Source organism: Micromonospora sp. IBHARD004 (assembly GCF_052814115.1).
This window is the reverse complement of the sequence record NZ_CP199934.1, coordinates 5,848,171-5,961,041: the sequence shown is the minus strand read 5'-3', so window position 1 is coordinate 5,961,041 and position 112,871 is coordinate 5,848,171. Positions and strand designations below refer to the sequence as shown.

Below are 112,871 nucleotides of genomic sequence, written 5' to 3'. Positions count from 1 at the left end.
GGGTGAACACCCGGACGCGGCTCACCCGCAACATCGAGCTGACCGTGCCGCTGCTCTCCAGCGCGATGGACACCGTCACCGAGGCGCGGATGGCGATCGCCATGGCCCGGCAGGGCGGCATCGGCGTGCTGCACCGCAACCTCTCCCTCGAGGACCAGGCGCTCCAGGTCGACCTGGTGAAGCGCTCCGAGTCCGGCATGATCACCAACCCGGTCACCGCCTGCCCGGACGACACCCTGCGGGAGGTCGACGAGCTCTGCGGGCGGTACCGCATCTCCGGCGTGCCGGTGGTCGACGCCGACGGCGGGCTGGTCGGCATCGTCACCAACCGCGACATGCGCTTCGTCTCCGACCCGGCCACCCCGGTCCACGAGATCATGACCCGGACGCCGCTGATCACCGCCCCGGTCGGGGTGAGCAAGGACGACGCGCTCGACCTGCTGCGCCGGCACAAGGTGGAGAAGCTGCCGATCGTCGACGGCTCGGGCCGGCTGCGCGGCCTGATCACCGTCAAGGACTTCACCAAGAGCGAGCAGTACCCGAACGCCACCAAGGACTCCGCCGGCCGCCTCCGGGTCGCCGCCGCGGTCGGGGTCGGCGAGGACGCGTACAAGCGGGCCCGCACCCTGGTCGACGCGGGCGTGGACGTGCTCATCGTGGACACCGCGCACGGGCACCAGCGGGCCGTGCTGGACATGGTCCGCCAGCTCAAGAAGGACGTCGCCATCGACATCGTCGGCGGCAACGTCGCCACGTACGCCGGGGCGAAGGCACTGGTCGACGCGGGCGCCGACGGCGTCAAGGTCGGTGTCGGGCCGGGCGCGATCTGCACCACCCGGATCGTCGCCGGCGTGGGCGTACCGCAGATCACCGCGATCATGGAGGCGGCCCGGGCGGCCCGGCCGGCCGGCGTGCCGGTCATCGGCGACGGCGGCATCCAGTATTCGGGCGACATCGCCAAGGCCCTGGTGGCCGGCGCCGACACGGTGATGCTCGGCAGCCTGCTGGCCGGCTGCGAGGAGAGCCCCGGCGAGCTGATCTTCATCAACGGCAAGCAGTACAAGGCGTACCGGGGGATGGGCTCGCTCGGCGCGATGCAGTCCCGCGGCCAGGGCAAGTCCTACTCCAAGGACCGCTACTTCCAGCAGGACGTGCTCGCCGAGGACAAGCTGGTCCCCGAGGGCGTCGAGGGCCAGGTGCCCTACCGGGGCCCGCTCTCCGCGGTCGCCCACCAGCTCATCGGCGGGCTGCGGGCCGCGATGGGCTACGTCGGCGCGGAGAGCATCCCCGAGCTGCACCGGCGTGGCCAGCTCATCCGGATCACCGCGGCCGGGCTCAAGGAGAGCCACCCGCACGACATCCAGATGACGGTCGAGGCGCCCAACTACCACTCCCGCTGACCATCACCCCCAAACACCTGGAGTCCCCATGCGTGACGTGGTCGAGATCGGGCTGGGCAAGACCGCGCAGCGCGGCTACCACCTGGACGACATCGCCATCGTGCCGAGCCGCCGCACCCGGGACGTCGACGACGTCTCGACCGCCTGGCAGCTCGACGCGTACCAGTTCGGCATCCCCTGCGTCGGGCACCCCTCCGACGCGACGATGAGCCCCTCGTCCGCGGTCCGGCTCGGCCAGCTCGGCGGCCTCGGCGTGCTCAACGTCGAGGGCCTCTGGACCCGGTACGAGAACCCGGCCAAGGTGCTGGAGGAGCTGGCCGGCCTCGACGAGGACGCCCGCGCCACCAAGCGGCTCCAGGAGGTGTACGCCGAGCCGATCCGCCCGGACCTGATCGCCGAGCGGGTCCGTGAGCTGCGGGCCGGCGGCGGCACGGTGGCCGTCCGGGTCTCCCCGCAGCACACCCTGGCGCTCGCCCCGGTGATCCTCGACGCCGGCGTGGACATCCTGGTCATCCAGGGCACCATCGTCTCCGCCGAGCACGTCTCCACCACCGACGAGCCGCTCAACCTGAAGGAGTTCATCGCCGACCTCGACCTGCCGGTCATCGTCGGCGGCTGCACCGACTACAAGACGGCGCTGCACCTGATGCGGACCGGCGCGGCCGGCGTGATCGTCGGCATCGGCGGCGACGACTGGTCCACCACCGAGTCGGTGCTCGGCATCCGGGTGCCGATGGCCACCGCGATCGCCGACGCGGCGGCGGCCCGCCGCGACTACCTCGACGAGACCGGTGGCCGGTACGTGCACCTGATCGCCGACGGTGACATCCAGACCTCCGGCGACATCGCCAAGGCGCTCGGCTGCGGCGCGGACGCGGTGATGCTCGGCGAGGCGCTCTCGCTCTGCGAGGAGGCCCCCGCCGGCGGCGCCTGGTGGCACTCGGCGGCCAGCCACCCGTCGCTGCCCCGTGGCGCGTTCGAGGTGGCCGGCGAGCCGCTCGGCTCGATGGAGCGGCTCCTCTTCGGCCCGGCCGACGAGCCGGACGGCCAGCTCAACCTCTTCGGCGGCCTGCGCCGGGCGATGGCGAAGTGCGGCTACCGCGACCTCAAGGAGTTCCAGAAGGTCGGCCTCGTCCTCGACCGCTGACCCCATCCCGCCGTCGATCATGGAGGTGTGGTTCCCGGATCGCCCCGGTTCTTCCGGTTCGTCATCCGCCACAACTCCATGATCGACGCGGGCTGCCGGCCTAGGCTCGGCTGGTGAGGTGGTGGCGGGCTGGATTGGCGGCCGTGCTTGGGGCGGGGCTGCTGGTCGGGGGGTGCACCGAGGACGGGCGGTACCGCGCCGGGGCGGCGGAGGTGGGGGATCCGTACGTGCCGGGGGCGGGCAACGGCGGGTACGACGTCGCGCACTACCGGCTGAAGATCCGCTACGACCCGGGCAGCGACCGGCTCACCGGCGAGGCGACGGTCACCGCCACCGCCACCGCCGGACTCTCCCGGTTCAACCTCGACCTCGCCGGCCTCACCGTCGACCGGGTACGCGTCGACGGCGCGCCCGCGCGACACCGCCGCGACGGCAACGAACTCGTCGTCACCCCCGCCCACGGTCTGCCGTCCGGGAAGTCCTTCACCACCGAGGTGGCCTACGCCGGTGTGCCGCAGCCGCTCTCCATCGGCGAGCTGGGCAGCGGCGGCTTCCAGGCCACCGGGGACGGCGCGATCGCGCTCGGCCAGCCGGAGTCGGCGAGCACCTGGTTCCCGGTCGACGACCACCCCTCCGACAAGGCCACCTACGACCTCGAGGTGACCGTCCCTGACGGGCTCGCCGCGCTGAGCAACGGGGTGCTGCGGTCCCGGGCGAGCCGGGACGGCTGGACCACCTGGAGCTGGTCCGAGGGCTCGCCGATGGCCAGCTACCTGACCACCCTGGTGATCGGAAACTACCGGGTGTCGACCGGTACCCACGCCGGGAAGCCGATGGTCACCGCGGTGGCCGCCGGGCTGCCGGCGGACGGGCCGGCCGCCGCCTCGCTCGCCCGCACCGGCGAGATCGCCGACTTCCTGGCCGGCCGCTTCGGCCCGTACCCGTTCGACGCGTACGGCGGCATCGCGGTCGCCGACGAGCGCATCCGGTACGCCCTGGAGACCCAGTCCAGGCCGGTCTACGGGCCGGGCTTCTTCCGCGGCGGCCGGCCCGACACGGAGGTGGTCGCGCACGAACTGGCCCACCAGTGGTTCGGCGACAGCGTCTCGGTGGCCCGGTGGAGCGACATCTGGCTCAACGAGGGCTTCGCCACGTACGCCGAATGGCTGTGGGCCGAGCACGACGGCGGCCGCACCGTGGCGCGGGCCTTCGCCACCGAGTACGCGGTCACCGACTGGACCCGACCGTCGCTCGACCCGGGCCGGCCGGCGATGTTCGGCGACGCCGTCTACCAGCGGGGGGCGCTGGCCGTGCACGCGCTGCGCCGCGCGGTCGGCGACGACGCCTTCTTCCGCATCCTGAGCGGCTGGACGACCGAGCGTCGGGACGGCACCGCCACCACCGCCGACTTCGTCGCGTACGCCGAACGGGTCGCCGGCCGGCCGCTGCGCGCGCTCCTCGACGCCTGGCTCGTCGGCGGCACCGCGCCCGCCCTGCCGTGACACCGACCCGCGCGCCGCTCGGTAGGCTGCCGCGGGCGGTGCGGCCGGGCCGGGCCGCCGGCGGGCGTTCCCGGGGAGGGTCGAGACGATGACGCTGAGGCGGCGGGGCGCGCGACGGGTCCTCGGATTGCTGGTGGTGGGTGCGCTGGCGCTCGCCGGCTGCGACTCGAGCGGCCAGGACCGGACGGCGCCGACGGCGGCGCAGGCCTCGCCGACGGCTCCCCGGACGTTCGCGCCCGGAGCGGCCGGCGCCGGCGATCCCTACTTCCCCGGCTACGGCAACGGCGGCTACGACGTCACCCACTACACCGTGCGGGTCCGCTACGACCCGGCGAAGGACCGGCTGACCGGCACGACCACGGTGCGGGCCACCGCCACCACGGACCTCTCCGCGTTCCACCTGGACCTGGCCGGGCTGACCGTGCGTTCGGTGACGGTGGACGGCGTCGCGGCCACCCACGCCCGCGCCGACAACGAGCTGATCGTCACCCCGGCGACCGGCCTCAGCTCCGGCAACGGCTTCGTCGCGGAGATCCGGTACGACGGCGTGCCGGCCGCGTTGGACAACGACGTGCTCGGCGAGGGCGGCTGGCTGCACACCTCGGACGGCGCGATCGCGCTCGGCCAGCCGGAGTCGGCGAGCACCTGGTACCCGGTCAACGACCACCCGTCGGACAAGGCCACCTACGACTTCGAGATCACCGTGCCGAAGGGGCTCACCGCGGTCAGCAACGGCGTGCCGAAGGGGCGGACCACCCAGGGCGGCTGGACCACCTGGACGTGGTCCGAGGGCGCGCCGATGGCCAGCTACCTCAGCACGGTGGTGATCGGGAGGTTCCGGGTCACCACCGGCGAGCACAAGGGACGGCCGGTGTTCAGCGCGGTCAGCACCAAGGTGGCGAAGGGCGCCCCGGACCGGTCGATCGGGCGGACCGTCGAGGTGGCCGACTACCTGGAGAGCGTCTTCGGGCCGTACCCGTTCGACGCCTACGGCGGGGTGGTGGTCGCCGACGACCGGATCCGGTACGCGCTGGAGACGCAGACCCGGCCGGTCTACTCCGCCGGGTTCTTCAAGCAGGGCGACGACACCGGCGTGGTCGCGCACGAGCTGGCCCACCAGTGGTTCGGCAACAGCGTCGCGCTTCAGCGGTGGCAGGACATCTGGCTCAACGAGGGGCTGGCCACGTACGCCGAGTGGCTCTGGGCCGAACACACCGGCGAGTCCACCGTGCAGCGCGCCTTCGACCTGAAGTACGCGACGGCGTCCGGGCAGGTCTGGCGTACCCCGCCGGGGAAGCCGGGGGCGGCGAACCTCTTCGGTCAGTCGGTCTACCAGCGGGGCGGGATGACCGTGCACGCGCTGCGGGTGGCGGTCGGCGACACCGCCTTCTTCACCATCCTCCGCACCTGGGCGGAGGAGAAGAAGAACGGCAACGCCACCACCGCCGACTTCCAGGCGCTCGCCGAGCGTGTCTCCAACAAGCAGCTGGACAAGCTCTTCGACGCCTGGCTCTACGGCACCGAACGCCCCGCCGAGCCCAAGCCGCTCTGAGTCAGCTCCGCACCCGCAGGGTGGGGTGGGTCTTGAGGAACTCCTCGGCGCGGTTGGCGCGGAGTTCGGCGAGGAACTGCCGGCCGACCGGGCGGAGCTGCTCGCCCCGGTAGGCGCCTCCCTTGCCGACCGCGTCGCCGGGGAGGCCGACCAGAACCAGGCCGTCGGCGGGCATCCCGCCGAGGGCGTACGCGAAGTCGACCAGCCGCCGCCCGCCGCCGGCGTACACCATGGTTCTGCCGAGGGCGCGGACCACCTGCTCGACGCGGTCCGGGTCCCGGGCCAGCCCCTGGCCGAGGATCTTGCGGATCAGTGCCCGGATCAGCTGCTGCTGGTGGCGCTGTCGGGCGTAGTCGCCCCCGGCGATGTAGCGCTGTCGGGCGTAGTCCCGCGCCTGCCAGCCGTTGAGGTGCTGGTTGCCCTTCTCGTAGACCATCTGCGGCCCGGTGTACCCGCCAGCGGTGTGTGGCCGGTACTGCCCGTCCGGGCGCCGGTGGATCGAGGCGACCCGCTGGTCGACGTAGAGGTCCACCCCGCCGAGGGCGTCGACCAGCCGGTCGAAGCCGAAGAAGGTGAGCACCGCGCCCGCGTCGATGCGCAGCCCGGTGTACCGGCTGACGGTGGTGCGCAGCAGCTCGTACCCCTGGGCGGTGCTCGGGTGGGCCTTGTCGCCCGGGACCCGGCTGCCGTAGCTCATCGCGTGGGTGAGCTTGGTCCGGCCGCCCGGGTAGCCGGCCTTCGGGTAGGCCGGGATGTCCACCACCAGGTCGCGGGGGAGCGAGAAGAGGTATGCCTGCTTCAAGCCCGCCTCCACGTGCATGACCAGCACCGCGTCGGCGTGCGGCTCCCAGCCGGGCACGGTGACGCGGGTGTCCACCCCGACGATGAGGAAGTTCAGCGGGCCGGTCAGGTCGGCGCCGGGCGGCGGGGTGGGGCTCGCCGTGGCCGGGGCGGGGGCGCTCGCGGACGGCGTGGGCGTGGCCGGGCCGGCCGCCGGGCCGGGCGCGGGGGTGGATCGGGAGAGCAGGCGGGTGGCCGCCACCGCGCCGGCGGCGACCAGGAGCACGGCCACCAGGGCGGCCGCCCCCAGCATCCAGCGCCGTCGTGGTCGTGCGGTCTCCTGCGTCATCCGGTGTCCCTCTCCCCGTACGGAAACGACGCTCGAACGGGGGCCCGGGGTTGCCGCCGGCGGGCCCGGGTCGGTCGAGCGTTCTGCATGATCCCGAAAATCTGGCGCTGGCGCGACGGCTACCCGTCGGTAATGATGCGTCCATGCGGTACGACGTGGTCGTCATCGGGTCCGGCTTCGGCGGCAGCGTCACCGCGCTCCGACTGGCGGAGAAGGGCTACACGGTCGGCGTGCTGGAGGCCGGGCGGCGCTTCGCCGACGACGAGTTCCCGCAGACCTCCTGGCGTGCCCGGCGCTTCCTCTGGGCCCCGAAGCTCGGCTGCTACGGCCTCCAGCGGATCACCCTGCTCCGCTCGGCCGACCGGAGGGCCGGCGGGGGAGTCATGGTGCTCTCCGGGGCCGGGGTGGGCGGTGGCTCGCTGGTCTACGCCAACACCCTTTACGAGCCCCTCGACGCGTTCTACGCCGACCCGCAGTGGCGGGACATCACCGACTGGCGCGACGAGCTGGCCCGCCACTACGACCAGGCCAAACGGATGCTCGGGGTGACCACGTACCCGGTCCGGACCGGCGCGGACCGGGCGATGCGGGCGGTGGCCGAGCGGATGGGGGTCGGGCACACCTTCCACGCCACCCCGGTCGGGGTGCACATCGGCCGGCCCGGCGAGCGGGTGCCCGACCCGTACTTCGGCGGGGCCGGGCCGGAGCGGACCGGCTGCACACACTGCGGCTCGTGCATGACCGGTTGCCGGCACGGCGCCAAGAACACCCTGGTCAAGAACTACCTCTGGCTGGCCGAGCGGCTCGGCGCCCAGGTCCACCCGCTGACCACCGTCACCGGGGTCCGCCCCGCCGCCGGCGGGGGCTACCAGGTGCACACCGAGCGCACCGGCGCGTGGCTGCGCAGGCGGCGGCAGGTGATCCACGCCGGCCAGGTGGTCTTCGCCGCCGGCGCGCTGGGCACCCAGCGGCTGCTGCACGAGATGAAGGCGACCGGGGCGCTGGCCGCGCTCTCGCCCCGCCTCGGCGAGCTGACCCGGACCAACTCGGAGGCGATCCTCGGCGCCTCGGTGCCCCGCCAGCGGGCCCGCGAGCGGCGGCTCGACTTCACCGAGGGGGTGGCGATCACCAGCTCGTTCCACCCCGACCCGCAGACCCACATCGAGCCGGTCCGCTACGGGCGGGGCTCGAACGCGATGGGTCTGCTCCAGTCGCTGCTGGTCGACGGCGGCCCGCACCGGGTCCGGCGCTGGCTGGGCAGCATCGTCCGGCAGCCCGGCCTGGCCGCCCGGATGCTCTCGGTCCGCGGGTGGTCCGAGCGCACGGTGATCGCCCTCGTGATGCAGTCGGCGGACAACTCCCTGACCACCCGGTGGCGGCGCGGGCTCCTCGGCCGCCGGCTGGTCTCCGGGCCGGGGCACGGCGCGCCGAACCCGACCTGGATCCCGGCCGGCAACAACGCGGTCCGGCTGCTCGCCGAGGAGATCGACGGGACGCCCGGCGGCGCGCTGACCGAGCCGTTCAACATCCCGATGACCGCGCACATCCTCGGCGGGGCGGTGATCGGGGCCACCCCGGCGGACGGGGTGATCGACCCGTACCACCGGGTGCACGGGCACCCGGGGCTGCACGTGGTGGACGGGGCGGCGGTCTCGGCGAACCTCGGGGTGAACCCGTCGCTGACCATCACGGCCCAGGCGGAACGGGCGATGTCGTTCTGGCCCAACCAGGGCGAGGAGGATCCGCGACCGCCGCTCGGGCAGCCGTACCGCCGGCTGGCGCCGGTCCCGCCGCGGCAGCCGGCGGTCCCGGCGCACGCCCCCGCCGCCCTGCGCGGGTGACCCGCGCGACATCCCGGCGGGGCGCGCCGCGCGGAGCGACCGGCCCGCGCCCGGCGCGGGGGTGACGGTGGGTAGGCTTTCTGCACATGAGCACGCCTCGCCCCGTCCTCGTGGTGGACTTCGGAGCCCAGTACGCCCAGCTCATCGCGCGCCGGGTGCGCGAGGCGAAGGTCTACTCGGAGATCGTCCCGCACACCATGCCGGTCGCCGAGATGCTGGCGAAGGACCCGGCCGCGATCATCCTGTCCGGCGGCCCGTCCAGCGTCTACGCCCCCGGCGCCCCGCAGATCGACGCCGGCATGTTCACCGCCGACGTCCCGGTCTTCGGCATCTGCTACGGATTCCAGGCGATGGCGCAGGCGCTCGGCGGCACGGTCGCGCGGACCGGCAACCGGGAGTACGGCGGCACCCCGCTGCGCCCCCGGCTCCTCGAGCCCGGCGTGCTGCTCCGCGACCTGCCGGCGGACCTGCCGGTGTGGATGAGCCACGGCGACTGCGTGACCGAGGCCCCCGAGGGCTTCACCGTGACCGCCGAGTCGGCGGGCGCGCCGGTCGCCGCGTTCGAGGACGTGGCCGGGCGCCGGGCCGGGGTGCAGTTCCACCCCGAGGTCGGGCACACCGCGCACGGCCAGGAGATGCTGACCCGCTTCCTGTACGACATCGCCGGCGTCGAGCCGACCTGGACGCCCGAGAACATCATCGACGAGCAGGTCGCCCGGATCCGCGAGCAGGTGGGCGACAAGGAGGTCATCTGCGGGCTGTCCGGCGGGGTGGACTCCGCGGTCGCCGCCGCCCTGGTGCACAAGGCGGTCGGTGACCAGCTCACCTGCGTCTTCGTCGACCACGGCCTGCTGCGCGCGGGTGAGGCCGAGCAGGTCGAGAAGGACTACGTGGCCGCCACCGGCATCAAGCTCAAGGTGGTCGACGCGCAGGACCGCTTCCTCGGGGCGCTCGCCGGGGTGACGGACCCGGAGCAGAAGCGCAAGATCATCGGCCGGGAGTTCATCCGGGTCTTCGAGGCCGCCGCCCGGGAGATCGCCTCGCACGGCGACGTCGAGTTCCTGGTGCAGGGCACCCTCTACCCGGACGTGGTGGAGTCCGGCGGCGGCACCGGCACCGCCAACATCAAGAGCCATCACAACGTCGGCGGCCTGCCGGAGGACCTGAAGTTCGCCCTGGTCGAGCCGCTGCGCGCGCTCTTCAAGGACGAGGTCCGGGCGCTCGGCCTGGAGCTGGGCCTGCCCGAGGCGATGGTCTGGCGGCACCCGTTCCCCGGCCCCGGCCTGGCCATCCGGATCATCGGCGCGGTCGACCGGGAGCGGCTGGACCTGCTCCGCAAGGCCGACCTGATCGCCCGGGAGGAGCTGACCGCCGCCGGCCTGGACCGGGGCGTGTGGCAGTTCCCGGTGGTGCTCCTGGCCGAGGTGCGCAGCGTCGGCGTGCAGGGTGACGGGCGCAGCTACGGGCATCCCGTGGTGCTGCGCCCGGTCTCCAGCGAGGACGCGATGACCGCCGACTGGTCCCGGCTGCCCTACGAGGTGGTCGCCCGGATCTCCACCCGGATCACCAACGAGGTGGCCGAGGTGAACCGGGTGGTCCTGGACGTCACCAGCAAGCCGCCGGGCACCATCGAGTGGGAGTGACGCCGGCTCACCCGGCGGTCGGCGGCTGAGGCTGCGGCCGGGGCGTCGGCTCCGGCGTGCCCGCCGGGTGCGTCGCCGGCCCGCCGGTCGCGGTCGGCCAGGCCTCCGGGCCGGACGCCGGCTGCGGCCAGCCCTGCGGCGCGGCGCCCGTCGGGTGCGGCCAGGCGGGCGCGCCGGCCGGCTCCTCCGGCATCAGGAACCACATGATCGGGTACGCCAGTGCGGCGAAGCCGCCGGTGAGCAGGGTGGCGACGGCGAAGATCACCCGGACGAGGGTCGGGTCGACGGCGAAGTAGCGGCCGACGCCGCTGGCGACGCCGGCCACCATGCGGTCGGTCGTCGGTCGGCGGAGCTGCTTGTACGGCGCGTGAGGGGTGCTCGTGGAGGTCATGTCCCCACGGTCCCGCGCCGGCGGGCGGGCGACCTCGGTGACCGCCCGGACTCCTACCCTGATCGATCCCTGAGGCGCCAGCGATGAGTCAGGAATCCGACTCTTTTCGATGGACGTAACCCGGCAGGGGGAGAATTTCCTCCCGTGACCACCTCGCTGGAGCCGCTCCGCAGGATCGCGGCATACGCAGTTTGTGCTGATCAAGCCGGCCGAGTGTTGCTGGTCCGCGCATCGGATCGCTCCGGCACCCCCCGCACCTGGTCGCTGCCCGGAGGGGCGGTCGACCACGGTGAGGACCCCAAGCACACCGTCGTCCGCGAGACCGCGACGGAGACCGGCCTCTCGGTCGCCGTCTCCGAGCTGGCAGACGTGCTCGCCGACATGCGGGCCCTGCCCGAGCGCGGCATCACCCTGCACACCGACCGCCTGCTCTACACGGTCTCGCTGCGGGGCGGGACGCTGACCGACCGGGTGGACCGCCCGACCGACCTGGCCCGCTGGGTCACCCTGGACGAGGCCGGGGCGCTGCCGCTGCGGTCGTTCACCGCGCGCGCCCTGGGGCTCCCCGCCTCCTCGGCCGACGTGGTGCCCGAGGAGGTCCCCGAGTTTCCCTCGTTCTACGCGGTGCCCGGCCCGGACGGGCTGCACCGGGCGCAGCGCTTCGCCGCGTACGCCGTGGTCACCGACCCGGAGGAGCGGGTGCTGCTCACCCGGGTCTCCGACGGGTACCCGGGCGCCGGCTGCTGGCACCTCCCCGGCGGCGGCACCGACTACGGCGAGCAGCCGGGCGCGGCGCTGATCCGGGAGCTGGTCGAGGAGACCGGGCAGACCGGCCGCCTGGTCGAGCTGCTCGGCGTGGCCAGCCACCGGGACGCCGCCTCGCTCGGCCCGGAGGGCTACCCGATCGACTGGCACGGGGTGCGCGCCTTCTACCGGGTGGTCGTCGACCAGCCCGCCCCGCCCACCGTGGCCGACGTGGGCGGCTCCACCTGCGAGGCCCGCTGGTTCCGCCGCGAGGAGCTGACCGCCCTCCCCACCGACCGCCTCACCGAGGTGACCGCCGAGGCCGTCCACGCCGCCCAACTCCTCTAAACCTGACCCCACCCCCTCCCCGCGCTCCCCTCCACCGGCCGTTCCGGTGATCATGAAGTTGTTGCCGCGACACGCCGTGCCCGTGGGCAATAGGTTCATGATCGACGGGACGGCCGGTCGGGTTGTGGGAGCGGGGGGCTGATGGAACAGCGGCGGCGGATCGGGGCGTACGGGGTGTGCCGGGACGGGGAGCGGGTGCTGCTCGTGCGGGGGTCGGCCGTCGCGGACTTCCCCGGGGTGTGGCAGCTGCCCGGCGGTGGGCTCGACCACGCCGAGCATGCCGAGGTCGCGGTGGTGCGCGAGTTCGCCGAGGAGACCGGGCTGACCGTGGTGGTGACCGGGCTGCGGGACGCGGTGGCGGACGTGACCCGGTACCCCGACCTCGGGGTCGCCCTGCACACCGACCGGATCATCTTCGACGTCACACCCACCGGCGGCGCCCTCCGGGACGAGGTCGACCAGACCACCGACCTGGCCCGCTGGTGCACCCCCGCCGAGGCGGCCGGGCTGCCGTTGCTGCCGTTCACCGCCGAGCTGCTCGGCCTGCCGGTCGACCCGCTGCCCGCGCGGACCGCCCGGGCACCGTTCGGGCCGGCGCCCACCGACCGGCGGCAGCGCTTCGCCGCGTACGGGCTGGTCACCGACCCGGCGGGGCGGGTGCTGCTCACCATGATCGCCGACGGTTACCCGGGCGCCGGCAAGTGGCACCTGCCCGGTGGCGGCACCGACCACGGCGAGCAGCCCGCCGCCGGACTGCTCCGCGAGCTGGTCGAGGAGGCCAACCAGCTCGGCCGGGTGGTCGACCTGCTGGCCGTGGACAACCTGCACAATCCCGCCGCGCTCGGCCCCGAGGGGCGGCCGTTGGACTGGCACGGCGTCCGGGTGATCTACCGGGTGCGGGTGGACGCCCCGACCGAGGCGGTGGTGACCGAGCTCGCCGGCGGGTCCACCGCCCGCGCCGCCTGGTTCGCTCCAGAGCAGGTCAGCGAGCTGCGGCTGACCGACGTGGCGGCCCTGGCAACCGGACGTCGGGGGAGGTAGCACCCGCTCGCCGGGCCGCTCCGGCCCTCCTCCGGTACAGTCGGGAGTTGGGTTGGTGCAAGAAACGGGCGATGACGCCCGAGATGGGAATAAGAGAGCGGTTCGCGCGGCTTAAGGGAGATATAAGTACCGCCGGCAGCTATCGCCAAGCCCCTTTCCCTTGTGCAATGGTGTACTCCGCAAAACGGGCTGCCGGACCAGCAAGGTCCGGCACGAGACAGCCGGACAGCCGCCCAGGTGGGCGGTCAGCCGATCCGGTGATGGAGGAAGCGTGCCGAGAGCCCCATGGCGCCGGCGTCGTACGACTGACAGTCCGCGCCCCGCAGGGCGTCGCTGGGCGGGCCGGTTGCGCCGCAGCAGCACGTTCGCCCGCCAGGTGCTGCTGGTCCGGGTGGGCCGCCGGGACGATGCCGGTTCCGGCACCGACCTGGTCGTTCCCGACCACCGCTACGCCGACCGGCAGCGCCGCCGCTACGGCCGGTTCGACCGCGCCGCCGAGGTCGAGGCGATCATGCCGGTCAGCCCGGCGCTCGCCCCTACGTCGCCGGTCGACGACGACGCGACGGCGATGTCGATCCCGCTCCTGCCGGGTGAGCGCACCGCCGCCCGCCGGATGAAGTTCGCCCTGGTCAACGCCTGCACCCTGAGCAGCCTGATGCTCGGCATGCTGGCCATCTTCCTGGCCATGCAGGGCGAGGTCCGGGTCGCGGCGCTCTGCCTGATCGCCTGCGTCGTGTTCGACGGTCTCGACGGCGCGCTGGCCCGCAAGCTCGGCGTGGCCAGCCCGTTCGGCGCCCAGATGGACTCGCTGGCCGACATGTGCTCGTTCGGCCTCGCCGCCCCGGTGGTGGTCTACGCCTCGCTGGCCGGGTCGGTGCCGCCGGCCGCCGCCGCGGTGGCCTGCGCGCTCGTCGCGGCCTGCGCCGCGATCCGGCTCGCCCGGTTCAACGTCTCGCCGAAGGACGGCCGGTTCTTCTGCGGCGTGCCGACGACCATGGCGGCGGCCGTCCTGGCCCTGACCGTGGCGATCGGGCTGCCGGTCTCCGGGCTGGTGCTGGTCGGCGGGGTCGCCCTGCTCGCCTTCGCGATGGTCTCCAGCTTCCCGTACGCCAAGCTCGCCCGGCTGGTGAAGCTGCCGCCGTGGCTCTGGCTGGCCCCGGTGGTCGGCGCCCTGGTCGACATCCGGCTGACCTTCGCCCTGGTGGTGGTGGGTTACCTGGTCAGCGGCCCGCTGCTCTGGCTGCACCAGCGCCGTACCGCCTGATCCCGCCGTACGAAAAAGGGGCGCCGCGTTCGCGGCGCCCCTTTTCGCGTCTCCGCGGTCAGACCCAGCGGGCGATCACGGTCGAGCCCCCGACCACCTTGTCGCCGGGGCCGACCAGCGGCTCGGCGGCGTCCGCCGGCAGGTAGACGTCGGTCCGCGAGCCGAACCGGATCAGCCCGAAGCGCTCGCCCTTCGCCAGCAGCGCGCCGACCGGCGCCCGCTGCACGATCCGCCGGGCGATCAGGCCGGTACGCTGCGCGACCACCACCGGGCCGTGCTCGGTCTCCAGCACCGTGTACGCCGCGACGTTGTGCTCGGCGTCCGGCTTCATCGCGTTGACGAAGCCGCCGTCGGCGACGAAGTAGTCGACCACCTTCCCGGCGACCGGGGCGCGGTTGACGTGCACGTCCAGCACGGAGAGGAAGACCGCGACGCGCAGCCACTCGCCCTCGCCGAAGCGCTCGTCCTGCAGCCGCTGCACCGAGAGAACCTGACCGTCCGCGGCGGCGACCACGGCCGAGGGGTCCTCCGGCACGTCCCGCTCCGGGTCCCGGAAGAAGGCGGCCACCGGGGCGGCGGCCAGCGCCGGCAGCAGCCAGAGCTTCGACTTCGGCCGGGCCGCCCGGGCCAGCGCGGCCAGCCCGAGGCTGATCCCGGCCGCGGCGACGCCGTTCGAGTCGATGTGCATGCCCCGGGTCAGCGGCACGCTGGACGGCCGGTACGCCGGGGTCAGCCGGGCGGCCACCGCGGCGCTGGCCGGGGTGAAGCGGAGCTGGTGCACCCGGACCGGCGGGGAGTTGCGCAGCACCAGGTCGGTGCGGACGCCGTGCAGCACGCCCTGCCGGTCCAGCTCGGTGCCCGCGCCCTCGGTCCGGAAGAGCGGCGCGGCCACGCTCAGCACCGCGCCGTCGGAGAGGTACTTCGACAGCCCGTCGACGGCCACCCGGGCCTCGTCGGCGGTGCCGGTGAACGGTTCGGCGGCGATGACCACCTCGGCGGCGTCCGCCTCGGCGAGGGTGTCGACCACGCGTACCCGGTCGGCGACCCACCGGCCCTGGGCCGACACGTGCTCGCGGAGCGCGGCGGCGGAGGAGCCCTCCGCCGGCACGACGGTGAGCCGGTCGCCGGGGAGCAGCCCCTCGATCGCCGCGGCCAGGACCGGGGACTCCGGAGCCGCGCCGACCAGCAGGGCGGCCTTCGGGTCGTTGCGCCGGGCGAGCTCGGTGACGAGGGTACGGGCGGCGCGCTCGCCGATGCGGACCGGACCGGACGCGCCGGACGTGCGCACGGCGGGGGACTGGGTCATGTCGGACGGGCTCCTGACGGGTAGAGACGGGAAAGCGGCGGGACCCCCACGGCGACCTGGTCGGCTGGGCCGGGGACGAGGCTCGGCGACCGGGACCACCGGACCGGGCGGAACCCGGCGAGGTGGCGGCCCGGCCGCGGCCGCGGCCACACGGTGTGGGCCGGCCGGCGGAGGCGAGATCTCCACCAGCCAGCATATGCGCCGCCCGAGGAGCCCCGCACCGCCGTGCTCAGCCCGGTGACCGCTCCTCGCCGTCCGGCCCCGGCGGCGGGCCGTCTCCAGCGGCTCGCCGCCCGGGCGTGCCCGGCGTGTCGCCGACGGTGGACCGCCCGGGGCTCGTCGGTCCGAGGTCGACGGTGGGCTGCTCCCGGGTCACCGGCGCCACGTCGACGGTGGGCTGCTCGCGGGTCGCCGCGCCCGCGGGCGGCCCGAGGTCCGTCGGCGCGGACGGCGACCAGCGCGGTCCGGCCGACCCGCCACTGACCGGCCGGTCCTCCACCGCCTCGGCCGCGTCGTCGCCGACCGCATCGGTGCTCCACTCGTCGGCCTCCGGCGCCGCCGGTGGGGTCCACTCCGGGCCGCCGCCCTCGTAGGGGGCGGACACGGTCGCCTCGGCGTCCGGCGTGGTGGCGGCGTCCCGGTCGGCGTGCCGGCCGGAGCCCAGCGCGCCGACCAGGCCCAGCACCCCGACCAGGAGGAGCCCGCCGGCCAGGAACCACCCCACCGGCGGCAGCGTCAGCCCGAGGATCCGGGCCAGCAGCCACCAGACGGAGAGGGCCAGGAAGACCAGCCCGAACGCGAGCGAGACGAGGTCGGTGCGGTGGGCCTTCACCGGGTCACCTCCAGGTTGCCGGCGTTGACGTGGATGAGCAGCCGCAGCTTGCCACCGCCGGGGCCGTCCGGGCCGACGTCGGTGCTCTCCCGGAGGTTGCCGTCCAGCCCGCCGGAGCGCCGGCCGAAGACGGTGGCGTCTCCGGCGTTCACGTCGGCCACCGTGGTGACGTCGACGTTCGGCGGCACCACCACCGTCGCCTCGCCGAAGTTGATCGCCACCACGATCTGCGTCTCCTTCTTGTCGAAGTCGACCCCGCGCAGGTCGAGCACGGCGTCGCCGAAGTTGTTCTCGTACCGGGTCGCCAGGTCGCGGTAGTCCGTCGGGGCCCAGGTCACGTCGCCGTCGATGCCGCGTACCCGGTCGTATGACTCGGCGACGGTGGCGACGCCGAGCGCCGCCGCGGTCACCAGGCCGAGCGCGATCAGCCAGCGCGCCCGGCCGAACCAGGTGCCGACCAGCAGCCCGAGCCCGATCGTGGCCAGCGTCGCGGCGAAGTACCCGGCGGCGCCCACCGGGAAGACGTCCAGCAGGTCGAGCACGGCGACCACGCCCAGCGAGAGGAAGATCAGCGAGAACGTCACCGCGCCGAGCGGGGAGCGTTCCTTCGGCCGCTTGGGCGGCTTGGGCGCCCGGGCCGGCGGCTGCGGCGGCACCGGCGGGTACGGCCCGGCGTACGGGCCGCGGGGGGCGAACGGCGCCCGGTACCCGGTCGGCGGCAGCGGCGCGGGGACCGGCTCGCCGACCGTCGGCGCGGCGGGCCAGACCGGCGCCTCCGCGCCGGCTCCCGTGGTGGGTCGGGCGGGCGGCTCGACGGTGCCGGGGCCGGCCGCCGGAGCCGGCGCGGGCTGCGGCCGGACGGCCTCCCACGGCCCCGCCGGGGCGGGACCGGCGGCCGGGGCCGACCAGGCCGGCAGGCCCGAGGTCGGGGCGGGGGCGGGCGGGGCGTACATCCCCGGGGCCGGCCAGCTCACCGGCGGCACGGGCCCGGGAGGCGTCGCGGGCGGGCCGGACGCGGCCGGGCCCGCGGGCCCCCGGTGTTCCCGGTTGAGCAGCAGCGCGCCGCCGATCAGGATGGCCGCGCCGAGCAGGACGGCCCGGAACGCGTCGGTGACGATGTAGCCGAAGCTGACCGCGACCAGGATGCTGAGCACGATGACGGTGACCGGCGACATGCTGGACCGGCCCCGGCCGAGCATCGACTCCACCGGGGAGGCGGTGTCCCCCTCGCCGGGGATGATCAGCCACGCGGCGACGTAGATCAGGATGCCGATGCCGCCGAAGAAGCCCAGCACGGCGAGCAGCACCCGCCAGAGCACCGGGTCGGTGTTGGTGGCCCGGCCGATCGCCGCGCAGACGCCGGCCAGGTAGCGGCCCTCGCGGGGGCGGACCAGCCCGTACCGGGAGGTGAAGCCGACGCCGCCGGGCGGCGGGGCGTACCCGGGCGGCGGGTCGCCGAGCGGCGCGGCGCCGGCGGCCGACGCGCCCGGCGGTGGGGTGGCGGGTCCGGCGGTCGACCACGACGGGTCGCCGGCGGCGTCCCCGGCCGGCGGGGCGCCCTGCTCCGAACCGGCCTGGGTGGTGGGCGCCGGTGTCGGCGCCGGGGGTGGCGGTGGCCCGTCCGGCGGTGCCGCCCCGGGCAGGGGCGGACGGGCAGCGTCCTCGGTCATGCTTCCGATCCTGCTGCCCCGGGCGCCCGAGCGTCCTCCGGAACCGACCCTGACGCCACCCTGAGATCCGCGGCGGCCGAATGTCGGGGGCGTCCCCGTGGCCCGGGGCGGTCCGCCCGTGTGACGATCGGGGCGGCGCCGGAATCGGCCCGTGCCTCGTCCCACCACCGGGGAGTTTCCGATCAGCAGCACCGTGACCCCACACCCACCGCGGCTCTACCGTGCCCCCGAGCACCGGCTGGCCGCGGGGGTGGCCGCCGGCATCGCCGACCACCTCGGCATCTCCGTGGTCCGCGTCCGGGTGGCCTTCATGGTGCTGCTCGGGCTGAGCGGCCTCGGCCTGCTGCTCTACGCGGCCTTCTGGGCGGTGGTCCCGCTGCGCCCGGGCGACGCCGTACCGCCCCGCCGGGACCTCGCCCAGCTCCTGCCCTTCGTCGCGATCGGGCTGGGCGTGCTGCTGACGCAGGTGATGGTCTTCGATTCGGTGGGCGCGGCCGGCACCGCCGGCTGGCTGGTTGCGATCATCGCGGTCGGCGCCGGGGTGATCTGGCACCAGTCCGCCCCGGAGCGCCGCCGGCAGTGGGGCGAGTCGATGCCGGTGCCGTGGCTCGGCGCGGTGGTGGAGGAGAGCGACCGGCGGGCCTTCGTGCTCCGCTTCATCGGCGGCGGCGTACTGGTCGCGGTCGGCATCATCGGCGTGGCGGCGGTCTACTCGCCGGCGCAGAACTTCGACGCCGTGATCAACGGCGTGATCTTCGCGCTGGTCGGGCTGGCCGGCGTCGGCGTGGTGGCCGCGCCCGTGCTCTGGCGGACCTGGAACCAGCTCCGCTCGGAGCGGGAGGGGCGCATCCGCGAGCAGGAGCGCGCCGAGCTGGCCGCGATGGTGCACGACCAGGTGCTGCACACCCTGGCCCTGATCCAGCGCAACGCCAGCGACGTCAAGACGGTCCAGCGGCTGGCCCGGGGCCAGGAACGGTCGCTGCGGAACTGGCTCTACAAGCCGACCGGCTCGCCGACCGAGCGCTTCGCCGCGGCCCTGGAGCAGGCCGCCGCCGAGGTGGAGGACACCTTCGCCATCACGGTGGAGGCGGTGGTGGTCGGCGACCGGGAGACCGACGAGCGGGTCGGCGCGCTGGTCGCCGCGGCCCGGGAGGCGCTGGTGAACGCCGCCCGGCACGCCGCGGTCCAGACGGTCTCGCTCTACGCCGAGGTGGAGCCGGACCAGGTCAGCGTCTTCGTGCGGGACCGGGGCAAGGGCTTCGACCCGGATACGGTGGAGGATCACCGGCACGGCGTCCGAGGGTCGATCATCGGACGGATGAAGCGGCACGGTGGCCGGGCGGAGATCCGGTCCGAGCCGGGGGAGGGGACCGAGGTCCGGCTGATCCTGCCGATCACCGGCGCCGGCTCCGCGACGGAAAGGGACAGATGACCATGGCCGAGCACGAACCGGTCGAGGGGGCGCAGCCCCGGGACGGGCGGCTGCGGGTGTTCCTCGTCGACGACCACGCGATGTTCCGGGCGGGCGTGCGCGCCGAGCTGGGCGGCCACGTGGAGGTGGTGGGCGAGGCGAGCACGGTGACCGAGGCGGTCAACCGGATCGCCGCCACCCAGCCCGACGTGGTGCTGCTCGACGTGCACATGCCGGACGGCGGTGGCCGGGCGGTGCTGGACGCGATGCGGCGTACCCACCCGCAGGTGAAGTTCCTCGCGCTGAGCGTGTCGGACGCGGCCGAGGACGTGATAGGGCTGATCCGGGCCGGCGCCCGGGGGTACGTCACGAAGACCATCTCGCCGGACGAGCTGACCGACGCCATCCGGCGGGTGGCCGACGGCGACGCCGTGTTCAGCCCGCGGCTGGCCGGGTTCGTGCTGGACGCGTTCGCGGCCCGGCCGGACGCGCCGGTCGCCGATCCGGAGCTGGACCAGCTCACCAACCGGGAGCGCGAGGTGCTCCGGCTGCTGGCCCGGGGGTACGCGTACAAGGAGATCGCCAAGGAGCTCTACATCTCGATCAAGACGGTCGAGACGCACGTGTCGAACGTGCTCCGCAAGCTCCAGATGTCCAACCGGTACGAGCTGTCCCGCTGGGCGGCGGACCGCCGCCTGGTCTGACCCGCGCCCCGTCCCCGGTCCCCGGCGTCCCGTGCGGCGCCGGGGGCGTGGGCGGTGGGTGGCCGGCGCCGGTCACTCGGTGCGGAGCACGGTGAACGCCTCGGCCAGCCGGCCGGCGGGCAGGCCGGCGTTCTCGGCCACGGTGGTGAGCCGGTCGCGTATCCAGGTCTCCACGTCGAAGTGCGCGGTCTGCGAACGGTGGGCCCGCATCGCGGCGACCTTCCGGTCGACGTACGCGGTGACGTCCACGGCGTGGTCCGGAGCGGGGCCGCCGGCGTACCAGATCTCCCGGACGACCCACGGCTCCAGCCCCTCGGCCAGCAGCTCCGGGAAGGCGAAGCGGTTGCGCGCGTCCGGGTAGACCGCGCAGGTGGTGGCCTCGCCGACCGCCAGGTGGTCCGGGTGGCTCGGCCCGGCGAGGTGCTCCCAGCGGCGCAGCGGCGAACTGGTGAGCACCCGGTCCGGCCGGAACCGCCGGATCGCCGCAGCGACCTGCCGGCGCATGGTCAGGCTGGGGGTGAGCGTCCCGTCGGCGTGGCCGTCGAGGAAGTCGACCCGGTGTACGCCGACCACGGCGGCGGCGGCCCGCTGCTCCCGTTCGCGCAGCCGGGGCATCTCCTCGCGCGGCGTGTCGTCGAAGCCGCCGGAGCCACCCCGGGTGACGACGAGGTACGCGACCTCGACACCCTCCTCCACCCAGCCGGCGATGGTGCCCGCACAGCCGAAGTCGACATCATCCGGATGGGCAAATACGGCCAGCGCCCGCTCGACGTCGGGCAGCGCCGGAGCGGAGGCAGGGAAGCTCACAGGGACCGAGAGTACGTGTCGTCCTCGACCGATGTGACCGTGTCTTTCCTGTTCAGAGTGGTCCGACTCGCCTGTTTCATGATCTTTTCTCAGGTATCGGCAACGTGGCGACCAACTAACGGCTTGATAACGGCACCTTCACGTAATGGGCAGGTGAGTGTCACAGTGGCAACACCTCACCCCCGGTGTGAGGCACCCCGTCGGGCCCCGCCGACCACGTGACGCCGTCTTTTCGTCGCGGAACGTGGCCGTCGACCCTGCGCGGTGCCGCTCGGCGAGGGTGTGGTGCCCGGCGGATCGGTACCCCTGGGGTGTCCCGATTTCCTCTGCGGTAAACCGTCGACCTGTGGTCCGGGTCGGCGGCGGTGTCACCCCCACACGTGCGTGAAACCCACGACGGAACCAGGTCAGAAAGAGGAGGCCCCTCGGAATGAGAGTCTCGAAGCGGGCGAGCGGCGCCCTCGCGGTGGGCGCGGCATTCGCGCTCGTCGCGTCCGGCTGCTCCAGCAGCGACAACAACGGCGGCGAGACCGGCGCGAGCGCCGACGGCGCGATCGTCATCGACGGCACCCAGCCGGAGAACCCCCTGGTTCCGGCGAACACCACCGAGACCGGTGGCGGCGCGATCATCGACTGGATGTGGACCGGTCTGGTCGAGTACCCGAACAACGGTGGCGCGCCGCAGAACGCGCTCGCCGAGTCGATCGACACGACCGACTCCAAGGTCTTCAAGATCAAGATCAAGCAGAACACCAAGTTCCACGACGGCACCACCGTCAAGGCCGAGAGCTTCGTCAAGGCCTGGAACTGGGCGGCCTACGGGCCGAACGGCGCGCAGAACGCGAGCTTCTTCGCCGACATCCAGGGCTTCGGCGACGTCTACACCGAGGACCCGGACGGCCCGGACGGCCCGAAGAAGGCCCCGGAGCCGAAGGCCAAGGAGATGTCCGGCCTCAAGGTCGTCGACGACTGGAACTTCGAGGTCACGCTGAGCGCGCCGACCGCCGTGTTCCCGACCAAGCTCGGCTACAGCGCCTTCATGCCGCTGCCGGACTCCTTCTTCAGCGATGTCACGAAGTTCGGCAAGAACCCGATCGGTAACGGCCCGGTCAAGTTCGTGTCGTGGCAGGACGACGTCGACATCAAGCTCACCCGCTTCGACGACTACCAGCTGCGCGACAAGATGAAGATCAAGGACGTCACCGTCAAGATCTACCAGGACGACACGGCGGCCTACAACGACCTGGTCTCCAACAACCTGGACTTCCAGCAGCAGGTCCCGGTCTCCTCGCTGGCCGGCGACAAGTGGAAGACCGACCTGGGCGACCGGGCCATCGCGTCCACCACGCCGTCGACGGGCATCATCGCCTTCCCGATCTACGACAAGCGCTTCCAGAACCCGAAGCTGCGCAAGGCGATCTCGCTCTCCATCGACCGGCAGTCGATCACCGACAAGATCTTCTTCGGTAACCGCAAGCCGGCCGACAGCTGGGCCAACCCGCTGACCCCGGGTGCCGAGCCGGGCAACTGCACCGCCTGCAAGTTCGACGTGGCCCAGGCCAAGCAGCTCCTCAACGAGGCCGGTGGCTTCACCGGCAAGCTGACCCTGTCGTACAACGCGGACGCCAGCCACAAGGAGTGGATGGAGGCGGTTGCCCAGCAGATCAAGACCAACCTGGGCATCGACGCCGTCGCCGTCGGCGTGCCGACCTTCGCGGTCTTCCGGGCCAACATCAACGCCTACAAGATGACCGGCGCCTACCGGGCCGGCTGGCAGCAGGACTACCCGGACGTGGAGAACTGGATCAACCCGCTCTACGTGACCGGTGGCTCCTCGAACGACGGCAAGTACAGCAACCCGCAGGTCGACGCCCTCGCCAAGGAGGCCTCCGCGGCCCCCAGCATCGAGGAGTCGCACAAGAAGTTCGCTGAGGCCGTCAAGATCATCGACCAGGAAGTTCCGTCGATGCCGATCTACTTCGGTGGCCAGCAGTCCGGCCACTCGGAGAAGATCAAGAAGATGGAGCTGAACAACGTCGGCGAACTCGACCTCACCTCGGTCGAGCTCTGATCCGAACGGTCTGACCCCGGGTCGGGCTCGCCTACCGGTGAGCCCGACCCGGGGCCGTTCCGCGAGGGGGTGTACAACAAACCCCTCGCACGTTGTCACCACCGTGTCGGCTGCCCCGACGCGCCCCCTGTCTGGAGGACCACCCCATGGGCCGTTATCTCTTGAGACGGCTGCTGCAACTCGTCCCGGTCTTCATCGGTACGACGTTCCTGATCTACTGGCTCGTCTGGTCGGTGCCCGGCGACCCCTTCGCCGGCAAGTGCGGCGACCGCGGTTGCCCGCCCAACTTCCGGGCGATGATGACCGAGAAGTACCATCTCGACCAGTCGATCTGGGTGCAGTACGCCAGCTACATGAAGAACCTTTTCCAGGGTGACTTCGGCGTCACGTTCAGCGGTCGTTCGATCAACGACATCATCGTGACGTCCTACCCCAACACCCTGAAGCTGGCTGTGGTCGCGCTCGCCATCGAGGCCGTGATCGGTCTCGGCGCCGGCGTGCTGACCGGTCTCCGACGCAACGGCTTCCTGGACAACCTGGTCCTGGTCGCCACCCTCTTCCTGATCGCGCTGCCGGTCTTCGTGATCGGCTTCGTGCTCCAGTGGTTCTTCGGCGTCAAGTGGGGGATCGTCCACCCGACGGTCTCCAACGAGATGCGCTTCTCCGAGCTGATCCTTCCGGGCTTCGTGCTCGGCAGCGCCTCGATGGCGTACATCGCCCGGGTGGCGCGGACCAGCATCGCGGAGAACCGCCGCGCCGACTACGTCCGGACCGCCATCGCCAAGGGCCTGCCCATGCGTCGGGTGGTGGGCGTGCACCTGCTGCGCAACTCGCTGATCCCGGTCGTCACCCTGCTCGGCACCGACCTCGGCGCGCTGATGGGTGGCGCCATCATCACCGAGGGCATCTTCGGCATCAACGGCATCGGCCGCCAGGTCCTCCGGGCCATCGTCACCAAGGAAAGCGCTACGGTTGTCTCCATCGTGGTGGTCCTGGTGCTCGTCTATCTCCTGATGAACCTGCTGGTGGACCTGCTCTACGCCGCCCTGGACCCGAGGATTCGCTATGAGTGACCCGAGTGCCGCTTCCCTTGTCAGCACCCCCCGTCCCGAGCAGCCGACCGAGATCGGCGCCCCGACCAACGCCGGCCTGCCGGAGAGCGCCCGCAAGGAGAAGCCGCGTGGCCTCCTGGGTGACGCGTGGCGGGACCTGCGCCGCAAGCCGCTGTTCTGGATCTCCGCCACGTTCATCCTGGTCTTCGTGCTGATGGCCGCGTTCCCGTCCCTGTTCACCTCTGGTGACGCGGTCAACGGTGCGCTGGAGCGCAGCCGGGTGGAGCCGTCGGCGGACGCCTGGTTCGGCTACGACGTGCAGGGCCGCGATGTCTACGCCCGGACGATCTACGGCGCCCGCGCGTCGATCGTGGTGGCGCTGCTGTCCGTGATCGGCACCCTGCTGTTCGGTGGCACGATGGGCATCATCGCCGGCTACAAGGGCGGCTGGGTTGACGGCCTGCTCTCCCGCATCGCCGACATCTTCTTCGGCCTGCCGTTCGTGCTCGGCGCGATCGTCATCCTGACCACGTTCAACGGCTCGGGCACGGACAACAACGAGTGGCAGATCATGGGCCTGGTGATCATGTCGCTGGTCGTCCTGAGCTGGCCGGTCGTGATGCGGCTGATGCGCTCCTCGGTGCTCGCCACCAAGGAGGCCGACTACATCGTGGCGGCCCGGGCCCTCGGCGCCGGCAGCGGTCGGATCATCCTCAAGCACCTGCTGCCGAACTGCCTGGCCCCGCTGCTGGTCTACGGCACGATCATGGTCGGCTCCTTCATCGGCGCCGAGGCCACCCTGTCTTTCCTGGGTATCGGGCTGAAGACCCCGGTCGTGTCCTGGGGAATCATGATCAGCGAAGCGCAGAACTACCTCCGGGTCTCGCCCTTCCTGCTCTTCTTCCCCGCCGCGTTCCTCGTCACCGCCGTGCTGAGCTTCGTGATGCTCGGCGAGGCGGTCCGCGAGGCCCTCGACCCGAAGCTCCGATAGGGGAGACTGAGTTGTCCGACATTCTCGTGTCCGAGCAGAGCGCGCCGGGCGCCGACGGATCCGGCCGCCCCTCCGGCCGCTTGCTGGAGGTCGACGGCCTGCGGGTGGAGTTCCGCACCCGGGACGGCGTCGCCAAGGTCATCAACGGAGTCACGTACCACGTCGACGCGGGAGAGACCCTCGCCGTGCTCGGCGAGTCCGGCTCCGGTAAGAGCGTCACCGCGCAGACCATCATGGGCATCCTGGACACCCCGCCCGGCTTCGTCACCGGCGGTCAGGTCCGCTTCCACGGCAAGGACATGCTCAAGATGTCCGCCGAGGAGCGCCGCCGCATCCGCGGCGAGGGCATCGCGATGATCTTCCAGGACTCGCTCTCCGCGTTGAACCCGGTCTTCACCGTCGGTTTCCAGATCGCCGAGCAGTTCCGCATCCGGCGCGGCCTGAGCCGCGCGGACGCGAAGAAGCGCGCGATCGAGATGCTCGACCAGGTCAAGATTCCCAACGCCAAGGGCCGGTTCAGCAACTACCCGCACCAGTTCTCCGGCGGTATGCGACAGCGCGCGATGATCGCGATGTCGCTGGCGCTCGACCCGGAGGTGCTGATCGCGGACGAGCCGACCACCGCGCTGGACGTGACCGTGCAGGCCCAGATCATGGACCTGCTCGGCGAGCTCCAGCGGGAGCGGCGGATGGGCATGATCCTGATCACCCACGACCTCGGCGTGGTCGCCGACGTCGCGGACCGGATCGCGGTCATGTACGCCGGCCGGATCGTCGAGGAAGCCGACGTGTACGACCTGTACGCCAAGCCGGCGCACCCGTACACGCTCGGCCTGCTGAACTCGATCCCGCGGATGGACGAGAAGGGGCAGGAGCTCCGCACCATCAAGGGCCTTCCGCCGAACCTGATGAACATCCCGCCGGGCTGCCCGTTCAACCCGCGCTGCCCCATGGCGCAGCCGGTGTGCCGGGAGAAGGTGCCCCCGCTGCTGCAGATCGGCAGGGCTCGGGCCAGCGCCTGCCACTTCGCCGAGGAGCTCGTGAACCGTGACTGAGAACATCATCGAGGTCCGTGACCTGGTCAAGCACTACCCCGTCACCCGCGGGATCGTGTTCAAGAAGACCATCGGTCAGGTCAAGGCGGTCGACGGCGTCTCCTTCGAGCTGAAAGCCGGCGAGACGCTGGGCGTGGTGGGCGAGTCCGGCTGCGGCAAGTCGACGCTGGCCCGGGTTCTGATGAACCTGGAGAAGCCGACCGCCGGCAGCGTGCTCTACAAGGGGCAGGACATCTCCAAGCTCTCCGGCGGTGCGCTGCGGCGGCTGCGCCGGCAGATCCAGCTGGTGATGCAGGACCCGTACACCTCGCTGAACCCCCGGATGACGGTGGGTGACCTGATCGGCGAGCCGTTCGAGATCCACCCCGAGGTGGCCCCGAAGGGCAGTCGCCGGAACAAGGTCAAGGAGCTGCTCGACCTGGTCGGCCTCAACCCGGAGCACATCAACCGGTACCCGCACCAGTTCTCCGGCGGCCAGCGGCAGCGCATCGGCATCGCCCGGGCGCTCGCGCTGCGGCCGGAGATCATCGTCTGCGACGAGCCGGTCTCGGCCCTGGACGTGTCGATCCAGGCGCAGGTGATGAACCTGCTGGAGAATCTCCAGAACGAGTTCGGCCTGTCGTACGTCTTCATCGCCCACGACCTCTCGGTCGTGCGCCACCTCTCCGACCGGGTCGCGGTGATGTACCTGGGCAAGATGGTGGAGATCGGCACCGAGGACGAGATCTACGAGCGGCCGACCCACCCGTACACCCAGGCGCTGCTCTCGGCGGTGCCGGTGCCGGACCCGACGCTGCGGGACAACAAGGCGATCATCCGGCTCACCGGTGACGTCCCCTCCCCGGTGAGCCCGCCCTCGGGCTGCCGGTTCCGCACCCGCTGCTGGAAGGCGCAGGACATCTGCGCCCAGGAGGTGCCGCTGCTGCAGATCCGGCGGGGCTCGGACCACCCGACCGCCTGCCACTTCGCGGAGAAGCGCGAGATCGTCGCCACCCACCAGGCGTGATCCGTCCGAACCGCCTGCCGGCGTCAGCCCGACGCCGGCAGGCGGTTCGTCGCATCCGGGTCCGGTCGCGCCGGACCGGGCCCGCCGGGGCCGGCACGGCCCTCCTCAGAGGGGGCCGCGGCCGGCGCGGAGCAGCAGCAGCGCGAGCTGCGTCCCGTCCGCGCCGAGCGCCTGCCGGAACCGCTCCAGGATCTCCCGCTCCCGGGAGAGCACCAGGCGGGTGCCGCCGGAGGCGAGCCGGGTGGCCCCCACCTCCTGGGAGAGGGCGGCCCGCTCCTGCCACAGCGCGATGATGGTGCGGTCGATCTCGTCGATCCGCTCCCGGATCTCCACGATCCGCTCGGCGGCCGCCGAGTCGTCGGTGCCGGTCCGGGCGGTCGCGGCCGCCGTCGGACCCGGGTCGGCCCGGTCGTGGTCCCTCGCCAGGCCGCCGCTCTGCTCCGCCACGTCAGTCATCATCGTCGTACCCCTCGGGTGTCGGGCCCGGTGCCCGGATCCCGGGACGAAAAAGCCCCGGGCTCTCCGAGCCCGGGGCTTTTTCGCAGGTCTTGTGATCAGGCGCGACCTACGGCTGCCGGACTCCCGGTGCCGTAGTAAAAGTAGAAGCGCTGATCGAACACGCCGCCGAGTATGCCGAGCCGGGGCCGGGGGCGCAAGCATTCCCGCCAACAGGTGGGACGGGGCACGTTTCCGCCCCGGGTGACGGCTTCGTCTCGTCAGGGCGTGCGCGGGCGGGAAGTGTCCGTCCGGCGGCATAGACTCGCCGTGCGATGCATCCTCTCTTCGACATCCCCGCGTCCCCGCCCGCGCCGGAGCCCCGGCCGACCCCGCCGCACCGGCCCGGGTCCGCCGCCGCCCGGCTGGACCCGCAGGCCCTCCTCGCCGGGCTGAACGGGCCGCAGCGCGACGCCGTCACGCACGCGGGTTCGCCCCTGCTGATCGTGGCCGGCGCCGGTTCCGGCAAGACCCGGGTGCTGACCAACCGGATCGCGTACCTGCTCGCCGCGCGGGACGTGCACCCGGGCGAGATCATCGCGATCACCTTCACCAACAAGGCCGCCGGCGAGATGAAGGAGCGGGTGGCCGCCCTGGTCGGGCGTCGGGCCCGGCTGATGTGGGTGTCGACGTTCCACTCCGCCTGCGTCCGGATCCTGCGCGCCGAGCACGAGCACGCAGGGCTGAAGTCGACGTTCTCGATCTACGACGCGGACGACTCGCGCCGGCTGATGCAGATGGTGGCCCGGGAGCTCGACCTCGACCCGAAGCGCTACCCGGCGCGCGGGCTCGCCGCCCAGGTCTCCAACCTGAAGAACGAGCTGGTCGACCCGGAGGCGTTCGCCGCCCGGGCCAAGGGGCCCAACGAGCGGGCGCTGGCCGAGGCGTACACGCTCTACCAGCGGCGACTGCGCGAGGCGCACGCGCTGGATTTCGACGACCTGATCATGACGACGGTGCACCTGCTCCAGTCGCACCCGCACGTCGCGGAGAGCTACCGACGCCGGTTCCGGCACGTCCTGGTCGACGAGTACCAGGACACCAACCACGCCCAGTACGTGCTGATCAAGGAGCTGGTCTCCGGCACCGAGGGGATCGAGCCGGCCGAGCTCTGCGTGGTCGGCGACGCCGACCAGTCGATCTACGCGTTCCGGGGCGCGACCATCCGCAACATCCTGGAGTTCGAGCGGGACTTCACCGACGCCCGGACGATCCTGCTGGAGCAGAACTACCGCTCCACCCAGACGATCCTCAACGCCGCCAACGCGGTCATCGACCGGAACACCTCCCGCAAGCCCAAGCGGCTCTGGAGCGACGCCGGTGACGGCGAGCAGATCGTGGCGTACGTCGCCGACACCGAGCACGCCGAGGCGGACTGGGTGGCCCGGGAGATCGACCGGCTGGTCGACGACGGCGAGACCCGCCCCGGCGACGTCGCGGTCTTCTACCGCACCAACGCCCAGTCCCGGGTCTTCGAGGAGGTGTTCATCCGGGTCGGCCTGCCGTACAAGGTGGTCGGCGGGGTGCGCTTCTACGAGCGCAAGGAGGTCCGCGACGCGCTGGCCTACCTGCGCGCGGTGGTCAACGACGACGACACGGTCAGCCTGCGCCGGATCCTGAACACCCCCCGCCGCGGCATCGGCGACCGGGCGGAGGCGTGCGTGGAGGCGCTCTCCAGCCGGGACCGGATCTCCTTCGGGGCGGCGCTGCGCCGGGCCAAGGACGCGCCGGGCATCTCCACCCGGGCGGCCAACGGCATCGCCGAGTTCGTCGCGCTGCTCGACGGCGCCCGGGAGCTGGCCGAGACCGGCACCCCGGAGGAGGTGCTGGAGGCGCTGCTGACCCGCTCGGGCTACCTGACCGAGCTGGAGGAGAGCCTCGACCCGCAGGACGCCGGCCGGGTGGACAACCTCCAGGAGCTGGTCAGCGTCGCCCGGGAGTACACCGAGCGGATCGAGGCGCTGGGCGAGGAGGGGGAGCGGGCCACCCTGGCCGGCTTCCTGGAGCAGGTGGCGCTGGTCGCCGACGCCGACCAGATCCCCTCCGACGACCCGGACCATCAGGGCGTGGTCACCCTGATGACCCTGCACACCGCGAAGGGCCTGGAGTTCCCGGTGGTCTTCCTGACCGGCCTGGAGGACGGCGTCTTCCCGCACCTGCGCTCGCTCGGCGACACCCGCGAGCTGGAGGAGGAGCGCCGGCTCGCGTACGTGGGCATCACCCGGGCCCGGCAGCGGCTCTACCTGTCCCGGTCGGTCACCCGCTCGGCCTGGGGGCAGCCGGCCTACAACCCGCCGTCCCGGTTCCTGGAGGAGCTGCCGCCGGATCTGGTCCGGTGGGAGCGCACCGAGGGGTCGTACACCTCGTGGGCCGGCGGGGGCGGCGGCGTCGGCGGGCGGGCGGACCGCGCGCCCGGCGGGCGGGGCGGCTTCACCGGCGGCACCCCGAAGGCGGCGCAGCTGGCGAAGCGGCTCGGCGTGGACGCCAGCCGGCTCGCCACCGCCAGCGAGCTGCCCCAGGGGCCGAAGGTGGCGGCCGGCGACCGGGTCAACCACCAGCGCTACGGCCTCGGCCGGGTGCTCGCCGTGGAGGGGCACGGCCCGGGCGCCCGGGCGCAGATCGACTTCGGCGACCAGACCATGTGGCTGGTCCTGCGGCACGCCCCGATCGACAAGCTCTGAACGACCACGAAGGGCCCGGGCCGGCGAACCGCCGGACCGGGCCCTGTCACGTGCTCCGCGACCGTCAGCAGGCCACGTCGATGCCCCGGGCGCGCAGGAACGGCGCCGGGTCGATCTGGTTCCACATCGCGCCCTTGTGCACCTCGAAGTGCAGGTGCGGGCCGGTGGCGTCACCGGTGGCGCCCTCGTAGCCGATCACCTCGCCGGCGCTGACCTTCTCGCCCACGCTGACCGCGATGCGGCTCTGGTGGGCGTAGTGGGTCAGGTAGCCGTTGCCGTGGTCGATGAAGACGGAGTTGCCATACCCGTCGCCGACGTCGCCGGCCTTCACCACCGTGCCCGCGGCGGCGGCGTGGATCGGGGTGCCCGCGGGCATCGCGAAGTCGATGCCGGCGTGCAGGGTGCCCCACCGCTGCCCGTAGCAGGAGGTGATCTCGGCGCCCTTCATCGGGATGACCCAGGAGGGCTTCGGCTTGGTGGTCTTCTTCGGCGTCGGCTTGGCGGTGGCCGCCTTCGGCGCTGGCTTCGGGCTGGCCGTCGAGGGGCTCGGCGACGGGCTGGTCGGGGTCGCGGACGGGCTGACCGGGGCGGTCGACTCGCGGACGGCGCGGTCGGCGCGGGCGGCGGCCTCGGCGCGGGCCTGGGCGTCGAAGTCGACGGCGGCGGGGGTCGGTGTGCCGTGGTCGGCGGTGGCGACGGAGACGCCGCCGAGGCCCAGGCCGATCAGCGCCACCGCGCCGACGACGAAGTATGTGCTGCGCCGGCCCGTCCGCTTGCGCGCCCGGTGCCGGGGGACGTCCTGGGTGGTCTCGTTCTGGACGGGGCTGTCTTCCTGCACGGACGGACCTTCACAGTCGAGGGGCACTTGACCTCGAAATACTGGTGTCGGCCCGGTCGGTGCCGGGTACTGGCTCCGGAGGGCGGCCGGGGCCGCTGACGACTCCCGCCCCGGTTTCGTCCCGCACGGGTGTTCTGGCCCGGAAAACGATCATGCCCTGCTGTGTCCCCGCTCACAGTTGTGGCTGTGATCCGGCAGACTTCGCGCCAACGAAAACCGCCCGGATCGGGTGATCCGGGCGGTGGGCGGACGATACGCAGCGTCAGGACGCGGCTACCTCGCTGTAGAGTGCCTCGGTTTCGAGCTGGATGTCCGCTCCGCGGTCCTGGAGCCACGGCACCGGGTCCTGTGGTTGCCCGTTGACATGGATCTCCAGGTGCAGGTGTGAGCCGTAGGAGTGCCCGGTGTTGCCGACCAGGCCGAGCTGGTCGCCGGCCTTGACCTGCTGGCCCTCCTGAACGCTCACCGCGGAGGAGTGGCCGTAGATGGCCTCGCTGCCGTCCGGGTGCTGGACGATCACCGCGTAGCCGTAGCCGCCGAACCAGCCGGCCTTGGTGACGGTGCCGGCGTGGATCGCGACGTACGGCGTGCCCTCCGGGGCGACCAGGTCCACGCCGGTGTGCATTTTGCCCCAGCGCATGCCGAAGGGCGAGTTGAAGTCGTAGCCGTGCAGGGGGAGCAGCCAGACGTCCTGCTCGGCCCCGGCCTTGGCGACCTGGCTGTACCGGCTGTCGCGGTCGGCGGCGTCGGCGTCGGCGCGGGCCGCGGCGTCCTGGCTGGTGATCGAGGCCTGCTTGAGCTCGTCGAGGACCGACGGGCTGACGCTCTTGGCGTCCGGCAGGGCGTTCGCGCCGAGCGCGACGAGGCCGGCCCCGACGAAGGCGGTGGTGACGACCGCGGCGTAGCGGCTCCGCGGGGGGGTGGGTACGCGGCGACGGCCGCGATATCTATCGGGCTCAGACGACAGGCGCTGGCGCACGCACACCCTCCGTTGTCGGGGTTCCGATGCGGTCGGCCGGCGCCCGTGAAGCTCGGGTGAACGTCGGCTGGCCGCGTCGTCACCCGTCCGTGGACCTGATGACAACCGTGGCCACGTTAGCCAACTGCCACTCCGGTCACAAGCCGAAGCGCCGAATTGGTGTTTCGTTCTGTCCCTTTCCGTCCGCTGATGTCATAGCTCGGACCGCCGGACGGATGGCCCGTTGACCGCCCGTTCGTCGCGCACAGTGACCGTTCGGCGGAGGCGTCCGACTTCCGGCTGGTGCGGTGCGAGGCTATGGGTGCAGCCCGGGTTCCCGGCTCCAGGGCGGCCGGGTTACCGTTCGTTCAGGTGAATAGCCGCGGAGCCGGTGAAAGGTGTGCGCTGATGAGCTCTCGTATTCGGGTCGTCGTCGCGAAGCCCGGCCTGGACGGCCACGACCGGGGCGCGAAGGTCGTCGCGCGCGCCCTGCGGGACGCCGGCATGGAGGTCATCTACACGGGCCTGCACCAGACCCCGGAGCAGATCGTGGAGACCGCCATCCAGGAGGACGCCGACGCGGTCGGCCTCTCCGTGCTCTCCGGGGCGCACATGACCCTCTTCAAGCGGGTGCTGGAGCTGCTCGCCGAGCGGGACGCGCGGGACATCGTCGTCTTCGGCGGCGGCATCATCCCGGACGCCGACATCCCCGAGCTGTCGCGGCTGGGCGTGGCGAAGATCTTCACGCCGGGCGCCACCACCCAGTCGATCGTCGAGTGGGTCCGGCAGAACGTCGCCCAGCCGGTCGCCTGACCACAGCGGAACCGTCCGCGGCAGTGCCTTCGACGGTGCTGCGTCGGGCGGGACTGACCGGGACGCGGACAGGGGGAAGGGCCGGACGCACCCCTCACACGTCCGGCCCCTCTATGCACGATGCCCCGCCGCCACCCCTCGACCGACAGGGCATCGGCCGTCTCCCGTCCTCGCGCTGATCAGCGCTCCGACATCAGACTCAACGATGCCCCCACGGCAGGGTTACGCATCTTCCGCAACATCCCCCGGACGGCTGAACAGACCACCGCGGCGGGCGCGTCAGCCCTCCTTGGCAGGCCTGCTCCCGACCCGGATGTCGGTCCGCTCCCGGTCCGATGCCGACCAGGTTCGAGCCCGGTCCGGGGTTGATCGACATGAAGTTGATCAGGGGGCGGCGGAGGTCCGGGAGCGTTCGCGCTACGGCTGCCGGGGGCCTGGCCTCCCCGTCGCGGTGCGGGCCGTACCCTGTGGCTCCCCGCACCGCGTTCCGCGGTCGATGAGCCCGCCGGGAGCCCGCCGTGAATCAGCCGCCGCACCCGCAGCCGAACCCCGCCGAAGGGCAGCCGCCGACCCCACCGGTCGCCGGCTGGCCGCAGCAGGGGCAGCCGGCCGGGCCGGGTTGGTCGGGGCCGCCGCAGCACGGGTATCCGGGCGGGCCGGGTGGTGGATGGTCGGGGCCGCCGCAGGCGTACGGCGGTGGTGGCTGGCCGCCGCCGGGCGGCCCGGCGCAGGTGCCGCCGCCCTGGCAGCCGCCGGCGGCGCGACGGGCGAAGCGGATCCCGGACGACCAGCCCTTCATCGCCCGGCCGAGTCTGCGCAAGCGGGCGCTGGCCCTGGGCGGTCTGACCGTGCTGATCGGGCTGGTGATCGCCTGCCCGATGGGGCTGGCCGCGTCGTCCGAGAACGGCGGCGCGGAGATCCTGCTCGCCGTACCGCTGATCATGTTCTTCTTCGCCCTGGTGGTCGGTCTCCAGCTCTGGCTGGTCTCGTCCGGTGGTCCGGTGCTCGCGGTGGGGCCGGCCGGGCTCTGGATCAAGACCCGGCCGACCCGGGGTCAGGCGATCTGGCTGCCGTGGGAGGCGATCGACCAGATCTACCGGCGGCGCTGGGGGCTGGAGAAGATGCTCTGCGTACGCGCGCGCGACCCGCGGGCCGGCGGTGACCTGGGCGCCTTCACCGCGCTCGACACGGGGATGCAGCAGGCGTTCTTCGGCACCGGGTTCACCGCCACGGTCAACTTCGCCGACCGGTCGGAGCAGGAGATCATGGCGGCGGTGGTCCGCTGCTCGGCCGGCCGCTGCCGGGTGGCCTGACCGGTCGGGCCGGCGGCTGTGCATTACCGCACACCCCGCACCCGCTCGGTTGCCCCTGGTTCCCATCTCGTTAGGCTGCGGCAAATGACCTGTCTCATCTGATGACAGGCGTCAAACTGATTTTCCGAAGCTGGTGGCGGCGCGACGGCGCGCCGCGGAGACGGGACGGGACGCGCAATCGTGGACCTGTACGAGTACCAGGGGCGGGACCTGTTCGAGCGGCACGGGTTGCCCGTGCTCGCCGGCGGCGTCGCCACTACCCCGGAGGAGGCCCGCGCGATCGCCGAACGCCTCGGCGGTCGGGTGGTCGTCAAGGCGCAGGTGAAGGTCGGCGGCCGAGGCAAGGCCGGCGGCGTGAAGCTGGCCGAGGGCGCGGAGGAGACGGTGGCCCGCGCCACCGACATCCTCGGCATGGACATCAAGGGTCACACGGTCCACAAGGTCATGATCACCGTGACCGCGGACGTGGCCGAGGAGTACTACTTCTCGTACCTGCTCGACCGGGCGAACCGCACCTTCCTCTGCATCGCCAGCGTCGCCGGCGGTATGGACATCGAGCAGGTGGCCGCCGAGACCCCGGAGAAGGTGGTCAAGGCCCCGATCGACGCCAACACCGGCGTGGACGAGGCGAAGGCCCGCGAGATCGTGGCCGCCGCCGGCTTCCCGGCCGAGGTCGCCGACCAGGTCGTCGACGTCGCGGTCAAGCTGTGGCAGGCGTTCGTCGCCGAGGACGCCACGCTGGTCGAGGTGAACCCGCTGGCCAAGAACGCGGACGGCAAGCTGCTGCTGCTCGACGCCAAGATCACCCTGGACGAGAACGCCGCGTTCCGGCACCCGGACCACGAGGCCCTGGTCGACCAGGCCTCGGTGGACCCGCTGGAGCAGGCCGCCAAGGAGAAGGACCTCAACTACGTCAAGCTCGACGGCGAGGTCGGCATCATCGGCAACGGCGCGGGTCTGGTCATGTCCACCCTCGACGTGGTCGCGTACGCCGGTGAGCGGCACGGCGGCGTCAAGCCGGCGAACTTCCTCGACATCGGCGGTGGCGCGAGCGCCGCGGTGATGGCGAACGGCCTCGAGATCGTCCTCTCCGACCCGTCGGTGAAGAGCGTCTTCGTGAACGTCTTCGGCGGCATCACCGCCTGCGACGAGGTCGCCAACGGCATCATCCAGGCGCTGGGCCTGCTCGAGCAGCGGGGCGAGAAGGTCACCAAGCCGCTCGTCGTCCGCCTCGACGGCAACAACGCCGAGGCCGGTCGGGCGATCCTCGACGGCGCGAACAACCCGCTCGTGCAGCGGGTGGACACCATGGACGGCGCGGCCGAGCGGGCCGCCGAGCTGGCAGCTGCGGGGGTCTGATCATGGCTATCTGGCTGACCAAGGACTCCAAGGTCATCGTGCAGGGGATGACCGGTTCCGAGGGTTCGAAGCACACCCGGCGGATGCTCGCCGCCGGCACCAACGTGGTCGGCGGCGTCAACCCGCGCAAGGCGGGTCAGAAGGTCGACTTCGACGGCACCGAGCTGCCGGTCTTCGCGTCCGTCGCGGACGCCATGAAGGAGACCGGGGCCGACGTCACGGTCATCTTCGTGCCGCCGCAGTTCACCAAGGGCGCCGTCGTCGAGGCGATCGACGCCGGCATCGACCTGGCCGTGGTGATCACCGAGGGCGTCCCGGTGCACGACACCGCCGCCTTCTGGGCGTACAACGTGGCAAAGGGCGAGCGGACCCGGATCATCGGGCCGAACTGCCCGGGCATCGCCTCGCCGGGCGCCTCCAACGCCGGCATCATCCCGGCCGACATCACCGGCACCGGCCGGATCGGCCTGGTCAGCAAGAGCGGCACGCTGACCTACCAGATGATGTACGAGCTGCGCGACATCGGCTTCTCGAGCTGCGTGGGCATCGGCGGCGACCCGATCATCGGGACCACCCACATCGACGCCCTGGCCGCGTTCGAGGCGGACCCGGAGACCGACGCCATCGTGATGATCGGTGAGATCGGTGGCGACGCGGAGGAGCGGGCCGCCGAGTTCATCAAGGCCAACGTCACCAAGCCGGTGGTCGGCTACATCGCCGGCTTCACCGCGCCGCCCGGCAAGACCATGGGTCACGCCGGCGCGATCATCTCCGGCTCGGCGGGCACCGCCGAGGCGAAGAAGGAGGCCCTGGAGGCCGTCGGCGTGAAGGTCGGCAAGACCCCGACCGAGACCGCCAAGCTGATGCGGGAGATCATGTCCGCCGGCTGAGCCGTACGTGACGTGTGGAGGGGGTCGACCGGTGACGGTCGGCCCCCTCACCTGTACCAGTACAGGTCGCGGCCGCTGGCCCGCCAGATCGCGCTGCCGATGAGGTTGATCACGCCGAACGCGATGGCCAGGTAGCCGAGCACCGGGGACTTGCCGAACCGCTTCGCGTCCCGGATCGAGAGCCAGCCGAAGACGATGCCGAGGATGCCGCAGCAGATCAGGCCGAGGACGATGCCCAGTACCCCCCACAGGGTGGTGCGGTCCCGGCCGGCGGCCGGCGGTGGTGGCGGCGGCGGATAGGGAGCGTTCACGGCTTCCTCCGAGCGGTCGGTGCCGCGACAGGAAAGGTCGCGTCCTGGGCCGAGGCTAAACCGGATCGGGGCCGGCAAGCCGGTGGATCACGGAACTCGCCGCCCTCCGGGGGCGGTATCGGACTGCCGCCGCACGTGCGGCATGCCAGAGTAGAGCCGATGTCACCCGTCACCCCTGACCAGCCTCGCCGTCCCGCCGCCGGAGTCGCCGCCGACACCCGGCCGCCCGGCCGCGCCCGGCCGGCGTCCCGGGTGCCCGCGCCCCGGTCGGCGGAGGCGCCGCGCGGCCGCGCGCCGCTGCCCGTCGCCGCCGGCGTGGCGGCCGGGTGGGCGGCTCTCACGTCCTGGCTGCCGGTCACCGTCGTGCTGGGCCTGGCCCAGCTCAGCGAGGACGCCGGCTCGCTGCCGGGCGCGCTGCGCACCGGGCTGGCCGGCTGGCTGCTCGGCCACGGGGTGCCGCTGGAGACCCCCGCCGGCCCGCTCGGCCTGGCGCCGCTGGCGCTGGGCGCGCTGGCGGTCTGGCGGTTGACCCGGGCCGGGGTGCACGTCAGCCGAGCCATCGGCGCCCGCGCCGGTCGCTCGCCGCGGCAGGCGCTCACCGTCGCGGTCTCGGTCGGCATCGGGTACGCGCTGCTCGGCGCCCTCGCCGCGGTCGTCGTCGGCGCGGGCGGCCCGCGGGTCTCCCCGGTCCGGGCAGCGGTCACCTTCGCGGTCTTCGGCGCGCTCTCGGCGCTGGTCGGCGCGCTGCGCACCACCGGCGTGTCGGCGCTGCTGGCCCGGCGGTCCCCGCCGCCGTTGCGGGACGGGGTCCGGACCGGGCTGGTCGCCGGGCTGTTGCTGCTCGGGGCGGGCGCCGGGGCGGCCGGCCTGTCGGTGGCGACCGGGGGCGGCGACGCCGCCGACATGATCGGGGCGTACCGGACCGGGGTGGCCGGTCAGGCGGGCATCACCCTGGTCAGCCTCGCGTACGCGCCGAACGCCACCGTCTGGTCGGCCGCCTACCTGCTCGGCCCCGGGTTCGCCGTCGGCACCGACACGGCGGTGCGGACCAGCGAGGTCTCCGTCGGCGCACTGCCGGCCGTACCGCTGCTGGCCGGACTGCCGCGCGGGCCGGTCGACGGGCTCGGCGCCGGCCTGCTCGCGGTGCCCGTGCTGGCCGGGATGGCCGCCGGCTGGCTGCTCGCGCGGCGGCTGCTGCGGCTGGCCGCCGAGGACCGCGTGGTGGTCGGCTGGGGGCCGCTGCTGGTGCCGGCGGCGCTCGCCGGACCGGTCGCCGGCCTGCTGCTCGGCGGGGCCGCGGCCGCCTCCGGCGGGCCGCTCGGCGGTGGTCGGCTGGCCGAGATCGGCCCGGTGCCCTGGCAGGTGGCCGCGGTGGCCACCGTGGTCGTCGCCGCCGGCGCACTGCTCGGCGCCGCCGCCACCAAGTTCCTCGCCCGCTCGGCCGGCCCCGAACCGGCCCCGCGCCGCCCCGCGCCCGCCGCCCGGCCCTGATCGCCGTACGGCGTCTGCGGTCGCCCGATGCCGACCGCGCTGCCGGCGCGCTCCGGATAGGGCGAGGGGCGCCCGGACGGATCCGGACGCCCCTCGCCGAGCCGGGTCAGGAGAAGTTGTTCCAGTTGATCATGGCACCGGCGAAGGCGTTGATGATGCCGAGCACCACGCCGATCCCGCCGCAGATCAGGCCCGCCCTGGCCTGGCCCGCGTTGCTCGCCTCGCCCTGCTGGGCCTTCTTCTGGCCGAGCACGCCGAGCACCACGCCGGCGATGCCGGCCGGGATGCCGAGCCCGGGGCAGCAGAGACCGAGCACGATGGACGCGATACCGGCGATCATGCCGATCAGGCCGAGCGTGTTGTTCTGCCCCTGCGGCATCGGGTAGCCGGCGTTCGGGTACGTCGGCGCGGCGCCGTAGGGCGGCTGCTGGCCGTAGGGGTCCTGGTACGGCTGCTGCCCGTACGGCTGTCCCGACGTCGGCTGGCCGTAGGGCTGGCCGGAGGTGGGCTGGCCGTAGGGCTTGCCGGAGGTGGGCTGGCCGTAGGGCTGGCCGGAGGTCGGCTGCTGCCCGTACTGCGGCGCCTGCGGCTGGGCGTACGGGTCCTGCGGCTGGCCGTAGGGCTGGCCGGCCGGCGGCTGCTGCCCGTACTGCGGGGGCGGCGCGTACGGGTCCTGGTACTGCGGTGCGGTCGGATCCTGCGGCGGCTGCTGGCCGTACGGGTCCTGACCGGGGTTACCGGGCTGCATTACTGGGTGCTCCTCAGGCTGGGGGTCGGCGGTCGTCAGTTCGTGCTGCTGCCGCTCATCATTCCGCCGACGCCCAGAGCGAGACAGCACACGACCGTCAGGGCGATCCAGATGATGCCGATGATGAGGGCCAGCTTCGACCACTTCTTCGACTCGGCGGCGGCCGCCTGGGCGCCCGCGTAGTCGCCCTGCTGGAGCAGCGGGTTCACCTTGGACGCGTTGATGATGGCCGGGATGGCCAACGGCCAGAACAGGAAGATCGAGACGATCGACATCGTCATGTTGTTGTCGATCTGCGGCGGCGGCTGCTGCGGGTAACCAGGCTGCATGGCGGGCGTACTCCTCGGTCCATCGGCACCGCCGGGGTGCCGGTTCACTGACGGGTGCGGAGCCGGGCGTACGCCGGGCACCGAAGCGACCGGCAGCGTATCGTGCCCGCGCCATCCGGGTGATCACCCGAAGCGGCGCTGCCCGAGCGCTGGACGCCCTGACCTGCCCGATAGGGTTGCCGCGTGACCGAGCCCGCGTCCGTCGCCCGCCTCGTCGTCCTCGTCTCCGGCTCCGGCAGCAACCTCCAGGCGCTGCTGGACGCCGCCGTCGACCCCGCGTACGGGGCCCGGGTGGTCGCCGTCGGCGCCGACCGGGACGGGATCGCGGGCCTGGACCGGGCCGCCGCGGCCGGGGTGCCGACCTTCGTCGACCGGGTGCAGGACCACCCGAGCCGGGAGGACTGGGACAAGGCGCTGACCGCGCACGTCGCGGAGCACCGGCCCGACCTGGTCATCAGCGCCGGCTTCCTGAAGCTCGTCGGCCCGCACTTCCTGGCCGCGTTCGGCGACCGCTACCTCAACACGCACAACACCCTGCTGCCGGCGTTCCCCGGCATCCACGGTCCCCGGGACGCCCTCGCCTACGGCGTGAAGGTCACCGGGGCCACCCTCTTCTTCGTCGACGCCGGGATGGACACCGGCCCGATCGTCGCGCAGGTCGCCGTGCCGGTGCTGGACGACGACGACGAGGAGACGCTCACCGAGCGCATCAAGGAAGCCGAGCGGCGCCAGCTCGTCGAGCAGGTCGGCCGGCTGGTCCGCGAAGGTTGGACGATCACCGGAAGAAAGGTCACCGTGCCGTGAGCTCCACTCAGGACGAGCGCCGCCCGATCCGGCGGGCGCTGGTCAGCGTCTACGACAAGACCGGCCTGGTCGAGTTGGCCCGGGCTCTGCACGACGCCGGGGTGGAGATCGTCTCGACCGGCAGCACCGCGTCGACGATCGCCGGCGCGGGCGTGCCGGTGACCCCGGTGGAGCAGGTGACCGGCTTCCCGGAGATCCTCGACGGCCGGGTGAAGACCCTGCACCCGAAGATCCACGGCGGCCTCCTCGCCGACCTGCGCAAGGACGCGCACGCCGCCCAGCTCGACGAGCACGGCATCGCCGGGATCGACCTGCTGGTCTCCAACCTCTACCCGTTCCAGGCCACCGTCGCCTCCGGCGCCAGCCCGGACGAGTGCGTCGAGCAGATCGACATCGGCGGGCCGGCGATGGTCCGGGCCGCCGCCAAGAACCACGCCTCGGTCGCCGTGGTGACCGACCCGGCGGCGTACCCGGCGCTGCTGGCCGCCCTCCGCGAGGGTGGCTTCACGCTGGCCCAGCGCAAGGCCCTGGCGGCCCGCGCCTTCGCGGCCATCGCCGACTACGACGTGGCGGTCGCCGAGTGGTTCGCCGCGACCCTGGCCCCGGCCGCCGACGGGTGGCCGGAGTTCGCCGGGCTGGCGCTGAGCCGGCAGGCGGTGCTGCGGTACGGCGAGAACCCGCACCAGGCGGCCGCCCTCTACGCCGACCCGGCCAGCCCCGCCGGCCTGGCCCAGGCCGAGCAGCTGCACGGCAAGGAGATGTCCTACAACAACTACGTCGACGCGGACGCCGCCTGGCGGGCCGCGAACGACTTCCCCGACCAGCCGGCGGTGGCGATCATCAAGCACGCCAACCCGTGCGGCATCGCGGTCGGCGCGGACGTCGCCGAGGCGCACCGGAGGGCGCATGCCTGCGACCCGGTGTCGGCGTACGGCGGGGTGATCGCGGTGAACCGCCCGGTGAGCGTGGAGCTGGCCCGGCAGGTCTCGGAGATCTTCACCGAGGTGCTGGTGGCGCCCGGGTTCGACGAGGGCGCGGTCGAGATCCTCCAGGGCAAGAAGAACATCCGGCTGCTCCGGGCCCCCGCCTTCAACCCGTTGCCCGCCGAGTGGCGGCAGGTCACCGGCGGCGTCCTGGTACAGCTCCGGGACAAGATCGACGCCGAGGGCGACGACCCGGCGAACTGGCGGCTCGCCACCGGCGAGGCCGCTGACGAGGCGACCCTGCGGGACCTCGCCTTCGCCTGGCGGGCGGTCCGCGCGGTGAAGAGCAACGCGATCCTGCTGGCCAGGGACGGCGCGACCGTCGGCGTGGGCATGGGCCAGGTGAACCGGGTCGACTCCGCGCAGCTCGCGGTCGGCCGGGCCGGGGCGGACCGGGCCCGCGGGTCGGTCTGCGCCTCGGACGCGTTCTTCCCGTTCGCCGACGGGCCGAAGATCCTCATCGAGGCGGGTGTCCGGGCGATCGTCCAGCCCGGTGGCTCGATCCGCGACGAGGAGGTCATCGCGGCCTGCAAGGAGGCCGGCGTGACCATGTACCTCACCGGCACCCGGCACTTCTTCCACTGATCCATCGCGGACAGCGGGGCGCGGCCGGTGGGCCGCCCCCGCTGTCCGCGTTGAGCCTCCACTCGGGAGCGCTCCACCCGCCGCCGCGCTGACCAGCCGAAAGTGCGACCGACGAACCGTTGCCGGTGGTCAATTGGTGTTGCTAGCGTGATCCCGGCAGCAACGATCGACCCTCCCCGTTCTCCTCGCCACCCGTCTCCCGCCCGCGGCCCTCGGCCGCCCGCCCGAGCGGCGTCCGACATCCCTCGTCCTGGCAGGTTGGCCCATGCGCGTGTGCGACCGGTTGAACGCCGTCGTCGTCGCGCTGGCGTTCGTCCTGGCCGGTCTGGGTGCGCCGGCCTGCGCGGAGACCCAGCTGCCCGGCGCGGTGGTCACCGCCGCGCACCGGTCGATCGTCCACGACGCGTCGCACGTCGTCCGTCCTGACGTACGGTGCGTCGTCGCCCCGGTCACCACGCCGCACCCTGCCGCCCCGCCGTCCGGCGACCCCCGGGTCGTCGGGGCGCGCCACGCGCACCCCGACACTCCGTCGGAGCTGCGGGCGGAGGTTCCCGGCGGGCCCTGTGATGACCACCGCGCCGGCGTCGGCCAGGCCGACGGACCGGACGATCTCCTCCTCGGCGCGCCCCTGCGGGTCGACGGCACGACGGTCGCCGTCCTCGCCGCGATCCGCTACCGACCGCCGGTCGTGCCGCTGCCGCCCCGGGGCGTCCTGCCCACCCGGGCGCCACCCGCCACCGCCTGACCCTCCCCGCGCCCCGGTCCTGCCGGGCCCGACGCGGCCGTGACCCGTCGGCCGATGCGGACGCCGCACCGCGACGAGGGTCGAATTCGGACGCTGCCCGTCCGATCACCAGACCGCACACCGTGGCCGCGCCATCCGCCGCCACGGTCTCCCTCCCGGGCCACCCCGCCCGGGAACTCCCTGAATCCTGGAGGATTCACATGTCGAAATCCCGCTGGCGCAAGCCGGCGACAATCGCGGGCGCGCTGGTGCTGACCGCCGCGCTCGGTGGCGTCGCCGCCACCAACCACGAGGTACTGGAGGCCCTCGGCCTCGCCCAGGAGCCCGGCGCCAACCTGCCCTGGCACGCCCGGGAGTTCGCCGAGATGGCGGCCGGTGAGGAGTCCGAGGAAGCCGGCGAGGAGGCCTTCGAGGCCCGGGTCATCGCCGAGCAGTTCGCCCAGGCCCGCTCCGCGCCGGGCGTCGTCGCGCCGGGCGCGTACGCCAACGCGTTCAGCCAGCTGGGCAGCATGCCGGTCACCAAGGGCAGCTGGCGCGAGGTCACCAAGATCAAGTATGACGGTGACGACCCGCGCTACCGGGACTACGCCTCCAACTCCTCCGGAGGCGCCGGCCTGCAGACCGGCCGGATCACCGGCCTCGCGGCCGACAACAGCGGCTACGTCTACGCGGCCGGGGCGGACGGCGGCGTGTGGCGGTCCTCGATCGGCGGCGGGAGCTGGACGCCGATCACCGACCAGCTGCCCACCCTGTCCAGCGGCGACGTGGTGCTCGCCGCCGACGGCTCGCTCTGGTACGCCACCGGTGAGGCGAACACCGGCGCCACCTCGTACGTCGGCGCGGGCGTCTACCGGCTGGCCAACCCGAAGACCGGTCAGTTCACCGCGGCGAACCGGGTCGGCGGCACCGAGCTGGAGAGCTCGGTCATCAACAAGCTGCGCTTCTTCGACGGCAAGGTCTGGGCCACCACCAACCGGGGCCTCTACTCGCACTCGATGAGCAGCGGGTCCGGGGCGTGGAAGTTCGAGTGGGCGCCGAACCCGAGCTACCTGCCGGGCGGGGCGGACGCGGGCACGGCCAACGCGGCGTACAAGAACATCGTCAACGACGTGGCCGACGACCCGCGCAACCCGAAGCATGTGGTGGTGGCCTCGGCCTGGCGGTCGGGCGACACCTACAACGGCTTCTACGAGACCGCCGACTACACCGCGGGCGGCTGGACCAAGGTCAACCCGACCGGCTCGATCCCGGCCGACGACATCGGCTACGTGACGTTCGCCTTCTCCGCCGACGGCGGCAAGCTGTACGCGATCAACCAGTCGCCGAAGTTGCTCAACAAGCCGGCCGGCAACGTCAACAGCTACCTGGACGGCATCTACGTCTCCAACAACGGCTCGCCCGCCGGACCGTGGAGCAAGATCGCCGACTCGGCCAAGCTCGGCAACTCCGGCTCCGCGCTCAAGCAGACCGTGATCGGCAAGGGCTACGGTCCGGGCATCCAGGCCTGGTACAACCAGTTCCTCGCGGTCGACCCGGCCAACCCGAACCATGTCTGGGCGGGCCTGGAGGAGGTCTACGAGTCGACCGACGGCGGCGCCAACTGGAAGACCGTCGGGCCGTACTGGAACTTCGGCTTCTCCTGCTGGAACATCTACGACGCCAAGAACACCTGCAACAAGACCACCCACTCCGACCAGCACTCGGTCGCGGTGGGCAACGGCTTCGTCTACGTCGGCAACGACGGCGGCATCTACCGCCGGCCGATCAACGGGAAGGCCGACAAGGACGGGCACGCCACCGACTGGCAGAGCCTGAACGACGGCACCATCGACGCCCTCCAGTACTACTCGGTCTCGGTGGGCAAGGACCCGGCCAAGGCCGGCACCGTGGTCTCCGGCGGTCTCCAGGACAACGGCGCCTCGGTGCTGCGGGCCGGCGACACCGTGATGGGCTCGAACTTCGGCGGTGACGGCGGCGACTCGCTGGCCGACCCGGCGAACGGCTGCCGGCAGGTCCAGGAGTACACCAACCTGGCCATGCGGGTGACCGAGAACTGCAACGCCAACCCGGGCCCGGGCACGGCGGAGACCTCGACCTCGCGGGACATCCAGCCGTACACCTCGTCGCCGGGCGACGAGCCGGCCCGGTTCATCGCGCCGTTCTCGCCGGACGCCACCGACGGGAACGTCTGGGTCGCCGGTGGCCAGCACGTCTGGGTGAACACCAAGGGCTACGCGATCTCCGACGGCAAGGGCTGGACGAACGTCTTCAACCTGGGCGCCGGCCGCACCGCCACCTCGGTGGGCGTCTCCGGCGGCACCGCGTACGTCGGTTGGTGCGGTCCGTGCAACAACGCCGGCTTCACCCGGGGCGTCGCGGTCGGCAAGGTCAACGACCCGGCGAGCTGGCACCAGCTGACCCTGCCGGCGGACTTCCCGAACCGGTTCGTGCAGGGCGCTGGCGTCGACGCCGCCAACCCGGCGCACGCCTTCCTCGCGATCAACGGGTTCTCCCGGCGGTTCACCGAGGGTCCGGGCGCCGGTTTCGGCCACGTCTACGAGACGACCGACGCGGGCGTGACCTGGAAGGACGTCTCGGCGAACCTGCCGGACGTGCCGGCCAGTTCGATCAAGCAGCTCGCCAACGGCGGCCTGGTGCTCGCCACCGACCTGGCCACCTTCTACCGCGCGCCCGGCGCCACCGACTGGCAGCGGCTGGGCACCGGCCTGCCGCTGACCGTCGGCATGGACGTCGAGTACAACGCGGTGGACAACGCGGTCTACGTGGCCACCCACGGCCGCGGCATCTGGGCGTTCGACCTGGCCCAGCTCTGAGACGTCGGCGGTCCGGCCCGGTTCCCGATCCGGGCCGGGCCGCCGGCCCGACACCAGCAGGCCCCGTCCCCTGTTTCGGGGTGCGGGGCCTGCTGGTGTCGGCGCGTAACGGGCTCGGTCGTACCCGGGAGCCGGCTCAGCCGGCGTGGAGGGTGACGGCACCCCGGGTGCCGTCGGTCCGGTCCGCCCGGATGGTCCAGCATCCGGCCGTGGGGAAGGTCCACTGGCTGCCCCACTCGTCCCCGGGGCGCTGCCAGGTGCTCCCGCCGCTGTGCCCGATGACCTCCATGGGCTCCGTGGTGGCGCCCTCCGGCCCCTCGGCATGGAGGGTCAGGTCGCCGGCGCCCGTCATCCGGAAGGCGACCTTCGTTCGCTCGCCTGCTCGGAGCTCTCCGCCCGCGATGAAGAGCAGTGCCCAGAAAACCCCGGGAGTGCCTTCGACCTCGGCCAGCCCGGAGCCGTACCGGTTGTCCGGCGGACAGCTCGGGGCCGGAGCGGCGGTGCCCGCCGACGAGGTGGCGAGCGACTTCGGGCCGGCCCCGGACGGCTTCCCGGCCGGCTGGCCGCCGCGCTCACAACCCGCCAGCGCCGCCAGCGCCGCCAGCACCAGGACGGATCGACGCAATCTCATCTCCCCAGTGTCCCGCCCCGGATCAACCCTGGGCTAGACCGGCGCGTCATCGACGGTGGGAACCGGCCGGCCAACCGGAGCGCCGGGGTCGCCAGTTGGGCGATCCGTCCCAGCCGGGGGACGACCGTCGAGGCGGCCCTCGCCGACCTCACCCGGCAGCTGTCAGATGTGGACGGACGGCCGACGGTATGGGCCGAGGCGCGGCTCGGCTACCCGGACCACCCGGTCACGACCTGGGTGCTGGCGGTCGCCGGTACGCCCCGCCTCACCGCCCAGGTCCACCGGGACGGATCCACCGTCACCGCCAGCCCCGACGCGCGCTGCGTCGTCCCGCCCTTACGCCCGCGCTGACGATGGAGTGGCCGTCCCGGATGGGACGACCGCACCACTCGGCGGTCGTCAGGCCGCAGTGGGGCGTACCTCGGCGAAGTGACAGGCCGAGGGGTGCGGGTCCGCCGCGCGGAGCACCGTGTGCGGCTCCTGGTTGGCGCAGATCTCCTGGGCCTTCCAGCAGCGGGTGCGGAACCGGCAGCCCGACGGGGGATCGGCTGGGCTCGGCACGTCGCCGTGGAGTCGGATCATGTTCCGGTTCTCGCGGGCGTCCGGGTCCGGCACCGGCACCGCCGAGAGCAGGGCCTGGGTGTACGGGTGGGTGGCCCGCTCGTAGATCTCGTCCTCGGTGCCGATCTCCACGATCTTGCCGAGGTACATCACCGCGACCCGGTCGGAGATGTGCCGGACCACCGACAGGTCGTGGGCGATGAAGATGTACGACAGCCCGAACTCGTCCTGGAGCTGCTCCAGCAGGTTGATCACCTGGGCCTGGATCGACACGTCCAGGGCCGAGACCGGCTCGTCGCAGACGATGATCTCCGGCCGCAGGGCGAGCGCCCGGGCGATGCCGATGCGCTGGCGCTGACCGCCGGAGAACTGGTGCGGGTACCGGTTGAGGTGCTCGGGGTTGAGCCCGACCACGTCCAGCAGCTCCTGGACCCGCTTCTGCTTGCTGCCCTTCGGCGCGGCGTCCGGGTGGATCTCGAACGGCTCGCCGATGATGTCGCCGACCGTCATCCGGGGGTTCAGCGAGGTGTACGGGTCCTGCATCACCATCTGCATGTTGCGGCGCAGCCGGCGCAGCTCGGAGCCGGAGGCCTTGAAGAGGTCCTTCCCCTCCAGGGTGGCCCGGCCGGCGGTCGGCGTCTCCAGCCGCATCAGCAGCCGGGCGAGGGTCGACTTGCCGCAGCCGGACTCGCCGACGATGCCGAGCGTCTCGCCCCGGCGCAGCTCGAAGCTCACCCCGTCGACGGCCTTGACCGCCCCGGTCTGCTTCTTGAACAGCACCCCCTGGCTGATCGGGAAGTGCTTCACCACGTTGTCGACGGAGAGGATCGTCTCGCCGCGGACCTTCGTCGGGCTAGCGGGCGCTGTCATCACGGACCTCCTGCGCGAAGTGGCACGCGCTGGTCCGGCCGTCGCCGAGGACCAGGTCGTGCGGCACCACGTCCACGCAGACCTGCTGCACGTACGGGCACCGGGGGTGGAACGGGCAGCCGGAGGGGATCCGCATCAGGTTCGGCGGCAGCCCCTTGATGGTGGAGAGCGCCTGACCCCGGACGTCCATCCGCGGGATCGACTCCAGCAGCCCCTTGGTGTACGGGTGGGCCGGCGACCGGTACAGCGAGTGGACGTCGGCGTGCTCGACGATCCGGCCGGCGTACATGACCGCGATCCGGTCCGCGACGCCGGCGACCACGCCGAGGTCGTGGGTGATCAGGATCATCGCCATGTTGAGGTCGCGGCGCAGGTCGGCCAGCAGGTCCATGATCTGGGCCTGCACGGTGACGTCGAGCGCCGTGGTCGGCTCGTCGGCGATCAGCACCTTCGGGTCCAGCGCCAGCGCCATCGCGATCATGACGCGCTGCCGCATACCGCCGGAGAACTGGTGCGGGTAGTCGCCGAGCCGCCTCGCGGCCGCCGGGATCTTCACCAGGTCCATCAGCTCGACGGCCCGCCGTCGGGCGTCGGCCCGGGACATCCCCTCGCGCTGGCGCAGCGTCTCGCCGATCTGCCAGCCGACCGGGAAGACCGGGTTCAGCGCGGAGAGCGCGTCCTGGAAGATCATCGCGATCTCCTTGCCGCGTACCTGCCGGCGCTGCTCCTCCGACTGCGTCAGCAGGTCCCGGCCCTGGTACAGGATCTGGCCGGAGCGGACGACCGCCGGGGGAGTGTCGAGGATGCCCATGATCGCCTGGGCGGTGACCGACTTGCCGGAGCCGGACTCGCCGAGCACGGCCAGCGTCTCGCCGGCGTCCAGGTGGTACGAGACCCCGTTGATCACCCGGGCCACGCCCTCGTGGGTGCGGAACTCGACGTGCAGGTCGCGTACCTCGAGCAGGTGACCACCCTCCGGGGTGGCGGAGGCGGGCGTGGGTTGGACGGTGGAGTGGGTCATGGGTGGCTCACCGCAGCTTCGGGTCGAAGGCGTCACGGATCGCGTCGCCGAGCATGATGAACGCCAGCACGGTCAGCGCGAGGAAGGTCGACGGGACGATCAGCGGCGTCGCCGACTCCCGCATGTGGATCCGGCCGGTGTCGATGTCCTGGCCCCACGAGATCGTCGGCGCCTTGAGACCGATGCCCAGGAAGGAGAGCGTCGCCTCGGCGGCGATGAACGAGCCGAGCGCGATGGTCAGCACCACGATGGCCGGGGCCAGCGAGTTCGGCAGGATGTGCCGCCACATGATCCGGCCGTGGCCGGCGCCGAGCATCCGGGCCGCCGCGACGTAGTCCTGCTCCCTCGCGGTGATCACCGAGGAGCGCACCACCCGGGCGGCCGTGGTCCAGCCGAGGATGGCCAGCACGAAGATCACCGCGGTGATCCGGACCGTCGGGCTGGCGCTGCCCACCCGCTTGAGCAGCACGATCGCGGCCAGCAGCAGCGGGATGCCGAGCACCACGTCGATCACGCGGGAGAGCACCGCGTCGATCCAGCGGCCGAAGTAGCCGGCCAGCATGCCGACCACCAGCGCGATCACCCCGGTGCCCAGCGCGGAGAGCGCGCCGACCAGCAGCGAGGCACGGGTCCCGTAGACCGCGCGGGAGTACGTGTCGCAGCCCTGAAAGTCGTACCCGAAGATGGCCCCACCGGACGGCCCGGCGTGCTGCCGGGAGAGCAGGCAGTCGCGCGGGTCGTTCGCGGTGAACGCGCCGGGGACGACGGCCATCAGGGTGAAGATGACCACCAGTGCCAGCGAGATCCAGAAGATCGGGTTGCGGCGCAGGTCGCGCCAGGCGTCCCCGGCCAGGCTGCGCGGCTTGTTCGGCGCGCCGACCTGGTTGGGCGCGCCCGGCTCGCCCGAGGGGCCCCGCCGCGCGGCCTGATTCTCGGTCGCCGCCACCGTCTCGAAGTCACTCATAGCGGATCCTCGGGTCGAGTACGGCGTACAGGACGTCCACCACCAGGTTCGAGACCAGGTAGACCACGACCAGCACGCTGACGATGCCCACCACCAGGGGGCCGTCCTCGGTGCGGATGCCGCGGAAGAGGTTGAAGCCCACGCCAGGGATGTTGAAGACGCCCTCGGTGATGATCGCCCCGCTCATCAGGTTGCCCAGCTCCACACCGAGGAAGGTGACCACCGGGATGAGCGAGTTGCGCAGCACGTGGACGCTGACGATCCGCCGCTTGACCAGGCCCTTGGACCGGGCGGTCCGGACGTAGTCGGCGCGCATGTTCTCCGCCACTGAGGTACGGGTCAGCCGCAGCGCGGTGGCCAGCGACAGCGAGCCGAGCACGATGCCCGGCAGCAGCAGCGCATAGAACGTCGGCTCGGCGCCGGCGGTGGGCGGGAAGAGCTGCCACTTCACGCCCAGGAAGTACTGCGCGAGCGGCGCCAGCACGATGGTCGGGATGCCCAGCACGAGCAGGGTCAGCACCAGCGTCGAGTTGTCGAAGATGCTGGCCCGGCGGATGCCGGCGACGACCCCGGCGGTGACCCCGAAGATGATCGCCACGGCGAGCGCAATGAGCGCGAGCTTCACGGTGACCGGCCAGGCCGCCTGAAGGATGTCGCCGATCTGGCGGCCGGTCAGCGACTGGCCGAGGTCACCCTGGAGCAGGCTCTTGACGTAGTCGAAGTAGCGGTAGAAGAAGCCACCGACGCCGGTGGCGTCCAGGTGGTACTTCTCGGTCAGGTATGCCCGCTGGGCCGCCGTCACCGGTCGCTCGCCTGCGAGGGCCTGGATGGGGTCGCCCTGGCCGGCGAACATCAGCGCGTAAACGATCAGGGTGGTCCCGAAGAACGCGAGGACCATCTGCAGTAGGCGCCGCAAGATGTAGCGGAACATGCTTAGCAGTCTCTCCGGAAATGTGCGAAAGGGTCGCAGGACGGCATCTCTGGTCGTACCGGAAATATCCGGGGCGGGTGCCGTCCGGCCCGGGGGAGGCCGGCGCCGCCTCCGACGCCGGGCGTGCGGCCCGGCCGGGGTAGCGCGGTCCGGGCCACCCGGGCGTCGTCGCCCGGGTGGCCCGCACCATGGTCAGCTCAGCTGGCCGCTTCGATCTTGACGAGGTTGACCCGCTGGAACAGGTCCATCTCGACGTTCTTGACCTTGGACGAGTGGCCGAACACGTTCTCGCCGAAGCGGAGCGGGATCACCGGCATGTCCTTGGCCAGGATGTCCTCCGCCTGCTGGTACTTGGCGATCGCCTCGTCCTGCGTCTTGGCGGCCGAACCCTCCTTGACCAGCTTGTCGAACTCCGGGTTGCTGTAGCCGTAGTAGTTCGACGAGCCGTTGGTGCTGTACAGCGGGCCGAGGTAGTCCTCCATCGACGGGTAGTCCATCACCCAGCCCATCCGGAACAGACCCACCGGCTGCTTCTTCTCGACCTTGGTCAGCAGGTCGGCGAACTTCGGCTCGGCCGAGCCGACGACCTCGACGCCCAGGTTGGCCTTCAGCTGGTTGGCGGTGGCGTCGACCCAGTCCTTGTGACCACCGTCGCCGTTGTAGGAGATGATGATCTTCGACGGGCCACCCGCGGCCTGGTACAGCTTCTTGGCCTCGGTCGGGTTGAACTCGCCCGCCGCACCCGTGGTGTTCTCCCGGTAGCCCGGCAGCACCGGCGAGACGAACGAGCGGGCCGGCTGCTGCGAACCCTTGAAGATCGACTTGGTGATCTCGTCCCGGTCGATCGCCATCGAGATGGCCTTGCGCACGTCCGGGTTGCTGAAGTTCTTGTCGAACGTCGGGAACGCCAGGAACTGGAACGACGACATCGGGCTGGTCTGGTACCGGTCACCGAGGTCGGTCGGCGCGGTGCTCAGGTTCTCGGTCGGGATTGTCGGGAGGACGTCCAGGTTGTCCCCCTGCACGTCCGCGTAGGCCGCGGTGAGCTGCTGGTAGACCCGGAACTCGACGCCCTTGACCTTGGGCTTCTCGCCCGGGTACGCGTCGTACCGCTCGACGTCGATCTTGGCGTCGTGCTGCCAGGTGCCCTTCATCTTGAACGGGCCCTGACCGATCGGCGCCTGCTCGTACGAGTCCTTCAGCACGCCCGGGGCGGAGAACGCGGCCTCGGGCAGCGGGTAGAAGGCGGTGTAGCCGAGCATCGTCTTGAAGTCGATGTACGGCTCGGACAGCGTCACGGTGAAGGTGAGGTCGTCGACCTTCTTCAGCCCGGACATCGTCTTGGCCTTCGGCTTCTCGCCCTGCAGGTCCTGGTAGCCGGCGATCTTCTCGAAGAAGTAGCTGCCGCCCTGGCCGTTGGGGGCGTACGCGCCGTAGTTCCACGCGTTGATGTAGTCCTCGGACGTGGCCTTCTCACCGTTGTGGAAGGTGAAGCCGTCCTTCAGCTTGATCGTCCAGACCTTGTTGTCCGACGACGTCACCGACTGGGCCGCCACCTCGTACGGCTTGTTCTGCGCGTCGTAGTCGACGAGCGGGCTGAACAGGCCGGCGAGCACCTGGGAACCCGATGTCTCGGTGGTGTTCGTCGGAACCAGGTGCTGCGGCTCGCTGATCTGGATGCTGACGGCCGCGTTGGGGTCGCTGCTGCCGGATCCGCTGCCTCCGCCGCTGCCGCAGGCCGCGAGGCCCAGGGTCACCGCGAGCGGGAGGGCGGTCCAGGCAGCAAGCCTACGAACTCGCATTGAGTCTCCTCATCTCCTCACGCTGCGCAGTCGGGGCCCGGCGTTGGGTGACGCTGCGCAACAATCGGCAACGGTAGGTCGTCGGAGCGGCTTCGGCAACGAGAGCGTTGCGATGGGGTAACGGAGTGGGCACCCCTCTCTTGTCGACGTCCGAATCCTCTGCTAGAGGGGAGGCCCAAAATCCGTGCTCAAGGACGCCTTTTCGGTTGCCCGGCAGCGCCTGTCGGGCGGTCTCGGAGCTGGCGGGAACTTGTGTGACCGCTGTCCGCTCTACGGCGGTTGATGATCACCTGTCCGTCCCGTGATGTGATGCGATCCACAGCTCGTAACTGTGAGTGACTATCCCCACGTTACGGTTAGTCACCGTTGGCCGTCGTCGGCCCGGCAGCCGGCGCGCGTGAGACGATCGGTGCGTGACGGCGACGATCCTGGACGGCAAGGCGACCGCGGCGGAGATCAAGGACGAGCTGCGGGTGCGGGTCAAGGCACTCGCGGAGCGGGGCGTCACCCCCGGGCTGGGCACCGTCCTGGTCGGCGCCGACCCCGGCTCCCAGGCGTACGTCAACGGCAAGCACCGGGACTGCGCCGAGGTGGGCATCGCCTCGATCCGGCGGGAGCTGCCCGCCGACGCCACCCAGGCCCAGCTCGACGAGGTGCTCACCGACCTCAACGCGGACCCGGCCTGCCACGGCTACATCGTCCAGCTGCCGCTCCCGGCCCACCTCGACACCCAGCGCGCGCTGGAGATGATCGACCCGGACAAGGACGCCGACGGCCTGCACCCCGTCAACCTGGGCCGCCTCGTGCTCGGCTACGACGCTCCGCTGCCCTGCACCCCGCGCGGCATCGTCGAGCTGCTCCGCCGGCACGACGTGGCGCTGCGAGGCGCCAAGGTCGCGCTGGTGGGCCGGGGCAACACGGTGGGCCGCCCGCTCGGCCTGCTGCTCACCCGCCGCAGCGAGAACGCCACCGTGACCCTGTGCCACACCGGCACCCTGGACCTCGCCGCGCACACCCGGGCGGCCGACATCGTCATCGTCGCGGCCGGCGTGCCCGGCCTGCTCACCGCCGACATGATCACCCCGGGCGCCACCGTGGTCGACGTCGGCATCACCCGGGTGATCGGCGCGGACGGCAAGGGCCGCTACACCGGCGACGTGGACCCCGAGGTGGCCGAGGTCGCCGGCGCGCTGGTGCCGATGCCGGGCGGCGTCGGCCCGATGACCCGCGCGATGCTGCTGACCAACGTCGTCGAGCGCGCCGAGCGCGGCTGATCCGGCCGGCGGACGGCGCCGGTGTCGTCGGTCGCCCGCCGAGCCGGTGTGTCGTTCCGCCCAAGCGCGTCATAACCGTCCGCCCCTGGCCGGATCGGTGCCAGGATGGCTGATACGGTCCGGAAAACCGACTGGTATCAGGGAGTGGGACGACCATGGGTAAGAAGGTCACTGTCGTCGGGGCCGGCTTCTACGGCTCCACCACCGCACAGCGCCTGGCCGAGTACGACATCTTCGACACCGTCGTGATCACCGACATCGTGGAGGGCAAGCCGGCGGGTCTCGCGCTGGACCTCAACCAGTCGCGCGCGGTCGAGGGCTTCGAGACCACGGTCGTCGGCGTCACCACCGGCCCGAACGGCGAGGGCTACGAGGCCATCGAGGGCTCCGACGTCGTGGTCATCACCGCCGGCCTGCCCCGCAAGCCGGGCATGAGCCGGATGGACCTGCTGGAGACCAACGCCAAGATCGTCCGCCAGGTCTCCGAGAACGTCGCCAAGTACGCCCCGAACGCCGTCGTCATCGTCGTCTCCAACCCGCTCGATGAGATGACCGCGCTGGCCCAGCTCGCCACCCAGTTCCCGAAGAACCGGGTGCTCGGCCAGGCCGGCATGCTGGACAGCGCCCGGTTCACCAACTTCGTCGCCGAGGCGCTGAACGTACCGGTGAAGTCGGTCAAGACCCTCACCCTCGGTTCGCACGGCGACACCATGGTCCCGGTGCCGTCCAAGAGCACCGTCAACGGCAAGCCGCTGCGTGACGCGATGCCCGCCGAGCAGATCGAGGAGCTGGTCGTCAAGACCCGCAACGGTGGCGCCGAGGTGGTCGCCCTGCTGAAGACCGGGTCGGCGTACTACGCCCCGTCGGCCGCCGCCGCCCGGATGGCCAAGGCCGTCGCGGAGGACTCCGGCGAGATCATGCCGGTCTGCGCCTGGGTCGACGGCGAGTACGGCATCTCGGGCGTCTACCTGGGCGTCGAGGCCGAGATCGGCCGCGAGGGCATCCGGCGGATCGTCGAGACCGACCTGGACGCCGACGAGCTGGCCAGCCTCATGGCCGCCGCCGAGGCCGTCCGCGCCAAGCAGGCCGACGTCGCCAGCATGTGACCCGACCCAGCCCACGAAGGGGCACGCCGGCACCCCGGCGTGCCCCTTCGCCGTCCCCACCCCGGGCGGGGCGGAGTCAGAGGGGGGTGAAGGGGGTGGCGAGGTGGGGGGTGGCGAGGGTGGTGCGGCCGGCGGTGGTGAGGGTGTGCAGGAGGGTGGTGCGGGAGGCGCGGGCGGTGGCCGGGTCCACCTCGTGGGCGTACGCCAGGGTGGGGTCGACGAGCTGGATGGCGTGCACCAGCAGGTCGCCGGTGAGCAGCAGCGCTCGTCGCCGGAGTCGACCAGCACCGACTGGTGGCCGGGGGTGTGGCCCGGGGTGCTCAGCACGCGTACCGCCGGGGTGAGGGTGGTGTCGCCGTCGACCGGCCGGAGCTGGCCGGCGGCGCGCAACGGGCCGACCAGCCGGGCCGGCAGCTCGGGGTGGAACAGCTCCAGCGCCTCCAGCTCGGCCCGCTGCACCACGTAGTCGGCGTTGGGGAAGTAGGGGCGGCCCGGCGCGCCGGTCACCGCCCAGCCGATGTGGTCGCTGTGCAGGTGGGTCAGCACCACGGTCCGCACGTCGGCGGGGTCGATGCCGGCGGCGGCCAGCTCCGCCGGCAGCCGGCCCGGCACCGGCGCCCAGCCCGCGGCGAGGGAGTCGGCCGGCCCGATGCCGGCGTCGAGCAGCGTCACCGACCCGTCGTCGCCGCGGACGGCGAAGCTGCGGAACTGCAGCCACCACTCCCCGTCGGTGGTCACCGACGCGGGATCGCGCCGGTCGGCCTCGCGCCACTGCGCCTCCGTGGCGTCGGGGAACGCCTCGACGCGGGGCTGGAAGAACGGGCCCTCGCCATCCGTGAGGGCGGTGACCGTGATAGACCCGAGGGTGCGGCTCAGTGGCATCCGGTGATGCTGCCAGTGATCTCCTGCGCCGTGTACCCCGATTCCCGGCCGACCGAGGCCGGCTGGGGCACCCCGGCCAGTTTCCAGTACGCTCGTACTGCTTGAGCACGTGTCCCCCGAGAGGAGCGCCGGCCGATGGCGAAGATCAAGGTAAACAACCCGGTCGTGGAAATCGACGGCGACGAGATGACCCGGATCATCTGGAAGCAGATCCGGGAGCAGCTGATCCTGCCCTACCTCGACGTCGACCTGCACTACTACGACCTGTCGATTCAGCACCGCGACGAGACCGACGACCAGGTCACCGTCGACGCCGCCAACGCCATCAAGCAGCACGGCGTGGGCGTCAAGTGCGCGACGATCACCCCGGACGAGGCCCGGGTCGAGGAGTTCGGCCTGAAGAAGATGTGGCGGTCGCCGAACGGCACCATCCGCAACATCCTCGGCGGCGTCGTGTTCCGCGAGCCGATCATCATGTCCAACGTGCCGCGGCTGGTCCCCGGCTGGACCAAGCCGATCATCATCGGCCGGCACGCCCACGGTGACCAGTACAAGGCCACCGACTTCGTGGTCCCGGGCCCGGGCAAGGTGACCATCACCTACACCCCGGCCGACGGCTCCGCCCCGATGGAGATGGAGGTCGCCAACTTCCCCGGCGGCGGCATCGCCATGGGCATGTACAACTTCGACGAGTCGATCCGGGACTTCGCCCGCGCCTCGTTCCGCTACGGCCTGGACCGCAACTACCCGGTCTACCTGTCCACCAAGAACACCATCCTCAAGGCGTACGACGGCCGGTTCAAGGACATCTTCGCCGAGGTGTTCGAGAACGAGTTCAAGGCCGAGTTCGACGCCGCCGGCATCACCTACGAGCACCGGCTGATCGACGACATGGTCGCCGCCGCGCTCAAGTGGGAGGGCGGCTACGTCTGGGCCTGCAAGAACTACGACGGTGACGTGCAGTCCGACACCGTCGCGCAGGGCTTCGGCTCGCTCGGCCTGATGACCTCCGTCCTGCTCTCCCCGGACGGCCGCACCGTCGAGGCCGAGGCCGCGCACGGCACGGTCACCCGGCACTACCGGCAGTGGCAGAAGGGCGAGAAGACCTCGACGAACCCGATCGCCTCGATCTACGCCTGGACCCGTGGCCTGGCCCACCGGGGCAAGCTGGATGGCACCCCGGCGGTCACCGAGTTCGCCAACACCCTGGAGCAGGTCATCGTCGACACCGTCGAGGGCGGCCAGATGACCAAGGACCTCGCGCTGCTCATCTCGCGCGACGCCCCGTGGCTGACCACCGACGAGTTCATGAACGCGCTCGACGAGAACCTGGCGCGCAAGATCAACGCCTGATTCCGTCCCGCGTCACCGATCGAGCCCGCCGGCATTCGCCGGCGGGCTCCGTCGTACCCGGGGGACCCGCACGCCCGCCGCAGCGGGCCCGGCCCGCGCGGCGGGCGTCACTGGCGGGTTGGTGGGTCGTTGAGCTGAATGGACGTGATGCCAGTCTCGTCCAGGAAGGTTGACCGTGGTCGCCTCGCGGCCCGAGTGCCGACCAGCCAGCCTTCCCGGCTGTCGCGCACAGCCAGCCGTCCCTTCCCTGCGGGGGGCCCTGTCCCGGGCCCCCCGCGCCCTGTCTGTGCCCACTCGGGTGGACGTTGCGCGGTAACGGCCCGGACCCGTGCAGCGGCGGCGGCCCGCTGACGGAGGCGAAGCCCCGGCTCACGCCGCCCGGAGCAGCTCCGCGGCGCGTTCAGGGGCGATGTCGTTGATGAAGACGCCCATGCCGGACTCCGAGCCGGCCAGGTACTTCAGCTTGTCCTTGGCGCGGCGGATGGTGAACAGCTGCAGGTGCAGGTGCCCCAGCTCGCGGTCGATCCGCACCGGCGCCTGGTGCCAGGCCGCGATGTAGGGCATGGGCAGGCCGAACAGCCCGTCGAAGCGGCGCAGCACGTCCAGGTAGAGCGGCCCGAAGGCGTCCCGCTCGGCGTCGTCGAGCGCCGGGATGTCCGGCACCGGCCGGTGCGGGGCGACGTGCACCTCGAACGGCCACCGGGCGGCCGCCGGGACGTACGCCGTCCAGTGCTCGTTGCTCGCCACCACCCGCTCCCCGGCGGCCCGCTCGGCGGCGAGCACGTCGGCGTAGAGGTTGCCGCCGGTCCGCTCGGCGTGCCGTCGCGCGGCGGTCAGCAGCGACCGGGTCCGTGGCGTGACGAACGGGTACGCGTAGATCTGGCCGTGCGGGTGGTGCAGGGTCACGCCGATCTCCACGCCCCGGTTCTCGAACGGGAAGATCTGCTCCACCCCGGGCAGCTCGCCGAGCGCGGCGGTCCGGTCGGCGAGCGCGTCCAGCACGGTCCGCACCCGGCGCGGCGGCAGGCTGGCGAAGGAGGCGTTGTGGTCGTCGGTGAAGCAGACCACCTCGCACCGGCCGCGCCCCGGCCGGACCGGGGTGAACGGCGTGATCTCCGCCGGCTCCTCGGCCACCCGCTGGCTCAGTGACGGAAAGCGGTTCTCGAAGACCGCCACGTCGTAGTCGGGGGCCGGGATCTCGCTGAGCCGGTCGGCGGTCGACGGGCAGAGCGGGCACTGGTCGGCCGGGGGCAGGAAGGTGCGGGTCTGCCGGTGTACCGCCACCGCCACCCACTCGTCGGTGAGCGGGTCGTAGCGCAGCTGGGAGGCGGGCGGCGGCGGGGGCAGCTCGCGCCGGTCCGGCTGGTCGCGGACCGCGTCGTCCCGCTCGTCGAAGTAGATCAGCTCACGGCCGTCGGCCAGCTCGATCTGCGTACGCTTCACTCCGCCGCCTTCCCCGTGGGCCGCCCCGTGCCCGGCACGATCACCAGCTCACCCACCTTCTCGTCGAGTACCCGTCGTGCGTCCGGCGCCAACCGGTCGTCGGTGACCAGCACGTCCGCGGCGTCCAGGCCGACGATGGAGGAGATCCCCACGGTGCCCCATTTGGTGTGGTCGGCGAGGACGACCAGCCGGTCGGCGGCCGCCACCAGGGCCCGGTCGGTGTCCGCCTCCATCAGGTTCGGCGTGGTGAAGCCGGCCCGTTCGCTGATCCCGTGCACGCCGAGGAAGAGCAGGTCCAGGTGGAGCGACCCGATCGCGGCCACGGCCAGCGGGCCGACCAGCGCGTCGGAGGGCGTACGGACGCCGCCGGTGAGCACCACGGTCTGGTCCGGCCGTCCGCCCACGTGCAGGATCTCGGCCACCGGCAGCGAGTTGGTCACCACGGTCAGCCCCGGCACGTCGACCAGGCGGCGGGCCAGCTCGGCGGTGGTCGTACCGGCGGACAGGGCGATCGCGGCGCCGGGGCCGACCAGCTCGGCGGCGCGGGCGGCGATCGCCGCCTTCTCCGCCGACTGGCGGACCAACTTGGCGTGGAAGCCGGGCTCGTCGGTGGAGCCCGGGCCGGCCAGCGTGGCGCCGCCGTGCACCTTGGCGAGGAGACCCTGCTCGTGCAGCGTCTCCAGGTCCCGCCGGATGGTCATGTCGGAGACGCCGAACTCGGCGGCCAGCTCGGTGACCCGCACGCCGCCGGCGCTGCGGACCCGCTCCAGGATGGCCGTCTGCCGCTGCCGCGCCAGCATCCGCCGTACCTCCGGGGTCCCGCGACCACGTCTCCACGCGGTCGAACGTGTTCCAACAAAGATGAACACTAGCGCGCAGAAGGTCACGACGGAAGGAATGGTGGGGCGAAACGACGCCGCCGCCCGTCTCCGCCGGCCGGCCGACGAGCGGACCGGGGCGGGAGGCGGGCGGCGGTGAGGCCGGACGGGAGGCGGGCGGCGGGGACGCCGCGCGGGTCAGGCGGACTGGAGGCGGGGCTCCACCCAGCCGATCTCGGTCAGGTGGCCCATCACCACCTGGACCGCCTCCTCGATCGTCATCTCGGTGGTGTCCACCACCAGGTCGGCGTCGGTCGGCTCCTCGTACGGGTCGTCGATGCCGGTCATCCCGGTGAGCAGGCCGGCCCGGGCGCGGGCGTACAGGCCCTTGCGGTCGCGCTGCTCGCAGACCTCCAGCGGGGTCGCGACGTGGATCAGCAGGAACCCCGCCCCAGCGGCGTGCGCCATCTCCCGGGCGGTGGCCCGGGCGGCGGCGTACGGGGCGATCGGGCAGCAGATCCCGACCCCCCGGTGCCGGGCGATCTCGGCGGCCACCCAGCCGATCCGGCGCACGTTGAGGTCCCGGTCGGCCTTGCTGAAGGTCAGCCCGGCGGAGAGCTCACGGCGCACCACGTCCCCGTCGAGCAGGGTGATCGTCCGGTCGCCACCCTCGCGCAGCGCGTCCGCCAGGCCGCGGGCGATGGTCGACTTCCCGGAGCCGGAGAGCCCGGTGAAGAAGACCACCAGGCCCCGGTGCCGGCGCGGCGGGCGGGCCCGGACCAGCTCCTTGGCCACCGCCGGCGGGGTGTGCCACTCGGGCAGCGGGAAGCCCCGGTCCAGCAGGTCGTCGATCTCCTCCTGGGTCAGCGCCAGCCGCCGGTTGCGCGGCGGGATGTCCTCCCGCCAGCGCCACTGCCCGTCCCGGTTGTCGTAGGCCAGCTCGCGAGGGACCAGCACCCGCAGGCCCGCGCCGGAGAGCATCTCCCCGGTGGAGAGCAGGTGGGTCACCCCGTACGCGGCGGCGACCCGGGCCCGCAGCAGCGCGTCGCTGATCTCGTCGCGGCGCCGGACCAGCGGCACCGCCACCAGGGTGGCCGGGGGCATCCGGTCCCGGGCGGCGAAGACGCTGCGGACCAGCGCCTCGGCCGGCAGCCCGCCGGTCGCCTCCTCGCCCACCGGGATCATCACCAGCAGGTGCGCGCCGAGCGTGCGGGCCGCGTGCGCGATCTGGGCGAGCTGCGGCCGGTGCATCGGACGGTCGGCGAAGACGCCGAGCACCCGGCCAGGGGGCAGCAGCGCCCTGACCTCGTCCGGGCCGCGGCGCAGCCGTTGGAACGGCCCGTGCCCGCCGTCGCCGAGCCGGCGGACCGCGCCGCCCACGCCCACCGTGCCGTCCCGCACCGGCCAGACGTCGGTCACGTCCATCGCGGCCACCGGGGCGCCCTCGCCGTCGGTGAGCACCAGCGCCCGGCGCAGCGGGTCGTCCAGCGCCAGGCCGTCGGCGAGCGCCGCCGGCACCTGCAGGGTCACCGGTACCGGCCAGGGCGTCCCGTCGTGCAGCCGGCCACGCCGGCTCAGCGAGGTCAGGTCGGCGCGGGTCATGAAGCCGGTCAGCGGGGCGTACGCCCCGGTCAGCAGCAACTCCAGATCGGCCAGTTCACTGGTGCGCGGCCCGTACGCCGGAGCGTCCCGCAGCACGTCCTCGGGCAGCACCCACCCGTTGCTCATCTAACCCCCAACTCACCGGCCGGCACACAGTTTCGCAGCCCACCGGCGATCGGTCGAGAGCGCCACTCCACCTGCCGGCCACCGGCCGTTCGGGCGGCCGTCGACCGGGCGCGGCCGGGTCAGCCGGCGGGGGTCAGCCGGCGGGGGTCAGCGGGGCGGCGCCGAACGACACCGCGAACCGCTCGCACCAGATCGACACGCTGGTCAGCCCGGTCGGGTCGGTCCCGGCCGGTAGGTCGTACGCCTGATCGCCCCGGTTGCCCTTGAGCGGGCCCAGCTCGACCCGGCGGCCGTCGTCGAAGACCTTCCACCCGGACGGCCCGCCGCGGACCGGCTGGTCGGTCAGCCAGACGTGCAGATCCGGACCGTTGGAGGTGTCCAGCCCGACCAGCTCCAGCCGGTACCGCCCGTCGGCCCCCCGGACGATCCGGGCGGTGCCGGCGGTGTCGTGCTCGTGGGTGACGAACTCGCCCTGGCTGACCAGCGTCGGCCCGGCCGGTGCGGCGGTGCCGGGCGGCGTGCCGGTGGCGGATGGCGCGGCGGTGCCGGCCGGCGCGGTGGTGGCCGTCACCACCGACAGCTCCTCCCGGACCTCGGTGTCGGTGACCAGCTTCCAGGGCCGGAACCACCAGAGCCCGACGACCGCCCCGGCGGCGAGGACGGCGACGGCGAGCCAGGTCAGCGGGGCACGCAGCAGGCGGCGGATCATGTCCACAGTGTCCCGGTCGGATCCGGCCCGGTCACCGCCCCACCGCCTTACGGAAGGCTTACCCCTAATGGGGGAGGACGCCAGGATCAGGGGCGCGCCGGATGCCCCGACGAGCGTCGAGTCCCTAGGCTGAGCGGCGTGACACTGATCGCGACCGAGTCGCTGACCAAGACGTACGGAGGTCGGGTCACCGCGTTGGCCGACCTCACGGTGTCGGTCGAGCCGGGGATCATCGGCCTGGTCGGCGCGAACGGCGCCGGCAAGTCGACCCTGATCAAGATCCTGCTCGGCCTGCTCCCGCCCACCAGCGGCCGGGTCGCCGTGCTCGGCCTCGACCCGACCACCGACCCGGCGGCGGTCCGCGCCCGGGTCGGCTACATGCCCGAGCACGACGCCCTCCCGCCGGACCTCTCCGCCGCCGAGCTGGTCACCCACCTGGGTCGGATCAGCGGGCTGCCCCGGACGGTGGCCCGGGAACGGGCCTCCGAGGCACTGCGCCACGTCGGCCTCTACGAGGAGCGCTACCGCCCGGTCGGCGGCTACTCCACCGGCATGAAGCAGCGGGTCAAGCTCGCCCAGGCCCTGGTGCACGACCCGGACCTGCTGCTCCTCGACGAGCCGACCAACGGTCTCGACCCGGCCGGGCGGGACGCCATGCTCGCCCTGATCCACCGGATCGGCACCGAGTTCGGCATCTCCGTCCTGGTCTGCTCGCACCTGCTCGGCGAGGTGGAGCGGATCTGCGACACCCTGGTCGCCATCGACGGCGGCCGGCTGCTCCGCGCCGACCGCATCGCCGCGATGACGTCGGCCACCGACGTCCTCGCGGTCGAGGTCAGCGAGGGTACGGACGACCTCGCGGCCCGGCTCGCCGCGCTCGACCTGCCGGTGGCCCGCGAGGGGCGGCTGCTGCTCGTCCCGCTCGCCGACGACGCCACCTACGACCTGATCCTCGGCGCGGTCGCCGAGCTGGACCTGCCACTGCACCGGCTGGACCAGCGCCGGCACCGGGTGGCCGAACTCTTCGCCACGAGGGAGCCCAGCCATGTCTGAGCCGACCGGTGTCATCCACGACATCGGCTACCAGCGCTACACCGGTCCCCGGCTGGGCCGCCGGCACGTCTTCGGCGCGCTCTACCTGCACGGCCTGCGGACCGTCTTCGGGTTGGGCCGTACCGCCAAGGCGAAGATCTTCCCCTGGCTGGTGGTCGGCATCGTCACCCTGGTCGCCGCCGGGATCACCGCGGTCCGCAGCCAGATCGGCGAGGTGGTGATGACGTACGCCCAGTTCGCCGACTCGATGAGCTGGCTGGTCATCTTCTTCGTCGCGGTGGCCGCCCCCGAGCTGGTCTCCCGGGATCTGCGCAGCGGCGTGCTGCCGCTGTACTTCTCCCGGCCGCTGCCCCGCGACGACTACCCGCTGGCCAAGCTGCTGGCCCTGGTCAGCGCGATCTGGCTGCTGCTCGGCGGGCCGCAGCTGGTGATGTTCCTCGGCGCCGCGTTCACCACCGACAAGGGCATGCGCGGGGTCTGGGACGAGCTGCTCGACCTGCTGCCCGGCCTGCTCTACGCCGGGCTGTGGGCGGCGGTCTTCGCCTCGATCGGGCTGCTGGTCGCCTCGCTCACCGGCAAGCGCGCCTTCGCCGCCGGCGGGATCGTGGCGGTCTTCCTGATGACCACCCCGATCGTCGGGACGCTGTCGATCCTGCCGTCCCGGACGATCAACGAGCTGGCCTTCCTCGCGTCGCCCTCGACGCTCGTCGGCGGGGTGGGCACCTGGGCGCTCGGTGACCTGCTGGTGCCCGAGGGCCGGGGCGGCGGCGTCCCGATCGGTGGCTTCGGCCCCGTCTACGGGGTGGCCGCCGTCCTGCTGGTCGCCGCCTGCGTCGCCCTGTTGTTGCTGCGATACCGGAAGGTGGCCGCCCGATGACCACGCTCAGCGCCAGCCCGGAGGCGGCTGCCCCGACCACCGCCGCCAGCACCCTCGACCTGGCCGGCGTCTCCCGCTGGTACGGCAACGTGGTGGCGGTCAACGATGTCACCATGCGGCTCGGCCCGGGGGTGACCGGCCTGCTCGGCCCGAACGGGGCCGGCAAGACCACCCTGCTGCACATGATGGCCGGGTTCCTCGCCCCCTCGCGGGGCGCGGTGACCCTGGACGGGGAGCCGACCTGGCGCAACCCGGGCGTCTACCGCCGGCTGGGTCTGGTCAGCGAGCGGGAGGCGGTGCACTCCTTCCTCAACGCGTACGAGTTCGTGCTGGCCAGCGCCAAGCTGCACCGGCTGCCCGACCCGGAGGCGGCGGCCCGGCGGGCGATCGCCCTGGTCGAGATGGCCGACGCGCAGGACCGGCGGATCGGCACGTACTCCAAGGGCATGCGGCAGCGGACCCGGGTCGCCGCGGCGCTGGTGCACGACCCGCAGGTGCTGCTGCTCGACGAGCCGTTCAACGGGATGGACCCGCGCCAGCGGCTGCACATGATGCAGCTGCTGCACCGCCTGGGCGACGCCGGCCGGACCATCCTGTTCAGCTCGCACATCCTGGAGGAGGTCGAGCAGGTTTCCGGCACCGTCCAGGTGATGGTGGCCGGCCGGCTCGCCGCCTCCGGCGACTTCCGCACCATCCGCCGGCTGATGACCAACCGGCCGCACGTGTTCGCGGTCCGCTCCACCGACGACCGGGCGCTGGCCGTGGCGCTGATGGCCGAGGTCTCGGTCACCGGCGTCGAACTGGACCGGGCCGGCCTGACCGTGCGGGCGGGTGACTACGGCGCCTTCACCCGGGCGCTGCCGAAGATCGCGCTCGCCCACGGCATCCGGGTCCGGCAGTTGACCCCCGAGGACGAGTCCCTGGAGAGCGTCTTCTCCTACCTGGTGGAGGCCTGATGTCGACCATTTCCTGGATCACCGCGCGCGGGCTCTTCGGCCGCCGCCGGTTCCTGATGCTGCTGCCCCTGCCGCTCGTGCTGGTGGCGTTGGCGGTGCTCTGCCGGTCGCTGGGGGTGGACCCGGGCCAGTGGGGGCCGCCGGTGCTGGTCGGTCTCGGCCTGGCCGTGGTGCTGCCGGTGGTGGCGCTGATCGTCGGCACTGGCGTGCTCGGCGCCGAGATCGACGACGGGACGGTGGTGCACATCCTCACCAAGCCGCTGCCCCGCTGGCAGATCGTGCTGCCGAAGCTGGCGGTGGCCGTCGGGGTCAGCGCGGCCACCGTCGCCGTGCCGCTCTACGTCGCGGGCGTGCTGGCCGATTCGGTACGCCTCGGCCTGGCGCTCGCCGCCGCCTCGGCGCTGGGCGCGCTGGCGTACTCGGCGCTGTTCCTGGCGCTCAGCCTGGTCACCCGGCGGCCGGTCCTGCTCGGCCTGGTCTACGTGCTGATCTGGGAGGGGCTGCTCGGCAACTTCGTCAGCGGCACGAAGGTGCTCTCGATCCAGCAGTGGGTGATCGCCCTCGCGGACCGGATGGCCCCGACCGAGCTGCTCTCCACCACGGTCTCCGTCCCGGTGGCCGGGGTGCTCACCGCACTGGTCAGCGTCGGCTTCACCGTCCTGGCGATCGACCGGCTCCGCTCGTTCAGCGTGGCCGGCGAGACGAGCTGACGGGCCGCCCGCGCCCCGGGGACCGGGGCGCGGGCGACGCGCCGTCAGAACGCGCAGGCGATGACGAGCTCCGGGGTGCGGTCGGGGAGCAGATCGAGCTTGGCGATCCGGCCGGCCGCGCGGAGGTCGTCGGCGACGAGGGTGAGCTGGTCGAGCAGGGCGGCGGGGCCGAGCGCCTCGGCAAGCGGCACCTCCGCCTTCATCGACAGCTTCCGCTCCGACTTGGCCCGGCGCACCTGGCTGAGCGCGTCGGCGGCCAGCCGCAGCAGCTCCGGGTCACCGGGAGCCTGGACGGCCCGCCCCACCTCGTACGTCGTCGGCCAGGTCGACCGGTGCACCGAGCCGTACCGCCACCAGGACCAGACCTCCTCGGTCACGTACGGCAGCACCGGGGCGAAGAGCCGCAGCTGCACCGAGAGCGCGGTGGCCAGGGCCGCCCGGGCCGAGTCGGCGCCCGGCCCGGTGCTGTAGGCGCGCTCCTTCACCAGCTCGATGTAGTCGTCGCAGAACCGCCAGAAGAACGCCTCGGTGGCCTGCAACGCCGCCGTGTGGTCGTACCCGTCGAAGGCGGTGGTCGCGGTGGCGACCAGGCCGGAGAGTTCGGCGAGCATGGCGGTGTCCAGCGGCTCGGTGGCCGGGGCGCGCAACGCGTCCGCGGCGCCCAGCCCCAGGGCGAACCGGGAGGCGTTGAGCAGCTTGGTGGCGAGCCGCCGGCCCACCTTGATCTGCGCCGGGTCGAAGGCCAGGTCCATCCCGGGCTTGCCGCTGGCGGCCCAGTACCGGACCGCGTCGGAGCCGTGCTGCTCCAGCAGACCCATCGGGGTGACCACGTTCCCCTTGGACTTGGACATCTTCTTTCGGTCCGGGTCGAGGATCCAGCCGGAGAGTTCGACGTCGCGCCAGGGCAGCACCCCGTGCTCCAAATGGGAGCGGAGCACGGTGGAGAAGAGCCAGGTCCGGATGATGTCGTGGCCCTGCGGGCGCAGGTCCATCGGGAAGACCCGGCGGAACAGGTCCGGGTCGGTCTCCCACCCGCCGACGATCTGCGGGGTCAGCGACGAGGTGGCCCAGGTGTCCAGCACGTCCGGGTCGCCGACGAAGCCGCCCGGCACGCCGCGCTGCGACTCGTCGAAGCCCTCCGGCGGCTCGCTGGACGGGTCGACCGGCAGCCTCGACTCGGGCGGTGTGAGAGGCTGGGACCAGTCCGGCTCGCCAACGTCGTCGAGCCGGTACCACACCGGCACCGGCACCCCGAAGAAGCGCTGCCGGCTGACCAGCCAGTCGCCGGTCAGGCCGGCCACCCAGTGGTCGTACCGGTGCCTCATGTGCTCCGGCACCCAGCGCAGCTCGCGGCCCCGGGCCAGCAGTTCCTCGCGCAGGCCGGCGTCCCGGCCGCCGTTGCGCAGATACCACTGCCGGGTCGAGACGATCTCCAGTGGGCGGTCACCGCGCTCGTAGAACTTCACCGGGTGGGTGATCTCGCGCGGCTCACCGACCAGGTCGCCCGCGTCGGCCAGCAGCTGCACGATCGTCCGGCGGGCGCCGTTGACCGTCTGCCCGGCCAGCGCCGCGTAGGGCTCGGCCGGCACGCCGGCCGGCGGCTCGGGCAGCAGCCGACCGTCCCGGCCGATCACCACCCGGGTCGCCAGGTCCAGGTCCCGCCACCAGGTCACGTCGGTCAGGTCGCCGAATGTGCAGACCATCGCGATGCCCGTGCCCTTGGCCGGATCCGCCAGCGGGTGCGCGCGCACCGGCACCTCGACCCCGAAGACCGGGGTACGCGCGGCCGTGCCGACCAGGTCCGCGTACCGCTCGTCGTCGGGGTGGCAGACCAGCGCCACGCAGGCCGGCAGCAGCTCCGGCCGGGTGGTGTCGATCAGCACCTCGCGCCCGTCCGGCCCGGTGAACCGCAGCCGGTGGTACGCCCCGGGCCGCTCCCGGTCCTCCAGCTCCGCCTGGGCGACCGCGGTGGCGAACCCGACGTCCCAGAGGGTCGGCGCCTCCGCCTGGTACGCCTCACCCCGGGCAAGGTTGCGCAGGAACGCCCGCTGGCTGGTGGCCCGGGCGACGTGGCCGATCGTGGTGTACGTCAGCGACCAGTCCACCGACAGCCCGAGCCGCCGCCACAGCGCCTCGAAGACCTCCTCGTCGGCGACCGTCAACAGCTCGCACAGCTCGATGAAGTTGCGCCGGGAGATCGGGGTGGGGTCCTTCCGGGCCGCCTCGCTCACCGGGGCGGCGGGCGGCACCCAGTCCGGGTCGTACGGCAGGGCCGGGTCGCAGCGCACCCCGTACACGTTCTGCACCCGGCGCTCGGTGGGCAGGCCGTTGTCGTCCCAGCCCATCGGGTAGAAGACCGTCCGGCCGCGCATCCGCTGGAAGCGGGCCACCGTGTCGGTGTGCGTGTACGAGAAGACGTGTCCCATGTGCAGCTCGCCGGATACGGTCGGCGGCGGGGTGTCGATCGCGTACACGTCGGCCCGCTCCTTCGCGCGGTCGAACGCGTACGTGCCGTCCTCCTGCCAGCGGCGCGCCCAGGTCTCCTCGATGCCGTCCAGGGTCGGACGCTCGGGGACGCCGGCGCGGGCCGTCCTCGCCGTATCGCTCATCAGCCGATCCTAGGCAGCGGGTGACGGGACGACCACGGGTTAAGCGTCGTGCCGCCCTTCCGGCTGTCTCCGACGGGGTGCTGGCGCTCGGCCCGGCAGGGCGGTCGACCGGATCCGCCGCGACCTGCGCGCCGAGGCCGCCACCACGGCGGCGCCCGCGCAGCCCTGTCGGCCCTCAGATCAGCGAGTCGCGCCACTGGCGGTGCAGGGCGGCGTACCGGCCGCCGGCGGCGGCCAGCTCGGCCGGGGGACCGTCCTCGACGATCCGGCCGCCGTCGAGCACCAGCACCCGGTCGGCAATCTCCACGGTGGAGAGCCGGTGCGCGATCACCAGCGCGGTCCGGTCCCGCAGGATGCTGCCGAGCGCCCGCTGCACCAGCCGCTCCGTCGGCACGTCCAGCGACGAGGTCGCCTCGTCCAGGATCAGCACCCGCGGGTCGGCCAGGAACGCCCGGGCGAACGCGACGAGCTGGCGCTGCCCGGCGGAGAGCCGGCCGCCGCGCCGGTGCACCTCGGTGGCGTACCCGTCGGGGAGCGCGGCGATGAAGTCGTGTGCGCCGATGGCCCGGGCGGCGGCCTCCACCGCCGCGTCGTCCGCACCCGGCCGGCCGAACCGGATGTTCTCCGCCACCGAGCCGCTGAACAGGTGGTTCTCCTGGGTCACCAGCACCACCGCCCGGCGCAGCTCGGCGTCGGCCAGGTCCCGCAGGTCCACCCCGTCCAGGGTGACCGCGCCGGCGGACGGGTCGTGGAAGCGGGCCAGCAGCTTGGCGATGGTCGACTTGCCGGCGCCGGTCGGGCCGATCAGCGCGACGGTCTGCCCGGCCGGCACGGTCAGCCTCAGCTCGGAGAGGATCGGCGCGTCCGGCCGGTAGCCGAAGCAGACCGACCGTAAGGCCACCGCGCCCCGGCCCGGCCCGGTCGGCAGCGACGCCGGCCGTTCCGGCTCGGCCACCGCGGGCCGCTCGTCGAGCACTCCGGCCAGCTTCTCCAGCGCGGCCGTCGCCGACTGCAGCGAGTTGTAGAACTGGCTCAGCTCCTGCATCGGCTCGAAGAACCGGCGCAGGTAGAGCAGGAACGCGGCGAGCACGCCCACCTCGGTCCGCCCGTTCAGCACCCGCCAGCCGCCGTAGCCCAGCACCACCGCCACGGTGAGGTTGCCGATCAGCTTGATTCCCGGCGAGTAGACCGCGATCAGCCGGAAGGCGCGCAGGCTGGCCTGCCGGTAGTCGTCGTTCACCGCGGCGAAGATCCGCTGGTTGCGCGGTTCCCGCCGGTACGCCTGCACCGCCCGGATGCCCCGCAGCGACTCGACGAAGTGCACGATGACCAGCGCGACCGCCTCCCGGGTCCGCCGGTACGCCCCGGCGGAGGCCCGGGCGAACCAGCGGGACAGCCAGAACAGGAACGGGAAGGCGAGCAGGGTCGCCGCGGCGAGTGGCAGGTCCAGCCAGAGCAGGATGCCGGCGACGGAGAGCACCGACAGGGCGGCGACCACCAGGTTGTCGATCCCGCCGTCGACCAGCTCGGCGATCGAGTCGAGGTCACTGGTCAGCCGCGAGACCATCCGGCCGGAGGTGTACCGCTCGTGGAAGCCGACGTCCAGGCGGAGGAAGTGGCCGTAGACCCGCTGGCGCAGGTCGAGCAGGACGGCCTGGCCGATCCGGGCGGCGAGGGTGAGGAAGCCGCGCCGGGCCGCGTACTCGGTGACGCTCGCGGCGGCGAACGCGGCGGCGACGGTGACCAGCGGTCCCGGGTCGCCGGCCCGCAGCGGGGCGATGGCCCGGTCGATGCCGAGCATGACCAGGTACGGGCCGGACATCGCGGCGGCGTTCTGGGCCAGCAGCAACGTCACGGCCAGCCCGAGCCGGCGCCGGTGCGGGCGGAGAAGCTGCCCGAGCAGGGCCCGGCTGCGGGTCCGGAGCCGGGCGACGGCCTCCGGCGTGACGTCCTCGGCCCGGCTGCGGTCGGCGTCCGGGTCGGTGGCCCGCCCGCGCCACCGGGTCAGGTCGAGTTCGTCGTCCGGGGCGCTCCTCGGTCGGGGGACCGGTGGTGACCCGTCCGGCGTTTCCGTCACGAGCGCACCAGGCCGGCGTCGTCGTGCCGTTCCACCGGCCCGGCCGAGAGCACCGCCCGGTACGCCGGCACGGTGGCCAGCAGCTCGGAGTGGGTGCCGACGGCGACGATCCGGCCGTCGTCGAGCAGGGCCACCCGGTCGGCGAGCGCCACGGTCGACGGGCGGTGCACCACCAGCAGCGCGGTGGTGTCCCGCAGCACCCGGCGCAGCGCCGCCTCGACCAGCGCCTCGGTGTGCACGTCGAGGGCGGAGAGCGGGTCGTCCAGCACGAGCAGCGCCGGTCTGCCGAGCACCGCCCGGGCCAGCGCCAGCCGTTGCCGCTGCCCACCGGAGAGGGAGAGCCCCTGTTCGCCGACCCGGGTGGCCAGCCCCCACGGCAGCTCGTACGCGAACTCGGCCTGGGCGAGGGCGAGCGCCGCCCGGACCTCCGCCTCGCCGGCGCCCGGCCGGCCGAGGGTGAGGTTCTCCCAGACCGACATGGAGAAGAGCGTCGGCTCCTCGAAGGCCACCCCGACCAGCCGGCGCAGCGAGGCGAGCCGCAGGTCCCGCAGGTCGCGCCCGTCCAGGGTGATCCGCCCGCCGGTCACGTCGTGCAGCCGGGGGACCAGGGAGAGCAGCGTGCTCTTGCCGCAGCCGGTGGCACCGACCAGGGCCAGGGTCTCGCCCGGTTCCACGGTGAGGTCGACGTCGCGGAGCACCGGCGTGGTGCTGCCGGGATAGCGGAACGAGACACCTTCGAAGCGGAGTCGGCCGCGTACGTCGGCGCGGTTCAGCGACCGGGCGTGTGGGGCGTCCACGATGGTCGGCGGGGTGTCCAGCACCTCCTGGATCCGGTCGGCCGCGGTCGCCGCCTCCTGGCCGTTGGCGATGATCCAGCCGAGCGACTGCACCGGCCAGATCAGCATCAGCTGGAGGCTGACGAAGGCGACCAGCTCGCCGATGCTGAGCGCCCCGCGGGCGGCGGCGGCCGTGCCGGCCACCAGCACCACCCCGAGGGTCAGGTTGGGGACCAGGTCGAACAGCGCCGAGGTGCGGGCCAGCAGCCGGGCCTTGCCGACGCCGATGTCGTGCAGCGCGCGGGCGCCGCCGGCGAACCGGGCGGCCAACTCCGGCCCCCGCCCGTAAGCCCGCATGGTGCGCAGCCCCTGCGCCGTCTCCTCGACCAGCGTGGCCACGTCGCCCTGCTGGTCCTGCATCCGGCGGGAGGCGGCGTGGTAGTGCCGGGCGAACCGGCGGCTGATCAGGAACAGCGGCACCGCGCTGACCGCCACCAGCAGCCCCAGCGCCGGGTGCAGGCGGACCAGCAGCACCACCACGGCCAGGTAGGTGACCAGGTTGAGGATCAGGAAGAGCACGCCGAAGGAGAGGAACCGGCGGATCACCGACAGGTCGCTGGTGACCCGGGAGAGCAACTGGCCGGACTGCCACCGATCGTGGAAGCCGGCCGGCAGGCCTTGCAGGTGGGCGTAGATGTCGGCGCGGATGGCCGCCTCCATGCCGACCGAGGAGGAGGACTGGGTCCACCGCCGGATGAAGATCAGCACGGCCTCGGCCAGGCCGAGGAGGAGGGCGAGGAGGCCGAGCCGGAACAGCCCGGCGACGTCGTGCCCGGCGACCGGTCCGTCCACCACCCGCTGCACCACCAGCGGCACGGCGAGGCTGGCCGCAGTGGCCGCGAGGGCCGCGACGAGCAGCCAGGCGAACTCCAGCGCGTACGGGCGCAGGTAGGGGCGCAGCCGCCAGAGATTGTGCAGCGGGTGCCGGCCGGCGCCGTCCCGGGCCGCCGGGTCGCCGTCGCTCTGCGCAGGCACTACCCGACGGTAGCGTCAATCGGGTGATCCGCCGGTGTCAGCTTCCCGTCACTGCCTGCTCATGGCCTCGTGGTGCAGCAACCACCGCTTCACGTCCAGCCCCCAGCGGTAGCCGCCGAGCGTTCCGTCGGTGCGCAGCACCCGGTGACAGGGGACGAAGAGCGCGGCGGCGTTGCGGGCGCAGGCGGCCGCGGCGGCGCGGACCGCCGCCGGTCGGCCGGCCAGCCCGGCGAAACCGGTGTACGTCACCGGCTCGCCCGGCTTCACCTCGCGGAGCACCTGCCAGGCGTGGGCCAGGAATGCGCCCCCGCTGTGCTGCTCCACCGGCACCGCGTCGATCGCGGTGAGGTCACCGTCCAGGTAGGAGCGGACGGCCGCGGTCACCGGGCCGAGCTCCGGCCGGTGCCGCGGCTCGCCGCGCAGGCTCGGGTGGGTCAGCGGTAGCAGGCTGGCCGGGTCGGCGGTGAAGCCGGCCGCGCGGACCGACCCGTCGGGGCCGGTCAGGATGCTCAGCGGGCCGGTGGGGGTGTCGATGACGGTGCTGTCCAGGGTGGTCATGCTGCTCTCCAGAGTCGGATCACGGCGTACGACCGCCAGGGGCGCCAGCGGTCGGCGTACGCGTCGAGGGTCTTCGGGTCGGTGGGCAGGCCGAGCGCGGCCGCGCCCCGGCGTACGGCGAGGTCGGTGGGGAGGAAGACGTCCGGGTCGCCGAGGGCTCGCATCGCCACGTAGCCGGCGGTCCACGGCCCGATCCCGGGCAGCGCCGTCAGCCGCCGCACGGTCTCCTCCCGATCCCCGCCCGGCTCCAGCTCAAGCTCCCCGTCCACGACCGCCCGCGCCAGCGCCCGGATCGTCTCCCGCCGCGCCACCGGCATCCCGAATGCGCTGTCCGCCAACCCCACCACCTCCGCCGCGCTGACGAACCCCCGCAGCGGCGCGCCCGGCCTGTGTTGATCAAGGAGTTTGCCTCCGCCGGGGGCCGTTTCCTCGACGTGAACCTCTTGATCACCGGGGTCGGTGGGGGCGGCTGCCCGGAGGAGCCGGGTGAGGGTGGTTCTGGCGGACTGGAGGGAGACCTGTTGGGTGGTGATGGCGCGCAGCGCCATCTCGAAGCCGTCGACGGCGCGGGGGAGGCGCACTCCCGGCTCGGCCGTCACCGCCGCGGCCAGGGCGGGGTCCTGGGCGAGGGTCTCGTCTATCGCGACCGGGTCGGCGTCGAGGTCGAGCAGGCGGCGGCAGCGGGCGACCGCGGGGGCCAGGTCGCGCATGTCGGCCAGGCGCAGGGTCGCGGAGACGTGCCCGTCGGCGGGGGTCAGCGAGACCTCGCCGGCCCCGTGCGGCAGCCGCAACCCCCGGCGGTACGTCCGGTCGCGGACCTCCTCCACGCCGGGCAACGCCCGCAGCGCGAGGAAGTCGAGCAGCGCCGCCGCGTGCAACGGCGGCCGGTACGCCAGCCGCAGCGTGATCGTGCCCGCCCCGCCGGTCGCGGGCCGGCCGCCACGGCTGATCCGCAGCTCGGACGGGGCGGCCGCGTACACCTCCCGGACCGTGTCGTTGAACTGCCGGACGCTGCCGAACCCGGCGGCGAACGCGATCTCGGCCATGCCCAGGCCAGTGGTCTCGATGAGGATCCGGGCGGTCTGGGCGCGCTGGGCGCGGGCCAGCGCGAGCGGCCCGGCGCCCAGTTCGGCGCGGAGCATCCGGTGCAGGTGCCGCTCGGTGTAGCCGAGCCTGGCCGCCAACCCCGGTACGCCATCCCGGTCGACCACCCCGTCGGCGATCAGCCGCATCGCCCGCCCGACCACGTCGGCCCGGACGTCCCACTGCGGGGAGCCCGGGGCGGCGTCGGGGCGGCAGCGACGGCAGGCCCGCAGCCCGGCGCCCTGCGCGGCGGCGGCGGACGGGAAGAACCGGACGTTCTGCCGCTTCGGCGTCGTCGCCGGGCAGGACGGCCGGCAGTAGATCCCGGTCGAGGTCACGCCGGTGTAGAACCAGCCGTCGAACCGCTGGTCACGGCTGTCCACGGCCCGGTAGCACCGTTCGAAGTCCAACTCCACGCCACCGATACTGCCTTGCTGGTCGGGGCGGTGGCTGGCGGGATTCGGACCTGGCCGTACGGGTGCCGCCGGGCCGCCTCCCCGTCCGGCCGCGCCGCCGGCCCGAGGTGGCCGGGCCGGCGGCGCGTGCGGTCAGCGGGGTGACGGGCTGGGCGACGGCGCCGGCCAGGTGCCGGTCGGGCTCGGCGAGGCGGCGGGGAGCCCGGGGGCGGCCGGGACCGCGGCCGGCGCTCCCGGCGCCTCCGGGCGGGCGGGGCTGGGGGTGGCCGTCGGCCAGGGCCGGTCGGACGCCGACGGGCTGGGGAACGGCGGTTCGGCCGGGGACGTGGGGCTCGGTGTCGGCGGCGCCGACGGAAGGATGCCGGTCGGGCCCGGTGCCGCCGGGCTGGGCGGGGCGCTCGGGGCGGCCGGGCGCGGGGCGTCCGAGCTGGTCGCCGCGATCGCCAGCGGGGCGGCGATCAGCACGGCGGCGAACGTCCCCGCCGCGCCCAGCGCCACGGTCGTGCGCCGGCGGTTCCGGGCCCGGCGTTCCGCCGGGATCAACTGGTCCTGCACTGTCGGTGCCTCCTCGGCCAGATCGGAGAGGGTGGTCCGGATGAGGTCCTCGAAGGGCGTGGTCACGGCCGTACCTCCAGCAGTTCGACGTCCGGCAGAAGCTGGCGCAGCCGGGCCACCGCCCGGTGGGTGCGGCTGCGGACCGTCCCGATCGAGCAGTCCAGCAGCTCGGCCACCTGGGTCTCGGTGAGGTCCTCGTAGTAGCGCAGGACCAGCACCGTGCGCTGCGCGGGCGGCAGCCGGCGCAGGGCGGCGCGCATCGCCAGGCGTACGTCGGTGTTACCGCTCAAGTCCGCCTGGACCGCCTCGTCGGCCCCGGTGAGCGTCGTCTCCCGGCGTCGCCGCAGCCGCCGCCACCAGCTCACCTGCTCGCGGTACATGACCGCGCGCAGGTAGCCCTCCGGGTCGGCGTGCCGCAGCGTCCGCCACTTCGGGATGGTTTTGGCCAGCGCCGACTGGACCAGGTCCTCGGCGGCGTGCCGGTCCCCGGTGAGCAGGTACGCGACCCGCATCAGCGCCGGGGTCCGGCTCGCCACGAAGTCGGCCAGCCGGGCCCGTTCGTCCTCGTCCACCCACCCTCCCCGTTTTCACTGTCACGGTTACAGACGCCCCAGCTCAGGCCAGCTATCCCTGGCGCCGCAACGATTTCCGGCCCGAAAGTGTCGGTAGTGGCCGGTACCGTCCCGCCACCAACTCAAGAAAGGGTGCGGGGGATGGCGAGCGTGGCCGGGCGAGGTGCCCGCTGATGCGGTCCGGACGGGTCCGGCTGGACCGCGCGGTGGTGCAGGGCTTCTACGACCGGATGCGGGTGGTGGCGCCGGCAGCCTACGGCGCGATCGAGCGGGACCGCGCCGACGACCCGGGGCGGGCCTTTCCGGAGACCGCCTGCGGCCGGCTCGCGGGTTCGCTGGACGTGGCCGGGCTGCGCGCGCTCGGCATGTGGGCGCACCACTGGTGCGTGCGCTTCTACGACGACGACACCCGGGTGGGCCTGCGGCTGGTCCGGGAGATCGCCGGCCGGGCCGGGCTGGGCTGGACCGTCGACGAGGTGCGCTGGATGCTCGACGAGTCGTATGCGGCCGGCTCCGCCGCCGCGCACCGCTTCGTCCTGCCGCGCGCCGCGGCGGCGGAGTTGTCGCCCGGCCCGCTGCCCGAGTGGGTGGAGCGCGACGGCCCGGCCCCCGACTGGCGTCGGTTGCTCGCCGGCTGACCGGGCAGCTGGCCGACCACCATCGCGGTGACCGCCACGGCGAAGCCGGCGAGCTGCACCGGGCCGAGCGCCTGGTCGAGCACCAGCCAGCCGAGCGCGGCGGCGGTCAGCGGGCTGAGCGCGCCCAGCACCGACACCCGGGTCACCGGCAGCAGGGCGACACCCCGGAACCAGAACGCGTACGCCCCGGCGGTGCCGACCAGCCCGAGCCAGGCGTACCCGAGCAGGGCGGGCCGGTCCGGTGCGGCGGGCGCGCCCTCGACGGCGGCGGCCAGCGGCACGATCATCAAGCCACCCGCGACGAGCTGCCAGCTCGTCGCGGCGAGGGTGCCGACCCGGGTGGGCCGTCCCCAGCGCCGGGTGAGCACCAGCCCGGCGGCCATGGCGGCGGTGCCGGCGAGGCCGGCCGCGACGCCGAGCGGGTCCAGCGCCGCCCCCGGTCGCAGCACCACCAGGGTCACGCCGAGCGGCGCGGCCAGCGCGGCGAGCAGCGCCGGCCGGCCGGGCCGGGTGCCGAGGGCGACCACGCCGAGCGCGGCGACCAGCAGCGGTTGGGCCGCGCCGAGCACGGCGGCGGTCCCGCCGGGCAGCCGGTACGCGGCGAGGAAGAGCAGCGGGAAGAAGGCGCCGATGTTGAGCGCGCCGAGCAGGGCCGAGCGCCACCACCAGACGCCGTGCGGTCGGCGGCGGGTCAGCGCGAGCAGCAGCAGCCCGGCCGGCAGCGCCCGGAGCGCACCGGACCAGAGCGGCCGGTCGGCGGGGAGCAGCTCGGTGGTGACCAGGTAGGTGGTGCCCCAGGCGGTCGGGGCGGCGGCGGTCAGCGCGACGTCGGTCCAGCGTCGGTTCATCGGTTCCGTCCTTACCTTGGCGCTAAGTAGCTTAGGGCTAAGCTAATTAGCGTCGAGGGAAAGGGGAAGTGCGAGGTGCGGCACAATCCGGGAGTGGCAGCAGGGGACGACGTCGACGTGATCGTCGAGCAGTGGCGACGGGAACGGGCCGGGATGCGGCCCGAGCCGATGGCCGTCTTCGGCCGGATCTACCGGCTGGCCCGGCTGGTCGGCGATCGCCAGGAGAAGGTCTACGCCGACTGGGGGATCGGCCGCGGCGAGTTCGACGTGCTCGCCGCGCTGCGCCGATCCGGGGAGCCGTACACGCTGGCGCCGAAGGCGCTCGCCGCCGGGCTGATGCTCACCTCCGGCGGGATGACCGGCCGGCTGGACCGGCTGGAGCGGGCCGGCCTGGTCCGGCGTACGCCCGACCCGGCGGACCGGCGCGGGCTGCGGGTCACCCTCACCGAGTCCGGTCGCCGGGTGGTCGAGGAGTCGGTCGACGCCGGGCTGGCCGTGCAGCGGCGCATCCTCGACGCGCTGCCGCCCGAGGACCAGGCCCGCCTGGCCGACCTGCTGCGGACGCTGCTCGCCGCCGCCGAGGCGGGGGGCTGAGCGACCCGGCCGGCCGGCGTGGCGCAGGATGATCGTGACCAGGACCGACCGGAAGGACGACCATGCCCGCCAGTGAACCGACCATCGTCGCCACCAGCACGGGCTTCTCCAGCCGGCGGCGCGGCCCGTACGACGCGCAGCCCGGCCCGGTCTTCGACCTGATGGCCGAGCTGGCGCAGGCCGGCGACGCGCCCCGGGTCTGCTACCTCAACCAGGCGGTCGGCGACCAGCCGACCTCGTTCACCGTCTTCTACGGCGCGTTCGCCGGTACCCGGTTCCGCCCGTCCCACCTGGCCCTCTTCCCGATGCCCAACGTCGAGGACGTACGGGCCCACCTGCTCGCCCAGGACGTCATCTGGGTGGGCGGCGGCAGCGTGGCCAACCTCTGCGCGGTCTGGCGGGTGCACGGCCTCGACGAGATCCTGCACGAGTGCTGGCAGGCCGGCGTCGTGCTGGGCGGGGTCTCCGCCGGGTCGATCTGCTGGCACCTCGGCGGTGCCACCGACAGCTTCGGCCCGACATTGCGCGGGTTCACCGACGGGCTGGGCTGGCTGCCGTACGGCAACGGGGTGCACTACGACGGCGAGGAGCAGCGCCGCCCGCTGATGCACAAGCTGGTCGGCGACGGCACGCTGCCGGTGAGCCACTGCACCGACGACGGGGTGGGGCTGGTCTACCGGGGCACCCGGCTGGTCGAGGCGGTCGCGGACCGCGAGGGCGTGGCGGCGTACGAGGTGAGCCGGGCCGAGGACGGCAGCGTCCGGGAGACCCGGATCGAGCCCCGGCTGCTCGGTTAGACCCGGTCCTCGTCGGTCGCGGCCAGCCGGGGGTCGGCCCCCTCGTTGGGGTTGATCTCCAGCAGGTTGCCCCGGAGGTCCACCGAGTCACGCCGGTGGGGGACCGCGTCGGGCAGTCGGGTGCGGATCCGGTCCACAACGTCTCCCCGTGGGCCTACGGCACCGAGGAGGTTGGCAACGCCGCGCCGCGCCCCGGTGACCGTCGTTGACGGCGCGTGGTGGGCCGGAAACGGGCGGTCCGCGTGCCTGTCCGGACGCCGGCCGGAAGGGCCAGGTCGGGGGCCGCGTAGACTGGCCGCCCGTGAGCCTCACCATCGGGATCGTCGGCCTGCCCAACGTCGGCAAGAGCACCCTGTTCAACGCGTTGACCAAGAACGACGTGCTCGCGGCGAACTACCCGTTCGCCACCATCGAGCCGAACGTCGGCGTGGTCGGGCTGCCGGACGAGCGGCTGGGCAAGCTCGCGGAGATCTTCGTCTCGCAGAAGGTGCTGGCGGCGCCGGTGTCGTTCGTCGACATCGCCGGCCTGGTCCGCGGCGCCTCGAAGGGGCAGGGCCGGGGCAACGCGTTCCTGGCGAACATCCGCGACGCCTCGGCGATCTGCCAGGTGGTGCGCGCCTTCTCCGACCCGAACGTGGTGCACGTCGACGGCAAGGTCTCCCCGGCCGACGACATCGAGACGATCAACACCGAGCTGATCCTGGCCGACCTCCAGACCCTGGAGAAGGCCCTGCCGCGGCTGGAGAAGGAGGCCAAGCTCCGCAAGGACCGGGCCGCCGCCGTGGAGGCCGCCAAGAAGGCCGTCGACCTGCTGGACGGCGGGATCACGCTCTATACGGGCGCCGCGGCCGCTGGCATCGAGCTCGAGCACCTGCGCGAGCTGCACCTGCTCACCACCAAGCCCTTCCTGTACGTCTTCAACGTCGACGAGGCCGAGCTGGGCAACGCCGAGTTCCTCGACGAGCTGCGGGCGCTGGTCGCCCCGGCGGAGGCGGTCTTCATGGACGCCAAGATCGAGTCGGAGCTGGTGGACCTGCCCGAGGAGGAGGCCCGCGAGCTGCTGGAGTCGATCGGGCAGTCCGAGCCCGGGCTGGACCAGCTGGTCCGGGTCGGGTTCCGCACGCTCGGGCTCCAGACGTACCTCACGGCGGGCCCCAAGGAGGCGCGGGCCTGGACCGTCCCGGTCGGCGCGACCGCGCCGGAGGCTGCGGGCGTCATCCACTCCGACTTCCAGCGCGGCTTCATCAAGGCCGAGGTGGTCTCCTACGACGACCTGGTCGCGGCCGGCTCGATGGCGGCGGCGAAGGCCGCCGGCAAGGTCCGGATCGAGGGCAAGGAGTACGTCATGCAGGACGGCGACGTGGTGGAGTTCCGCTTCAACGTCTGAAAGCGGGCCGCAGGGCCCGAGCGGGTCGAGGACCTAAGCGGAGCAGACCGGGGCGCGCACATGTCGGCCGGCCACTTCAGCCGACAGTTCCGGCGCGCCTACGGCGAGTCGCCGTACGGCTACCTGATGACGCGGCGCATCGAGCGGGTGATGGCGCTGCTGCGACGTGGCGACCTCAGCGTCAGTCGTGCGTGGCGAAACAGGTGACCAGACCGATCAGGAATCGAGAAGCGCGGCCCCCCGAGCCGCAGCTAGCGTGACCGCCATGGACATCACCATTCACGCGCGCTTCCTCCCGCACGGTGACCCGGACGCATCCCTGGCCTTCTATCGCGACCGCCCGGAGGTGGTCCCGGTGGTCCTCCTTCTCTTGCGTTCCCGGCCGGGCCCACGACTTCAGGAGTGACCATGACCGGCTCTTCCACCCAGGCAATCAAGACCGTGCTGCATCCCGTTTCCGACCTGGCGACGGCCAAGGAGGTGTACGCCGCCCTGCTCGGCGTACCGCCGCAGACCGACGAGTCCTACTACGTCGGCTTCGAGGCCGCGGGCCAGCACATCGGGCTGGTGCCGGGCGGTGGACCGCAGGGCATGACCTCACCGGTGGCGTACTGGCACGTGCCGGACCTCGAGGCGAAGCTGGCCGAGGTGACCGCCGCGGGTGCCACCGTGAAGGCGCCCGCGCACGACGTCGGTGGCGGCCGCCTGGTGGCCACCGTCACCGACCCCGATGGCAACGTCCTCGGGCTGCTTCAGGACCGATGAGTGCCGACCCCCGCTCCCGCGCTCAGCGTCGTCGCGACACCGAGCATCGGCTCACCCACGACATCGATGTCTGGGTGGCCAGTGCCTCGGCGGACGGTGCGCCGTATCTGGTGCCGCTGTCCTTCGACTGGGACGGCGAGGTGCTGCTGGTGGGTGACCGGTTCGTCGCGCGCACCGGCTTCGACCCGCGTGCGCCGGCCACGCCGTACCGCTGGTTCCGCATCTCCCCGCGCCGCATCCAGGCTTGGCGCCAGGTGAACGAGATGCCCGACCGCGAGCTGATGCGCGACGGCCGCTGGTTGGTCTGACGCCCCGGGCCGGGCGCGCCGCGTGGCCGAGGCCACAGGGGCTCCACGGGCCGAAGCGGCGTGGATACCTTGGTTCTTGGGCCGAGCGCGACCCCGACCAGCGTCAGCCGGACGGGTGTCGCGCCACCCCGGCCGACACCGCCGATCAGGTAAGCAGCGACCGTTGCCGCGACCGCGCCGACGACCCAGAACCAGACGTACTGTTCGAAGCTGGTCAGATCGAGCCAGGCGACGCCGACGGAGACCGCGAAGGCGGCCCCGCCGAACAGATGGAGACACGATGAGCATGGCCACGAGGACGGACACGCAGTCGCCTGTGCTGCACGCTGCCGACAGCCACGATCTGATCCGCGTGCAGGGCGCGCGCGAGAACAACCTCAAGGACGTCAGCATCGAGATCCCGAAGCGCCGGCTGACGGTGTTCACCGGCGTCTCCGGCTCGGGCAAGAGCTCGCTGGTGTTCGGCACGATCGCCGCAGAGTCGCAGCGGCTGATCAACGAGACCTACAGCACCTTCGTGCAGGGCTTCATGCCGACGCTGGCCCGGCCCGAGGTCGACGTACTCGACGGCCTGACGACCGCGATCATCGTCGACCAGGAGCGGATGGGCGGCAACCCCCGCTCGACGGTCGGCACCGTGACCGACGCCAACGCGATGCTGCGCATCCTCTTCAGCCGGCTCGGTCAGCCGCACATCGGCTCGCCCCAGGCGTTCTCCTTCAACGTCGCCTCGATCAGTGGAGCGGGTGCGGTCAGCATGGAGCGCGCCGGACAGACCGTGAAGGAGCGGCGTAGCTTCAGCATCATCGGCGGCATGTGTCCGCGCTGCGAGGGCATGGGCTCGGTGACCGACTTCGACCTGTCTGCCCTGTACGACGACAGCAAGTCGCTCAACGAGGGCGCGCTCACGATCCCCGGCTACAGCGTCGACGGCTGGTACGGCCGCATCTTCAGCGGCTGCGGCTTCTTCGACCCGGACAAGCCGATCCGCAAGTTCACCAAGAAAGAGCTCCACGACCTCCTCTACAAGGAGCCGACCAAGATCAAGGTCGAGGGCATCAACCTGACGTACGAGGGTCTGATCCCGAGAATCCAGAAGTCGTTCCTGTCCAAGGACGTCGACGCGATGCAGCCGCATATCCGGGCGTTCGTGGAGCGGGCGGTGACGTTCACCACCTGTCCGGAGTGCGGTGGCACGCGGCTCAGCGAGGCCGCCCGGTCGTCGAAGATCGCCGGCATCAGCATCGCCGACGCCTGTGCGATGCAGATCAGCGACCTCGCCGAGTGGGTGCGGCGTCTGGACGAACCTTCGGTGGCGCCGCTGCTGACGGCACTGGGGGAGACCCTCCACTCGTTCGTGGAGATCGGGCTGGGCTACCTCTCGCTCAACCGACCGTCGGGGACGCTGTCGGGCGGGGAGGCACAGCGCACCAAGATGATCCGCCACCTCGGCTCCTCGCTCACCGACGTCACCTACGTCTTCGACGAGCCGACGATCGGGCTGCACCCGCACGACATCCAGCGGATGAACGAGCTGCTGCTGCAGCTCCGCGACAAGGGCAACACCGTGCTGGTCGTCGAGCACAAGCCGGAGACGATCGCTATCGCCGACCACGCCGTCGACCTCGGCCCCGGCGCTGGCACCGCCGGTGGCGAGGTGGTGTTCGAGGGGACCGTCGAGGGGCTGCGGGCCAGCGGCACGCTGACCGGGCGGCACCTGGACGACCGGGCCTCCTTGAAGCCGTCGGTGCGGACACCGTCGGGAGTGCTAAAGGTCCGCGGCGCCAGCACCCACAACCTGCAGGACGTCGATGTCGACATCCCGCTCGGCGTGCTGGTGGTGGTGACCGGCGTGGCCGGATCGGGAAAGAGTTCACTGATCCACGGCTCGGTGTCGGGGCGGGACGGAGTGGTGTCGGTCGGCCAGGGCGCGATCCGCGGCTCGCGACGGAGCAACCCGGCGACGTACACCGGACTGCTCGACCCGATCCGCAAGGCGTTCGCGAAGGCCAACGGCGTGAAGCCGGCGCTGTTCAGCGCCAACTCCGAGGGCGCCTGCCCCACGTGCAACGGCGCCGGCGTCATCTACACCGACCTGGCGATGATGGCCGGCGTCGCCACCATCTGCGAGGAGTGCGAGGGGAAGCGGTTCCAGGCATCGGTGCTGGAATACCACCTCGGCGGCCGGGACATCAGCGAGGTGCTCGCGATGTCGGTGACGGAGGCCGAGGAGTTCTTCGGCGCCGGCGAAGCGCGCACGCCGGCCGCGCACAAAATCCTTGACCGGCTCGCCGACGTCGGGCTCGGCTACCTGAGCCTCGGCCAGCCGCTCACCACGCTGTCCGGCGGCGAGCGGCAGCGGCTCAAGCTGGCCACCCGCATGGCCGAGAAGGGCGGCGTCTACGTCCTCGACGAGCCGACCACCGGCCTCCACCTCGCTGACGTCGAGCACCTGCTCGCCCTGCTCGACCGGCTCGTCGACTCCGGCAAGTCGGTCATCGTCATCGAGCACCACCAGGCGGTCATGGCGCACGCCGACTGGATCATCGACCTCGGCCCCGGCGCCGGCCACGACGGCGGCCGGATCGTCTTCGAGGGCACACCCGCCGACCTCGTCGCCGCCCGCTCCACCCTCACCGGCGAGCACCTGGCGGCCTACGTCGGCACCTGACCCAGGCCCTCGCGGACACCGTGAGACGAGTTCTCTCACCTGTTTCGACTCGTCCCAGTGAACCGGGAACGGGGCGTGTTCGACAGGGGCGACTGACCCCACCCGTTGGCACGCATTTGCTGGGCGAAGCAGGCGCTTGCTGGGCGAGCCTCCTCCGCGCCGACCACGACGGGCCGTGCACCCGCCGCCTGGTCCGCTGACCCGGTAATCCCGGCCGTTGTCGGGGCCCACGGTTAGCGTGAGCCCATCGACGCCGGAGGAGGTAGTGGGATGAAGGAGCGGCATTCCGCGCTCGCGCGACTCGACGTGCTCGTCGGTCGGTGGACGGTGCAGCCGAAGGTCGAGGGTCTCGGCGCCGGGTGGACGGTCTTCGACTGGGTCGAGGACGGCCAGTTCCTGCGTCAGGTCACGGACGCCGAGCCGGTGCCGGACACCGCGCCGCAGGCCTGGCGGGAGAACGCCCCGTTTCCCACCACGGCGCTGATCGGCCTGGACGACTCCGCCGACGGGTTCACCATGCTGTACGCCGACGCGCGGGGCGTGCACCGGGTCTACCGGATGACGTTCGCCGTCGGCGGGTGGCGGATCTGGCGGGAGGCGCCCGGCTTCCATCAGCGCTTCACCGGCAGGCTGAGCGCCGACGGGGACACCATCGACGGGCGGTGGGAGAAGTCCACCGACGGCGTCGACTGGACGCTGGACTTCGAGCTGGCCTACCGCCGCTGACGCCGCCCGCCGGGCTGCTCAGCCGGCGGCGCGGGCCGCGACGATCAGTTCTCCGTCGTCGCTCGCGCCCACCGGCTCCCGGCCCCAGCCGCCGTGGATCCGCTCGACGGTGAAGCCGGCGGCGACCAGGGCCGCCCGCAGCTCCGCCTCGGTCCGGAAGCGCAGCGTGCCGGGGCTGTGCAGCTCGTCGCCGCCTGGCAGGAGGTAGTGGTGGACGAAGCTGACCAGGCCGTCGCGTACCTCGGTCAGTTCGGTCCAGGCGTCCACCACCGTGCCGTCCGGCAGCGCCAGGCGGCGCCGCGAGTCACGGGGGTTCCAGCGCTCCCACCGGCGGGCCGCCGGGTCACGGGAATCGAAGACCAGCCGACCGCCGGGTGCCAGCGCCCGGCGCAGATCGGCGAGGGTACGCGTCCAGTCCTCCTCGGCGTGGATCTCCTGCGCCACGTGGCTGGTCAGCACCGCGACGTCGTACGCCCCGTCCGGCGGGGCCGCGGACGTGCCCTCGATCCAGGTGACCCGGTCGGCGCCCGGCTTGGCCCGCGCCGCCGCCAGGGAGGCCCGGTCCGGGTCGACGCCGGTGACCGTGTGGCCGGCGGCGGCCAGCGCCAGGGTGAGGCGGCCGGTGCCGCAGCCAAGGTCGAGCACCCGGGCCGCCGGGGTCTCGCCGACCGTGGCGACGAAGAAGTCGTCGTCGCGGCCCCACGGGCACTCGACGTCGTAGATGGTCGCGAGGCGCCCGTCCATTCAGGCCTCGTCGTTACGGCGGATGATCTCCCGGACCACGCGTTCCAGCTCGGCGCGCCTGGCCTCGACGTCGGCCAGGTCGGTGAAGTACGCCATCCGGCGGTCCGGCCAGTCGCCTTCGAGGAGAGGACTGTCGATCGTGGCCAGGTGCGGGTTGTGGAAGACAAGGTGCACCCGCTTCCGGTCCCGCAGGTTGAAGGTGGCGAGGTAGTCGCCGCGGCTGAACGACGGCGCCTTCCACTTGATCTGCTCGGTGATCCGCTCGTCCACACCGGTGATGAGCGTGCGCAGTGTGGCCACCTCAGCCTTGAGCGGGTGATCCAGGTCGGCCATGAACCGGTCGACGTCCTGCGGCCGGTGCGCGTGGAGATCCGCCATGACTGATCAGGATAGGGGTCAGGAGATGTGGTGCAGGATCACGTTGTGCACGTGGTGGCTCTTCTGCGCGCCCCGGAACTCGACCTCGTAGGTGTGCGTGCCGACGTGGACGGCGATCGCGCCGGTGGAGAAGAACGACCCGCCCCACGACTTGTTGCTGACCACGCTGACGCTGGTGATCTTCGAATACGGGATGCTGGTGATGGCGTACCGCTTGCCGACGAACGAACGGTCCTGGATGATCACCCGCCGGTCGGTCAGGCCGATGAATCCGGTGCCCGCGCCGACCGCGTCGTAGACGGCGATGATCTGCTCGCCGTCCAGGAGCCCACTCTGGATCTGCTGGAACTGTTCCTTGCGGTCGTACGTCACGTTCGCCATGCGTCCCACGGTAGGCAGGGCGCGCCAACAGCCGGCGGACCCTGCCGCGCCCTGGAGACCAGCGCTCACGGGGACGGCCGACACGACGGAGCCCCGCCGCGCATCGACGGATGCGCGGCGGGGCTCCGGTACGACGTGATGCTTAGCGGTTGGTGCGCGGGTCGTCGTCCCGGGTGCGGCTGCCGGCCTTGGCGAGGCCGCGGCTGATCAGGTAACCGACGGTCAGCAGGGTGATGTACCACCAGGCCTTGTCGGCGGCGAAGTAGTCGCTCCCGTTGTTGGCGGCGCCGTCGCCGACGGCGTTCGAGGCGATCAGCACACCGATGACCGACAGCAGGTAGACGGCCAGCTCCGTGGTCTTCCACGCCGGCTTGGTCTCCTCGCCGTGGCGGTGCGGGTGCCGGACGTCGCGGTCGAGGTGGTCGGTGTGCGCGTGGTCGACCTCGTCGGTCAGGCGGTTCGTGCTCGCAGTGGTGGGCGTCGCCATGTCAGCTCCCGATTAGAGTACGTAATAAGATAATCTGTCGGTTACAGGAGGTTTGTGCCCTCCCGCTGCGGTTCAGTTACCCGTACGTACTTCGCCGGAAACAAGATTGCGTTCAGCTCCTTCTCAGCCGCCACGGAAGTGGTGGGCATCCGCCCTGCGGCGGAGGGAAGGGCGGAGTGACGAGGTGGGTCAGGAGGGGGAGCCGGTGACTGCGCGGACGGCGTCCTCGATGCGGGCGGCCAGCAGGACCTCGCCCTCGGTCAGCGGCTCGCCGTCGCCGTGTCCGACCCGGATCTGGGTCTGGTCTGCCCGGCGGCTGATCTCGGGGCGCAGACGCAGGGCGTCCGCGACCACCTTGACCCTTTCGGTCAGGGCCGCGTGCTGGGTGTCGTCGAGGATCATCGTCCGGCGGATCTGCTCGCCCTCCCGGGCCCACCCGGACAGCAGGGTGAGCGCGTCGCTGAGGTAGTCGGGCTTTGCCCGGCCGCTGAACAGCACACGCATCACCGCACCTCCCAGGCGTCGTTGCCGGCTTGTGGCCAAATCGTCGCCATCCCGTGTCCTCGTAGACGCCCTCTAGTCTGTCGTCGCACAGATGGTGTGTCCACGCCCACACTTCCGTGTTCTGTTGGCCTGACGGCCGGCTCCGCTACCCAAACCGCCGATTGATCTGGCACGCTGGACGCCCGTGCGGACCGAACGGGTAAGCGGAAACGGACAGGCCGACCGGCGCGAGCCGAAGGTCGTCGTCGGAGCGGCGATCATCGCGGACGGGCGGGTCCTGGCCTGCGCCCGCTCCGCGCCGCCCGAGGTCGCCGGCCGGTGGGAGTTCCCTGGTGGCAAGGTCGAGCCGGGGGAGAGCGAGACCGCCGCGCTGATCCGGGAGTGCGCCGAGGAGCTCGCCGTACGCGTGGAGATCGGCGACCGGGTCGGCCGCGACGTCCGGATGGCGCACGGTCGCTCGGTGCTCAAGGTGTACGCGGCCCGGCTGCTCCACGGCGACCAGCCGAAGGCCCTGGAGCACTCGGAGCTGCGCTGGCTCACCGCCGCCGAGCTGGACTCCGTCACCTGGCTGCCCGCCGACGCCCCCATCGTCACCGCCCTCCGCCCGCTGCTCGCCACCCCCTGATCGAGGCAAGCGGACACGGGGGCGGAAACGGGACGGGGGCCGGCGGCAGATGCCGCGGCCCCCGTCTTCGTTGTTGTCGTCCTGCTCAGTGCTTCGGCTCGTCCTGGCTCGGGTGAGCGAAGTTGAGGTGCTCGGGCGGCAGCGGGAAGGTGACGTCGTCGCCGAACGGCGAGGGTGCCGCCGCACGGTCGAAGGTCAGCTCCGTCAGCGGCAGCCTGCCGTTGGCGTCAGTCGCCGGGGCGGTCGGGTGCGGCACCTCCCGGTGCCAGTTGACGCCCCGCTGCGCCTCCACCTCATGCTGCGGGTCGTGCGAGCCGCCCGCGTGCGAATGCACGCCGCCGTGGGGGGCGCTGGAGTGCATCGCGCCGCCGTGCTGCGCGCTGGTCACGTAGGTCTGAGGCACCTGACCCCTCCGGAAGATCTTGCTACCAAGCCACACGAGGGGATCGTACCTGCGGTCGACGACCCGCTCCTTCATGGGGATGATCCCGTTGTCCGTGATCTTGATGTGCTCGGGGCAGACCTCGGTGCAGCACTTGGTGATGTTGCAGAAGCCCAGACCCTGCTCGGTCTGCGCGTACTCCTTGCGGTCGGTCTTCGCGTCGAGCGGGTGCATGTCCAGCTCGGCGGCCCGGATGAAGAACCGCGGACCGGAGAAGGCCTGCTTGTTCTCCTCGTGGTCGCGGATCACGTGGCAGACGTTCTGGCAGAGGAAGCACTCGATGCACTTGCGGAACTCCTGCGAGCGCTCGACGTCCACCTGCTGCATCCGGTAGTCGCCGGGGGCGACGTCGGCCGGCGGCGCGAAGGCCGGGGTCTCCCGGGCCTTCTCGTAGTTGAACGAGACGTCCGTGACCAGGTCCCGGATGACCGGGAAGGTCCGCAGCGGCGTGACGGTGACCGTCTCGGCCTCCTCGAACGTCGACATCCGGGTCATGCAGCTCAGCCGCGGCTTGCCGTTGATCTCCATCGAGCAGGAGCCGCACTTGCCCGCCTTGCAGTTCCACCGGCAGGCCAGGTCGGGCGCGTCGGTGGCCTGGAGCCGGTGGATGACGTCGAGCACCACCTCGCCCTCGTTGACCTCGACCGTGTAGTCCTGCAGGTCGCCGCCGGTCTCGTCGCCCCGCCAGATGCGGAACTGTCGCTTCGCGGCCGGCTTGCCGGCCGCCTGGGATTTCTGCTCACCCATTTCGTCAGCTCTCCTTCTCAGCGACGGCGTCGAACTCGGCGAGCTCCTCGTCGGTCAGGTACTTGGCCAGCTCATTGCGGTCGAAGAGGCCGATCAGCTCGCCCCGCATCTTCGGCAGCGGCTTGTGGGTCAGCCGGACGGAGTCGCCGTCCAGCGAGCAGACCAGGTTGACCCGCCGCCACTTCGGGTCCATCGCCGGGTGGTCCTCCCGGGTGTGCCCGCCGCGCGACTCCTGCCGCTCCAGCGCCGCCTTCGCGGTGCACTCCGAGACCACCAGCATGTTGCGCAGGTCCAGCGCCAGGTGCCAGCCCGGGTTGTAGCGCCGGCCGCCGGCCGCGCTCACCTTCGCCACCCGCTCGCGCAGCTCGGCCAGCCGGGCCAGCGCGTCGACCAGTTCACCCTCCCTCCGGATGATGCCGACCAGATCCCCCATCACCGCCTGGAGGTCCTGCTGGAGGGTGTACGGGCTCTCCCCGGTGTCCCGCTGCAGCGGCGCCAGCGCCGTCTCCACCGCGGCCTCCACCGCCGCGACCGACACCTTCGGGCGCGAGGTCAACTGGTCGGCGTACGACGCGGCGTGGCCGCCCGCCCGCTTGCCGAAGACCAGCAGGTCGGAGAGCGAGTTGCCGCCGAGCCGGTTCGAGCCGTGCATGCCGCCGGAGACCTCACCCGCGGCGAAGAGCCCGCGCACGCTGCCGTGCGCGGCGCCGGAGTCCGGCTCCACCTCGACGCCACCCATCACGTAGTGACAGGTCGGGCCGACCTCCATCGGCTCCTTGGTGATGTCGACGTCGGCCAGCTCCTTGAACTGGTGGTACATCGACGGCAGGCGGCGGCGGATCTCCTCGGCCGGCAGCCGGGAGGCGATGTCGAGGTAGACGCCGCCGGCCGGCGTACCGCGACCGGCCTTGACCTCGCTGTTGATCGCGCGGGCGACCTCGTCGCGGGGGAGCAGCTCCGGCGGACGCCGGTTGTTGTCCGGGTCCTTGTACCAGCGGTCCGCCTCCTCCTCGTTGTCCGCGTACTGCTTGCGGAAGACGTCGGGGACGTAGTCGAACATGAACCGCTTGCCGTCGGAGTTCTTCAGCACGCCGCCGTCGCCGCGCACCGACTCGGTGACCAGGATGCCCTTCACCGATACGGGCCAGACCATGCCGGTCGGGTGGAACTGGAGGAACTCCATGTTGATCAGGGTGGCCCCGGCGCGCAGCGCGAGGGCGTGGCCGTCCCCGGTGTACTCCCAGGAGTTCGAGGTGACCTTGTAGGACCGGCCGACGCCGCCCGTCGCGAGGACCACCGCGGGGGCCTCGAAGAGGACGAACTCGCCGGACTCCCGGTAGTAGCCGAACGCGCCGGCCACCCGCTCCCCGTCGAGCAGCAGCTCGGTGATGGTGGTCTCGGCGAAGACCTTGATCCGGGCCTCGTAGTCGCCGAGGTCGCGCTTGTCCTCCTGCTGGAGGGAGACGATCTTCTGCTGGAGGGTACGGATAAGCTCCAGGCCGGTCCGGTCGCCGACGTGCGCCAGGCGCGGGTACTCGTGGCCGCCGAAGTTGCGCTGCGAGATCTTCCCGTCCTTGGTGCGGTCGAAGAGCGCCCCGTACGTCTCCAGCTCCCAGATCCGCTGCGGCGACTCCTTGGCGTGCAGCTCGGCCATCCGGAAGTTGTTGAGGAACTTGCCGCCGCGCATGGTGTCGCGGAAGTGCACCTGCCAGTTGTCCCGGCTGTTCACGTTCCCCATCGCGGCCGCCGCGCCGCCCTCGGCCATCACCGTGTGCGCCTTGCCGAACAGCGACTTGGAGATGATCGCGGTCTTCTTGCCGGCCAGCCGGGCCTCGATCGCCGCCCGCAGGCCGGCGCCGCCGGCCCCGATCACGACGACGTCGTAGTGGTGTCGTTCGATTCGCGTCTCAGTCATGTCCAGGGCCTCTAGTTGATGAACCGCAGGTCGTTGAACCAGCCGGCCGCCACCGCCATGACGTAGAAGTCGGTGAGCGCCAGGGTGCCGAGGGTGATCCAGGCGAGCTGCATGTGCCGGACGTTCAGCCAGGAGATGAACGTCCAGGCCTGGTAACGCACCGGGTGCTTCGAGAAGTGCTTGAGCCGGCCGCCGATGATGTGCCGGCAGGAGTGGCAGGAGATGGTGTACGCCCACAGCATCACCACGTTGGCCAGCAGGACCAGGTTGCCCAGGCCGAAGCCGAATCCCTTCGGCGAGTGGAACGCGTAGATGGCGTCGTACGTGTTGATCAGCGAGATGATCGCGGCGGCGTAGAAGAAGTAGCGGTGCAGGTTCTGGCCGAGCAGCGGGAACCGGGTCTCCCCGCCGTACGCCTGGTGTCCGTCCGGCACTGCGCAGGCCGGCGGCGACAGCCAGAACGACCGGTAGTACGCCTTGCGGTAGTAGTAGCAGGTCAGCCGGAACAGCAGCAGGAACGGCAGGGTCAGCGCCGCGTCCGGGATGATCCACCAGCCGGGCAGGAAGCTGCCGAAGTGCGAGGAGCCCTCGACGCACCGCTCGGTGACGCAGGGGGAGTAGAACGGCGTCAGGTAGTGGTACTTCGGCACCCAGTAATCGCTGTGCATGAAGACCCGGACCGTCGCGTACGCGACCCAGGCGCTGAGCCCGATGACGGTGATCAGAGGCTGGAACCACCAGCGGTCGGTCCGCAACGTCTTCGCCGCGATCGCGGCGCGTGCCCGCGCCCCCCGCGGCCTCGTTGCCGTTGATGTCATTCGAGTTCGTCTCCCTGACGGGGCCCTCGCGGGCGGCGGATCACTTTCCGTACCGGTCAGCGGACCGGCGAGACCGCGTCCACTGCCACGTCTTGCGCACGCAGGCGACCACACCGGCGTACCGGCGCAGCTAAGTGACACACGTTACGCCGATCTTCGCGGCCCGGCCGCGCAACGCAGTGTCCCGTGTGTCCCGCACGTTGGAAAGACCCGGAGCAGGATCGATCTCCGGCCGTTAGGAAAGATCGTCGCCCTCGCCCAGCGCGGCCACCGCGTCCCGTTCGAGTTCCAGGCAGGACTCGACCAGGTCGGCCATGGCGGCGAACAGCGCTCGGCGGCCGGCCTCGCCGAGCGGGTCGGCGGCGGCGTACTCCTCCGCCAGCTCGGTCAGACGCCGGGTCAGCCTCCGGATCTCGGGTTCGGCGTCCCGTCCCCGGCTGAAGACCAACGCCATGCGCTCCTCGGCCACCTCGGTGTACGCCCCGAGGCCCTGCACCGTCTCCAGGGCGAGTGCCGCCAGCCGCGACCACTGCTCACCGGAGCGGCGGAACAGCTCGGCGGCCTCGGCGAACCGGCTGCTGCCGACCACTTGCGCGGCCTCATCGAGGAAGTCGGCGTAGACCGGGCGGGTCGCGCCGGGCGCCGTGTACTCCAACTCCACGCACTCGTACAGCCGGCGTACACCGTGGAAGAAGGGCACGGGGGCGCCGAAGCGCCGGACCCACCCGCTCCGGGTACGGACGTCCCGCAGCTGTTCGGCGAGCTTCGCCATGCCACGAAAGCCGAAATTGGCGTCGAAGCTGTTGCCGAGGACCGGGCCGGTCAGGTGCGCCACGGTCGTGGCCACGGCGTCGCGGATCGCGTCCGGCAGATCGGCACGCTGATGCGGGTCGCCGATCGTGATGCCCTGGTGGCGGCCCTTGCGGTGGGCCGACCAGGCCGCGGCGAACTCCTCTGCCGGGAGCGGACGCGGCTGCGGACCCTCGTCGTCCAGGAGCAGGATGTCCCCGTCGACCCCGGCGACCACCACCAGGTACGGGTCGGTACCCGGCCCGGGGTCGAGGCCGTGCCACGGCAGCCGGCTGCGGTCGACGGTGGCGAAGACCGGCCGTCCCGCGCCCAGCGCCGCCCGGAGCCGGTTGAGCGCGGCGCCCGCCGTCGCGCTGTGCTCGTCGGCGTACGTCAGGCCCAGCCGGTCCAGCGCGGCGGGCACCCAGGGCTGCGGGTGGTGCTGCGCCACGATGGTCAGCAGCGGGGGCAGGTCGCGGTACTCGAAGACCGCGTACATGAAGCCGACGCCGCCGCCGAGACCCGCGAGCATCGCCTCGGTGTACGGCGCACCGGTGTGCGGCGCGCGTACCCCCTGGGCCTCGAGCACGTGGGCGAGCAGGCCCGACTCGCGGTGCTGGCGCGGGCCGAAGGTCCGGTACCCGGGCACGAGACCCGACGGGAGCGCCCGGACCGTCGATGTCTCGGCGGCGGCCAGCACCTGGCGGCGGGCGGTGGTCCAGCTCTCGCCGGTGGCCGCCATCCGCGCCCGGACTCGCTGCTTGAGCTTCTTCCGTTCGGTCATGATCTACGCCTTCTGGACAGCGCGACCGCCGTACCCCACGCCAGCGTCGCGTCCGTCCGGCGGATCATCCTGAACGACACGCAGAACTCGCGATGGCAATGGGCCACCTTCGCCCCCGCTCGGCCGGGCGGCGTGGGCGCCAGGTCAGGAGGTCCGGCACGCGAGCGTGCCGACGACCACCATACCGCTCTCAGCCCGACGCCCCGCCGGTGAAGTTCCAGGCGGCCAGTCGCAGCGGCGGAGCCTCCCACCAGACGCCGTCCATCCGGTCCGGCTGCCGCACCGCCCGCCGCCCCACGCCCAGCACCGCGCCCGGCCCGAGCGCCCGTGGGTACGCCTCGGTGAACCGGAAGTCGCGGACCGCCCTGGTCGGCACCCCGTCCTCGACCAGCCACACCCCGTTGCGGGTGAGCCCGGTGATGACCAGGCTCTTCGGGTCGAGCACCCTGGTGTACCAGAAGTCGCTCACCAGCAGCCCGCGCTCCACCCCGGCGACCAGCGCGGCGGTGTCCGGGTCGGCCACCGCCCCCGTCCCGCCGGCCGATGTCGAGGCGCCACCGCCCGGGCCGCTCTGGCCCGCCTCGACGGCGGACGCCGGGCCGTCGCCGCCGACCGCGCGAGCGGCGGCGGGGAGCAGGCGGAGGTTGCGGGGGATCGGGCCGAAGGTGGACGCGCCGAGCATCCCGTGACCGGTGGACGCGACACCCACCTCGGCGCCGCTGCGCCGGTCGTGCGCCACCGCCATGGTGGTGCCGGCGCCGACCAGGGTCAGCGCGCGTCGGGGAGTGCCCTCCAGGTCGTACGGCAGGGCCGAGCCGTGCAGCGGGTCGTCCACCAGGGTCACCGACGGGTCGAACTGGGCGACGCCCAGGCCCGCGAAGCTCTGCCGCTCGTTGTACCGCTTGCCGTTGAAGCCGTACCAGGAGAGGTTCTGCAACAGGTCGCCGACGGCCGCCGGCTCCAGCACCACCTCGTACCGGCCCGGCGGCAGCTCGACCGGGTCGGCGGCGGCGCGGGCCTTCGCGGCGGCCCGGGCGCCCAGCGCCGCGCCGTCGAGGTCGGCGAGGCGGTCGGCGCAGAGCCGGGCCACCCCGTCCGCGCCGCCGGCGCGGGCGATGCCGTCCATGGCCGCCTCGGCCGTGCGGCCGACCGCCGAGTGGCCGGCGGAGTTGGCGAACGCCCCGGACCGGTACGCCGTGCGGCAGTAGCCGGCCGCCTCCAGTCCGCCCACCGCGTCCACGAAGGCGCGTACCCGGGCGGCGCGCTCGTCCGGCTCGGCGAACGCGGTCGACTCGTCGAAGACGGCGCTCGGCGGGACCGGGGCGGGCGGGGCCAGCCCCGGCCAGGCCGGGTCGGGCGGGCAGAGCCGGGCCGCAGCCAGGGTCCGCTCGACCAGCGCGCGGAGCCCGTCGGCGTCGACCAGGCTGCCGCTACCGGCCGCGGTGCGCCCGTCGACGTGCAGCCGTAGCCGCACCGCGACACCCGACTCGGCGACGTTCTGGTGGATGAAGGAGTTGGCGAACCGGGTCAGGGCCAGGTCGATCCGGGTCACCAGGGCCTCGGCCTGCGCGTCCGGCCCGGCGAGCCGGCGGACCAGCTCCACCACCTGACCGGCGATCTCCAGCTCGGTCATGTCGCCGTCCCTTCCCTCGCGGCCACGGGAGCCGGTCATGCGCGCACCCCCACCCGGACGTTGCGGAAGCGGGCCGGCGCGGCCGGGTGGCCGGTGTGGCCGGTCTGGCCGGGTTGACCCTTGCCGCAGTTCGGCGTGCCCCACGGGACGATCTCGGAGGAGAGCATGTCCATCGAGCGCCAGAAGAGCGGGCCGATCCCGGTGTACGTCGGGTTGCGCAGCATCCGGCCGCGCCGGCCCTTCTTCACCTCCCAGCCGACCTCGCAGCCGAACTGGAAGTTGAGCCGCTTGTCGTCGATGGACCAGGAGCGGTTGACGTCCATCAGCACCCCGTCGTCGGTGGCGGCGACGATCTCGTCCAGGGTGTGCGGGCCGGGCTCCAGGCCCACGTTGGTCATCCGCACCATCGGCAGCCGGGCCCAGCCGTCGGCCCGTACGCTGCCGCCGTAGCCGAGACCGGCGACGGCGGCCGAGTCCCGGCCGGCGAGCACGCCCACCCAGCGCCCCTCGCGGACCGCGTCCCGGGCGACCGCCGGGGAGCCCTCGTCGTCGAAGCCGAAGCTGCCCAGCGCGCCGGGGATGGTCGGGTCGATGGTGATGTTCATCAGCTCGGAGCCGTAGCGCAGCGAGCCGAGCTGGGCGAGGTCCAGCCAGGACGTGCCGGCGAAGGCGGCCTCCCAGCCGAGGATCCGGTCCAGCTCGATCGCGTGCCCGACCGACTCGTGGATCTGCAGCGCGAGCTGCTCGCCGCCGAGGATCAGGTCGGTCTCGCCGGACGGGCACTCGGGGGCGGTGAGCAGCTCCCGGGACTCCTCGGCGATCCGGGCGGCGTGCGCGGCCAGGTCGAGCGAGGTGACAAGTTCCCACCCGGTCGTGCCGTACTGGCCCCGGTAGCTGGGGTAGGAGCGGCGCTGCGTCTCCCCGTCACCGATGGCGGTGGCCGAGATGCCGCCGCCGCACTCCCGGATCCGCTGGTCGATCCGGTGCCCCTCGCTGGAGACGAACCACTTGGCGGTGTCCCAGATCTGGTAGAGCCCCTCCGCCAGGTCGGCGCCGTGCTCCCGCATCGTCCCGGTGGCCCGGACCAGCAGGTCGCCCTTGTCGGACAGCGGGACGCCGAGCGGGTCCACCTCGCACCCGGACGCCCAGCTCGCGGTGGTCGCCTCGGTGGGGACCAGGTCGATGGGCGGGCCGGGGACCCGCGCGCTCGCGGCGGCGATCCGCGCGGCGCGCCACCCGGCGTCGCGGGCCGCGGCGTCCGACAGCTCCGGTACGGCGTGGAAGCCCCAGCTCGACCCGACCAGCGCCCGGACGCCCAGCCCGATGCTCTCGTCCTGGGTCAGCTCCTCGATGTCGCCGTTGCGGGCCGACATCGACTCGTAGCGGCGGTGCATCACCCGGGCGTCCGCGTACCGGGCGCCCGCGTCGAGGGCGGCCTGGACTGCGGCGCTCGCCGCGTCGAACTCGGTCATGCGACCGACCCTAGGCGAGCCGACCGACATCCGTCAGCCGAGCAGGTCCTCGGGTCGAATGGTGGCCCGGACCGGCTCGACCAGCTCCAGCGCCTCGCCCGCCTTGGTGACCGATCGCTCCACGTAGTGCGCGCCCCGCCGCTGGTAGAGGTGCATGGTCAGGGTCTCCTGGTCGACGAGCAGGTACCACTCGATGCCGGCGGCGGCGTAGTAGTGCATCTTGAGCACCTTGTCCGTGGCGGCGTTGCTCGGCGAGATGATCTCGCAAACCAGCCGGACATCGCTCGCATCGATGACCAGTACCCGGAGGTCGACGTCATTCGTGATCACAAGGTCGGGGATCGGGATGCGGCCTGGCCTGAGTCGAACGTTCACCGCTTCCAGCACGCGAAGTCCGGCCTGGCGCACGGGTGCCCGAAGTACGGCACGCAGCTCACCGGAGATGTTCTGGTGAAGAGGGGTAGGTCCTGGGGTCACGTGGAGGCTCCAGTCGAAGAGTTCGACGCGATCCTGCGTCTCGCCGAGGGCGAGGTACTCCTCTTCGGTCCACGGCCCGTCGTGGCCGAACACCGCCGTGGTCATGGTCACCTCCACCTCTGTCGGCGGGAATCCTCCCGTGGTCGCCGCAACCATGGTCGCACCTGAGGTGCGACCGCGGTTGAACGACTTCGAGTTGCCGACGCGAATATGCAGGTGAGGGCTGTTCACGGCCGATGCTGACTCGTTACGCTGTGGCCCGCTGACAGCTACCGCCTTGTAGCTTATTTTCGCCCTCAGAAGTTTGTTGTAGGTTCTCTTCATTACTGAGGGAGGCGGTCGTGGGCAGGTCGGAGTCGGCGCCGTCCGGGGAACCGGACCACCCCGAGGTGCCGGAGCAGCGCTCCGGCGAGGGGCCCTATCTGCGGGTGAGCGACCTGCGGGTCCGCTTCGACACCGAGGACGGAGTGGTCCGCGCCGTCGACGGGGTGTCGTTCGCGGTCGAGCGCGGTCGCACCCTCGGCATCGTCGGGGAGTCCGGCTCGGGCAAGAGCGTGACCTCGCTGGCCGTGCTGGGCCTGCACGACGCCAAGCGCGCCACCATCACCGGCGAGATCTCCGTGGGCGGCCGTCAGTTGGTCGGTCTGCCGGAGGAGGAGGTGCGGCGGCTGCGGGGCCGGGACATGGCGATGATCTTCCAGGATCCGTTGTCGGCGCTGCATCCGTACTACACGGTGGGTAAGCAGATCGCTGAGGCGTATCGGGTGCATCACCGGCGGGCGGGGAAGCGGGAGGCTCGGCAGCGGGCGGTGGACATGTTGGGTCGGGTGGGGATTCCGCAGCCGGCGCGGCGGTTCGATCAGTTTCCGCATGAGTTCTCGGGTGGGATGCGGCAGCGGGCGATGATCGCGATGGCTCTGGTCAACGATCCGGATCTGCTGATCGCCGACGAGCCGACCACCGCCCTGGACGTGACCGTGCAGGCGCAGATCCTGGACCTGCTGGCGGATCTGCAGGCGGAGTTCCACTCGGCGATCATCCTGATCACCCACGACCTGGGGGTGGTCAGTCAGGTGGCCGACGACGTGTTGGTGATGTACGGCGGCCGGGCGGTGGAGCACGGGAGCGTGGAGCAGGTGTTGCGGCGGCCGCAGCATCCGTACACGTGGGGGTTGTTGTCGAGTGTGCCGTCGTTGCGCGGTGACGCGGACGCGGACCTGGTGCCGATCCCGGGTAACCCGCCGTCGTTGATCAATCTGCCGTCGGGGTGCGCGTTCCACCCGCGTTGCCGCTACGCCGGCCGCAACGGCGACCGCTCCCGCACCGAGGTGCCCGAGTTGCGCCCGACGGGCGAGGACGGCCACCTGGTGGCCTGCCACCTGCCGGCCGAGGAGCGCACCCGGCTCTACCAGGAGGACATCGCACAGGTGGGGGTGGCCCAATGACGGCGCAGGTGGAGACGGCGCCGGGAGCGGCGGAGCCGCTGCTGCGGGTACGTGGCCTGGCGAAGCACTTCCCGGTGCGCGGTGGCTTCCGCACCACCGGCCTGGTGCGGGCGGTCGATGGTCTGGACTTCGACGTCCGGCCGGGGGAGACCCTGGGCCTGGTGGGGGAGTCCGGCTGTGGGAAGACCACCACCGGGCGGATGCTGGTGCGGCTGTTGGAGCCGACCGCGGGGTCGATCGAGTTCGCGGGGCGGGACATCACCCATGCGCGGCGGGGTGAGCTGCGGCCGTTGCGGCAGGACCTGCAGATCATCTTCCAGGACCCGTACGCGTCGTTGAATCCGCGGCACACCGTCGGCCGGATCGTGGCGATGCCGTTGCAGGTCAACGGCATCAACCCGCCCGGCGGGATCAGGAAGCGGGTCCAGGAGCTCCTGGAGCTGGTCGGGTTGAACCCGGAGCACTACAACCGGTACCCGCACGAGTTCTCCGGCGGGCAGCGCCAGCGCATCGGCATCGCCCGCGCCCTGGCCCTGCGGCCGAAGCTGATCGTCGCCGACGAGCCGGTCTCGGCCCTGGACGTGTCCATCCAGGCGCAGGTGATCAACCTGCTGCGCGACCTGCAACGCGACCTGGACCTGGCGTTCGTGTTCATCGCCCACGACCTGGCCGTGGTCCGGCACTTCTGCCACCGCGTCGCGGTCATGTACCTGGGCAAGATCGTCGAGATCGGTGACCGCGACGACATCTACCAACGCCCCCAGCACCCCTACACCCGGGCGCTGCTGTCGGCGATCCCCGACGTGACCACCCTCGGCCCGGCCGGGCGGATCCGGCTCACCGGGGACGTGCCCACGCCGCTGAACCCGCCCTCGGGCTGCCGCTTCCGCACCCGCTGCTGGAAGGCGCAGGAGCGGTGCGCGGCCGAGGAACCCGCCCTGGTGCCGCGCGCCGGCAACCAGGCCACCGCCTGCCATTTTCCGGAGACGGGAACGATCAGCCCGAGCGTGAGCCCGGACCCGGGGCTTTCCGGCGCGAGTTCGGCCGGGCCGGTCGGCGAGACCGCCGAGGAGGTGTCGGAATGAGCATGTCCCCGGTCGAGGGCGTCGCGCTGGCCGAGATCGAGTCCACCGGTGGGGGTCCTGAGGAGAAGACCCTCGTCGGTCGCTCACCGGGCCAGCTGGTCTGGAGCCGGCTGCGGCGCGACCGTACCGCGCTGGTCAGCGGCGTGGTGCTGGCCCTGTTCGTCCTGCTGGCGGTGGCGGCGCCACTGGTCCAGCGGCTCTACGGAATGTCGCCGAACGAGCAGTTCGGGGACCTGCTGGACGCCACCGGCATGCCCCTCGGCTACGTCGGCGGGGTCAACGCCGACCACTGGTTCGGGCTCGAACCGGGCCTGGGCCGGGACATCTTCATCCGGATGATCTTCGGCATCCGCACGTCGCTGCTGATCGCGCTCGGCGCCGCCGTGGTCACCTCGACGATCGGTGTGGTGCTCGGGATCCTCGCCGGTTACCTGGGTGGGGTGGTCGACTCGGTGATCGGTTGGGTCACCGACGTCGCCCTGGCGATGCCGTTCCTCGTCTTCGCGCTGGCCGTGGTGCCGACGTTCTCGCTGCGCTTCTACGGGCCCCGGGACGCGGTGCCGACCTGGTTCGCGGTCACCACGCTGATCGTGGTCTTCGCCGCGTTCGGCTGGACCGGCACCGCCCGACTGGTGCGCGGTCAAGTGGTGTCCCTGCGCGAGCGGGAGTTCGTGGAGGCGGCCCGGGCCAGCGGGGCCGGGCTGGGACACATGCTCTTCCGGCAACTGTTGCCGAACATCTGGGCCCCGATCCTGGTGTCGTTCTCGCTCGCGGTGCCTGCGTACGTGACCGGCGAGGCGGCGCTGTCCTTCCTCGGCATCGGACTGCCCGAGTCGGTGCCCAGCTTCGGCCGGATGATCTACCGCAGCATCGACTACCTGCAGACCGACCCGGCCTACGTCTTCTTCCCCGGCATCACGATCTTCGCGCTCGTGCTGGCGTTCAACCTCTTCGGCGATGCGCTCCGCGACGCGCTCGACCCGAAGTCGTCACGGTAAGGGGTACTGCGCATGATGCGCTTCCTGCTGAAGCGGCTGCTGCTGGCGGTCTCGGTGCTGTTCGCGGTGAGTGTCGTCAGCTTCCTGATGTTCTTCGCGCTGCCCCGCGACCCGGTGACCGGCATGTGCCCGAAGAACTGCAACGCCGAGCGCCTGGAACGGGTGCGTACCGAGCTGGGGCTGAACGACCCGAAGACGGAGCAGTACGCCAACTACATGAAGGGCATCTTCGTCGGCCGCGACCTGGGCAGCGCGCAGGGCGGGAAGTGCGAGGCGCCCTGTCTTGGCTACTCCTACGTCAACAGCGAAGCGGTAAGCGACACCTTCGCCCGGGTGCTGCCGGTGACGTTGAACGTCGTCATCCCGGCGGCGGTGCTGTGGCTCGCCCTCGGGGTGGGGCTGGGCATGATCTCGGCGTTGCGAAGAGGTTCGGTGCTCGACCGCGTCTCGATCGGGCTCACCCTGACGTTCGCCTCGTTGCAGCTCTACTTCGTCGGCGCCGTGCTCTTACTGATCTTCGTCTACACCCTGAAGATCCTGCCGACGCCGCGATACACGCCCATCTTCGACGATCCGGTGGAGTGGGCGCGGGGCCTCGTGCTGGCCTGGGTCACCCTGGCGCTGCTCTTCTCCGCGATCTACGCGCGGTTGTCCCGGGCGCAGATGCTGGAGACGCTCTCCGAGGACTTCGTGCGGACGGCCCGGGCCAAGGGCATGCCGAAGCGGCAGGTCTACGGGCGGCACGCGCTGCGGGCGGCGATCACGCCGATCGTGACGATCGCCGGTCTGGACGTGGGCGGCGCGCTCGGCGGCACGGTGATCACCGAGACGACCTTCGGGATCCAGGGGCTGGGCCGTACGGCCGTGGAGGCGGTCCGCCAGGGGGACCTCCCGACCATCATGGCCACCGTGTTGATCTCCGCGCTCTTCGTGGTCGTCGCCAACGTCGTCGTCGACCTGCTCTACGCGTTCATCGACCCCCGGGTACGCCTCGGCTGACCTCCCGGGTGCCGATCGTTGTGGCCCCGTTATCTGATCGAAATTTACCGCGAACGAAAGCTAGGCGTAGCTTTCCTTCAATGGCGATCCCGGAGGAGTGAGTATGCGAGCAAGATTCGTCACCGCCATGGGCGGTGCGATCGCACTGGCGGTTGCCCTCGGTGCGTGCAGCAAGAACACCGGCGACAACGCCGACAGCGTGGACACCAACAAGCCGCGCACCGGCGCCATCGCGACCGACCCCAAGGACTCCCTCGGCCCGGCGCCGGAGGTGCCCGGCGCGGCCAAGGGCGGGACCTTCTACATCCTGCGGGAGAACAAGATCTCCCACCTGGACCCGCAGCGGGTCTACTCGTTCGCCGGCCTGATGGGGAGCCAGCTCTACGCCCGCTACCTCACCACCTTCAAGGACGACGGCAAAGGCAACGTCACCCTGGTCGGCGACCTGGCCGAAACCCCCGGCACCAACGTGAACAACGACTGCAAGGTCTGGGAGTTCAAGATCAAGCAGGGGGTGAAGTTCGAGGACGGCCGGCCGATCACCGCCAAGGAGGTCGCGTACGGCATCGCCCGCTCGTTCGACCCGGACCTCACCGGCGGCCCGACCTACCTGCAGGAGTGGCTGGCCGACACCCCCCAGTACGACACCAAGTGGAACTTCAAGGCCAACAAGACGTCGCTGCCGCCGGGGTTGAGCACGCCGGACGAGCGGACGCTGCGCTTCGAGTTCAACAAGCCCCGCTGCGACCTGCCGTTCGCCGTGTCGCTGCCGGCCACCGCCCCGCTGCCCGCGGACAAGGACACCGGCGTCGACCTCGACAAGCAGCCGTTCTCGTCCGGGCCGTACAAGATCACCAAGCACACGCCGGGCGTGGAGATGGTGCTCGAGCGTAACGAGAACTGGGACCCGGCGACCGACCCGGTGCGCCACCAGTACCCGGACAAGTTCGTCTGGTCCTTCGGCGCGGACAACACCACCCAGACCAACCGGGTGCTCGCCGGCACCGGCAACGACGCCGCCGCGGTGGCCACCGGTGGCGTCCCGTCCGAGCTGATCGCCAAGGTCACCGGCGACGCCGCGCTCAAGGAGCGGATGATCGTCGCTGCGACGCCGAACGCGTACCGGCTGAGCATCAACACCACCCGGGTCACGGACCTGGCCGTGCGGCAGGCGATCAACTACGCGATCGACCGCAGCAGCATCACCAAGAACCTCGGCGGCCCGTACGGCGCCGTGCCGCTCACCACGCTGCTGCCGCCCACCACGCTCGGCTACAAGAAGTCCGACGTCTACCCGGCCGGCGAGACCGGCAACCCGGAGAAGGCGAAGGAACTGCTCGCCGGCAAGAGTGTCAGCCTGGTGCTCGGCACCTCCGACGACACCCCCTCCCAGGAGACGGCGACCCAGGTCAAGAACGCTCTGCAGAAGGCCGGCTTCACGGTCACGATCAAGCCGATCCCCGAGGACGGTTACCTCGACGCGGTGAAGAAGAAGACCAACCCGTGGGACATCTGGGTCGACTCGTGGGCGGCTGACTGGCCCAGCGGCGCCTCGATCCTGCCGGTGCTCTTCGACGGCCGCAACATCAAGCCCGAGGGCAACAGCAACACGTCGCAGCTCAACAACGACGCCATCAACGCGGAGTTCGACCGGGTGCTCGCGCTCGACCCGGCCAAGCAGGCCGACGAGTGGAGCAAGCTGGACGAGCGGCTCATGAAGGAGTCGGCGCCGGCCGTGCCGCTGTACAACGAGGTCGTCTCCGTCGCCCATGGCGACAAAGCCGGCGGAGTCTTCATCGGCAGCATCTTCGGCTGGCCCGCCTTCGTGAACGCCTACGTCAAGCAGTAACACCGCACGGACTGCCCCCGGTCGACAGCGTCGTCGGCCGGGGGCAGTCGTCTGCCGGCCCGGTTGCCGACGGGGCCCTCCTCACCGCAGATGGGTGCGGAGGAAGTCCAGTTCCAGCTTCAGCAGGCGCTCGGCGGTGCCGCCGGCGGCCAGATGGGTCGCCCCGGTCAGCGGCAGCACCGCGTGCGGCCGCCCGGCGGCCAGCAGCGCCGCCGAGAGCCGCAGCGTGTGCGCGGCCAGCACGTTGTCGTCCACCAGGCCGTGCACCAGCAGCATCGGCCGGGCCTGCTCCGGGCCGCCGACCGGCTCGGCGGCCAGCTCCACCAGCGAGTGGTGGGCGTAGACGTCCATCCCGTCGTCCGGCAGGCCCAGGTAGCGCTCGGTGTAGGCGGTGTCGTACAGCATCCAGTCGGTGACCGGCGCGCCGACGATCGCGCACCGGAACAGCTCCGGGTGGCGCAGCACCGCCAGCCCGGCCAGCCAGCCGCCGAACGACCAGCCCCGCACGGCCACCCGCTCCAGGTCCAGGTCCGGGTGCTTGTCCGCCAGGGCGGTGAGCGCGTCCACCTGGTCGGCCAGGATCACGTCGGCCAGCCGCCGGTGCACCGCCTTCTCGAACGACGGGGCGATCCCCGGGGTGCCCCGGTTGTCGACGGTCACCACGGCGAAGCCCGAGTCGGCCCACCACTGCCGCTCCAACCAGGCCGCCCGGGTGGCGATCACCTCCTGGTGCCCGGGACCGCCGTAGACGTCCAGCAGCACCGGCAGCCGGGTGCCCTTGACGTGGTCGGTCGGGTAGAGCACCGCGGTCGGCAGCCGCCGGTCGGTCACCCGGACCAGCGTCGGCCTCGGCGCGTACGGCGGGGTGGCGGCCAGCGAGCGGAGCTGCGCCACCTCCCGGTCGCCGTGCCAGACCGACCACCTGGTCCCCGGATGCTCCAGCGAGGCGGTGCCGACCACCAGCGTCGAGCCGCCGATCGCGGCGGTGTGCCAACCCGGGTCGCCGCTCATCCGGCGGGCGTCCACGCCGCCGCCGATCGCCGTCCGCACCCGGAACAGGTGCCGCTGGCTCGGTTCGCCCTCGCTCGCCTCGACCAGCAGGTCCGCCGGGCCGTTCGGGCCCGCGGGCAGCCGGCCCACCACCCGGCGTACGTAGAGCGACGGCGGGGTGAGCAGGGTGCCGTCGGCGAAGAGGCAGCGGGCGTCGTACCCGTCGTGGGCCAGCTCCCCGCCGACCAGCACCCGCCCGTCCGGCAGGTGGGCCGGGGTGCCCGGGACCGGCTCCACCCAGCGCGGGTCGGCCAGCTCGGCGTGCACCTGGGTCTCCCCGGTACGCGGGTCGACCGCGAGCACCAGGCCGTGCTGCTGGGACCGGCGCAGCACGGTGATCAGCGGCCCGCCGTCCGCCCAGTCCACCGAGGTCAGGTACGGGTAGGTCTCGCGGTCCCAGTGCACGTCGACCCAGCCGCCGTCCAGGTCGAGCAGGTGCAGGCTGACCTCCGCGTTCGGGCCGCCCGCCCGGGGGTACGCGACGGTCGTCGGCGGGCTCGCCGGATCGGCCGGGTCGTGCAGGTGCCAGTGGGGCAGCCGGGACTCGTCCACCCGCGCGGCCAGCACCGAGCGTCCGTCCGGGGCCCACCAGTAGCCGCGGAACCGGTCGAACTCCTCTGCCGCGATGTGCTCGGCCAGACCCCAGGTGACGCCGCTGTCCTCGCCGGCCAGCAGGGTGTCCGTGCCGTCGGACTCGACCACCCGGAGCTGCCCCCGGCGCACCCCCTCGGCGGCGTCGGTGACGTAGGCCAGCCGCTCCCCGGTCGGATCCGGCCGGGGGTCGATCACCGGGCCGACGGTGGTCACCTCGACCACGTCGCCGTGCACCAGGTCCGCCCGGAACAGGCGGCCGGCCAGCGGGAACACCGCCACCCGGCCGGCCGCGTCCAGGGCGTACGAGCCGATGCCGGCGGCGCTGAGCCGCAGCCGTTCGCGCAGCGCCCGCTCGCCCGGCGCCAGCGCGGCCGGGTCGGCGTCCGACTCGAGCAGGGTCGCCGGGTCGGCGACCAGCCGTTCCTCGGCGGAGGCGACGTCCAGCAGCCAGAGCGCGTCGGCGGGATCCTCGGGACCGGACGAGCGCAGGAAGATCACCCGGGAGCCGTCGTCGGCGACGGAGACGGCGCGCGGCGCCCCGTGGCTGAACCGGCGGGTACGGGCGGCCAGCTCGGGAAAGTCCACAGTTCGGATCGTAGAGCCGCGTCGGGCGTGATGTGGCCGACCTGCGTGGACGCGTCCGCCTCGGTCGGAGGAGGACCGCCGGTTAGAGTGACGGTCGTGACGACGCTGCCCGACCGCCGCCTGCTGCTGGTCCACGCGCACCCCGACGACGAGTCCATCGGCACCGGCTCGACCATGGCCCACTACGCCGCGACCGGCGCCCACGTCACGCTGGTGACCTGCACGCTGGGCGAGGAGGGCGAGATCCACGTGCCGGAGCTGGCCCAGCTCGCCGCGGCCGAGGCCGACCAGCTCGGCGGGTACCGGATCGGCGAGCTCGCCGCCGCGTGCGCCGCGCTCGGCGTCACCGACCGCCGCTTCCTCGGCGGCGCCGGCCGCTACCGCGACTCGGGGATGATGGGGCTCGCCACCAACGAGCACCCCCGCGCCTTCTGGCAGGCCGACCTCGACGAGGCCGCCGGGCACCTGGTGGAGATCATGCGGGAGGTCCGCCCGCAGGTCATGATCACGTACGACCCGAACGGCTTCTACGGGCACCCGGACCACATCCAGGCGCACCGGGTGGCGATGCGGGCCGTCGAGCTGGCCGCCGCCGAGGGGGTCGCCCCGGCGAAGGTCTACTGGACGGCCATGCCGCGCAGCGTGCTGGAGGCCGGCCTGAACCACTTCGTGGAGGCCTCGGACAATCCCTTCGCCGGCATCGACAGCGCCGACGAGCTGCCCTTCGGCACGCCCGACCCGGAGATCGCCGCGCGGATCGACGCCACCGAGCAGCACGCCGCCAAGGAGGCGGCGATGCGGGCGCACGCCACCCAGATCCCGGCCACCTCGTGGCTCTACTCGATCGCGGGCAACTTCGGGGCGGAGTTCATGGGCGTCGAGTACTTCACCCTGGCGGTGGGGGAGAAGGGCCCGGGCAACGGCCCGTACGGCTGGGAGGACGACCTCTTCGCCGGCCTGCCGGTGGACGGGCCGGACCGGTCCCCGGTCGCGGCGGCCGGCCTCCGGTGACCCTGCCGACCGCGCCGATGTCGGTCGTACCGGAGCAGGAGCCCGCCGCGCCGCCCGCGCGCCCGCGGCCGGCGCTCGACCTCGCGCTCCGAGTCGCCGGCGGCGTGATCGCCGCGCTCGCCGGGGTGCTCTCGGCGGTGCTGGAACTGCTGCTGGCCACCGTGCGGGTGGGCGGCCAGCTGATCGGCGTGTCGGCGCTGGTGGCGATCGGCGCCGGCATCGCGGTGAGCTGGTTCGCCCACGAGGCGGTCGGCACCCGGTGGGCGGTCGTGCTGCCCGCCCTGCCGTGGTTCGCGCTGATGGCGGTGGCCTCGGTCCGGACCACCGAGGGGGACCTGCTCGTCTCCGGCGACAACTGGGTAGGGCTGGCGATGATCGTCGCCGGGGCGATGACGTTCGCGGTGATGGGTTTCCGGCAGATCCTCGCGCCACCCGCCCGCCACGACGGGTGATGACGGCACACAGGTTGTGATGGTAGATATTCCTGCCAGAAGTCCCGCCGTCCGGCGGGCGGTGCGGCGGGAGGTGTGCGATGAGGCAGCGATGGCGCGCGGTGGGTCTGCTCGCGATGGCGCTGTTCGCGGTCAACGTGCTGGCCCGGCTGGTCATCAGGTTCGGTTTCGACGGCGACGACACCGCCGCCGACCGGGTGTCCCTGGTGATGTTCGTGGTGATCGGGCTGATCCTCGCGGCGGTGGCGTTCCGCTGGGGGCGTGACCGTCCGGTGGCCCGCTGGGCCGGTGACCTCGCCGCCGCGGTGGGCGTGGCGCTGGCGCTGACGGTCTTCGTGGCCCCGCTGCTGGTCGGCGAGAACCCGTTCGGCGGTGGTGCCGGGCTCTTCTTCGCCCAGATCTGGCTCTACCTGGCCGCCACGGCTGCGGGCGTGCTGGTCGGCTACCTGACCCTCACCGCGCTCGGCCTGGACCACCGCTCCCAGCAACTCAAGCGGTACGCCCAGCTCAAGGCCGCCAAGCCCCGCCGGGTCGTCCGCCGCTGACCGCGCCCACCCTCGGCCCGGGGCGCCGGTCAGTGCGGGGCGACCCGGGTCAGGTAGGTGTGGTGGGTGGTGAAGCCCAGCCCCCGGTAGAGGGCCACCGCCGGGCTGTTGCGCTGCTCGACCTGGAGGAAGGCGTGGCTGGCCCCCTCCGCCGTGCCCCACTCGACCAGGGACCGGATCACCCGGCCGGCCAGCCCCTGCCGCCGCGCCTCGGGCAGCACCTCGATCAGGGTCAGGCCGAGCCAGCGCCCCTGCCCGGTGACCGTGCCCCGGCCGACGGCGACCAGCCGGCCGTCGGCGTGCACCTGGGCGAAGCGGACCCGGTCCACGGCGGTGAGCACGTGCCGGGCGGCGTCCGGCAGGCCGCCCTTGCGGCCGGCGGCGACGGCCAGCCAGTCGTCCGAGGGCGCGGCCGCCAGCTCGACCGGCGGCAGGCCGGCGCGGGCCGGCGCGGTCGCCGGCAGCGCGGCGAGCGCGACGGTCTGCACCAGCACCGGCGGTCGGGCGCCCCAGCCGCGCCTGTCCAGCTCGGCGCCGACCGGCGCGGCGAGCGGCAGCGGGGTGTTGACCATGGCCAGCTGGCCGTGGTCGGCGTACCAGCGCTCCACGGCGTCCAGGGCGGCCGGGAGCGGGCGGTCCGGGTCGCCGACCGGGAGCGCCGAGTTCGCCCGGCCGGTCCAGCCGGCGGCGCTGCGCAGCAGCCAGTCGCCGAGCCGACCGCGGACCGGGGCGGGCCACGCCTCGTCGGCGGCCAGCTCCAGGCCCGTCACGGCGGTGGCGGTCGGCCGGCGGGCCGGCGGCACCCGCTTGGCCCGGTGCACCTCGCCGACCGGGACCCGCAGCCGGCCCTGGGTGGTCGCCAGCGTGATGTGGGTCTCGCTGAGCTCGACCAGCTCCCCGAGGGCGTCGGAGAAGAGCGGCCGGCCCTCGCGAATCCCCACAATCCGGCGGACCACGATCCGGTGTCCCACGTCCTGCTGCCGGAGCACGATGCACCCCCTCCCCGGCGAGATACTAGGCTCTTACCGTCGCGGGTGATCGCGGCGAGTCTTGCGGAGGAGAAGACCGGTGACCTACATCATCGCCGAGCCGTGCGTCGATGTGCTCGACAAGGCATGCATCGAGGAGTGCCCGGTCGACTGCATCTACGAGGGCAATCGGATGCTCTACATCCACCCCGACGAGTGCGTCGACTGTGGTGCCTGTGAGCCGGTCTGCCCGGTCGAAGCGATCTTCTACGAGGACGACGTCCCGGAGCAGTGGAAGGACTACACCGGGGCGAACTACGAGTTCTTCGAGGACCTCGGCTCGCCCGGCGGCGCCTCCAAGATCGGCAAGGTGGAGAAGGACGCGACGTTCGTCGCCGCCCAGCCGCCGCGCGGAGAGGGCCACTGAACCGGCCCGCGCCGGTCTCGTCGCGGCTGCCCGACTTCACCTGGGACACCCTGGACGCCGCGGCCGCGACGGCCGCGGCGCACCCGGACGGTCTGATCAACCTGTCCATGGGCACGCCGGTCGACCCGGTGCCCACGGTGATCCGGCAGGCGCTCGCCGACGCGTCGGACGCCCCGGGCTACCCGTTGACCGCCGGCACCCCCGCGCTGCGGGACGCCATCGCGGCCTGGGTCGCCCGGGCCTGCGGCGCCGGCGTCGACGGGCTCGGCGTGCTGCCGACGATCGGCTCCAAGGAGCTGGTCGCCTGGCTGCCCACGCTGCTCGGCGTCGGCCCCGGTGACGTGGTCGTGGTGCCGTCCGTGGCCTACCCGACGTACGAGGACGGGGCGCGGCTGGCCGGCGCCACCACCGTCCGCACCGACTCGCTGACCGCGCTCGGTCCCACCCCCCGGGTACGCCTGGTCTGGGTCAACTCGCCCGGGAACCCGACCGGGCGGGTGCTGCCCGCCGCCCACCTGCGCAAGGTGGTGGACTGGGCGCGCGAGCGCGGCGCCGTGGTCGCCAGCGACGAGTGCTACCTGCCGCTGGGCTGGGACGCCGAGCCCGTCTCGATCCTCTCGCCCGATGTCTGCGGCGGGTCGTACGACGGCGTGCTGGCGGTGCACTCGCTCTCCAAGCGCTCCAACCTCGCCGGCTACCGGGCCGGCTTCGTCGCCGGGGACCCGGCGCTGGTGGCCGAGCTGCTCAAGATCCGTAAGCACGCCGGCATGATCGTGCCCGCCCCCGTGCAGGCCGCGATGGTGGCCGCGCTCGGCGACCAGGCGCACGCCGACGCCCAGCGGGAGCGCTACCGGGCCCGCCGCGAGCAGCTGCGCGCCGCGTTCATCGACGCCGGCTTCACCGTCGAGCACTCCGAGGCCGGGCTCTACCTCTGGATGACCCGGGACGAGGACTGCTGGGAGACCGTCGACTGGCTGGCCCGCCGGGGCATCCTGGTCGCCGCCGGGGTCTTCTACGGCCCGGCCGGCTCCCGGCACGTCCGGGCGGCGCTGACCGAGTCCGACGCGCACATCGCGGCGGTCGCCGGCCGGTTGCGCGGCTGACCCGGGACTGCCGCCGCGATGACTGACGGGGTGACGGATCCGCGTCCGGTCCTCGGCGAGCGTACGGCCGCGGTGGTCGGCACCGGACTGATCGGCGGGTCGGTGCTGCTGCGGCTGCGCGCGGCCGGGCTCGACGTCGCCGGGTGGGACCCGGACCCGGCCACCCGCCGGTACGCCCACGGGCAGGGCGTGGTCTGCCCGGACACCCTGGAGCAGGCGGTCGCCGGCCGGGACGTGGTGTTCCTCTGCGGCCCGCTGCCCAGCCTGCCGGGGACGCTGTCCCGGGTCGCCGCCGCCACCGACGAGCACTGCGTCCTCACCGACGTGGGCAGCACCAAGGCGGAGGTGGCTGTCGCCGCCATGGCGCAGGGGCTGGGGCACCGGTTCGTCCCCGGTCATCCGATGGCCGGCGCCGACCGCGCCGGTCTCGCCTCCGCCACCCCGGCGCTGCTCGACGGGGCGGCCTGGGTGCTCTGCCCGACCGGGTCGGGGATGGCCGCGTTCCGGCGGCTCGCCGCGCTGATCATCGACGTCTTCCGGGCCCGGGTCGTGCCCATGTCCGCGGCGGAGCACGACGTGGTCGCGGCCCTCTCCTCGCACGTGCCGCACCTGCTGGCCGGCGCGCTGGCCGGGGCGGTGCAGCGGTCCGCGCTGCGCGAGGCGGTGCTCGCCCTCGCCGCGGGCAGCTTCGCCGACGGAACCCGGGTGGCCGGCGGCCCGCCCGACCGGACCGCGAACATGCTGCTCGCCAACCGGGGACCGGCGCTGACCGGGCTGGATGCGGTGCGCGCCGTCCTCGACGAGCTGGCCGACGCGGTGCGGGCCGGTGACCGGGCCACCCTGACCGCCCTGCTCGACGAGGGCCGGACCACCCGCACCGCGGTGCGGGGGCGGGCCTTCACCGCCCACCGGCGGGAATTCCCGGCCGCGGTCGACCACGCCGGGGAGCTGGCGTACCTGCGGGGGCTGGGCGCGGCCGGGGGCCACCTGACGGAGTGCCGGGTCGAGGCGGGGGGCGTCGTCTACACCGCCCACCTGCCGGCGCCGCCCGGCTGAACGGCGGCCCGCACCGCCGCGCTCGGATTAACGCGCGGCTAGGGTGAGGGCATGGCGGACGCACCGGTCGTGGCGGTACGCGGCGAGGCGTACCGGGAGGTCGCCCCCGAGCTGGCCGAGTTCACGGTGACCGCGACCGCCCGGGACCGGGACCGGGAGACCACGTTGACCCGGCTGGCCGAGCGGGCCGCCGCGGTCCGGGTGCTGCTCGACTCGGCCGGCCCGGCCATCGAGCGGCGGGAGACCGGTCAGCTGCGGGTCTGGCCCGAGACGAAGCGCTCGGGCGAGCGGGTGGTGGCGTACCACGGCACGGTGGGCACCACCGTCACCGTCACCGACTTCACCGCGCTCGGCGAGCTGATGCTGCGGCTGGCCGACCAGGACCAGGTCGAGGTGTCCGGCCCGTGGTGGTCGCTGCGGCCGGACAGCCCCGCGTACCGGGAGGCCCGGCGGGCCGCGATCGCGGACGCCCTGGCCCGCGCCCGCGAGTACGCGGAGGCGCTCGGCGCCCGGGTGACCGCCCTGCTGGAGCTGGCCGACACCGGTACGGGGGCTCAGCCGATGCTGACCCGCGCCGCGTTCGGCAAGGGCGCCGGCGGGCCGGCCGGCGGCGCGCCGGAGCTGGAGCTCGACCCGCGCGCGCAGACGGTGCAGGCCGCGGTGGAGGCGCGCTTCACCATCAGCGAGCCGGTGCTCGGCTGATGCCTCCGGCGCAGGTCCTGTCCTTCGACGAGCTGGCGGCCCGGGCGCGGGCCCTCGCCGACGACGGTCCGCGGCAGCTGCTCGGCATCGCCGGCGCGCCCGGGGCGGGCAAGTCCACGCTGGCCGAGCGCCTCGTCGCGGCGGTCGGGCCGGCCGCCCGGCTGGTGCCGATGGACGGCTTCCACCTCGCCCAGTCCGAGCTGGTCCGGCTCGGCCGGCAGGAGCGCAAGGGCGCACCGGACACCTTCGACGCCAACGGTTTCGTCTCGGTGCTGCGCCGCCTGCGCCGGCTGGAGCCGACCTCGGTCTGGGCGCCGGCGTTCCGCCGGGATCTGGAGGAGCCGGTCGCCGGGGCGATCGAGGTGCCGCCCGAGGTCCGGCTGGTGGTGACCGAGGGGAACTACCTCCTGCTGCGGGACGAGCCGTGGGAGGAGGTCCGCACCCTGCTGCACGAGATCTGGTTCCTCGATCTCGACGCCGAGCTGCGGCTGCGCCGGCTCACCGCCCGGCACGAGGCGTACGGGAAGTCGCCGGAGCAGGCCCGTGCCTGGGCGCTCGGCAGCGACGAGGCCAACGCGGCCGTGGTGTCCGGCACCGCCGGCCACGCCGACCTGGTGGTCCGGCTGGCCGAGCCCCCGCCGGGGTGACGGCCCCGCACGGCGGAGTTCCCGTGTCGTCGAGCCACCCCCGTTCGGCCTGTTTTCGCAGGTGGGGTGGGGTCAGGCGAGTTCGCGTACCACCCGGGCGGGGTTACCGAGCGCGACCACGTTGGTCGGGAGGTCCTTCGTCACGACGGCTCCCGCGCCGACCACCGTGTTCTCGCCGATGGTGACCCCGGCGAGGACGATGACCCCGCCGCCGAGCCAGACGTTGTCCCCGATGGTGATCGGCTCGGCCGCCTCCCACTTGGCCCGGCGCGGCTCCGCCTCGACCGGGTGGGTGGCGGTGAGGAGTTGGACGTTCGGTCCGATCTGGACGTCGGCGCCGATGGTGATCCGGGCGACGTCGAGGAAGACCGCGTTGAAGTTGACGAAGCTCCGCGGGCCGATGTGGGTCTGCCAGCCGTAGTCGCAGTGGAAGGGTGGCCGGACCCAGGCCTCCTCGCCGAGCGAGCCGAGCAGTTCCCGCAGCGCCGCGAGCCGGCCCTCCGGGTCCTCCGCCGGGCTGGTGTTGAAGCGTTCGGTCAGCCGGACGGCCCGGTCCAGGTCGGCGATGATCTCGGGGTCGTCGGCGATGTACGCCTCGCCGGCGAGCATGCGTTGCCTCATGGAGCTCACCGGGTGATCATGCCTGGGCCGCCCGCCAATTCGTACCCGGACGGCCATCCTCGTGGCGTCACTCCGCCTACCCGGTAGGCGACGCGGACGGCCCGGGCGGCGGCCGTGACCGGGGCCGGGGTGGTCGCCCCGGCCCCCGGCTCGGCTCAGTCGTTGGCGTGCAGGGCGGCGTTCAGCTCGATGCCCCGGCCGCTGCGCTGCTTCGCCTCCAGCGCGCCGGTGACCGAGTTGCGCCAGAAGAGCAGCCCGTCCACGCCGGAGAGCTCGCGGGCCTTGACCACCCGGCCGTCCGGCAGGGTGATCTTCGACGCGGCGGTGATGTAGCAGCCCGCCTCGACCACGCAGTCGTCGCCGAGCGAGATGCCGACACCGGCGTTCGCGCCGACCAGGCTCCGCTCGCCGATGCGCACCTTCTCGGTGCCGCCGCCGGAGAGGGTGCCCATGATCGAGGCGCCGCCGCCGATGTCCGAGCCGTCGCCGACCACCACGCCCTGCACGATCCGCCCCTCCACCATCGAGGTGCCCAGCGTGCCGGCGTTGAAGTTGACGAAGCCCTCGTGCATCACGGTGGTGCCGGCGGCCAGGTGCGCGCCGAGCCGGACCCGGTCCGCGTCGGCGATCCGCACGCCGGAGGGGACCACGTAGTCGGTCATTCGCGGGAACTTGTCCACCCCGTACACGGCCAGGTGGCGGCCGGCGCCCCGTTCGATCACGCGCAGCTCGTCGACGCGCTCCGGCGGGCACGGCCCGGCCGAGGTCCAGGCGACGTTGGCCAGCTTGCCGAAGATGCCGTCGAGGTTCAGCTCGTTGGGCCGCGCCAGGCGGTGGGAGAGCAGGTGCAACCGGAGGTACGCGTCGGCGGCGTCCTTGATCGGGTCGTCCAGCGACCCGATCGCGGTGACCACCTGGACCGTACGCAGACCGGGCAGCGCCCGCTCGCCGACCGCGCCCGGCGGCAGGTCCAGTACGTCGGCCTGGTCCTCCCCGGGGACCAGCGGCAGCTCGCCGAGGCCCAGCTTGCCGGTCGGGTACCAGGCGTCGAGCACCTGATGGTCAGCGGTCACGGTGGCGAGGCCGATGCCCCAGGCAGACTGTGCGTTGGTCACGATTTTGACGGTACCGTGCCCAGCATGGAGAACCCGTTGACCCCCGAGGTCTTGGCTGATCCGGTGGCGCTCACCCGCGCCCTGGTCGACATAGAGTCCGTGTCCCTCAACGAGAAGGCCATCGCCGACTGCGTCGAGGAGGTGCTGCGCGAGGTGCCGCACCTGACCACGTTCCGGCACGGCAATACGGTGATGGCGCGTACCGACTTGGGCCGGGCGCAGCGGGTGGTGCTCG

General features: G+C 72.6%; 101 protein-coding genes and 6 pseudogenes (2 of these 107 only partly in view). 59 read left to right on the top strand and 48 right to left on the bottom strand.

The window, feature by feature from the left end:
• The 4 genes from guaB to ACTWO6_RS28935 form a co-directional block, all read left to right on the top strand.
• Positions 1-1,400, top strand: the 3' portion of a protein-coding gene (gene guaB, locus ACTWO6_RS28950) for an IMP dehydrogenase (protein ID WP_446216882.1). 163 nt of this gene lie to the left of the window's left edge; only the last 1,400 of its 1,563 coding nucleotides appear in the window; the start codon falls outside the window, past its left edge; its stop codon occupies positions 1,398-1,400.
• A 28-nt stretch (positions 1,401-1,428) separates the two neighbouring features.
• The gene (locus ACTWO6_RS28945; protein WP_238454922.1) at positions 1,429-2,547 is read left to right on the top strand and encodes a GuaB3 family IMP dehydrogenase-related protein; all 1,119 of its coding nucleotides are present in this window, start codon (positions 1,429-1,431) and stop codon (positions 2,545-2,547) included.
• 113 nt (positions 2,548-2,660) lie between these two features.
• Entirely contained in the window at positions 2,661-4,049 is a 1,389-nt protein-coding gene (locus ACTWO6_RS28940; protein ID WP_446216881.1) for a M1 family metallopeptidase, read from the top strand.
• Between the two features lie 94 nt (positions 4,050-4,143).
• The gene (locus tag ACTWO6_RS28935) at positions 4,144-5,601 is read left to right on the top strand and encodes a M1 family metallopeptidase (protein ID WP_446220807.1); all 1,458 of its coding nucleotides are present in this window, start codon (positions 4,144-4,146) and stop codon (positions 5,599-5,601) included.
• 1 nt (position 5,602) lies between these two features.
• Here ACTWO6_RS28935 and ACTWO6_RS28930 read toward each other — a convergent pair whose 3' ends face one another.
• A complete protein-coding gene (locus ACTWO6_RS28930; protein WP_446216880.1) occupies positions 5,603-6,730 on the bottom strand; it encodes an LCP family protein in 1,128 nt (375 codons plus the stop codon).
• Between the two features lie 143 nt (positions 6,731-6,873).
• On the opposite strand from ACTWO6_RS28930, the gene ACTWO6_RS28925 reads away from it, so the two are divergent.
• Both ACTWO6_RS28925 and guaA read left to right on the top strand, forming a co-directional pair.
• Complete coding sequence (locus ACTWO6_RS28925) at positions 6,874-8,571, top strand: FAD-dependent oxidoreductase (protein WP_446216879.1); 1,698 nt, start codon at positions 6,874-6,876, stop codon at positions 8,569-8,571.
• Positions 8,572-8,657: 86 nt separating this feature from the next.
• On the top strand, positions 8,658-10,214 hold the full coding sequence (guaA, locus tag ACTWO6_RS28920) for a glutamine-hydrolyzing GMP synthase (protein WP_446216878.1): 1,557 nt from the start codon (positions 8,658-8,660) through the stop codon (positions 10,212-10,214).
• A gap of 79 nt (positions 10,215-10,293) precedes the next feature.
• Here guaA and ACTWO6_RS28915 read toward each other — a convergent pair.
• Positions 10,294-10,605 (bottom strand): annotated as a pseudogene (locus ACTWO6_RS28915) (PspC domain-containing protein); the annotation flags it as partial.
• A 144-nt stretch (positions 10,606-10,749) separates the two neighbouring features.
• Between ACTWO6_RS28915 and ACTWO6_RS28910 the strand changes: the two are divergent.
• From ACTWO6_RS28910 to ACTWO6_RS28900, 3 genes are all read left to right on the top strand, one after another.
• Positions 10,750-11,697, top strand: coding sequence for an NUDIX domain-containing protein (locus ACTWO6_RS28910; protein ID WP_446216877.1), 948 nt, complete (start codon positions 10,750-10,752; stop codon positions 11,695-11,697).
• Between the two features lie 141 nt (positions 11,698-11,838).
• Positions 11,839-12,738, top strand: a complete 900-nt coding sequence (locus tag ACTWO6_RS28905; protein ID WP_446216876.1) for an NUDIX domain-containing protein — start codon at positions 11,839-11,841, stop codon at positions 12,736-12,738.
• Between the two features lie 346 nt (positions 12,739-13,084).
• A complete protein-coding gene (locus ACTWO6_RS28900; RefSeq protein ID WP_446216875.1) occupies positions 13,085-14,002 on the top strand; it encodes a CDP-alcohol phosphatidyltransferase family protein in 918 nt (305 codons plus the stop codon).
• Positions 14,003-14,060: 58 nt separating this feature from the next.
• Here ACTWO6_RS28900 and ACTWO6_RS28895 read toward each other — a convergent pair whose 3' ends face one another.
• The 3 genes and pseudogenes from ACTWO6_RS28895 to ACTWO6_RS28885 form a co-directional block, all read right to left on the bottom strand.
• Positions 14,061-15,308, bottom strand: a complete 1,248-nt coding sequence (locus ACTWO6_RS28895; protein WP_446216874.1) for a phosphatidylserine decarboxylase — start codon at positions 15,306-15,308, stop codon at positions 14,061-14,063.
• Between the two features lie 574 nt (positions 15,309-15,882).
• Positions 15,883-16,140, bottom strand: a pseudogene (locus ACTWO6_RS28890) (hypothetical protein); the annotation flags it as partial.
• Positions 16,137-17,810, bottom strand: a complete 1,674-nt coding sequence (locus ACTWO6_RS28885; RefSeq protein WP_446216873.1) for a PspC domain-containing protein — start codon at positions 17,808-17,810, stop codon at positions 16,137-16,139. The pseudogene ACTWO6_RS28890 and the gene ACTWO6_RS28885, both read right to left, overlap by 4 nt.
• Before the next feature lie 193 nt (positions 17,811-18,003).
• Here ACTWO6_RS28885 and ACTWO6_RS28880 point away from each other — a divergent pair, with 193 nt between their 5' ends.
• Positions 18,004-19,242, top strand: coding sequence for a PspC domain-containing protein (locus tag ACTWO6_RS28880; protein ID WP_446216872.1), 1,239 nt, complete (start codon positions 18,004-18,006; stop codon positions 19,240-19,242).
• Between the two features lie 2 nt (positions 19,243-19,244).
• Positions 19,245-19,925, top strand: a complete 681-nt coding sequence (locus ACTWO6_RS28875; protein WP_446216871.1) for a response regulator — start codon at positions 19,245-19,247, stop codon at positions 19,923-19,925.
• Positions 19,926-19,997: 72 nt separating this feature from the next.
• Here the strand turns inward: ACTWO6_RS28875 and ACTWO6_RS28870 are convergent, their stop codons facing one another.
• Positions 19,998-20,732 (bottom strand): PIG-L deacetylase family protein, encoded by a 735-nt coding sequence (locus tag ACTWO6_RS28870; RefSeq protein WP_446216870.1) that lies wholly within the window; start codon positions 20,730-20,732, stop codon positions 19,998-20,000.
• 430 nt (positions 20,733-21,162) lie between these two features.
• Here ACTWO6_RS28870 and ACTWO6_RS28865 point away from each other — a divergent pair, with 430 nt between their 5' ends.
• The 5 genes from ACTWO6_RS28865 to ACTWO6_RS28845 all read left to right on the top strand — a co-directional run bounded on the left by ACTWO6_RS28865 (position 21,163) and on the right by ACTWO6_RS28845 (position 26,907).
• On the top strand, positions 21,163-22,803 hold the full coding sequence (locus ACTWO6_RS28865) for a peptide ABC transporter substrate-binding protein (protein WP_446216869.1): 1,641 nt from the start codon (positions 21,163-21,165) through the stop codon (positions 22,801-22,803).
• Between the two features lie 146 nt (positions 22,804-22,949).
• A complete protein-coding gene (locus ACTWO6_RS28860; RefSeq protein WP_446216868.1) occupies positions 22,950-23,876 on the top strand; it encodes an ABC transporter permease in 927 nt (308 codons plus the stop codon).
• Positions 23,869-24,846, top strand: coding sequence for an ABC transporter permease (locus ACTWO6_RS28855; protein ID WP_446216867.1), 978 nt, complete (start codon positions 23,869-23,871; stop codon positions 24,844-24,846). The genes ACTWO6_RS28860 and ACTWO6_RS28855 overlap by 8 nt, the downstream gene beginning before the upstream one ends.
• A gap of 26 nt (positions 24,847-24,872) precedes the next feature.
• Complete coding sequence (locus ACTWO6_RS28850; protein ID WP_446220806.1) at positions 24,873-25,901, top strand: ABC transporter ATP-binding protein; 1,029 nt, start codon at positions 24,873-24,875, stop codon at positions 25,899-25,901.
• Entirely contained in the window at positions 25,894-26,907 is a 1,014-nt protein-coding gene (locus ACTWO6_RS28845) for an ABC transporter ATP-binding protein (RefSeq protein ID WP_446216866.1), read from the top strand. Before ACTWO6_RS28850 ends, ACTWO6_RS28845 begins: the two co-directional genes overlap by 8 nt.
• 105 nt (positions 26,908-27,012) lie before the next feature.
• On the opposite strand, the gene ACTWO6_RS28840 is transcribed toward ACTWO6_RS28845, so the two are convergent.
• Positions 27,013-27,366: a chorismate mutase gene (locus ACTWO6_RS28840; RefSeq protein ID WP_446216865.1), complete on the bottom strand. Its 354-nt coding sequence runs from the start codon at positions 27,364-27,366 to the stop codon at positions 27,013-27,015.
• A gap of 311 nt (positions 27,367-27,677) precedes the next feature.
• Between ACTWO6_RS28840 and pcrA the strand changes: the two genes are divergently transcribed.
• On the top strand, positions 27,678-30,083 hold the full coding sequence (pcrA, locus tag ACTWO6_RS28835) for a DNA helicase PcrA (RefSeq protein WP_446216864.1): 2,406 nt from the start codon (positions 27,678-27,680) through the stop codon (positions 30,081-30,083).
• A gap of 64 nt (positions 30,084-30,147) precedes the next feature.
• On the opposite strand, the gene ACTWO6_RS28830 is transcribed toward pcrA, so the two are convergent.
• The gene (locus tag ACTWO6_RS28830) at positions 30,148-30,921 is read right to left on the bottom strand and encodes a M23 family metallopeptidase (protein ID WP_446216863.1); all 774 of its coding nucleotides are present in this window, start codon (positions 30,919-30,921) and stop codon (positions 30,148-30,150) included.
• A gap of 262 nt (positions 30,922-31,183) precedes the next feature.
• Positions 31,184-31,900 carry a M23 family metallopeptidase gene (locus ACTWO6_RS28825; protein ID WP_446216862.1) on the bottom strand — a complete coding sequence of 239 codons (717 nt, stop codon included), beginning with the start codon at positions 31,898-31,900 and terminating at the stop codon, positions 31,184-31,186.
• A gap of 387 nt (positions 31,901-32,287) precedes the next feature.
• On the opposite strand from ACTWO6_RS28825, the gene ACTWO6_RS28820 reads away from it, so the two are divergent.
• The 4 genes from ACTWO6_RS28820 (at position 32,288) to sucD (ending at position 36,254) form a co-directional block, all read left to right on the top strand.
• Positions 32,288-32,692, top strand: a complete 405-nt coding sequence (locus tag ACTWO6_RS28820; protein ID WP_446216861.1) for a cobalamin B12-binding domain-containing protein — start codon at positions 32,288-32,290, stop codon at positions 32,690-32,692.
• A 518-nt stretch (positions 32,693-33,210) separates the two neighbouring features.
• Positions 33,211-34,005 (top strand): hypothetical protein, encoded by a 795-nt coding sequence (locus ACTWO6_RS28815; RefSeq protein ID WP_446216860.1) that lies wholly within the window; start codon positions 33,211-33,213, stop codon positions 34,003-34,005.
• Between the two features lie 180 nt (positions 34,006-34,185).
• Entirely contained in the window at positions 34,186-35,364 is a 1,179-nt protein-coding gene (sucC, locus tag ACTWO6_RS28810; RefSeq protein ID WP_446216859.1) for an ADP-forming succinate--CoA ligase subunit beta, read from the top strand.
• A 2-nt stretch (positions 35,365-35,366) separates the two neighbouring features.
• Positions 35,367-36,254, top strand: a complete 888-nt coding sequence (gene sucD / locus ACTWO6_RS28805; RefSeq protein ID WP_446216858.1) for a succinate--CoA ligase subunit alpha — start codon at positions 35,367-35,369, stop codon at positions 36,252-36,254.
• Between the two features lie 47 nt (positions 36,255-36,301).
• On the opposite strand, the gene ACTWO6_RS28800 is transcribed toward sucD, so the two are convergent.
• Entirely contained in the window at positions 36,302-36,565 is a 264-nt protein-coding gene (locus ACTWO6_RS28800) for a DUF4190 domain-containing protein (RefSeq protein ID WP_130339918.1), read from the bottom strand.
• A gap of 159 nt (positions 36,566-36,724) precedes the next feature.
• Here ACTWO6_RS28800 and ACTWO6_RS28795 point away from each other — a divergent pair, with 159 nt between their 5' ends.
• Positions 36,725-38,056, top strand: a complete 1,332-nt coding sequence (locus tag ACTWO6_RS28795; RefSeq protein WP_446216857.1) for a cell division protein PerM — start codon at positions 36,725-36,727, stop codon at positions 38,054-38,056.
• A 106-nt stretch (positions 38,057-38,162) separates the two neighbouring features.
• On the opposite strand, the gene ACTWO6_RS28790 is transcribed toward ACTWO6_RS28795, so the two are convergent.
• Both ACTWO6_RS28790 and ACTWO6_RS28785 read right to left on the bottom strand, forming a co-directional pair.
• The gene (locus tag ACTWO6_RS28790) at positions 38,163-38,804 is read right to left on the bottom strand and encodes a DUF4190 domain-containing protein (RefSeq protein WP_446216856.1); all 642 of its coding nucleotides are present in this window, start codon (positions 38,802-38,804) and stop codon (positions 38,163-38,165) included.
• Positions 38,805-38,839: 35 nt separating this feature from the next.
• The gene (locus ACTWO6_RS28785) at positions 38,840-39,133 is read right to left on the bottom strand and encodes a CD225/dispanin family protein (RefSeq protein ID WP_446216855.1); all 294 of its coding nucleotides are present in this window, start codon (positions 39,131-39,133) and stop codon (positions 38,840-38,842) included.
• A gap of 183 nt (positions 39,134-39,316) precedes the next feature.
• Between ACTWO6_RS28785 and purN the strand changes: the two genes are divergently transcribed.
• The 4 genes from purN to ACTWO6_RS28765 all read left to right on the top strand — a co-directional run bounded on the left by purN (position 39,317) and on the right by ACTWO6_RS28765 (position 45,084).
• A complete protein-coding gene (gene purN / locus ACTWO6_RS28780) occupies positions 39,317-39,937 on the top strand; it encodes a phosphoribosylglycinamide formyltransferase (RefSeq protein WP_446216854.1) in 621 nt (206 codons plus the stop codon).
• Entirely contained in the window at positions 39,934-41,505 is a 1,572-nt protein-coding gene (purH, locus tag ACTWO6_RS28775; protein ID WP_446216853.1) for a bifunctional phosphoribosylaminoimidazolecarboxamide formyltransferase/IMP cyclohydrolase, read from the top strand. The genes purN and purH overlap by 4 nt, the downstream gene beginning before the upstream one ends.
• A gap of 265 nt (positions 41,506-41,770) precedes the next feature.
• The gene (locus ACTWO6_RS28770; RefSeq protein WP_446216852.1) at positions 41,771-42,250 is read left to right on the top strand and encodes a hypothetical protein; all 480 of its coding nucleotides are present in this window, start codon (positions 41,771-41,773) and stop codon (positions 42,248-42,250) included.
• A 200-nt stretch (positions 42,251-42,450) separates the two neighbouring features.
• Positions 42,451-45,084, top strand: coding sequence for a glycosyl hydrolase (locus ACTWO6_RS28765; protein WP_446216851.1), 2,634 nt, complete (start codon positions 42,451-42,453; stop codon positions 45,082-45,084).
• Between the two features lie 136 nt (positions 45,085-45,220).
• On the opposite strand, the gene ACTWO6_RS28760 is transcribed toward ACTWO6_RS28765, so the two are convergent.
• Positions 45,221-45,715, bottom strand: a complete 495-nt coding sequence (locus tag ACTWO6_RS28760) for a hypothetical protein (RefSeq protein ID WP_446216850.1) — start codon at positions 45,713-45,715, stop codon at positions 45,221-45,223.
• Between the two features lie 168 nt (positions 45,716-45,883).
• Here ACTWO6_RS28760 and ACTWO6_RS28755 point away from each other — a divergent pair, with 168 nt between their 5' ends.
• Positions 45,884-46,066 carry a hypothetical protein gene (locus ACTWO6_RS28755; RefSeq protein WP_446216849.1) on the top strand — a complete coding sequence of 61 codons (183 nt, stop codon included), beginning with the start codon at positions 45,884-45,886 and terminating at the stop codon, positions 46,064-46,066.
• A gap of 48 nt (positions 46,067-46,114) precedes the next feature.
• On the opposite strand, the gene ACTWO6_RS28750 is transcribed toward ACTWO6_RS28755, so the two are convergent.
• From ACTWO6_RS28750 to ACTWO6_RS28730, 5 genes are all read right to left on the bottom strand, one after another.
• Positions 46,115-47,146, bottom strand: a complete 1,032-nt coding sequence (locus tag ACTWO6_RS28750; protein ID WP_446216848.1) for an ABC transporter ATP-binding protein — start codon at positions 47,144-47,146, stop codon at positions 46,115-46,117.
• Positions 47,130-48,167, bottom strand: coding sequence for an ABC transporter ATP-binding protein (locus ACTWO6_RS28745; RefSeq protein WP_446216847.1), 1,038 nt, complete (start codon positions 48,165-48,167; stop codon positions 47,130-47,132). The genes ACTWO6_RS28750 and ACTWO6_RS28745 overlap by 17 nt, the downstream gene beginning before the upstream one ends.
• 7 nt (positions 48,168-48,174) lie before the next feature.
• On the bottom strand, positions 48,175-49,131 hold the full coding sequence (locus ACTWO6_RS28740; protein WP_446216846.1) for an ABC transporter permease: 957 nt from the start codon (positions 49,129-49,131) through the stop codon (positions 48,175-48,177).
• Entirely contained in the window at positions 49,124-50,062 is a 939-nt protein-coding gene (locus tag ACTWO6_RS28735) for an ABC transporter permease (protein ID WP_446216845.1), read from the bottom strand. The genes ACTWO6_RS28740 and ACTWO6_RS28735 overlap by 8 nt, the downstream gene beginning before the upstream one ends.
• A gap of 197 nt (positions 50,063-50,259) precedes the next feature.
• Positions 50,260-51,864: a peptide ABC transporter substrate-binding protein gene (locus ACTWO6_RS28730; protein ID WP_446216844.1), complete on the bottom strand. Its 1,605-nt coding sequence runs from the start codon at positions 51,862-51,864 to the stop codon at positions 50,260-50,262.
• Positions 51,865-52,277: 413 nt separating this feature from the next.
• Here ACTWO6_RS28730 and ACTWO6_RS28725 point away from each other — a divergent pair, with 413 nt between their 5' ends.
• Positions 52,278-53,138 carry a bifunctional methylenetetrahydrofolate dehydrogenase/methenyltetrahydrofolate cyclohydrolase gene (locus ACTWO6_RS28725; protein ID WP_130339892.1) on the top strand — a complete coding sequence of 287 codons (861 nt, stop codon included), beginning with the start codon at positions 52,278-52,280 and terminating at the stop codon, positions 53,136-53,138.
• Positions 53,139-53,293: 155 nt separating this feature from the next.
• On the top strand, positions 53,294-54,244 hold the full coding sequence (locus ACTWO6_RS28720) for a malate dehydrogenase (protein WP_446216843.1): 951 nt from the start codon (positions 53,294-53,296) through the stop codon (positions 54,242-54,244).
• A 76-nt stretch (positions 54,245-54,320) separates the two neighbouring features.
• On the opposite strand, the gene ACTWO6_RS28715 is transcribed toward ACTWO6_RS28720, so the two are convergent.
• On the bottom strand, positions 54,321-54,482 hold the full coding sequence (locus ACTWO6_RS28715) for a hypothetical protein (RefSeq protein WP_446216842.1): 162 nt from the start codon (positions 54,480-54,482) through the stop codon (positions 54,321-54,323).
• An 80-nt stretch (positions 54,483-54,562) separates the two neighbouring features.
• Positions 54,563-55,126, bottom strand: a pseudogene (locus ACTWO6_RS28710) (MBL fold metallo-hydrolase); the annotation flags it as partial.
• A gap of 135 nt (positions 55,127-55,261) precedes the next feature.
• Between ACTWO6_RS28710 and ACTWO6_RS28705 the strand changes: the two are divergent.
• Positions 55,262-56,479: an NADP-dependent isocitrate dehydrogenase gene (locus ACTWO6_RS28705; RefSeq protein ID WP_130339886.1), complete on the top strand. Its 1,218-nt coding sequence runs from the start codon at positions 55,262-55,264 to the stop codon at positions 56,477-56,479.
• Positions 56,480-56,848: 369 nt separating this feature from the next.
• On the opposite strand, the gene galT is transcribed toward ACTWO6_RS28705, so the two are convergent.
• The 4 genes from galT to ACTWO6_RS28685 all read right to left on the bottom strand — a co-directional run bounded on the left by galT (position 56,849) and on the right by ACTWO6_RS28685 (position 61,177).
• The gene (galT, locus tag ACTWO6_RS28700) at positions 56,849-57,922 is read right to left on the bottom strand and encodes a galactose-1-phosphate uridylyltransferase (protein ID WP_446216841.1); all 1,074 of its coding nucleotides are present in this window, start codon (positions 57,920-57,922) and stop codon (positions 56,849-56,851) included.
• The gene (locus tag ACTWO6_RS28695; RefSeq protein WP_446216840.1) at positions 57,919-58,722 is read right to left on the bottom strand and encodes a DeoR/GlpR family DNA-binding transcription regulator; all 804 of its coding nucleotides are present in this window, start codon (positions 58,720-58,722) and stop codon (positions 57,919-57,921) included. The genes galT and ACTWO6_RS28695 overlap by 4 nt, the downstream gene beginning before the upstream one ends.
• 216 nt (positions 58,723-58,938) lie before the next feature.
• A complete protein-coding gene (cysC, locus tag ACTWO6_RS28690; protein ID WP_446216839.1) occupies positions 58,939-60,468 on the bottom strand; it encodes an adenylyl-sulfate kinase in 1,530 nt (509 codons plus the stop codon).
• Positions 60,469-60,601: 133 nt separating this feature from the next.
• Complete coding sequence (locus tag ACTWO6_RS28685) at positions 60,602-61,177, bottom strand: DM13 domain-containing protein (protein ID WP_446216838.1); 576 nt, start codon at positions 61,175-61,177, stop codon at positions 60,602-60,604.
• A 138-nt stretch (positions 61,178-61,315) separates the two neighbouring features.
• On the opposite strand from ACTWO6_RS28685, the gene ACTWO6_RS28680 reads away from it, so the two are divergent.
• Genes ACTWO6_RS28680 through ACTWO6_RS28665 form a run of 4 tightly spaced genes read left to right on the top strand, consistent with a single transcriptional unit; the run spans position 61,316 to position 64,773 of the window.
• On the top strand, positions 61,316-62,230 hold the full coding sequence (locus ACTWO6_RS28680; protein WP_446216837.1) for an ABC transporter ATP-binding protein: 915 nt from the start codon (positions 61,316-61,318) through the stop codon (positions 62,228-62,230).
• The gene (locus ACTWO6_RS28675; RefSeq protein ID WP_130339876.1) at positions 62,223-63,107 is read left to right on the top strand and encodes an ABC transporter permease; all 885 of its coding nucleotides are present in this window, start codon (positions 62,223-62,225) and stop codon (positions 63,105-63,107) included. The genes ACTWO6_RS28680 and ACTWO6_RS28675 overlap by 8 nt, the downstream gene beginning before the upstream one ends.
• Positions 63,104-64,063, top strand: coding sequence for an ABC transporter ATP-binding protein (locus ACTWO6_RS28670; RefSeq protein ID WP_446216836.1), 960 nt, complete (start codon positions 63,104-63,106; stop codon positions 64,061-64,063). Before ACTWO6_RS28675 ends, ACTWO6_RS28670 begins: the two co-directional genes overlap by 4 nt.
• Positions 64,063-64,773, top strand: a complete 711-nt coding sequence (locus ACTWO6_RS28665) for an ABC transporter permease (protein WP_446216835.1) — start codon at positions 64,063-64,065, stop codon at positions 64,771-64,773. The genes ACTWO6_RS28670 and ACTWO6_RS28665 overlap by 1 nt, the downstream gene beginning before the upstream one ends.
• A 44-nt stretch (positions 64,774-64,817) precedes the next feature.
• Here the strand turns inward: ACTWO6_RS28665 and valS are convergent, their stop codons facing one another.
• The 6 genes and pseudogenes from valS to ACTWO6_RS28635 all read right to left on the bottom strand — a co-directional run bounded on the left by valS (position 64,818) and on the right by ACTWO6_RS28635 (position 74,454).
• Positions 64,818-67,382: a valine--tRNA ligase gene (valS, locus tag ACTWO6_RS28660; protein ID WP_446216834.1), complete on the bottom strand. Its 2,565-nt coding sequence runs from the start codon at positions 67,380-67,382 to the stop codon at positions 64,818-64,820.
• Between the two features lie 175 nt (positions 67,383-67,557).
• Positions 67,558-71,270, bottom strand: a pseudogene (locus ACTWO6_RS28655) (ABC transporter transmembrane domain-containing protein); the annotation flags it as partial.
• 48 nt (positions 71,271-71,318) lie between these two features.
• Positions 71,319-71,828 (bottom strand): methylated-DNA--[protein]-cysteine S-methyltransferase, encoded by a 510-nt coding sequence (locus tag ACTWO6_RS28650; RefSeq protein ID WP_446216833.1) that lies wholly within the window; start codon positions 71,826-71,828, stop codon positions 71,319-71,321.
• Entirely contained in the window at positions 71,825-73,327 is a 1,503-nt protein-coding gene (locus ACTWO6_RS28645; RefSeq protein ID WP_446216832.1) for a DNA-3-methyladenine glycosylase 2 family protein, read from the bottom strand. Before ACTWO6_RS28645 ends, ACTWO6_RS28650 begins: the two co-directional genes overlap by 4 nt.
• Before the next feature lie 132 nt (positions 73,328-73,459).
• A complete protein-coding gene (locus ACTWO6_RS28640) occupies positions 73,460-73,948 on the bottom strand; it encodes a hypothetical protein (protein ID WP_446216831.1) in 489 nt (162 codons plus the stop codon).
• Positions 73,945-74,454, bottom strand: coding sequence for a SigE family RNA polymerase sigma factor (locus ACTWO6_RS28635; RefSeq protein WP_130339858.1), 510 nt, complete (start codon positions 74,452-74,454; stop codon positions 73,945-73,947). The genes ACTWO6_RS28640 and ACTWO6_RS28635 overlap by 4 nt, the downstream gene beginning before the upstream one ends.
• Before the next feature lie 173 nt (positions 74,455-74,627).
• Between ACTWO6_RS28635 and ACTWO6_RS28630 the strand changes: the two genes are divergently transcribed.
• Positions 74,628-75,092, top strand: a complete 465-nt coding sequence (locus ACTWO6_RS28630; RefSeq protein ID WP_446216830.1) for a hypothetical protein — start codon at positions 74,628-74,630, stop codon at positions 75,090-75,092.
• 77 nt (positions 75,093-75,169) lie between these two features.
• Here the strand turns inward: ACTWO6_RS28630 and ACTWO6_RS28625 are convergent.
• Positions 75,170-75,940: pseudogene (locus tag ACTWO6_RS28625) on the bottom strand (EamA family transporter); the annotation flags it as partial.
• 93 nt (positions 75,941-76,033) lie between these two features.
• Between ACTWO6_RS28625 and ACTWO6_RS28620 the strand changes: the two are divergent.
• On the top strand, positions 76,034-76,534 hold the full coding sequence (locus ACTWO6_RS28620; RefSeq protein WP_446216829.1) for a MarR family winged helix-turn-helix transcriptional regulator: 501 nt from the start codon (positions 76,034-76,036) through the stop codon (positions 76,532-76,534).
• Positions 76,535-76,596: 62 nt separating this feature from the next.
• Positions 76,597-77,331 carry a Type 1 glutamine amidotransferase-like domain-containing protein gene (locus ACTWO6_RS28615; RefSeq protein ID WP_446216828.1) on the top strand — a complete coding sequence of 245 codons (735 nt, stop codon included), beginning with the start codon at positions 76,597-76,599 and terminating at the stop codon, positions 77,329-77,331.
• Here ACTWO6_RS28615 and ACTWO6_RS28610 read toward each other — a convergent pair.
• Positions 77,328-77,468 carry a hypothetical protein gene (locus ACTWO6_RS28610; protein WP_446216827.1) on the bottom strand — a complete coding sequence of 47 codons (141 nt, stop codon included), beginning with the start codon at positions 77,466-77,468 and terminating at the stop codon, positions 77,328-77,330. The two genes, ACTWO6_RS28615 and ACTWO6_RS28610, sit on opposite strands and share 4 nt — an antisense overlap.
• A 164-nt stretch (positions 77,469-77,632) precedes the next feature.
• Here ACTWO6_RS28610 and ychF point away from each other — a divergent pair, with 164 nt between their 5' ends.
• From ychF to ACTWO6_RS28575, 7 genes and pseudogenes are all read left to right on the top strand, one after another.
• Positions 77,633-78,718 (top strand): redox-regulated ATPase YchF, encoded by a 1,086-nt coding sequence (gene ychF, locus ACTWO6_RS28605; RefSeq protein WP_446216826.1) that lies wholly within the window; start codon positions 77,633-77,635, stop codon positions 78,716-78,718.
• Between the two features lie 48 nt (positions 78,719-78,766).
• A pseudogene (locus tag ACTWO6_RS28600) lies at positions 78,767-78,904 on the top strand (helix-turn-helix domain-containing protein); the annotation flags it as partial.
• 79 nt (positions 78,905-78,983) lie between these two features.
• Positions 78,984-79,124 (top strand): hypothetical protein, encoded by a 141-nt coding sequence (locus ACTWO6_RS28595; RefSeq protein ID WP_446216825.1) that lies wholly within the window; start codon positions 78,984-78,986, stop codon positions 79,122-79,124.
• A gap of 2 nt (positions 79,125-79,126) precedes the next feature.
• A complete protein-coding gene (locus ACTWO6_RS28590) occupies positions 79,127-79,483 on the top strand; it encodes a VOC family protein (protein WP_446216824.1) in 357 nt (118 codons plus the stop codon).
• Positions 79,480-79,791 carry a hypothetical protein gene (locus ACTWO6_RS28585; protein WP_446216823.1) on the top strand — a complete coding sequence of 104 codons (312 nt, stop codon included), beginning with the start codon at positions 79,480-79,482 and terminating at the stop codon, positions 79,789-79,791. Before ACTWO6_RS28590 ends, ACTWO6_RS28585 begins: the two co-directional genes overlap by 4 nt.
• A 280-nt stretch (positions 79,792-80,071) precedes the next feature.
• Complete coding sequence (locus ACTWO6_RS28580) at positions 80,072-82,462, top strand: ATP-binding cassette domain-containing protein (RefSeq protein WP_446216822.1); 2,391 nt, start codon at positions 80,072-80,074, stop codon at positions 82,460-82,462.
• A gap of 270 nt (positions 82,463-82,732) precedes the next feature.
• Entirely contained in the window at positions 82,733-83,188 is a 456-nt protein-coding gene (locus tag ACTWO6_RS28575) for a hypothetical protein (RefSeq protein ID WP_446216821.1), read from the top strand.
• 18 nt (positions 83,189-83,206) lie between these two features.
• On the opposite strand, the gene ACTWO6_RS28570 is transcribed toward ACTWO6_RS28575, so the two are convergent.
• The 5 genes from ACTWO6_RS28570 to ACTWO6_RS28550 form a co-directional block, all read right to left on the bottom strand.
• On the bottom strand, positions 83,207-83,932 hold the full coding sequence (locus ACTWO6_RS28570) for a class I SAM-dependent methyltransferase (protein WP_446216820.1): 726 nt from the start codon (positions 83,930-83,932) through the stop codon (positions 83,207-83,209).
• A complete protein-coding gene (locus tag ACTWO6_RS28565) occupies positions 83,933-84,310 on the bottom strand; it encodes a DUF1801 domain-containing protein (RefSeq protein WP_446216819.1) in 378 nt (125 codons plus the stop codon).
• Between the two features lie 18 nt (positions 84,311-84,328).
• The gene (locus ACTWO6_RS28560; protein ID WP_446216818.1) at positions 84,329-84,691 is read right to left on the bottom strand and encodes a PH domain-containing protein; all 363 of its coding nucleotides are present in this window, start codon (positions 84,689-84,691) and stop codon (positions 84,329-84,331) included.
• 142 nt (positions 84,692-84,833) lie between these two features.
• Positions 84,834-85,178, bottom strand: a complete 345-nt coding sequence (locus ACTWO6_RS28555) for a hypothetical protein (protein ID WP_446216817.1) — start codon at positions 85,176-85,178, stop codon at positions 84,834-84,836.
• A gap of 189 nt (positions 85,179-85,367) precedes the next feature.
• Positions 85,368-85,682 (bottom strand): 4a-hydroxytetrahydrobiopterin dehydratase, encoded by a 315-nt coding sequence (locus ACTWO6_RS28550; RefSeq protein ID WP_446216816.1) that lies wholly within the window; start codon positions 85,680-85,682, stop codon positions 85,368-85,370.
• Between the two features lie 184 nt (positions 85,683-85,866).
• On the opposite strand from ACTWO6_RS28550, the gene ACTWO6_RS28545 reads away from it, so the two are divergent.
• On the top strand, positions 85,867-86,307 hold the full coding sequence (locus ACTWO6_RS28545; protein WP_446216815.1) for a (deoxy)nucleoside triphosphate pyrophosphohydrolase: 441 nt from the start codon (positions 85,867-85,869) through the stop codon (positions 86,305-86,307).
• Between the two features lie 85 nt (positions 86,308-86,392).
• Here ACTWO6_RS28545 and ACTWO6_RS28540 read toward each other — a convergent pair whose 3' ends face one another.
• From ACTWO6_RS28540 to ACTWO6_RS28510, 7 genes are all read right to left on the bottom strand, one after another.
• Positions 86,393-87,496: a succinate dehydrogenase/fumarate reductase iron-sulfur subunit gene (locus ACTWO6_RS28540; protein ID WP_446216814.1), complete on the bottom strand. Its 1,104-nt coding sequence runs from the start codon at positions 87,494-87,496 to the stop codon at positions 86,393-86,395.
• Positions 87,497-87,500: 4 nt separating this feature from the next.
• On the bottom strand, positions 87,501-89,411 hold the full coding sequence (locus ACTWO6_RS28535) for a fumarate reductase/succinate dehydrogenase flavoprotein subunit (RefSeq protein WP_446216813.1): 1,911 nt from the start codon (positions 89,409-89,411) through the stop codon (positions 87,501-87,503).
• Between the two features lie 11 nt (positions 89,412-89,422).
• A complete protein-coding gene (locus ACTWO6_RS28530) occupies positions 89,423-90,229 on the bottom strand; it encodes a hypothetical protein (RefSeq protein ID WP_446216812.1) in 807 nt (268 codons plus the stop codon).
• A 235-nt stretch (positions 90,230-90,464) separates the two neighbouring features.
• Positions 90,465-91,802, bottom strand: coding sequence for a DUF4872 domain-containing protein (locus ACTWO6_RS28525; protein ID WP_446216811.1), 1,338 nt, complete (start codon positions 91,800-91,802; stop codon positions 90,465-90,467).
• Between the two features lie 190 nt (positions 91,803-91,992).
• The gene (locus tag ACTWO6_RS28520; RefSeq protein WP_446220805.1) at positions 91,993-93,435 is read right to left on the bottom strand and encodes a TldD/PmbA family protein; all 1,443 of its coding nucleotides are present in this window, start codon (positions 93,433-93,435) and stop codon (positions 91,993-91,995) included.
• A gap of 35 nt (positions 93,436-93,470) precedes the next feature.
• A complete protein-coding gene (locus tag ACTWO6_RS28515; RefSeq protein ID WP_446216810.1) occupies positions 93,471-94,907 on the bottom strand; it encodes a TldD/PmbA family protein in 1,437 nt (478 codons plus the stop codon).
• Positions 94,908-94,940: 33 nt separating this feature from the next.
• The gene (locus tag ACTWO6_RS28510; protein WP_446216809.1) at positions 94,941-95,489 is read right to left on the bottom strand and encodes a Uma2 family endonuclease; all 549 of its coding nucleotides are present in this window, start codon (positions 95,487-95,489) and stop codon (positions 94,941-94,943) included.
• Positions 95,490-95,725: 236 nt separating this feature from the next.
• Here ACTWO6_RS28510 and ACTWO6_RS28505 point away from each other — a divergent pair, with 236 nt between their 5' ends.
• From ACTWO6_RS28505 to ACTWO6_RS28485, 5 genes are all read left to right on the top strand, one after another.
• Positions 95,726-96,829: an ABC transporter ATP-binding protein gene (locus tag ACTWO6_RS28505; RefSeq protein ID WP_446216808.1), complete on the top strand. Its 1,104-nt coding sequence runs from the start codon at positions 95,726-95,728 to the stop codon at positions 96,827-96,829.
• Positions 96,826-97,914 carry an ABC transporter ATP-binding protein gene (locus ACTWO6_RS28500; protein ID WP_446216807.1) on the top strand — a complete coding sequence of 363 codons (1,089 nt, stop codon included), beginning with the start codon at positions 96,826-96,828 and terminating at the stop codon, positions 97,912-97,914. The genes ACTWO6_RS28505 and ACTWO6_RS28500 overlap by 4 nt, the downstream gene beginning before the upstream one ends.
• Positions 97,911-98,912 carry an ABC transporter permease gene (locus ACTWO6_RS28495; RefSeq protein ID WP_446216806.1) on the top strand — a complete coding sequence of 334 codons (1,002 nt, stop codon included), beginning with the start codon at positions 97,911-97,913 and terminating at the stop codon, positions 98,910-98,912. Before ACTWO6_RS28500 ends, ACTWO6_RS28495 begins: the two co-directional genes overlap by 4 nt.
• 12 nt (positions 98,913-98,924) lie before the next feature.
• The gene (locus ACTWO6_RS28490) at positions 98,925-99,911 is read left to right on the top strand and encodes an ABC transporter permease (protein WP_446216805.1); all 987 of its coding nucleotides are present in this window, start codon (positions 98,925-98,927) and stop codon (positions 99,909-99,911) included.
• 103 nt (positions 99,912-100,014) lie between these two features.
• Complete coding sequence (locus ACTWO6_RS28485; protein ID WP_446216804.1) at positions 100,015-101,760, top strand: ABC transporter substrate-binding protein; 1,746 nt, start codon at positions 100,015-100,017, stop codon at positions 101,758-101,760.
• Between the two features lie 81 nt (positions 101,761-101,841).
• Here ACTWO6_RS28485 and ACTWO6_RS28480 read toward each other — a convergent pair whose 3' ends face one another.
• The gene (locus ACTWO6_RS28480; protein ID WP_446216803.1) at positions 101,842-103,989 is read right to left on the bottom strand and encodes a prolyl oligopeptidase family serine peptidase; all 2,148 of its coding nucleotides are present in this window, start codon (positions 103,987-103,989) and stop codon (positions 101,842-101,844) included.
• Between the two features lie 87 nt (positions 103,990-104,076).
• Between ACTWO6_RS28480 and mshB the strand changes: the two genes are divergently transcribed.
• From mshB to ACTWO6_RS28465, 3 genes are all read left to right on the top strand, one after another.
• Positions 104,077-105,000, top strand: a complete 924-nt coding sequence (gene mshB / locus ACTWO6_RS28475) for an N-acetyl-1-D-myo-inositol-2-amino-2-deoxy-alpha-D-glucopyranoside deacetylase (RefSeq protein WP_446216802.1) — start codon at positions 104,077-104,079, stop codon at positions 104,998-105,000.
• A gap of 17 nt (positions 105,001-105,017) precedes the next feature.
• Positions 105,018-105,452, top strand: a complete 435-nt coding sequence (locus ACTWO6_RS28470; protein ID WP_446220804.1) for a hypothetical protein — start codon at positions 105,018-105,020, stop codon at positions 105,450-105,452.
• Between the two features lie 80 nt (positions 105,453-105,532).
• A complete protein-coding gene (locus ACTWO6_RS28465; protein ID WP_446216801.1) occupies positions 105,533-105,997 on the top strand; it encodes a hypothetical protein in 465 nt (154 codons plus the stop codon).
• A 29-nt stretch (positions 105,998-106,026) separates the two neighbouring features.
• Here ACTWO6_RS28465 and ACTWO6_RS28460 read toward each other — a convergent pair whose 3' ends face one another.
• Positions 106,027-106,986, bottom strand: a complete 960-nt coding sequence (locus tag ACTWO6_RS28460) for a GNAT family N-acetyltransferase (RefSeq protein ID WP_446216800.1) — start codon at positions 106,984-106,986, stop codon at positions 106,027-106,029.
• A 79-nt stretch (positions 106,987-107,065) separates the two neighbouring features.
• On the opposite strand from ACTWO6_RS28460, the gene fdxA reads away from it, so the two are divergent.
• The 5 genes from fdxA to ACTWO6_RS28435 are packed head-to-tail and all read left to right on the top strand — an operon-like array spanning position 107,066 to position 110,900.
• Complete coding sequence (fdxA, locus tag ACTWO6_RS28455; protein WP_007464872.1) at positions 107,066-107,392, top strand: ferredoxin; 327 nt, start codon at positions 107,066-107,068, stop codon at positions 107,390-107,392.
• The gene (gene dapC / locus ACTWO6_RS28450; RefSeq protein ID WP_446220803.1) at positions 107,389-108,495 is read left to right on the top strand and encodes a succinyldiaminopimelate transaminase; all 1,107 of its coding nucleotides are present in this window, start codon (positions 107,389-107,391) and stop codon (positions 108,493-108,495) included. The genes fdxA and dapC overlap by 4 nt, the downstream gene beginning before the upstream one ends.
• Before the next feature lie 18 nt (positions 108,496-108,513).
• A complete protein-coding gene (locus ACTWO6_RS28445) occupies positions 108,514-109,551 on the top strand; it encodes a prephenate dehydrogenase (RefSeq protein WP_446216799.1) in 1,038 nt (345 codons plus the stop codon).
• Positions 109,552-109,602: 51 nt separating this feature from the next.
• Positions 109,603-110,253 (top strand): SIMPL domain-containing protein, encoded by a 651-nt coding sequence (locus ACTWO6_RS28440; RefSeq protein WP_446216798.1) that lies wholly within the window; start codon positions 109,603-109,605, stop codon positions 110,251-110,253.
• The gene (locus tag ACTWO6_RS28435; protein WP_446216797.1) at positions 110,253-110,900 is read left to right on the top strand and encodes a nucleoside/nucleotide kinase family protein; all 648 of its coding nucleotides are present in this window, start codon (positions 110,253-110,255) and stop codon (positions 110,898-110,900) included. Before ACTWO6_RS28440 ends, ACTWO6_RS28435 begins: the two co-directional genes overlap by 1 nt.
• A 72-nt stretch (positions 110,901-110,972) precedes the next feature.
• Here ACTWO6_RS28435 and ACTWO6_RS28430 read toward each other — a convergent pair whose 3' ends face one another.
• Positions 110,973-111,530, bottom strand: a complete 558-nt coding sequence (locus tag ACTWO6_RS28430; protein WP_446216796.1) for a sugar O-acetyltransferase — start codon at positions 111,528-111,530, stop codon at positions 110,973-110,975.
• 146 nt (positions 111,531-111,676) lie between these two features.
• Positions 111,677-112,636: a 2,3,4,5-tetrahydropyridine-2,6-dicarboxylate N-succinyltransferase gene (gene dapD, locus ACTWO6_RS28425; protein WP_446216795.1), complete on the bottom strand. Its 960-nt coding sequence runs from the start codon at positions 112,634-112,636 to the stop codon at positions 111,677-111,679.
• Between the two features lie 24 nt (positions 112,637-112,660).
• Between dapD and dapE the strand changes: the two genes are divergently transcribed.
• A protein-coding gene (dapE, locus tag ACTWO6_RS28420) for a succinyl-diaminopimelate desuccinylase (RefSeq protein WP_446216794.1) crosses the window boundary here: on the top strand, positions 112,661-112,871 show its start. The gene runs 863 nt beyond the window's last position; only the first 211 of its 1,074 coding nucleotides appear in the window; its start codon is at positions 112,661-112,663; its stop codon lies off the right edge, out of view.

Coding starts and splice junctions, on each gene's coding strand:
- ACTWO6_RS28945 (WP_238454922.1), top strand. CDS start 1,429: ATGCGTGACGTGGTCGAGATCGGGCTGGGCAAGACCGCGCAGCGCGGC.
- ACTWO6_RS28930 (WP_446216880.1), bottom strand. CDS start 6,730: ATGACGCAGGAGACCGCACGACCACGACGGCGCTGGATGCTGGGGGCG.
- ACTWO6_RS28925 (WP_446216879.1), top strand. CDS start 6,874: ATGCGGTACGACGTGGTCGTCATCGGGTCCGGCTTCGGCGGCAGCGTC.
- guaA (WP_446216878.1), top strand. CDS start 8,658: ATGAGCACGCCTCGCCCCGTCCTCGTGGTGGACTTCGGAGCCCAGTAC.
- ACTWO6_RS28905 (WP_446216876.1), top strand. CDS start 11,839: ATGGAACAGCGGCGGCGGATCGGGGCGTACGGGGTGTGCCGGGACGGG.
- ACTWO6_RS28895 (WP_446216874.1), bottom strand. CDS start 15,308: ATGACCCAGTCCCCCGCCGTGCGCACGTCCGGCGCGTCCGGTCCGGTC.
- ACTWO6_RS28885 (WP_446216873.1), bottom strand. CDS start 17,810: ATGACCGAGGACGCTGCCCGTCCGCCCCTGCCCGGGGCGGCACCGCCG.
- ACTWO6_RS28875 (WP_446216871.1), top strand. CDS start 19,245: ATGGCCGAGCACGAACCGGTCGAGGGGGCGCAGCCCCGGGACGGGCGG.
- ACTWO6_RS28865 (WP_446216869.1), top strand. CDS start 21,163: ATGAGAGTCTCGAAGCGGGCGAGCGGCGCCCTCGCGGTGGGCGCGGCA.
- ACTWO6_RS28860 (WP_446216868.1), top strand. CDS start 22,950: ATGGGCCGTTATCTCTTGAGACGGCTGCTGCAACTCGTCCCGGTCTTC.
- ACTWO6_RS28855 (WP_446216867.1), top strand. CDS start 23,869: ATGAGTGACCCGAGTGCCGCTTCCCTTGTCAGCACCCCCCGTCCCGAG.
- ACTWO6_RS28840 (WP_446216865.1), bottom strand. CDS start 27,366: ATGATGACTGACGTGGCGGAGCAGAGCGGCGGCCTGGCGAGGGACCAC.
- pcrA (WP_446216864.1), top strand. CDS start 27,678: ATGCATCCTCTCTTCGACATCCCCGCGTCCCCGCCCGCGCCGGAGCCC.
- ACTWO6_RS28820 (WP_446216861.1), top strand. CDS start 32,288: ATGAGCTCTCGTATTCGGGTCGTCGTCGCGAAGCCCGGCCTGGACGGC.
- sucD (WP_446216858.1), top strand. CDS start 35,367: ATGGCTATCTGGCTGACCAAGGACTCCAAGGTCATCGTGCAGGGGATG.
- ACTWO6_RS28795 (WP_446216857.1), top strand. CDS start 36,725: ATGTCACCCGTCACCCCTGACCAGCCTCGCCGTCCCGCCGCCGGAGTC.
- ACTWO6_RS28790 (WP_446216856.1), bottom strand. CDS start 38,804: ATGCAGCCCGGTAACCCCGGTCAGGACCCGTACGGCCAGCAGCCGCCG.
- ACTWO6_RS28785 (WP_446216855.1), bottom strand. CDS start 39,133: ATGCAGCCTGGTTACCCGCAGCAGCCGCCGCCGCAGATCGACAACAAC.
- ACTWO6_RS28770 (WP_446216852.1), top strand. CDS start 41,771: ATGCGCGTGTGCGACCGGTTGAACGCCGTCGTCGTCGCGCTGGCGTTC.
- ACTWO6_RS28765 (WP_446216851.1), top strand. CDS start 42,451: ATGTCGAAATCCCGCTGGCGCAAGCCGGCGACAATCGCGGGCGCGCTG.
- ACTWO6_RS28760 (WP_446216850.1), bottom strand. CDS start 45,715: ATGAGATTGCGTCGATCCGTCCTGGTGCTGGCGGCGCTGGCGGCGCTG.
- ACTWO6_RS28750 (WP_446216848.1), bottom strand. CDS start 47,146: ATGACAGCGCCCGCTAGCCCGACGAAGGTCCGCGGCGAGACGATCCTC.
- ACTWO6_RS28745 (WP_446216847.1), bottom strand. CDS start 48,167: ATGACCCACTCCACCGTCCAACCCACGCCCGCCTCCGCCACCCCGGAG.
- ACTWO6_RS28740 (WP_446216846.1), bottom strand. CDS start 49,131: ATGAGTGACTTCGAGACGGTGGCGGCGACCGAGAATCAGGCCGCGCGG.
- ACTWO6_RS28735 (WP_446216845.1), bottom strand. CDS start 50,062: ATGTTCCGCTACATCTTGCGGCGCCTACTGCAGATGGTCCTCGCGTTC.
- ACTWO6_RS28730 (WP_446216844.1), bottom strand. CDS start 51,864: ATGCGAGTTCGTAGGCTTGCTGCCTGGACCGCCCTCCCGCTCGCGGTG.
- ACTWO6_RS28720 (WP_446216843.1), top strand. CDS start 53,294: ATGGGTAAGAAGGTCACTGTCGTCGGGGCCGGCTTCTACGGCTCCACC.
- ACTWO6_RS28705 (WP_130339886.1), top strand. CDS start 55,262: ATGGCGAAGATCAAGGTAAACAACCCGGTCGTGGAAATCGACGGCGAC.
- ACTWO6_RS28695 (WP_446216840.1), bottom strand. CDS start 58,722: ATGCTGGCGCGGCAGCGGCAGACGGCCATCCTGGAGCGGGTCCGCAGC.
- cysC (WP_446216839.1), bottom strand. CDS start 60,468: ATGAGCAACGGGTGGGTGCTGCCCGAGGACGTGCTGCGGGACGCTCCG.
- ACTWO6_RS28685 (WP_446216838.1), bottom strand. CDS start 61,177: ATGATCCGCCGCCTGCTGCGTGCCCCGCTGACCTGGCTCGCCGTCGCC.
- ACTWO6_RS28675 (WP_130339876.1), top strand. CDS start 62,223: ATGTCTGAGCCGACCGGTGTCATCCACGACATCGGCTACCAGCGCTAC.
- ACTWO6_RS28670 (WP_446216836.1), top strand. CDS start 63,104: ATGACCACGCTCAGCGCCAGCCCGGAGGCGGCTGCCCCGACCACCGCC.
- ACTWO6_RS28665 (WP_446216835.1), top strand. CDS start 64,063: ATGTCGACCATTTCCTGGATCACCGCGCGCGGGCTCTTCGGCCGCCGC.
- valS (WP_446216834.1), bottom strand. CDS start 67,382: ATGAGCGATACGGCGAGGACGGCCCGCGCCGGCGTCCCCGAGCGTCCG.
- ACTWO6_RS28650 (WP_446216833.1), bottom strand. CDS start 71,828: ATGACCACCCTGGACAGCACCGTCATCGACACCCCCACCGGCCCGCTG.
- ACTWO6_RS28630 (WP_446216830.1), top strand. CDS start 74,628: ATGCGGTCCGGACGGGTCCGGCTGGACCGCGCGGTGGTGCAGGGCTTC.
- ACTWO6_RS28615 (WP_446216828.1), top strand. CDS start 76,597: ATGCCCGCCAGTGAACCGACCATCGTCGCCACCAGCACGGGCTTCTCC.
- ACTWO6_RS28595 (WP_446216825.1), top strand. CDS start 78,984: ATGGACATCACCATTCACGCGCGCTTCCTCCCGCACGGTGACCCGGAC.
- ACTWO6_RS28590 (WP_446216824.1), top strand. CDS start 79,127: ATGACCGGCTCTTCCACCCAGGCAATCAAGACCGTGCTGCATCCCGTT.
- ACTWO6_RS28585 (WP_446216823.1), top strand. CDS start 79,480: ATGAGTGCCGACCCCCGCTCCCGCGCTCAGCGTCGTCGCGACACCGAG.
- ACTWO6_RS28580 (WP_446216822.1), top strand. CDS start 80,072: ATGAGCATGGCCACGAGGACGGACACGCAGTCGCCTGTGCTGCACGCT.
- ACTWO6_RS28575 (WP_446216821.1), top strand. CDS start 82,733: ATGAAGGAGCGGCATTCCGCGCTCGCGCGACTCGACGTGCTCGTCGGT.
- ACTWO6_RS28570 (WP_446216820.1), bottom strand. CDS start 83,932: ATGGACGGGCGCCTCGCGACCATCTACGACGTCGAGTGCCCGTGGGGC.
- ACTWO6_RS28565 (WP_446216819.1), bottom strand. CDS start 84,310: ATGGCGGATCTCCACGCGCACCGGCCGCAGGACGTCGACCGGTTCATG.
- ACTWO6_RS28560 (WP_446216818.1), bottom strand. CDS start 84,691: ATGGCGAACGTGACGTACGACCGCAAGGAACAGTTCCAGCAGATCCAG.
- ACTWO6_RS28555 (WP_446216817.1), bottom strand. CDS start 85,178: ATGGCGACGCCCACCACTGCGAGCACGAACCGCCTGACCGACGAGGTC.
- ACTWO6_RS28550 (WP_446216816.1), bottom strand. CDS start 85,682: ATGCGTGTGCTGTTCAGCGGCCGGGCAAAGCCCGACTACCTCAGCGAC.
- ACTWO6_RS28540 (WP_446216814.1), bottom strand. CDS start 87,496: ATGGGTGAGCAGAAATCCCAGGCGGCCGGCAAGCCGGCCGCGAAGCGA.
- ACTWO6_RS28535 (WP_446216813.1), bottom strand. CDS start 89,411: ATGACTGAGACGCGAATCGAACGACACCACTACGACGTCGTCGTGATC.
- ACTWO6_RS28530 (WP_446216812.1), bottom strand. CDS start 90,229: ATGACATCAACGGCAACGAGGCCGCGGGGGGCGCGGGCACGCGCCGCG.
- ACTWO6_RS28525 (WP_446216811.1), bottom strand. CDS start 91,802: ATGACCGAACGGAAGAAGCTCAAGCAGCGAGTCCGGGCGCGGATGGCG.
- ACTWO6_RS28520 (WP_446220805.1), bottom strand. CDS start 93,435: ATGACCGAGCTGGAGATCGCCGGTCAGGTGGTGGAGCTGGTCCGCCGG.
- ACTWO6_RS28515 (WP_446216810.1), bottom strand. CDS start 94,907: ATGACCGAGTTCGACGCGGCGAGCGCCGCAGTCCAGGCCGCCCTCGAC.
- ACTWO6_RS28510 (WP_446216809.1), bottom strand. CDS start 95,489: ATGACCACGGCGGTGTTCGGCCACGACGGGCCGTGGACCGAAGAGGAG.
- ACTWO6_RS28500 (WP_446216807.1), top strand. CDS start 96,826: ATGACGGCGCAGGTGGAGACGGCGCCGGGAGCGGCGGAGCCGCTGCTG.
- ACTWO6_RS28495 (WP_446216806.1), top strand. CDS start 97,911: ATGAGCATGTCCCCGGTCGAGGGCGTCGCGCTGGCCGAGATCGAGTCC.
- ACTWO6_RS28490 (WP_446216805.1), top strand. CDS start 98,925: ATGATGCGCTTCCTGCTGAAGCGGCTGCTGCTGGCGGTCTCGGTGCTG.
- ACTWO6_RS28485 (WP_446216804.1), top strand. CDS start 100,015: ATGCGAGCAAGATTCGTCACCGCCATGGGCGGTGCGATCGCACTGGCG.
- ACTWO6_RS28470 (WP_446220804.1), top strand. CDS start 105,018: ATGTCGGTCGTACCGGAGCAGGAGCCCGCCGCGCCGCCCGCGCGCCCG.
- ACTWO6_RS28465 (WP_446216801.1), top strand. CDS start 105,533: ATGAGGCAGCGATGGCGCGCGGTGGGTCTGCTCGCGATGGCGCTGTTC.
- ACTWO6_RS28445 (WP_446216799.1), top strand. CDS start 108,514: ATGACTGACGGGGTGACGGATCCGCGTCCGGTCCTCGGCGAGCGTACG.
- ACTWO6_RS28440 (WP_446216798.1), top strand. CDS start 109,603: ATGGCGGACGCACCGGTCGTGGCGGTACGCGGCGAGGCGTACCGGGAG.
- ACTWO6_RS28435 (WP_446216797.1), top strand. CDS start 110,253: ATGCCTCCGGCGCAGGTCCTGTCCTTCGACGAGCTGGCGGCCCGGGCG.